Origin of the sequence: Cupriavidus oxalaticus (genome assembly GCF_038900635.1) — a bacterium.
Taxonomy (GTDB): Bacteria; Pseudomonadota; Gammaproteobacteria; order Burkholderiales; family Burkholderiaceae; genus Cupriavidus; species Cupriavidus oxalaticus_B.
On record NZ_JAYMRX010000013.1, the window covers coordinates 55079 to 167875 of the forward strand.

103 protein-coding genes (2 of these 103 only partly in view) are annotated in these 112797 nt (G+C 67.8%); 47 read left to right on the forward strand and 56 right to left on the reverse strand.

The genetic code is table 11. The annotated features are described in order from the left end of the window. Window positions 1-93 carry the 3' end of a 4-hydroxybenzoate 3-monooxygenase gene (gene pobA / locus VSR71_RS20350; protein ID WP_342915653.1) on the forward strand. It extends 1077 nt beyond the left edge of the window, so only the last 93 of its 1170 coding nucleotides appear in the window; the start codon falls outside the window, past its left edge; it ends in the stop codon at window positions 91-93. Window positions 94-237: 144 nt separating this feature from the next. On the opposite strand, the gene VSR71_RS20355 is transcribed toward pobA, so the two are convergent. After that, window positions 238-1152, reverse strand: coding sequence for a sterol desaturase family protein (locus VSR71_RS20355; RefSeq protein WP_342915654.1), 915 nt, complete (start codon window positions 1150-1152; stop codon window positions 238-240). A gap of 249 nt (window positions 1153-1401) precedes the next feature. On the opposite strand from VSR71_RS20355, the gene VSR71_RS20360 reads away from it, so the two are divergent. From VSR71_RS20360 to VSR71_RS20380, 5 genes are all read left to right on the forward strand, one after another. Further along, window positions 1402-2415: a hypothetical protein gene (locus VSR71_RS20360; RefSeq protein WP_342915655.1), complete on the forward strand. Its 1014-nt coding sequence runs from the start codon at window positions 1402-1404 to the stop codon at window positions 2413-2415. Window positions 2416-2490: 75 nt separating this feature from the next. Further along, the gene (locus VSR71_RS20365; protein ID WP_342915656.1) at window positions 2491-2793 is read left to right on the forward strand and encodes an EF-hand domain-containing protein; all 303 of its coding nucleotides are present in this window, start codon (window positions 2491-2493) and stop codon (window positions 2791-2793) included. A gap of 72 nt (window positions 2794-2865) precedes the next feature. Beyond that, window positions 2866-3579: a response regulator gene (locus tag VSR71_RS20370; RefSeq protein WP_133095930.1), complete on the forward strand. Its 714-nt coding sequence runs from the start codon at window positions 2866-2868 to the stop codon at window positions 3577-3579. A 14-nt stretch (window positions 3580-3593) separates the two neighbouring features. Next, window positions 3594-4925 carry an ATP-binding protein gene (locus VSR71_RS20375; protein ID WP_342915764.1) on the forward strand — a complete coding sequence of 444 codons (1332 nt, stop codon included), beginning with the start codon at window positions 3594-3596 and terminating at the stop codon, window positions 4923-4925. A 243-nt stretch (window positions 4926-5168) separates the two neighbouring features. After that, a complete protein-coding gene (locus tag VSR71_RS20380; protein ID WP_342915657.1) occupies window positions 5169-5933 on the forward strand; it encodes a DUF4410 domain-containing protein in 765 nt (254 codons plus the stop codon). A 50-nt stretch (window positions 5934-5983) separates the two neighbouring features. On the opposite strand, the gene VSR71_RS20385 is transcribed toward VSR71_RS20380, so the two are convergent. Further along, a complete protein-coding gene (locus tag VSR71_RS20385) occupies window positions 5984-6445 on the reverse strand; it encodes a potassium channel family protein (RefSeq protein ID WP_342915658.1) in 462 nt (153 codons plus the stop codon). A 180-nt stretch (window positions 6446-6625) separates the two neighbouring features. Between VSR71_RS20385 and VSR71_RS20390 the strand changes: the two genes are divergently transcribed. The 3 genes from VSR71_RS20390 to VSR71_RS20400 are packed head-to-tail and all read left to right on the forward strand — an operon-like array spanning window position 6626 to window position 8974. After that, entirely contained in the window at window positions 6626-7612 is a 987-nt protein-coding gene (locus VSR71_RS20390; protein ID WP_428979441.1) for a Bug family tripartite tricarboxylate transporter substrate binding protein, read from the forward strand. Window positions 7613-7628: 16 nt separating this feature from the next. Further along, window positions 7629-8510, forward strand: coding sequence for a PhzF family phenazine biosynthesis protein (locus VSR71_RS20395; protein ID WP_428979443.1), 882 nt, complete (start codon window positions 7629-7631; stop codon window positions 8508-8510). Next, on the forward strand, window positions 8507-8974 hold the full coding sequence (locus tag VSR71_RS20400; RefSeq protein WP_342915660.1) for a RidA family protein: 468 nt from the start codon (window positions 8507-8509) through the stop codon (window positions 8972-8974). The genes VSR71_RS20395 and VSR71_RS20400 overlap by 4 nt, the downstream gene beginning before the upstream one ends. Window positions 8975-9006: 32 nt before the next feature. On the opposite strand, the gene VSR71_RS20405 is transcribed toward VSR71_RS20400, so the two are convergent. From VSR71_RS20405 to VSR71_RS20515, 23 genes are all read right to left on the reverse strand, one after another. Continuing rightward, window positions 9007-9780, reverse strand: a complete 774-nt coding sequence (locus VSR71_RS20405; RefSeq protein WP_342915661.1) for a helix-turn-helix transcriptional regulator — start codon at window positions 9778-9780, stop codon at window positions 9007-9009. Between the two features lie 88 nt (window positions 9781-9868). After that, window positions 9869-10630, reverse strand: coding sequence for a uroporphyrinogen-III C-methyltransferase (gene cobA, locus VSR71_RS20410; protein WP_342915662.1), 762 nt, complete (start codon window positions 10628-10630; stop codon window positions 9869-9871). A gap of 33 nt (window positions 10631-10663) precedes the next feature. Further along, a complete protein-coding gene (locus VSR71_RS20415) occupies window positions 10664-12163 on the reverse strand; it encodes a cytochrome D1 domain-containing protein (protein ID WP_342915663.1) in 1500 nt (499 codons plus the stop codon). Next, complete coding sequence (gene nirJ, locus VSR71_RS20420; RefSeq protein WP_342915664.1) at window positions 12160-13323, reverse strand: heme d1 biosynthesis radical SAM protein NirJ; 1164 nt, start codon at window positions 13321-13323, stop codon at window positions 12160-12162. Before nirJ ends, VSR71_RS20415 begins: the two co-directional genes overlap by 4 nt. After that, window positions 13323-13838, reverse strand: coding sequence for an Lrp/AsnC family transcriptional regulator (locus VSR71_RS20425; protein WP_342915766.1), 516 nt, complete (start codon window positions 13836-13838; stop codon window positions 13323-13325). The genes nirJ and VSR71_RS20425 overlap by 1 nt, the downstream gene beginning before the upstream one ends. Before the next feature lie 10 nt (window positions 13839-13848). Further along, a complete protein-coding gene (locus VSR71_RS20430) occupies window positions 13849-14349 on the reverse strand; it encodes an Lrp/AsnC family transcriptional regulator (RefSeq protein ID WP_342915767.1) in 501 nt (166 codons plus the stop codon). A gap of 2 nt (window positions 14350-14351) precedes the next feature. Continuing rightward, window positions 14352-15338, reverse strand: a complete 987-nt coding sequence (locus VSR71_RS20435) for an Lrp/AsnC family transcriptional regulator (protein ID WP_342915665.1) — start codon at window positions 15336-15338, stop codon at window positions 14352-14354. Between the two features lie 7 nt (window positions 15339-15345). Continuing rightward, entirely contained in the window at window positions 15346-16587 is a 1242-nt protein-coding gene (locus VSR71_RS20440) for a cytochrome D1 domain-containing protein (protein WP_342915666.1), read from the reverse strand. Then, on the reverse strand, window positions 16515-16907 hold the full coding sequence (locus tag VSR71_RS20445) for a cytochrome c (protein WP_342915667.1): 393 nt from the start codon (window positions 16905-16907) through the stop codon (window positions 16515-16517). The genes VSR71_RS20440 and VSR71_RS20445 overlap by 73 nt, the downstream gene beginning before the upstream one ends. After that, window positions 16889-17230, reverse strand: coding sequence for a c-type cytochrome (locus VSR71_RS20450; RefSeq protein WP_342915668.1), 342 nt, complete (start codon window positions 17228-17230; stop codon window positions 16889-16891). Before VSR71_RS20450 ends, VSR71_RS20445 begins: the two co-directional genes overlap by 19 nt. Before the next feature lie 68 nt (window positions 17231-17298). Further along, window positions 17299-18984, reverse strand: a complete 1686-nt coding sequence (locus tag VSR71_RS20455; RefSeq protein ID WP_342915669.1) for a nitrite reductase — start codon at window positions 18982-18984, stop codon at window positions 17299-17301. Window positions 18985-19273: 289 nt separating this feature from the next. Further along, complete coding sequence (locus VSR71_RS20460; RefSeq protein WP_133095920.1) at window positions 19274-19699, reverse strand: universal stress protein; 426 nt, start codon at window positions 19697-19699, stop codon at window positions 19274-19276. Between the two features lie 10 nt (window positions 19700-19709). Beyond that, entirely contained in the window at window positions 19710-20726 is a 1017-nt protein-coding gene (locus VSR71_RS20465; protein WP_342915670.1) for a TerC family protein, read from the reverse strand. Window positions 20727-20801: 75 nt separating this feature from the next. Continuing rightward, window positions 20802-23687, reverse strand: coding sequence for an AMP-binding protein (locus VSR71_RS20470; RefSeq protein WP_342915671.1), 2886 nt, complete (start codon window positions 23685-23687; stop codon window positions 20802-20804). 203 nt (window positions 23688-23890) lie between these two features. Further along, complete coding sequence (gene mobB / locus VSR71_RS20475) at window positions 23891-24448, reverse strand: molybdopterin-guanine dinucleotide biosynthesis protein B (RefSeq protein WP_342915672.1); 558 nt, start codon at window positions 24446-24448, stop codon at window positions 23891-23893. Next, on the reverse strand, window positions 24445-25161 hold the full coding sequence (locus tag VSR71_RS20480; RefSeq protein ID WP_342915673.1) for a carbonic anhydrase: 717 nt from the start codon (window positions 25159-25161) through the stop codon (window positions 24445-24447). Before VSR71_RS20480 ends, mobB begins: the two co-directional genes overlap by 4 nt. 29 nt (window positions 25162-25190) lie before the next feature. Beyond that, a complete protein-coding gene (locus VSR71_RS20485; protein ID WP_342915674.1) occupies window positions 25191-25952 on the reverse strand; it encodes a peptidylprolyl isomerase in 762 nt (253 codons plus the stop codon). A 17-nt stretch (window positions 25953-25969) separates the two neighbouring features. Further along, a complete protein-coding gene (gene narI / locus VSR71_RS20490; protein ID WP_342915675.1) occupies window positions 25970-26653 on the reverse strand; it encodes a respiratory nitrate reductase subunit gamma in 684 nt (227 codons plus the stop codon). A 200-nt stretch (window positions 26654-26853) separates the two neighbouring features. Beyond that, window positions 26854-27519, reverse strand: coding sequence for a nitrate reductase molybdenum cofactor assembly chaperone (gene narJ, locus VSR71_RS20495; protein WP_342915676.1), 666 nt, complete (start codon window positions 27517-27519; stop codon window positions 26854-26856). 27 nt (window positions 27520-27546) lie between these two features. Then, window positions 27547-29097: a nitrate reductase subunit beta gene (narH, locus tag VSR71_RS20500; RefSeq protein WP_342915677.1), complete on the reverse strand. Its 1551-nt coding sequence runs from the start codon at window positions 29095-29097 to the stop codon at window positions 27547-27549. Next, complete coding sequence (locus tag VSR71_RS20505; protein ID WP_342915678.1) at window positions 29094-32840, reverse strand: nitrate reductase subunit alpha; 3747 nt, start codon at window positions 32838-32840, stop codon at window positions 29094-29096. The genes narH and VSR71_RS20505 overlap by 4 nt, the downstream gene beginning before the upstream one ends. A gap of 188 nt (window positions 32841-33028) precedes the next feature. After that, window positions 33029-34414 (reverse strand): NarK family nitrate/nitrite MFS transporter, encoded by a 1386-nt coding sequence (locus VSR71_RS20510; protein WP_342915679.1) that lies wholly within the window; start codon window positions 34412-34414, stop codon window positions 33029-33031. Window positions 34415-34466: 52 nt separating this feature from the next. Beyond that, on the reverse strand, window positions 34467-35747 hold the full coding sequence (locus tag VSR71_RS20515; RefSeq protein WP_342915680.1) for a nitrate/nitrite transporter: 1281 nt from the start codon (window positions 35745-35747) through the stop codon (window positions 34467-34469). Window positions 35748-36026: 279 nt separating this feature from the next. On the opposite strand from VSR71_RS20515, the gene VSR71_RS20520 reads away from it, so the two are divergent. Then, entirely contained in the window at window positions 36027-37250 is a 1224-nt protein-coding gene (locus tag VSR71_RS20520; RefSeq protein WP_342915681.1) for an NnrS family protein, read from the forward strand. Between the two features lie 9 nt (window positions 37251-37259). Here VSR71_RS20520 and VSR71_RS20525 read toward each other — a convergent pair whose 3' ends face one another. Next, a complete protein-coding gene (locus tag VSR71_RS20525; RefSeq protein WP_342915682.1) occupies window positions 37260-38435 on the reverse strand; it encodes an MFS transporter in 1176 nt (391 codons plus the stop codon). 121 nt (window positions 38436-38556) lie between these two features. Between VSR71_RS20525 and VSR71_RS20530 the strand changes: the two genes are divergently transcribed. Further along, window positions 38557-39477 (forward strand): LysR family transcriptional regulator, encoded by a 921-nt coding sequence (locus tag VSR71_RS20530; protein ID WP_342915683.1) that lies wholly within the window; start codon window positions 38557-38559, stop codon window positions 39475-39477. A 36-nt stretch (window positions 39478-39513) separates the two neighbouring features. Here VSR71_RS20530 and VSR71_RS20535 read toward each other — a convergent pair whose 3' ends face one another. Continuing rightward, window positions 39514-40524 carry an AraC family transcriptional regulator gene (locus VSR71_RS20535; RefSeq protein ID WP_342915684.1) on the reverse strand — a complete coding sequence of 337 codons (1011 nt, stop codon included), beginning with the start codon at window positions 40522-40524 and terminating at the stop codon, window positions 39514-39516. Window positions 40525-41158: 634 nt separating this feature from the next. On the opposite strand from VSR71_RS20535, the gene VSR71_RS20540 reads away from it, so the two are divergent. After that, window positions 41159-41644 (forward strand): hypothetical protein, encoded by a 486-nt coding sequence (locus tag VSR71_RS20540; RefSeq protein ID WP_342915685.1) that lies wholly within the window; start codon window positions 41159-41161, stop codon window positions 41642-41644. 65 nt (window positions 41645-41709) lie between these two features. On the opposite strand, the gene VSR71_RS20545 is transcribed toward VSR71_RS20540, so the two are convergent. Next, entirely contained in the window at window positions 41710-42024 is a 315-nt protein-coding gene (locus tag VSR71_RS20545; RefSeq protein ID WP_342915686.1) for an H-NS histone family protein, read from the reverse strand. 279 nt (window positions 42025-42303) lie between these two features. On the opposite strand from VSR71_RS20545, the gene VSR71_RS20550 reads away from it, so the two are divergent. Then, window positions 42304-42714 carry a VOC family protein gene (locus VSR71_RS20550; protein ID WP_342915687.1) on the forward strand — a complete coding sequence of 137 codons (411 nt, stop codon included), beginning with the start codon at window positions 42304-42306 and terminating at the stop codon, window positions 42712-42714. A gap of 123 nt (window positions 42715-42837) precedes the next feature. Here VSR71_RS20550 and VSR71_RS20555 read toward each other — a convergent pair whose 3' ends face one another. Further along, window positions 42838-44232 (reverse strand): NCS2 family permease, encoded by a 1395-nt coding sequence (locus tag VSR71_RS20555; RefSeq protein ID WP_342915688.1) that lies wholly within the window; start codon window positions 44230-44232, stop codon window positions 42838-42840. A 481-nt stretch (window positions 44233-44713) separates the two neighbouring features. On the opposite strand from VSR71_RS20555, the gene VSR71_RS20560 reads away from it, so the two are divergent. After that, window positions 44714-44935, forward strand: coding sequence for a hypothetical protein (locus tag VSR71_RS20560; protein ID WP_342915689.1), 222 nt, complete (start codon window positions 44714-44716; stop codon window positions 44933-44935). A gap of 26 nt (window positions 44936-44961) precedes the next feature. Here the strand turns inward: VSR71_RS20560 and VSR71_RS20565 are convergent, their stop codons facing one another. Beyond that, window positions 44962-45594: an N-acetyltransferase gene (locus tag VSR71_RS20565; protein ID WP_342915690.1), complete on the reverse strand. Its 633-nt coding sequence runs from the start codon at window positions 45592-45594 to the stop codon at window positions 44962-44964. A gap of 145 nt (window positions 45595-45739) precedes the next feature. Further along, complete coding sequence (locus VSR71_RS20570) at window positions 45740-45916, reverse strand: glycosyl hydrolase (protein ID WP_342915691.1); 177 nt, start codon at window positions 45914-45916, stop codon at window positions 45740-45742. A gap of 222 nt (window positions 45917-46138) precedes the next feature. Between VSR71_RS20570 and VSR71_RS20575 the strand changes: the two genes are divergently transcribed. From VSR71_RS20575 to VSR71_RS20585, 3 genes are all read left to right on the forward strand, one after another. Then, window positions 46139-47287 (forward strand): glycosyl hydrolase, encoded by a 1149-nt coding sequence (locus VSR71_RS20575; RefSeq protein ID WP_342915692.1) that lies wholly within the window; start codon window positions 46139-46141, stop codon window positions 47285-47287. Window positions 47288-47301: 14 nt separating this feature from the next. After that, window positions 47302-47562 (forward strand): MoaD/ThiS family protein, encoded by a 261-nt coding sequence (locus tag VSR71_RS20580; RefSeq protein ID WP_342915693.1) that lies wholly within the window; start codon window positions 47302-47304, stop codon window positions 47560-47562. A gap of 155 nt (window positions 47563-47717) precedes the next feature. After that, window positions 47718-48674: a chemotaxis protein gene (locus VSR71_RS20585; protein WP_342915694.1), complete on the forward strand. Its 957-nt coding sequence runs from the start codon at window positions 47718-47720 to the stop codon at window positions 48672-48674. 343 nt (window positions 48675-49017) lie between these two features. On the opposite strand, the gene VSR71_RS20590 is transcribed toward VSR71_RS20585, so the two are convergent. Both VSR71_RS20590 and VSR71_RS20595 read right to left on the reverse strand, forming a co-directional pair. After that, entirely contained in the window at window positions 49018-49674 is a 657-nt protein-coding gene (locus tag VSR71_RS20590) for a peroxiredoxin (protein ID WP_342915695.1), read from the reverse strand. An 83-nt stretch (window positions 49675-49757) separates the two neighbouring features. After that, window positions 49758-50195 carry a universal stress protein gene (locus VSR71_RS20595; RefSeq protein WP_342915696.1) on the reverse strand — a complete coding sequence of 146 codons (438 nt, stop codon included), beginning with the start codon at window positions 50193-50195 and terminating at the stop codon, window positions 49758-49760. 301 nt (window positions 50196-50496) lie between these two features. Here VSR71_RS20595 and VSR71_RS20600 point away from each other — a divergent pair, with 301 nt between their 5' ends. Further along, on the forward strand, window positions 50497-52206 hold the full coding sequence (locus VSR71_RS20600) for a SulP family inorganic anion transporter (RefSeq protein ID WP_342915697.1): 1710 nt from the start codon (window positions 50497-50499) through the stop codon (window positions 52204-52206). Between the two features lies 1 nt (window position 52207). Here the strand turns inward: VSR71_RS20600 and VSR71_RS20605 are convergent, their stop codons facing one another. From VSR71_RS20605 to pdhA, 4 genes are all read right to left on the reverse strand, one after another. Then, window positions 52208-52402: a CopG family transcriptional regulator gene (locus VSR71_RS20605; protein ID WP_209755866.1), complete on the reverse strand. Its 195-nt coding sequence runs from the start codon at window positions 52400-52402 to the stop codon at window positions 52208-52210. 250 nt (window positions 52403-52652) lie between these two features. Then, complete coding sequence (locus tag VSR71_RS20610; RefSeq protein ID WP_342915698.1) at window positions 52653-53771, reverse strand: dihydrolipoamide acetyltransferase family protein; 1119 nt, start codon at window positions 53769-53771, stop codon at window positions 52653-52655. Between the two features lie 63 nt (window positions 53772-53834). Next, window positions 53835-54821 (reverse strand): alpha-ketoacid dehydrogenase subunit beta, encoded by a 987-nt coding sequence (locus tag VSR71_RS20615; RefSeq protein WP_342915699.1) that lies wholly within the window; start codon window positions 54819-54821, stop codon window positions 53835-53837. A gap of 46 nt (window positions 54822-54867) precedes the next feature. Continuing rightward, entirely contained in the window at window positions 54868-55953 is a 1086-nt protein-coding gene (pdhA, locus tag VSR71_RS20620) for a pyruvate dehydrogenase (acetyl-transferring) E1 component subunit alpha (RefSeq protein WP_342915700.1), read from the reverse strand. Window positions 55954-56278: 325 nt separating this feature from the next. Between pdhA and VSR71_RS20625 the strand changes: the two genes are divergently transcribed. The 8 genes from VSR71_RS20625 to VSR71_RS20660 all read left to right on the forward strand — a co-directional run bounded on the left by VSR71_RS20625 (window position 56279) and on the right by VSR71_RS20660 (window position 63737). After that, window positions 56279-56620 (forward strand): hypothetical protein, encoded by a 342-nt coding sequence (locus tag VSR71_RS20625; RefSeq protein ID WP_342915701.1) that lies wholly within the window; start codon window positions 56279-56281, stop codon window positions 56618-56620. A 63-nt stretch (window positions 56621-56683) separates the two neighbouring features. Then, a complete protein-coding gene (gene clsB, locus VSR71_RS20630) occupies window positions 56684-57901 on the forward strand; it encodes a cardiolipin synthase ClsB (RefSeq protein ID WP_342915702.1) in 1218 nt (405 codons plus the stop codon). Then, window positions 57901-58887 carry a lysylphosphatidylglycerol synthase domain-containing protein gene (locus VSR71_RS20635; protein ID WP_342915768.1) on the forward strand — a complete coding sequence of 329 codons (987 nt, stop codon included), beginning with the start codon at window positions 57901-57903 and terminating at the stop codon, window positions 58885-58887. The genes clsB and VSR71_RS20635 overlap by 1 nt, the downstream gene beginning before the upstream one ends. Window positions 58888-59080: 193 nt before the next feature. Further along, complete coding sequence (locus tag VSR71_RS20640; protein WP_342915703.1) at window positions 59081-60010, forward strand: TauD/TfdA family dioxygenase; 930 nt, start codon at window positions 59081-59083, stop codon at window positions 60008-60010. 80 nt (window positions 60011-60090) lie between these two features. Continuing rightward, on the forward strand, window positions 60091-61101 hold the full coding sequence (locus VSR71_RS20645) for an ABC transporter substrate-binding protein (protein WP_342915704.1): 1011 nt from the start codon (window positions 60091-60093) through the stop codon (window positions 61099-61101). Between the two features lie 2 nt (window positions 61102-61103). After that, window positions 61104-61943, forward strand: a complete 840-nt coding sequence (locus VSR71_RS20650) for an ABC transporter ATP-binding protein (RefSeq protein WP_342915705.1) — start codon at window positions 61104-61106, stop codon at window positions 61941-61943. Between the two features lie 27 nt (window positions 61944-61970). Continuing rightward, entirely contained in the window at window positions 61971-62906 is a 936-nt protein-coding gene (locus VSR71_RS20655; RefSeq protein WP_342915706.1) for an ABC transporter permease, read from the forward strand. 60 nt (window positions 62907-62966) lie between these two features. Beyond that, window positions 62967-63737 (forward strand): class I SAM-dependent methyltransferase, encoded by a 771-nt coding sequence (locus VSR71_RS20660; protein WP_342915707.1) that lies wholly within the window; start codon window positions 62967-62969, stop codon window positions 63735-63737. A gap of 11 nt (window positions 63738-63748) precedes the next feature. Here VSR71_RS20660 and VSR71_RS20665 read toward each other — a convergent pair whose 3' ends face one another. Then, window positions 63749-64111, reverse strand: coding sequence for a LysR family transcriptional regulator (locus tag VSR71_RS20665; protein WP_342915708.1), 363 nt, complete (start codon window positions 64109-64111; stop codon window positions 63749-63751). 201 nt (window positions 64112-64312) lie between these two features. Further along, on the reverse strand, window positions 64313-64546 hold the full coding sequence (locus VSR71_RS20670) for an IclR family transcriptional regulator (RefSeq protein WP_195430021.1): 234 nt from the start codon (window positions 64544-64546) through the stop codon (window positions 64313-64315). Window positions 64547-65044: 498 nt separating this feature from the next. Here VSR71_RS20670 and VSR71_RS20675 point away from each other — a divergent pair, with 498 nt between their 5' ends. Together VSR71_RS20675 and VSR71_RS20680 are read left to right on the forward strand one after the other, a co-directional pair. Then, window positions 65045-66283: a GGDEF domain-containing protein gene (locus tag VSR71_RS20675; RefSeq protein ID WP_342915769.1), complete on the forward strand. Its 1239-nt coding sequence runs from the start codon at window positions 65045-65047 to the stop codon at window positions 66281-66283. Between the two features lie 115 nt (window positions 66284-66398). Then, complete coding sequence (locus tag VSR71_RS20680; RefSeq protein WP_342915709.1) at window positions 66399-67655, forward strand: Hsp70 family protein; 1257 nt, start codon at window positions 66399-66401, stop codon at window positions 67653-67655. A gap of 35 nt (window positions 67656-67690) precedes the next feature. Here VSR71_RS20680 and VSR71_RS20685 read toward each other — a convergent pair whose 3' ends face one another. The 4 genes from VSR71_RS20685 to VSR71_RS20700 form a co-directional block, all read right to left on the reverse strand. Beyond that, entirely contained in the window at window positions 67691-68407 is a 717-nt protein-coding gene (locus VSR71_RS20685; protein WP_342915710.1) for a phosphorylase, read from the reverse strand. Continuing rightward, on the reverse strand, window positions 68404-70440 hold the full coding sequence (gene shc, locus VSR71_RS20690) for a squalene--hopene cyclase (RefSeq protein ID WP_342915711.1): 2037 nt from the start codon (window positions 70438-70440) through the stop codon (window positions 68404-68406). The genes VSR71_RS20685 and shc overlap by 4 nt, the downstream gene beginning before the upstream one ends. Before the next feature lie 99 nt (window positions 70441-70539). After that, the gene (gene hpnD / locus VSR71_RS20695; RefSeq protein ID WP_342915712.1) at window positions 70540-71412 is read right to left on the reverse strand and encodes a presqualene diphosphate synthase HpnD; all 873 of its coding nucleotides are present in this window, start codon (window positions 71410-71412) and stop codon (window positions 70540-70542) included. A 248-nt stretch (window positions 71413-71660) separates the two neighbouring features. Next, on the reverse strand, window positions 71661-71864 hold the full coding sequence (locus tag VSR71_RS20700; RefSeq protein WP_029045406.1) for a cold-shock protein: 204 nt from the start codon (window positions 71862-71864) through the stop codon (window positions 71661-71663). Between the two features lie 845 nt (window positions 71865-72709). Here VSR71_RS20700 and VSR71_RS20705 point away from each other — a divergent pair. From VSR71_RS20705 to VSR71_RS20725, 5 genes are all read left to right on the forward strand, one after another. After that, window positions 72710-74044: a glycosyltransferase gene (locus tag VSR71_RS20705; protein ID WP_342915713.1), complete on the forward strand. Its 1335-nt coding sequence runs from the start codon at window positions 72710-72712 to the stop codon at window positions 74042-74044. A gap of 29 nt (window positions 74045-74073) precedes the next feature. After that, window positions 74074-74982 (forward strand): hypothetical protein, encoded by a 909-nt coding sequence (locus VSR71_RS20710; protein ID WP_342915714.1) that lies wholly within the window; start codon window positions 74074-74076, stop codon window positions 74980-74982. A gap of 307 nt (window positions 74983-75289) precedes the next feature. Further along, on the forward strand, window positions 75290-76018 hold the full coding sequence (locus VSR71_RS20715) for a response regulator transcription factor (RefSeq protein ID WP_342915770.1): 729 nt from the start codon (window positions 75290-75292) through the stop codon (window positions 76016-76018). Beyond that, window positions 76011-77702, forward strand: coding sequence for a FecR domain-containing protein (locus tag VSR71_RS20720; protein WP_342915715.1), 1692 nt, complete (start codon window positions 76011-76013; stop codon window positions 77700-77702). The genes VSR71_RS20715 and VSR71_RS20720 overlap by 8 nt, the downstream gene beginning before the upstream one ends. Continuing rightward, window positions 77629-80154: a CHASE2 domain-containing protein gene (locus VSR71_RS20725; RefSeq protein WP_342915716.1), complete on the forward strand. Its 2526-nt coding sequence runs from the start codon at window positions 77629-77631 to the stop codon at window positions 80152-80154. Before VSR71_RS20720 ends, VSR71_RS20725 begins: the two co-directional genes overlap by 74 nt. Before the next feature lie 243 nt (window positions 80155-80397). Here the strand turns inward: VSR71_RS20725 and VSR71_RS20730 are convergent, their stop codons facing one another. Beyond that, window positions 80398-81810 (reverse strand): heavy metal sensor histidine kinase, encoded by a 1413-nt coding sequence (locus VSR71_RS20730; RefSeq protein WP_342915717.1) that lies wholly within the window; start codon window positions 81808-81810, stop codon window positions 80398-80400. Further along, window positions 81807-82499, reverse strand: a complete 693-nt coding sequence (locus VSR71_RS20735) for a heavy metal response regulator transcription factor (protein ID WP_342915718.1) — start codon at window positions 82497-82499, stop codon at window positions 81807-81809. The genes VSR71_RS20730 and VSR71_RS20735 overlap by 4 nt, the downstream gene beginning before the upstream one ends. Window positions 82500-82656: 157 nt before the next feature. On the opposite strand from VSR71_RS20735, the gene VSR71_RS20740 reads away from it, so the two are divergent. From VSR71_RS20740 to copD, 4 genes are read left to right on the forward strand one after another with little or no spacing between them, the layout of a single operon-like run. After that, the gene (locus tag VSR71_RS20740) at window positions 82657-84534 is read left to right on the forward strand and encodes a copper resistance system multicopper oxidase (protein WP_342915719.1); all 1878 of its coding nucleotides are present in this window, start codon (window positions 82657-82659) and stop codon (window positions 84532-84534) included. An 8-nt stretch (window positions 84535-84542) separates the two neighbouring features. Further along, window positions 84543-85559 carry a copper resistance protein B gene (locus VSR71_RS20745; protein WP_342915720.1) on the forward strand — a complete coding sequence of 339 codons (1017 nt, stop codon included), beginning with the start codon at window positions 84543-84545 and terminating at the stop codon, window positions 85557-85559. 44 nt (window positions 85560-85603) lie between these two features. Then, window positions 85604-85990: a copper homeostasis periplasmic binding protein CopC gene (gene copC / locus VSR71_RS20750; protein ID WP_342915721.1), complete on the forward strand. Its 387-nt coding sequence runs from the start codon at window positions 85604-85606 to the stop codon at window positions 85988-85990. 9 nt (window positions 85991-85999) lie between these two features. Then, window positions 86000-86926 (forward strand): copper homeostasis membrane protein CopD, encoded by a 927-nt coding sequence (copD, locus tag VSR71_RS20755; protein WP_342915722.1) that lies wholly within the window; start codon window positions 86000-86002, stop codon window positions 86924-86926. A gap of 113 nt (window positions 86927-87039) precedes the next feature. Here the strand turns inward: copD and VSR71_RS20760 are convergent, their stop codons facing one another. From VSR71_RS20760 to VSR71_RS20770, 3 genes are all read right to left on the reverse strand, one after another. Then, window positions 87040-87552, reverse strand: coding sequence for a DUF6644 family protein (locus VSR71_RS20760; RefSeq protein WP_342915723.1), 513 nt, complete (start codon window positions 87550-87552; stop codon window positions 87040-87042). Window positions 87553-87567: 15 nt separating this feature from the next. Further along, window positions 87568-87930 (reverse strand): DUF6152 family protein, encoded by a 363-nt coding sequence (locus tag VSR71_RS20765; protein ID WP_342915724.1) that lies wholly within the window; start codon window positions 87928-87930, stop codon window positions 87568-87570. A 104-nt stretch (window positions 87931-88034) separates the two neighbouring features. Then, window positions 88035-89360, reverse strand: coding sequence for a tetratricopeptide repeat protein (locus VSR71_RS20770; RefSeq protein WP_342915725.1), 1326 nt, complete (start codon window positions 89358-89360; stop codon window positions 88035-88037). A gap of 217 nt (window positions 89361-89577) precedes the next feature. Between VSR71_RS20770 and VSR71_RS20775 the strand changes: the two genes are divergently transcribed. Continuing rightward, window positions 89578-90027, forward strand: coding sequence for an FKBP-type peptidyl-prolyl cis-trans isomerase (locus VSR71_RS20775; protein ID WP_342915726.1), 450 nt, complete (start codon window positions 89578-89580; stop codon window positions 90025-90027). A 19-nt stretch (window positions 90028-90046) separates the two neighbouring features. Here VSR71_RS20775 and VSR71_RS20780 read toward each other — a convergent pair whose 3' ends face one another. Beyond that, window positions 90047-90889 carry a VacJ family lipoprotein gene (locus tag VSR71_RS20780; RefSeq protein WP_342915727.1) on the reverse strand — a complete coding sequence of 281 codons (843 nt, stop codon included), beginning with the start codon at window positions 90887-90889 and terminating at the stop codon, window positions 90047-90049. Between the two features lie 32 nt (window positions 90890-90921). Then, on the reverse strand, window positions 90922-93564 hold the full coding sequence (locus VSR71_RS20785; protein WP_342915728.1) for an MMPL family transporter: 2643 nt from the start codon (window positions 93562-93564) through the stop codon (window positions 90922-90924). 191 nt (window positions 93565-93755) lie between these two features. Here VSR71_RS20785 and VSR71_RS20790 point away from each other — a divergent pair, with 191 nt between their 5' ends. After that, entirely contained in the window at window positions 93756-94388 is a 633-nt protein-coding gene (locus VSR71_RS20790; RefSeq protein ID WP_342915729.1) for an ABC transporter substrate-binding protein, read from the forward strand. Window positions 94389-94492: 104 nt separating this feature from the next. Here VSR71_RS20790 and hpnH read toward each other — a convergent pair whose 3' ends face one another. Together hpnH and ispH are read right to left on the reverse strand one after the other, a co-directional pair. After that, window positions 94493-95665: an adenosyl-hopene transferase HpnH gene (hpnH, locus tag VSR71_RS20795; protein ID WP_342915730.1), complete on the reverse strand. Its 1173-nt coding sequence runs from the start codon at window positions 95663-95665 to the stop codon at window positions 94493-94495. A 21-nt stretch (window positions 95666-95686) separates the two neighbouring features. Next, window positions 95687-96712, reverse strand: a complete 1026-nt coding sequence (gene ispH, locus VSR71_RS20800) for a 4-hydroxy-3-methylbut-2-enyl diphosphate reductase (protein ID WP_342915731.1) — start codon at window positions 96710-96712, stop codon at window positions 95687-95689. Window positions 96713-96943: 231 nt separating this feature from the next. Here ispH and hpnA point away from each other — a divergent pair, with 231 nt between their 5' ends. After that, a complete protein-coding gene (hpnA, locus tag VSR71_RS20805; RefSeq protein WP_342915732.1) occupies window positions 96944-97948 on the forward strand; it encodes a hopanoid-associated sugar epimerase in 1005 nt (334 codons plus the stop codon). Window positions 97949-97991: 43 nt separating this feature from the next. Here hpnA and VSR71_RS20810 read toward each other — a convergent pair whose 3' ends face one another. Further along, window positions 97992-99140, reverse strand: coding sequence for a glycosyltransferase (locus VSR71_RS20810; protein WP_342915733.1), 1149 nt, complete (start codon window positions 99138-99140; stop codon window positions 97992-97994). A gap of 538 nt (window positions 99141-99678) precedes the next feature. Between VSR71_RS20810 and VSR71_RS20815 the strand changes: the two genes are divergently transcribed. From VSR71_RS20815 to VSR71_RS20825, 3 genes are read left to right on the forward strand one after another with little or no spacing between them, the layout of a single operon-like run. Beyond that, the gene (locus VSR71_RS20815) at window positions 99679-100380 is read left to right on the forward strand and encodes a hypothetical protein (RefSeq protein WP_342915734.1); all 702 of its coding nucleotides are present in this window, start codon (window positions 99679-99681) and stop codon (window positions 100378-100380) included. Beyond that, window positions 100377-100835, forward strand: a complete 459-nt coding sequence (locus VSR71_RS20820) for a (2Fe-2S)-binding protein (RefSeq protein ID WP_342915735.1) — start codon at window positions 100377-100379, stop codon at window positions 100833-100835. Before VSR71_RS20815 ends, VSR71_RS20820 begins: the two co-directional genes overlap by 4 nt. 18 nt (window positions 100836-100853) lie before the next feature. Continuing rightward, window positions 100854-103028, forward strand: a complete 2175-nt coding sequence (locus tag VSR71_RS20825; RefSeq protein WP_428979444.1) for a molybdopterin cofactor-binding domain-containing protein — start codon at window positions 100854-100856, stop codon at window positions 103026-103028. Window positions 103029-103183: 155 nt separating this feature from the next. On the opposite strand, the gene VSR71_RS20830 is transcribed toward VSR71_RS20825, so the two are convergent. Together VSR71_RS20830 and VSR71_RS20835 are read right to left on the reverse strand one after the other, a co-directional pair. Next, complete coding sequence (locus VSR71_RS20830) at window positions 103184-103975, reverse strand: type IV pili methyl-accepting chemotaxis transducer N-terminal domain-containing protein (RefSeq protein WP_342915737.1); 792 nt, start codon at window positions 103973-103975, stop codon at window positions 103184-103186. A gap of 13 nt (window positions 103976-103988) precedes the next feature. Further along, window positions 103989-104669, reverse strand: coding sequence for a type IV pili methyl-accepting chemotaxis transducer N-terminal domain-containing protein (locus VSR71_RS20835; RefSeq protein WP_342915738.1), 681 nt, complete (start codon window positions 104667-104669; stop codon window positions 103989-103991). Window positions 104670-105631: 962 nt separating this feature from the next. Here VSR71_RS20835 and VSR71_RS20840 point away from each other — a divergent pair. The 4 genes from VSR71_RS20840 to VSR71_RS35330 all read left to right on the forward strand — a co-directional run bounded on the left by VSR71_RS20840 (window position 105632) and on the right by VSR71_RS35330 (window position 111921). Further along, on the forward strand, window positions 105632-106003 hold the full coding sequence (locus tag VSR71_RS20840; RefSeq protein ID WP_342915739.1) for a hypothetical protein: 372 nt from the start codon (window positions 105632-105634) through the stop codon (window positions 106001-106003). A gap of 512 nt (window positions 106004-106515) precedes the next feature. Further along, window positions 106516-108162 carry a hypothetical protein gene (locus VSR71_RS20845; protein WP_342915740.1) on the forward strand — a complete coding sequence of 549 codons (1647 nt, stop codon included), beginning with the start codon at window positions 106516-106518 and terminating at the stop codon, window positions 108160-108162. After that, complete coding sequence (locus tag VSR71_RS20850; protein ID WP_342915741.1) at window positions 108155-110707, forward strand: hypothetical protein; 2553 nt, start codon at window positions 108155-108157, stop codon at window positions 110705-110707. The genes VSR71_RS20845 and VSR71_RS20850 overlap by 8 nt, the downstream gene beginning before the upstream one ends. Before the next feature lie 896 nt (window positions 110708-111603). Then, on the forward strand, window positions 111604-111921 hold the full coding sequence (locus VSR71_RS35330) for a protein NO VEIN domain-containing protein (RefSeq protein ID WP_428979445.1): 318 nt from the start codon (window positions 111604-111606) through the stop codon (window positions 111919-111921). 387 nt (window positions 111922-112308) lie between these two features. Here VSR71_RS35330 and VSR71_RS20860 read toward each other — a convergent pair whose 3' ends face one another. Continuing rightward, on the reverse strand, window positions 112309-112797 hold the 3' end of the coding sequence (locus VSR71_RS20860; protein WP_342915743.1) for an L-serine ammonia-lyase. The gene runs 885 nt beyond the window's last position; the window shows 489 of its 1374 coding nt (coding positions 886-1374); the start codon falls outside the window, past its right edge; the stop codon is at window positions 112309-112311.

Sequence of the window (112797 nt, forward strand, 5' to 3'; positions counted from 1 at the left end):
CTGCGCATGCAGCGCGCCGAGCTCGATTACCTGGTGGGTTCGGAAGCGGCGTGCCGGGTGCTGGCGGAGAATTATGTGGGGTTGCCTTACTGACAGTGCTGGGCGGAAACCACCGCCGCCAGCGAAGGCCCCACTCTCCGCAGTGGGTGAGGGGAGCAAGCCGGCGCTCAAGCGTTCTCGAAAGCAAAGAAAAAGAGCGGCCTTTGCCGCGCTTTCCAATCCTGCATCCTGCAGGTATTACCTGAGCTCCACCGCCACCGCACGCTCTGCTTGCGCCTGCAGCCGCAGGCTTTCGGTGGTCTGCCCCGACCCGTCCGGCGTCCAACCCGGGGGCATCACCAGATAGCCAATCGCATTCAGCAGGCTGCCGGCATTGGCCATGTCCTTGCCCAGGCCAATCCAGTGTTCGAACTGGTTGACGAACGGGTTGTGCGTGGTGGTCGGGTGGACCAGGCCGTAGCGGCAGGGCTCCTCTTCACGCTCTTCCACATAGGTGCCAAACAGTCGGTCGAAGATGATCAGCACGCCGCCGAAGTTGGCGTCCAGGTAGTCGATGTTCGAAGCATGGTGCACGCGGTGCGCCGACGGGGTGTTGAACACGTATTCGAGCCAGCCCAGCTTGGGGATCCACGTGGTATGCAGCCAGAACTGGTACAGCAGGTTCAGGCTCAGCACAGCCAGCACCACTTCCGGACGCACGCCAAGCCAGACCAGCGGCGCGAAGAAGATGGCGGTGCCGGTGATCTTGCCGGTCCAGCCCAGGCGATAGGCGGTGCCCAGCGTCAGTTCGTTCGGCGAGTGGTGCACCGCGTGCGTCGCCCAGAAGAAGCGGATGCGGTGCGAGGCGCGGTGGTACCAGTAGTAGCAGAACTCTTGTCCGAGGAAGAGCAGCAGCACGGCCAGCGCGCTGTTGATCTCGACCGTGAAGATGCGGTGCTGCCAGGCAAACGCGAACACCGGCGTGGCCAGTGACAGCGGCAACAGCGCCAGCAGCTTGCGGCCGACCAGGTCGGCCAGCGACAGGGCGACTTCGTGCCAGGGATAGGCCTTGCCTTGGCGGTTCGCCTTGCGTGCCAGCACGAAGGCTTCGACCAGGGAGACCGCCACGATAAACGCCGTGACGTAGAGGGTGAATTTGCCGAGGTTGTGCATGTCGGGTCCGGTGCGGTGAGGTGGGACGCTTGGCTTGCGGGATTGGCTTGCTGCGTCGGTTAGGCAAATGTAGTGGCTGGACCCGTGCGGCGCCATCCGCAATTATTTCGCCGTATGTCATGTCCGGCGGCCCGCCGGGCGGTGTAACACCGCGACATTTTTCTACCGCGAAAAGCCGCCATGCCTTTCCTATAGTTCGACCGTCGCCGCGACACGTTGCGCGGCATCACCGAACCAGAAGGATCTGCCATGACGAAACGCCCTGCCAATACCGAAACCGAAACCTCCCTGCGCCCGACGCGCGGATTGCGCCTGCCCCGCCTGCTTGGCATCGCCGGCGGCGCGTTGGTGATCCTGGCGAGCACGCCCGCCTTCGCCGCATTCGGCGGACACAGCACGGCCTATACCCCGCGCGGCACGTTCAACAGCGGTCATATCGGCGCCTGCGGTGGCGGCAGCTGCTCGCACGCCGGCGGCATCGAGGGCCCGCATGGCGGCCTGGCCACCAATACCGGCACCGTCACACGCACCGCGCCGGGCCAGTTCAGCAACAGCGGCACCGCCATCGGTCCCAACGGGCGCTCGGTACAGCACGACGGCAGCACCAGTTGCGCCGGCGGCACCTGCTCGCACAGCGGCGACCTGACCGGCCCGAATGGCCAGACCGCCACGACGTCGGGAAGCGTGACCCGCGATGGCGTGGGCCAGTACTCGTCGTCGGGCACCGTCACTGGCGCAAACGGCAACTCCTACGGGCACGCCGCTTCGACCAGTTGCGCCGGCTCGACCTGCTACCGCTCGGGCACCGTGACCGGTGCGCAGGGCGGCACCGTTGCACACTCGGGCAGCGCCACCAGCGTGGCGCCCGGCGTGGTGACCACCGGCGGCGGCTCCACCGTGGTCCACGGCGCGGCGGTCACGACGGGCGGCACTACCGTCACCACGGTCGGAACGGTCGGTACGGTGGCTGCCGTCGGCACGGTGGGTACGACGGTGGCGGTCAGCACGCCGCCGGTGGTGGTGACGCCGCCGCCCCCGCCGCCGGCGCCGGTCTACGTGCCGGCCCCGGCGCCCGCCACGGTGTACGTCCCGCCGCCCGCGAAGGTCGTGGTTGCGCCGCCGCCGCCGGTTCGCGTCGTGATCGCCACACCGGTGCCGCGCACGGTCTATGTCGCGCCGCGCGCGGTCTACGTCGCCCGTCCGGCCGTCATGGTCCCCGGCCACTGGGCCGGCGGCGTGTGGGTACCCGCCCACGTGGTCTGAGCGCACCGACGCGTTTCCCCATCGATTTTTCCTTACCAATCGCCGGCAAGGGCCGGCTGTCCCACGGAGTCCATCATGAAGAAGATGATTGCAGTGCTTATGTTGTGTATTGTTTCTGCAGGCGCCTATGCGCAAAGTGCCGAGATGCCGGCAGCAGCCGGTGCCGGTGGAGTACGGGCCGAGCGTGCGCTGCAGCAGTTGCAGGAGCGTTTCGCCAGCGCGAACACCACGCGGGACGGCAAGCTGACCCGCGAGCAGGCGCAGGCCGGCATGCCGATGGTCGCGAGCCACTTCGACCAGATCGACACGCAGCGGCTGGGCTACGTGACGCTGCCGCAGATCGAGGCCTTCATGAAGCAGAAGATGCTATCGCGCTGATGCGCCGAAGCCTGGCGCCGAAGTTGGGACAGCAAGCCGGCGGCGGCACGCCGGCATCGCCGGAGACCCGTGATGGAACAGGTGAACAGGATTGTCGTGCTCGACGATGAAGCCGAGCTGCGCAACATGCTGCAACGCTTCCTGACCGGGCACGGCTTCCGCGTGCGCGCGGTGGCCGACGGCAAGCAGCTCGACAAGTACCTGCAGCGCGAGCCGCACGACCTGCTGGTGCTCGACCTGATGATGGAGCCCGAGGACGGCCTCACCATCTGCAAGCGCCTGCGGGCCGAGGGCCACACCCTGCCGATCCTGATGCTGACGGCCAAGGGCGACCCGATGGACCGCGTCGCCGGCCTGGAAACGGGCGCCGACGATTACCTCGCCAAGCCCTTCGTGCCGGATGAGCTGGTGGCGCGCATCCGCGCGCTGCTGCGCCGGCAGAAGATGTCGGCCGGCGACCCCACCGTGACCACGCAGAGGCTGCGCTTTGGCGACTTCACCTTCGATGTCGGCAAGCAGACGCTGCTGCGCGGCGGCGAGCCGGTCGAAGTGCATTCGGCGCAGATGCTGCTGCTGCACGCGCTGGGATCGTCGCCGAACCGCGCGGTCAGCCGCGAGAACCTGCTGGCGAGGGCGCGCGGGCGCGACCATGATGCGCTCGACCGCAGCATCGACGTGCAGATCCTGCGGCTGCGCCAGATCGTCGAAGACGATCCGTCCAAGCCGCGCTTTATCAAGACCGTGTGGGGCGTCGGCTACATGCTGGTCGCCGGCGTGGATTCGTGACCCGTTCGTCGCCCATGCTCAGGCGCCTGCTGCCGCGCTCGCTGCTGGCGCGCAATATCGCGCTGCTGGTGGCGCTGGTGGCCATCACCCAAGTGTGTTCGCTGACGGTGCTGATGCACTACGTGCAGCGCCCGCGCATCGAGCGCGCCGCCATCGTCTTCGCCGATTACGTGCGCACCCTCGACCGCGTGGTGGCGGCGCTGCCGCTTGATCCCGGTGGCGCCGCGGCCACGCGCATAGGCGCGCAGGCGCAGGAACCCGCGCACGCCGCCGAGAAGCCGGCGCCAGACCTGCATCACCTGCTGCGCAGCTGGCAGCGCGATGTGTTCATGGAAGCCCTGCGCCGCCACCTTCCCGCCGACATGCCGGTGCGATGGCAGACCGGCGAGGCCGAGCAGCTCTGGATCCGCATGCATGTGGGCGGCGCGCCGCGCTGGATCGGCCTGCCGATCAACGAGGACGTGCGCGCCGGCGGCATCACCACGGCGCTGGCGCTGTCGACCGCGCTGGCGCTGCTGGCGGCGCTGACCGGCTACCTGATCCAGCGCCATCTGAACCGGCCGCTGCAGGACCTGGCGCGTGCCGCGCAGGACATCTGCGCGGGCTCGACACCGCCGCCGCTGCCGACCGACGGCCCGACCGAGATCGCCCAAGTCAGCAGCGCCTTCAACCAGATGACGCAGGCATTGCAGCAGGCCGAGCAGACGCGCGCGCTGATGCTGGCGGGTGTCTCGCACGACATCCGCACGCCGCTGACCAAATTGCGCCTGGCCATGGCCATGTCGATTCCGCGCGGCGCCGACGACGCGTTCGTGGCTTCGGCCGAGGGCTACCTGGACCACATCGAGACCATCCTGCAGCAGTTCATGGACTACGCCGGCAGCGGCGAGAAAGAGCAGCCGCAGCCCGGCGACGTCAACGCGCTGGTGTCGCAACTCGCCGCCGACTTCGCCGGCCTGGGCCATGAGTTCGAGCTGTCGCTGGCGGAATTGCCCCCGGTTCCCTATCGCCCGGTCAGCCTGATGCGGCTGCTGATGAACCTGATGCAGAACGCTGTCGTCTACGGCAAGTCTGGCTTCAGCGTGCGCACGTGGCGCGATGCCGCGTGCGCTTACGTGGCCGTGGGCGACCGCGGCACCGGCATCGCCGCGCACGAGCTGGAGCAGCTCAAGGCGCCCTTCAGCCGCGGCGCCAACGCGCGCGGCCACGCGGGCGGCACAGGGCTCGGTCTGGCCATCGTCGAGCGCATTGCGCGGCTGCACGGCGGTTCGCTGCAGTTCCGCCCGCGCGATGGTGGCGGGCTTGAAGCGGTGGTGGCGCTGCCGCTGCAGGCGCCGGCGGCGTAGCGCCCCCCGTCCCGCCACCCCGCCCACACACGCCGCGCCGTGACATGGCGCGAAATAATTGCCGCATGGCGCTGCGCGCGGGTTTTTCCCATACTTCCGTCACCGCGATGCCACGCACGGAAACACCGAAGCAGGCAGCGCGGCAAGAAGCTCCCGATGGTTTGCGATCCCCTGATGCAACGATGTCGGTGACAGCTCTTCCAGACCACTGACGGCACCACTCGCCAACCCAAAGGAACCGATATGCGCAACGCTCTCCAGACCATCGCCAAGCAAACCAAGCGCCTGACCATCGCCGCACTCGCCGCCACCGCCATGCTGGGTGCCGGCTACGCCAATGCCGGTGTCACCGGCATCAACCAGATGGGCCTGACGCAGGCGGTGCACGCCGACGTGATCTACGTCCACGCGTTCGACGCCGATGCCGGGCAGGTGAAGCTTGACGGCGGCCTCGCGCAGAAGGTCAAGATGATGGCCGCCGGCGGCTCGTCGGCCAGCGCGCAGGGCCAGGCCGCGGTCGAAGCGCGCGAGCAGGTTGCCAACGAGATCGTGCGCGAACTGCGCGGCATGGGCCTGAACGCGGTGCGTTCCGACGCGCCGGCGCCGGCTGGTGCCAATGCGCTGATCGTCGAGGGCGATTTCCGCAAGATCGATGAAGGCAGCGGCCGCCGCCGCCTGCTGATCGGCCTGGGTGCCGGCAAGAGCGAAGTCGGCGCCGACGTGCGCATCTCGTACAAGCCTGCCAACGGCGCCCCGATCCCGCTGCAGAGCTTTGTTGCCAGCGCGGATTCGGGCCATGTCCCGGGCGTGGCGGAAACCGCCGGCATCGGTGCCGCGGCCGGGCATGTGGCGATGGCGGCAGCCGGTGGCGCCGGTGTGCACGGTGTCACGGAAATGACGCATGACTCGATCTCCGCCGATGCCACGCGCCTGGGCAATTCGATCGCCAGCCAGGTCGCGGCTGCGAGCACCGAAGAAGGCTGGCTGACCGCCTCGGCGGCCCGATAAGCAGCCGACGCGCGGGGCGGGACGGCCCGCCCCCGCGCCGCCTTCGACCATCAAGCCCCGGCCCCGCCTTGCGCGGGGCCTTCGCTTTCCCGGTGGCGCAGCGCGTTGGTCACCACCCTGGAAAAGAACGCGAAGTACAAGCCGGTCGACAGGCCGCACATCAGGATGCCGGTCAGCGCTTCCACGCTGCCCACCAGGCGCCATGGTTGCGGCAGCACCACGTCGCCATATCCGGTGGTGGTGTAGGTCACGGCGCTGAAGTAGAGCGCCGTCAGCACATCCGGCATCCCGGCGCGCCAGTAGTAGAACAGGCCCCAGGCCATGATCTGCAACAGGTGCAGCAGGATCGTGCACGCCGCCAGGCTGATCAGCGCGTGCGTGGCGCGCCAGAAGTAGCGCGGACCCGGGGGGATCCGCCACTTGAGCCAGTGAAACGCGGCCATGATGCCGATCGCGTGGATCGAAACGCAAAGCGCCATCAAAAGGAATGCGAAGAGAGCCTTGGTCAGCATGGTTGTGCCTGTTGGTGTCGCGCGGACCCCATGCTACTCCGTGACGCGGCCGCATGGTGGGGCGGCATGGCGGGCGCAATTGACGTTGTCCGATTTCGGATCAAGGCATGTCGCGTGCCGGTTTGGCCGCAGCGTGCGCCTTCCCTAGACTCAAGCCGTTCAAGTCAAGGAGAACGCCCCATGGCAACCCTGCCACCCTTCCTTTCCAAGCTACCCGCCTGCATGCTCGGCGTGCTTTGCCTGGCCCAGGCCGGCGCTGCTGTCGCGCAGGGCTGGCCCACCAGGCCGGTGACGCTGGTGGTGCCGTTTCCGGCCGGCGGCGGCACCGACCTGCTCGTTCACACCATCCAGCCCAAGCTGCAGGCGGCGCTCGGCCAGCCCGTGGTGATCGACAACCGCAGCGGCGCGGGCGGTACCATCGGCTCGACCTTCGTGGCGCGTGCCGCGCCGGACGGCTACGTGGTCGGCGTGGCGACCACCAGTACGCATGCGGTCAGCGCCAGCGTTTATCCCAGGCTGCCGTACAGGCCGGCCACCGACTTTGCCTACGCCGGCTTTATCGGCACGTCGCCTTATGTGCTCGCGGTCAATCGCGCGCTGCAGGCACCTGACGTGAAAACGCTGCTCGACCGGCTGCGCCACGACAAGCTTGCGCAGCACAGCTTTGCCTCGGTCGGCGTGGGCACGGTATCGCACCTGATCGGCGTGCAATTCCAGGCGTTGTCCAGGGTGCCGCTGACGCATGTGCCGTATCGCGGCGCGGCGCCCGCCTATACCGACCTCATCGGTGGCCAGGTACAGCTGATGTTCGACAACCCCGCGGGACTTGTGCCGTACCTCCGCGCCGGCAAGCTGCTCGCCGTCGCGACCACGGCGCCGACGCCGCTGCTGCCCGACGTGCCGACCTTCGCCAGCCAGGGCGTGCCGGGCTTCGCGCAGCAGCTCTGGTATGGACTGGCGTTTCCACGCGGGACGCCGGCGCCGGTGGTCGCGCGCATGAACCAGGCGCTCAACCAGGTGCTGGCGGACAAGGACACTGTCCGCGAACTCGCCGACAAGGGCGTGACGGCGCGCCCGGGCACACCTGCCGAGATGCTCGGCGCCGTGCAGCACGACTTGTCTTACTGGGGCGGGATTGCCCGGTCCGTGGGAGCGACGATTGAATAAGCCACAGCAACACACCATGCCCGCGCGCGGCCGCGTAGCGCTGATCGACGTATTCGCACGTGGCCCCGGCGGCGGCAACCCGGTACCGCTGGTGGCCGATGCGCAAGGCATGTCCGAGGCGGACATGCAGCAAGTCGCGGCGCGCCACGGCCATGAATCCGCCTTTGTGCTGCCGCCGTCGGCCGAAGGGGCGGACCTGCGCCTGCGTTTCTTTGTGCCGCGCCACGAGATGGAGATGTGCGGCCATGCCACGGTGGGCGCATTGTGGGCGCTGCGCCAATGGGGGCGCTGGACCACGCCGGCCGCGCGCGTCGAGACGCTGAGCGGCATCGTGACGGCGCGCTGGGACGACGCGGCGCAGCGGGTGTGGATTTCGCAGCCGCCGGTGCAGGAAACCGCGCTGGATGCGGCCCAGCGCCGGGCGGTCGCCGCGGTGCTGGGCTTGCCCGGCGATGGCGCCGGCCACGCCATGACCAACGCCTGCACCAGCCGCGTCAAGACACTGGTGGCGATGCCGGATGCAGCGGCGCTGGCCGCGTTGCAGCCGGACTTCTCTCGGATGGCGGAGCTGTGCGATGCGATCGGGTCCACCGGGCTGTACCCGTACGCGGATGCGGCAACGGACGACCCGCCAGCGCCGCCGGCCACGCGGGTGGTGCATGCCCGGCAGTTTCCGCGCTCCTCCGGCTACCCGGAGGACGCCGCCACCGGCATTGCCGCCGCTGCGCTGTGGGGACACCTTGCCGGCAACTCCCGGGGTGTCGCGCCGGTGCTCGCGGTACGGCAGGGCGAAACCATGGGCCGTCCCTCCGAAATCGTGGTGGCACCGCGCATGGCGGCCGACGGTACGGCAAACGGCTGCTGGCTCGGCGGCGCGGTCCAATGGAGCCAGTCATGAGCGCCACAACGCCGGAAGCCCGGCTCGCGGCCGCGGGCCTAGTGCTGCCGAACGCGCCTGTCCCGCGCGGCAGCTACGCGCCGGCCTGCTTGATCGACGGCCGCATCAGCATCAGTGGCCAGACGCCGCGGCGTGACGGCATTGCCATGGCTGGCTGCTGCGCCACCGAAGCCGATATCCCGGCCGCCTGCCTTGCAGCCGAGGTGGCGATGCTGAATGCGCTGGCCGCGCTACGCGCGGCCGCCGGTGGCGAACTGGCGGCAGTGCGGCAGGTCACGCGGCTGCGCGGCTTCGTGCGTGCGCATGGCGATTTCACCCGGCACTCGCTGGTGGTGGACAGCGCCTCCGCGTTGCTGGCACTGGCTTTCCCCAATCAGGCGCTGCCGGCCCGCACCGCGGTGGGTGTGGCAAGCCTGCCGGACCGCGCGTGGATCGAGATCGAACTGGAGGCCTGCCTGGCGTGAATGGCAGGTAATGGTTGACCCGGGCAGTGCGCTCAGCCCGCAGGCGGCACCTCGCGCAGCAGGCGCGCGAGATGGCCGCTGCTGGCGAAGCCAACACGCTCGCTGACGCGGGACAGCGGCAACCCCGCGGCCAGCAGGCTGCGCGCATGCGCCGCGAGCACGCGCCGCCGGACAGCGACCGGACTGGCGCCGAATTCGACCTGGCAGGCGCGCTGCAACTGCCGCGCCGAGACGCCCAGGGCGCAGGCCGCGGCATCGATCGACGGAAGCGGCTGGTCGCGCTCCAGCGCCGCGCTGAAGCATCGCACCAGCCTGAGCGCGAGCGAGGCAGGCTCCTGCGGCAGCGCCAGCAGCGGACTGGCCATGACCTGCCCGACGATGGCGCGCACCAGCAGCTCCGCGCTGGCCGGCGCAAGCCCGGGCGCCAGCAGCGCTTCAAGCATGGCCAGCGCAGCCCCGTCGAGCCGCAGCGCGCCGTAGGGCGCGGCTCCGCGCAGCCTGTCAGGGGGCAGGTAGAGTTCGCCGTGATGCTGGCGGCCGGCTTCCGCCGCGGTGAAATGGCGCGTCGACGCCGGCAGCAGGACCGCGCCGCCGCGTACCAGCGTGGCCGCGACCGGTCCGGGCTGCTGCGCCTCGTCCTGGTTTTCCCACACGCTGCGCAGCCGGCCGGCGCGCGTCCACAGCAGCATGCTGCAGTCGTGCGTATGCCATTCGCGCCGGAAGCCCGTGTGGCGGCTTTCATGCAAGGCAAAGCCACGCCCGGCGGTCAGGTGCAGCTTGGGGGAATGATGTGTCAGGGCAGCCACTTTCGGGGATTGCGGGCGCTTGCGTGATCTGGGTGTGCCGACGATGGTGCCATATCCCGGGCGGGACGGGGAGTCCCGCCAGCAGGAGCTACGGCGCGGCGGACGACAAGGCCATCGCCTGTGGCATGGCGTCTGCTACCACGCCGCCCACCAGCACCACCGCCGGGCTGGCCATCCCGGCGGACAACGCTTCGGCGAGCGTTTGTACCGTGCCGGCCCAGCAGCGTTCTGCCGCGCCGCCGGCATGCATCACCACCGCCGCCGGCATGTCGGCGCGCATGCCGGCCGCCAGCAGTTCGTCCCGGATTGCCGCGAGCCGGCTCATGCCCATGTAGATGACCAGCGTGGTGCCGGCGCGCACCAGTGCGTCCCAGTCGGGCGAGCCGTGTTCGCTGGTGTGCCCGGTGACGAAGGTCACGCCGTGGCAGTGCGCGCGGTGGGTCAGCGCGACGCCCAGGGCCTGCGCCGCCGCCATGCCGCTGCTGATGCCGTTGACTACTTCCACCGGCACGCCGTGCGCGCGCAGGAAGGCGGCTTCTTCGCCGCCGCGACCGAACAGCAGCGGGTCGCCGCCCTTGACGCGCGCCACGGTACGGCCGGCCAGCGCATGCTGCAGCGTCAGCTGCTGGATGCGCGCCTGGGTGACCGAGCAGCGGCCGCCGCGCTTGCCGACCCACTCGACGTGGGTGCCGGGCCGGGCATAGCAGGACATCTCCGGCGAGACCAGGTCATCGACCAGCCATACGTCGGCGCACGCGAGCGCGCGCATCGCGCGCACCGTGACCAGGTCGGGGCTGCCGGGGCCGACGCCGACCAGCCAGACCTTGCCGGGCTTGAGGGGAGAGTTCATGCGTAGGACTCCTGCGCGCGCGGCGGCATGGCGTCAATGACTGGTGCCGGCCGAACGCGTGGTCTTGTTGAACACGTTGTACTTGCCGATGGGCTTGTCCATCGGGATGCGCTTCACTTCCTGCAGCGTGGCGGCGTCATAGACTACGAGCGCGCCGTCGCGCTCCATCAGGCTGACCAGCGCATAGCGCCCGTCGCGTGTGAATTCCACATGCGCGGCGGTGTGGCCCGGGCTGGGCGTGACGCTGCCGGCGACCTGCAGGGTCTGTTTGTCGATCACCTGCAGGGTGTCGCGCCGCGGGCTCATCATGGCGTCGGCCCAGGCGTACCGGCTGTTCTCGTGGCTGCGCAGGAAGAAGCCGGGGCCGTTGGTCGGGATGGTGGCGACGGTATGCCAGTCCTGCATGTCGATCACCGAGATGCGGCCCTGCCCGAGGTCGGGCGACGCCATCACTTCATGGCCGTCCCGCTCCCACGTGATGCCGCTGCCGAGGTGCGGCATGCCGCCGAGCGCCAGCGAGGCCACCTTGCGACCCTGACCGAGGTCGATCACCTGGCCGCCGCCGCTGCGCGATGCACCGAGGATATGGCGGTAAGGCTGGTCGAAGAAGAAGTCGTCGAGCACATCGTCCAGCACGATTGCACGCGGCGACAGCGACGCCAGGGACTTGCCGGCGGCATCCGCATACGGGATTTCCCAGACCTCGGCGATGTCCTTCAGCGCCGCGATAAAGCTGTGGCGCGGTGCGGCGTCGTAGACCGCCGATACCCGCGAGGCGTCGCCACTGCGGCCCCTGACGTCGATCACCCGCGCCAGCGACAGGTCGTCGGCGCGCAGCAGCACCAGCGTGCGCGGCAGCGTATTCCCGGCCAGCACCCAGCGCCCGTCGTCGCTGACGGCAACGTTGCGCGTGTTGATGCCGACGCGGATCTCGGCGACATAGGCCAGGTTCCACAGGTCGTATTTGCTGACCCAGCCATCTCGGCTTGCCATGTAGACATAGCGGCCATCGCGGCTGAACTTGGGACCGCCGTGCAAGGCGAAGCGCGTGGCAAAGCGATGGATCGGTGCCAGCCGGTCGCCATCGAGCACGGTCATGTGATGGCTGCCTGCCTCGACCACCACGAACAGGTTCTGCGGATCGGCGCTGAACACGGGACGTGCCGGCAGCGTGCCGGGTGCATGCGTGACCACGTGGCTGGCACGGATCGCGTCGGCGCTCCATTGCGGCGCGGCGGCGGGTGCCGTGCGCAGCCAGCGCGCCAGTGCCTGCAGTTCAGGCGCAGCCAGCATGGCGCCGAAGGCCGGCATCTGCGTCGCGGCACGGCCGTCGCGCAGCACGGTGTCGAGCTCGCTGGCGCGCAACCGCTCCAGGCTTTCCGGCAGCAGCGCGGGGCCCATGCCGCCGAGGCGGTCGGCGCCGTGGCAGGCGGCGCAGTGCAGGCCATAGAGCGCGGCAGGATCGAGCGCGAACGCGGACTGCAGCCAGCAAGCGAGCGCCACGGACAGGAGCCAGCGGGCAATGCGCATCATGCCGCCACCTCCGTGCCGGGCGCGGCGGCAATTTCCGCGTCGCTGAGGTAGCAGCCCGGATCTTCCGCCCACGCGTTGCCGCTCAGCGCGAATGCGCGCACGCGGGTGTTGCCGTTGCAGATGGCGCGGTGCGCGCAGTCCGCGCAGCGTCCCTGCAACGGGCGCGGCCGGCTGGCCAGTCCCGCCATCAGCGGATCGGCGCGGCTTGCCCAGATCTCGCCAAAGGGCTGCTCGCGCACGTTGCCCAGCGTGACGTGCCACCACATCGTGTCGGGATGCACGTTGCCGAGGTTGTCGATATTGGCGACACCCACGCCGGTGGCGTTGCCGCCCCACTGTTCCAGCCGCCGGCGCATGTCGGCAACGCGGTGCGGGAAGCGCTGCGCAATCCAGTACAGCAGGTAGACCCCGTCGGCGTCGTTGTTGCCGGTGACGAAATCGCCGGCATGGCCCGCGCGCGTGCGCTGCCAGACATGGTCGAACAGCCAGTCCAGCGCAGCGCGCGTGCGCGCATGCCGCGCGTCCTCGGCGCGATGGCTGCGCGCGCGGCCGGCGTAGTTGAAGTGGGACAGGTAAAACTTGTCGATGCCTTCGCGTTCGGCCAGGGCGACGAGATCGGGCAGCTGCGCGGCGTTGGCTTCGGTCAACGTCATGCGCACGCCGACGCGCAGGCCGGCGGCGCGCGCGACGCGCAGCCCCGCCAGCGCCTGCGCGAAGGCGCCATCGCTGCGGCGGAAGCGGTCGTGCGTGGCGGGCAGGCCGTCCAGGCTGACGCCGACATAGTCGAAACCCGCCGCGGCCAGCCGGGCGGCGTGACCGGCATCGAGCAGCGTGCCGTTGGACGACAGCGAAAGATGGAAGCCGAGCGCGCGCGCATGTGCGGCAATGTCATACAGGTCCGGCCGCAGCAGCGGCTCGCCACCGGACAGGATCAGCGCGGGCACGCGCGCGTCGCGCAATTGCCCGAGCACGCGCAGCGCCTGGCCGGTATCGAGCTCGCCCTTGAAATCGGTATCGGCCGAAGTGGCATAGCAATGCCGGCAGTTGAGGTTGCAGCGGCGGATCAGGTTCCAGATCACGACCGGCCCGGCGGCCTTGCGGGCAGGTGGCACCGGTCCGGCATCGCGCAGGGCTTCCATGAAACGGGACAGGCGGAACATCAGCGTGGCTCCTGTGAAGCAGCGCCGTCCGGGGGGAGGCGCAGGCCGGTTTTCTTCAGGATGCGGGTGGACCACAGCACATCATGCGCGCCGCAGGCGTCGCCCAGCAGCGCAGCGATGCGGGCGATCTGCGGCGCCGCGTCGGCGCGCGTACGCGCGTGGACCATTGCGAACAGGTTGTAGGGCCAGCGCGGCAAGCGGCGCGGGCGCAGGTAGCAGTGGCTGACGAAGGGCAGCGCACCCACGCGCTCGCCGAGCGCATCGACGCGGGCATCGTCCACGTCCCACACCGTCATGCCATTGGCGCGCCAGCCCAGCCGGTAGTGGTTGGGTACCGCGCCGATGCGGCGCAGCGTGCCGCGCGCCTGCATCGCGGCCAGCCGGGCGATGACTTCGGATTCATCGATTGCCAGCGTGGCGGCGACCGCGGCAAATGGCGCCGGCTCCAGCGGCAAGCCCGCCTGCGTGGCGCGGATCAGGGCGAGATCGATGGCATCGTGGGCGGTCGTGGGCATCATTTGGGCATCATGCGGGCAGGAAGAGGTTGACGAAGAACTCGCGCTCCTTGGGAAACGGCAGGATCTCGACGCCCGCCGCGGCGGCGATGCGCGCGAGCGCCGGGGCCACGTCTTCGGCCCGCGCGACCGCCAGCACGAACCACAGGTTCAGGTGGTGGGTGCGCTGGTAGTGGTGCGCGACCTCGGGGAAGGCGTTGATCGCGCCGGCGACCGCGTCGAGCCGTTGTTCCGGCGCGTGGCAGGCGCACAGCACGAAGCGGCCGCCCGCGCGCTCGATCTGGTAGAGCGGGCCGAAGCGTGTCAGCACGCCGTGGTCGAGCAGCCGGCGCAGCCGCGCCAGCAATTCGTCCTCACCGATGCCGAGGGAGGCGGCTGCCACGGCATAGGGCCGCGGCACCAGCGGCAGGCCGCGCTGCAGCGCGTTGATGATGCGGCGGTCAGTGGCGTCGATGGCGTCGATGGCGTCGATGGTGTCGGGAGGCTCGGCGCCGCAGGCATCGGCTGTCATGCTCATGCCGCCTCCTGCGTGGCGTAGCGCGTGCCGCGCTGCTTGTAGCAACGGGTGCCGACCAGCACCGCGCCGGGGGTCCGCTCCAGCCCCACGGTGGCGCGGATGTGGTCGAGTGCCGGCTGCAGGTCGTGCGCATCGCGCGCATGGATCATCGCGAACAGGTTGAAGGGCCAGGCCGGCCGGCGCCGTTCGCGCCGGTAGCACAGCGTCACGCGCGGCTGGCGTGCCAGGCGCAGGCCGATCGCGTCGACGCGGGCGTCCGGCACGTCCCATACGCACATGGCATTGTGGCCGTAGCCGAAGCGGCCGTGGCGCAACACCACGCCGAGCCGCCGGATCAGGCCCTGCGCCGACCATTGCGCAATCCGCTGCAGCATCCAGGGTATCGGCAGCCGCGTGCGCAGCGCCAGCTCATGGAATGGTCGTGGCGTCAGCGGCAGACCTGCCTCCAGCGCGGCCACCAGGCGCCAGTCCTCCGCATCCAGCGAGACCGGCTGCACGGGTGCGGCGATCCGGCGGCGAACGGTCGTGCCGCGGTCGCCGGTACCAAGCGCAAAGCCCAGGTCGATGTGGTACTCGCGCGCCATCGGCAGGTCCAGCGGGACTTGCCCCGCCATGCCGGCAATGGCGGCCAGCGTGCCGTCCAGCGTGCTGCGCTCGCGCGCGCCTGCGACAAACCACAGGTTGTAGGCGTGACCGCTGCGCGCGTAGTTGTGGCTGACCGACGCGCAGGTGCTGACTCGCGCGGCCACGCGATCGAGCTGCGCTGTCGGCAAGCTCAACGCGGCCAGCGTGCTGACGCCGATCACATTGGGCGCGAACACGGCGCCGACGCGACTGATCCGGCCCGTGCCGAGGTCGCGCGCCAGCAGCGACAGCAGCGTGTGCTCGCACAGGCCCAGCCCTTCCGCGAGCGCCTGGTAGGGGCGGGGCTGCAGCGGAAAGTCGTGCTGCAGCGTGTCGTACAGGGTGCGTTCGTCGAGCATGGCCCCCCTACATGCCGAAGCGCTGCGCTCGCGCGGTGAAGAAGATGCCGCTGGGATTGTCGGCCGGCAGCGTGGCGATACGCGCCAGGCTGGCGGTGTCATAGACTTCGACGCGGTTGTCGTCGCGGCAGGACAGCCACAGCGCCTCGCCCTTCGGGGTGAATTCCATATGCAGCACGCCGCGGCACGGGCGCAGCGTGCGTACCACCTCGCGCGCGGCGGTGTCGATGACCTGCACGGTGTCGTTTTGCGGGAAGGCGAAATTGACCCATACCTGCCGCCCGTCCGGACGTGCCATGACGAAGACGGGCTGACCCGCCAGCGCCACGCGCGCGGTCTGTTGCCAGCCGTGCGCCGGATCGGCGACCAGCACTTCGTGGCGGCCGATGGCGGGCAGCCACGCCTGGCCCTGCGCCATCGCCCAGCCGCGCAGGTGCGGCATCTTGTAGACCGGCAGCGGCTGGCTGCCGCGGCCGTAGCCGGAGAGGATGCGGCGTGCCTGCAGGGGCCTCTGCCACAGGTCGACCAGCGCCAGCCCGTCCTCGCCGAACAGGCCGGCCAGGTACCAGCGTCCGTCGGGCGTGACCAGGCCGTCATACGGCTCGCGCCCGGCCGGCACGCGCGTCACCTGCGGATGGCGCGGATCGGCGGCATCGACGATCCAGATCTCGCCGGACTCGAACAGGCTGGCGGCAAAGCGCCGGCCCGGCAGGTCCGCCAGGCCCACCACCTTGGCGCGGCGCCCGTCCTGCCCGATGGCCGGCAGGTCCGCCAGCGGCTCAAGGGTGCGGGCATCGAACAGCCTGATCCCGCCCGGCGCGTAGTTCTGCGCGGCCACCACGCTTCCATCCTGCGAGATCGCACCGCCGATGCTGTTGCCCGCCTGCTGGATGCGGTGCGTGATGCGCGCATCCAGCAGGTCCACGCGCGTGAGCCCGCCGTCGCGGCCGAATACGTAGGCGTAGCGCGCATCGCGCGAGAACACCACGCTGGCGTGCGACAGGTCGCCCAGCCCGTCGACCGTGGCCAGCCGCGTCATGCCGGTGGTTTCAACGATCTGCAGCCGGCCGGCGGCACGTTCCACCACCACGCCGAGATCGCCGGTGCCGCGCACCGCGCCGGCACAGCCGGCCAGCAGCGCGGCGGCACAGGCGAGCGCGGCGGCGAGGCCGCGCATCAGCGTGCCGGCGGCGCGGTGACTGGCATGACGGGCGGCGGCTCGCCGGCCCGGAGTCGTTCGATCAGCCATAGGGCTTCATCCTGCGTCATGAAGGGTTGCCAGGGCGGCATGGCGGTGCCGGGGCGCCCGTACAGCACGGTGGCGACAAGGCTCTCCGGCGGCTTGCCCGCCAGCGCCTCGCGCGTCAGCGCCGGACCCAGCCCGCCGCGCAGCGTCATGCCGTGGCAGGCGCCGCAATCGTCGCGCAGCCAGTGCGCCAGTTGCGCCTGCCGCGTGGGCGTGGGCGTGGACTGCGCCGGCACCGTTGCCGGCGCGGCCAGTAGCGCCGCGGCCAGCACCGTCGCCGTGGCGCCACGCCACGCCCGTGTCATCAGAGCGACAGGATCCATTTGGCCAGCGTATTGGCCTCGGCCTCGCTGACCGCGTTGGCCGGCATCGGCATTGCGCCCCACTGGCCATTGCTGCCCTTCAGGATCGACTGGACCATATGCGGCTGCCCGTCTTTCTTGCCTGCGTATTTGGCCTTGACGTCCTTGAAGGCCGGTCCGATCAGTTTCTTGTCGACGCCGTGGCAGGACAGGCAGGCCTTGCTGGACGCAAGCTGCTGGTTCGCATGAGCCACGCCGGGTATGGCGGCGCCGAACGAGAGGGCACAGCCGGCGGCTGCGAGCAGCGCGGGCAGGCGCGCAGGCAGGTGGATGGGAAGCTTCATCGTGATTTCTCCGTTTGGGGGAATGGAAGCCGGCACCGCACCGAGAGAGCGGTGCGGTGCCGCGGGTTTTAGTAGACGTCGTGTTGCGTGTTGTAGGCGTTGAACTTGCCGGTGGGCGTGATCAGGCGCTTGTCCTTGATCACCGTCTTGAGCGTGCGGGTCTTGTCATCGACCACCACCAGCGCGGACTCGCCGTCCTTGGTGCCCCAGACCGAGAACCAGACCTCGTCGCCGGCCTTGTTGTACTCGGCCTGCACCACGCGCCTGGCGCCTGCACCCTTCAGGCCGGCCCAGTCGGCGATCGGCAGCACCTTGAAGCCGTCTTCCAGGTTGCGCGTATCGAACACCGCCACCGACTGGTTCAGCTTGGCATCGGGATTCAGCGGTGTATCGACCCAGAGGTTCGAGGACCTGGGGTGCGTCTTGATGAACAGCGAGCCGCCGCCCTGTCCCTTGAGCGTCTGCACCACCTTCCAGGCCTGCGCCGGATGGCCGGCGGGATCGGTGCCGACCAGGCTGATGGTCTCGTCGCCCAGGTGGCTGGTGGCCCAGACCGGGCCGAATTTCGGATGCGTGAAGTTGGCGCCGCGACCCGGGTGCGGGGTCTTGCCCACCTCGATCAGCGCGGCAAGCTTGTCTTCCTTGGTGTCGACCACGGCGATCTTGTCCGACGCATTGGCCGCGACCAGGAAGTAGCGCCCTGTGGAATCGAAGCCGCCGTCATGCAGGAACTTGGCCGAATCGATGGTGGTGGTCTTCAGGTTGGACAGGTCCGAGTAGTTGACCATCAGGATCTTGCCGGTCTCCTTGGCGTTGATCACGAACTCGGGGTGGTAGTGGCTGGCGACGATCGAGGCGACGCGCGGCTCGGGGTGGTACTCGTTGTCGACGGTCATGCCGCGCGTGGACACCACCTTCAGCGGCTTGAGCGTATCGCCTTCCATGATCACGTACTGCGGCGGCCAGTACGAGCCCGCCACCGCGTACTTGTCCTCATAGCCCTTGTACTTGGAGGTTTCGACCGAGCGTGCCTCCATGCCGATCTTGACCTCGGCGACGATGTCGGGCTTGGGCAGCCACAGGTCGATCAGGTCCAGCCGCGCATCGCGCCCGATCACGTACAGGTAGCGGCCCGACGCCGACATGCGCGAGATATGCACCGCGTAGCCGGTCTTGACGATGTTGATGATCTGCTTGCTGTCGCCGTCGATCAGCGCGACCTCGCCGGCGTCGCGCAGCGTGACGGAGAAGAGGTTGTCCAGGTTGTACTGGTTCATCTTCTTCGTCGGCCGTTGCGCGACGGGCAGGATGTCCTTGCGGCTTTTCTCGATGTCGGCCAGTGAAAATTCCGGCGGCGTCGGCGGGTCGAGCTGGATGTAGCGGGCCATCAGGTCGACTTCCTGGTCGGAGAGATCGCCGGAAGTCCCCCAGTTCGGCATGCCGGCCGGGCTGCCGTACTTGATGAAGGTCTTCAGGTATTCGGAGCCGCGCGCGCGGGTGATGTCTGGCGTCAGCGGCTTGCCGGTCGCGCCCTTGCGCAGCACGCCGTGGCAGCCGGCACAGCGCTCGAAGTAGATCTGCCTGGCGTGGTCGAACTCGGCCGCGGTGAGCGTGGGGATTGCCGCCTTCTGTTCCGCTTTTGCTTCAGGCTTCGGTGCGGCCCTGGCGGTGTTGGTGGCTGCCTGGGGAAGACCCAGCCAGAGCGAGAGCGGCAGTGCCGCGAATGCGGGGTAAAGCCATTTTCTTGCTTTCATGGTGCCGTGGTTCAGCGGGTTGTGGAAAGCTGTTGTCGCGGTGCTGTGGGGCGCGAACTGGCACCAGGCGCTTGCAGTGATGATGCGGACACACTGCGAGAAGGGGATTGACTGGCATCAAACCGTACCGGATGTCACGCAACGGTTTTTTTCGCCGATGGAGAAGGCGCGGTTGCGGCGGTTGCAGCGGTTGCGTGCCGGGCGGGCGCGCGCGTTCCCAGGGCGGCGCCTTCTCGTGGAATCGCGCCGCCTTATGGCAAGGGGCTTGCGTAGCGGAAACGACGCGCCGCTAATCCTTGATCAGCAGCACAGGGCAGTGCGCATGGGCGAGGACCCGTCTTGCCACCGACCCGACGATGGCATCCAGGAAGCCGCCCCGGCCATGCGAGCCCATCACGATCAGGCTGGCGCCGATCTGGCTCGCATACTCGACGATGCGGGTCGGTGCGAAGCCTGTGAAGCCATGGCGCTCGAACGGGATTCCGGCTTCGCCGAGGATGGTGGCCACCGAGCCCATCGCCTTCTCGTTCTGTTCGCGATGCCAGTCGTCGAGCGTGCGGCGATCGATGAAAGACTTGATGTCGCCGGGCACATCCGGTTCGCAATGCACCACGTGCACGACGAAGTCGCGGGTCAGCAACGGGCTTTGCGCCAGGTAGCGCGCAGCCGCGTCGCTATAGGACGACCCGTCGGTCGCCAGAAGGATCTTGTTCATGGCTTGCTCCTCATGTGCGCCGGTTACCGGCCTCGCGTTCGCGCGCTGCGCCGCTACGGCCCGGCTGATCGCCCGCCGCGGCGGTCCGCCTGGTCCTGGCCTGGCTGAGCAGGACGGAGACGAACAGCGTCATCGCGACCGCGCCCAGGGACCAGTGCACCGGTACGTGGAACCACGGCTCGACCAGCATCTTGGCGCCGATAAAGGCGAGCACGATGGCGAGGCCGTACTTCAGGTACTGGAAATGCGCCGCCAGGTTGGCGAGCAGGAAATACAGGGCCCGCAGACCCATGATCGCGAAGATGTTCGAAGTGAAGACGATGAAGGGATCGGTGGTCACGGCGAAGATCGCCGGGATGCTGTCGACCGCGAACACCAGGTCGGTGGCCTCGACCATCAGCACCACCACGAACATCGGGGTGGCATAACGCAGGCCGTCGATGCGTACGAAGAATCGTTCGCCGTGATATTCCGAGGTGATCCGCATATGCGCGCACAGGAAGCGGACGATGGGATTGCGCGAGAGGTCGGGCGCGTGCCTGGACATGAACAGCATCTTGATGCCGGTGATGACGAGAAACACGCCGAACACGTAGAGGATCCAGGCAAACTGGCTGATCAGCCATACGCCCACCAGGATCATGGCGGCGCGCATCAGGATCGCGCCGAGCACCCCGAGCAGCAGCACCCGGCGCTGCAGTTCCGGCGGCACGGCGAAATAGCCGAAGATCATCGCGAACACGAACATGTTGTCTACCGACAGCGACAGCTCGATCAGGTAGCCGGTGTAGAACTCCAGCAGCTTGCGATAGGCGGCGTCGTGGCCGGCGTCCTCGGCCACCACCCACCAGAGCGCGAGGCCGAACAGCGCGGCCAGGGTCATCCAGGTGAGAGTCCATCCCAGCGCCTCGCGCGAGGAGACCCGGTGCGCGTGCCGCCCGCCAAGGACAAAGATGTCCACGAGCAGCGTGCCCAGCACCAGGACGAAAAATCCGGCCCACATCGGGGCGGTGGCAAAGGTCTCCATTGCCTTATGGTGAGACGGCGGGTGAGACGGCGGGTGTGACGGCCGGCGGCTGACGCCAGGTCCGGCCAGCGGGGATCATGGCAGCTGCCGCGCGAGGTGGGGCCGCGCAGGCTGCGCCTTCACGCGCAGTGCATCGGGCTCGCCGCAGTAGTGCAGGATCTCGGCGCGGGCGGCATTGCGCAGCCGCATTGCCGCCGGCCAGTCGTGCCCGTCAGGCGGCAGGGGCTGGCCGATGACGACGCTGATCGGCCCCCGGCGCGGCAGCCACTGGCCGTCGCGCAGCACCGAGCGGGTGCCCCGCAGCGCAATGGGAACCACCGGGGCGCCGGCACGGGCGGCGGCGACGAAGGCGCCCGAGCGGAATCGTTGCAGCCCGGGCTCGCGGCCGAAGGTGCCTTCGGGGAACAGCAGGGCCGATCGCCCGCCGTGCACTGCCTCGACCAGCCGCTCGATGGCCTCGGATTCGCGCACGTTGTCGAAGCGGTCGATAAAGTCGGCCCCGATGCTGGACAGGTAGGCGCCAGGGATGCGTTGCGCTTGCAGTTCGCGCTTGGCCACCACGCATACCGGCATCGGCAGCGCGGCGATCAGCACGAGGCCGTCCAGGTAGCTGGCATGGTTCGATACCAGCACGCAGGCGCGATTGCGCGGCAGGTGCTCCAGCCCCTGCACGAACCATGGCACCGCGGCCAGCCGCAGCAGCAGCCGGGCGGCGTGGTGGCTGAGCGCCCATGCCATGGCAGGCCGGTGCATTGCCACCGATGCCAGGCATGTCACTGGCGCCATCGCGGCGAACAACAGCCACGCGTACAGCGAATAGGACAGCCCGGCGGCGGCATGCCGGCCGCGCCGCAGCTGCGGCAGCAGCGCCTGCCAGCCGAAGCGCGCAATCTGCAGCCATGGCGCGGCTTCGCCCAGGCCGGTGCCGCCATGCTCGAATCGCTCGCGGCAAGCGGCGCGCCGGATCTTGCCGCTCGACGTCTTCAGGATGGTGTGCGGCGGCACCAGCACGACATGGTCCGGCGGCATGCCCAGTACATCGAGCGCGGTCTTCAGCGCCTGCCGTTGCAGCGCGTGCCGCGCCGCTTCGTCCGTTGCCGCGGTTTCCGCCATCACCACGATATGCTCGGTGCCGCTGTCAGGATCGGGGCTGCCGAACACCGCGACGCAGCCCTTGCGGATGCCGGGAATGGCGCCGATGGCCTGCTCCACTTCGTAGGGATAGAGATTGCGGCCGCCGCGAACGATGGTTTCCTTGGCGCGCCCGGTGATGAAGAGCTCGCCGTCGGCGAGATAGGCGTAGTCGCCGGTGTTGAGCCAGCCGCGGTCGAACAGCTGGCGCGTCTGTGCCGGGTTGCGGAAATAGCCGCTGGTGGCCGATGGCCCGCGGAACTGCAGCAGGCCCTCCCGCCGCTCGGGCAGTTCGCAGCCGCTGGCGTCGACGATGCGGATATCGTGGCCGGGCAGCGGCCGGCCGCACGAAGGGATCTCCATGGCATCGCGTTCGCCTGCCACGGCTTGCCCGTCCGCGTCGGCGGGAACGGCGCGCGATGTGCGTACGAATGCGGCGCGGTCGATGCGGTCGGCAGTCAAATCGCGTCCCGGCGGCGGGAACGTCAGCCCCACCGATGCCTCCGCCAGCCCGTAGACCGGCGCTGCCGCCTGTGCGCGCAGTCCATGCCGGGCAAAGCGCGCCGTGAAATTGCGCATGGTCTGCAGGCTCACCGGCTCGGCACCGTTGAAGGCGAAGCGCCAGCTCGACAGGTCCAGCCCCGACAGGTCCGCCTGCGCCAGCCTGTGCAGGCACAGTTCATAAGCGAAATTGGGCCCGCCCGACAGCGTGCCCCGGTACTTGTGGATCGCCCAAAGCCAGCGCTCGGGTCGCGCCAGGAACGTGAGCGGCGACATCACCACCAGCGGGAAGGCGTAGTACAGGCTGCCCAGCCAGGCGCCGATCAGGCCCATATCGTGATACAGGGGCAGCCAGCTGACAAAGACGTCGCGCGAGTCGACCGACAGCGCCATGCCCATGGCGCGCAGGTTGGCCAGCAGGTTGGCATGCGTCAGCACCACGCCCTTGGGCGAGCCGGTGCTGCCGGAGGTGTATTGCAGCAGCGCGATGTCGTGCGCGCGCAGCATCGCATGGACCGGCGCGGCAGCGGTGTCCTCCACCTCTTGTGGCGTCAGCACGCTTTGCAGCGTGCCGGTGCTGGCCTTGAGCAGGGTGGCGAGCGGGCGGGCTTCGGCCACCGTGATCAGGATCGGCGCCTGCGCGTTGGCCAGGATGCCGGTGTGGCGCTGCAAGTGATCGCCGATCTGCGCCAGCCGCGCCGGCGGGTAGAGCGGCACGGGGATCCCGCCTGCCATCAGGATGCCGGTAAAGCAGTAGAAATACTCCGCGCTGGTTGGCAGCATCAGCGCCACGGTCGTGCCGGCGCGAACGCCGCGCGCGGCCAGGCCGGCGGCCACGCTACAGGCGCGCCGGTGCAGTTGCGCAAAGGTGATCGGCGTATCCTCGCCTTCGCCGCTGTGCAGGATGATGTGAGTACGGTCAGGGTGGCGGTGCAGGTGCCAGCGCAGCACGTCCGTCATCGTGGCGGCGCCTTCCGGCGCCTGCGCCGCACCATCTGCCGATGCCGGGCTGGCCAGCCGTGCGGGCCCATCCTCGGCGCCGGGCGGCAGGTCCCTGGCGGCGAGCACGGCGCGCAGCAGCGCGCGTGGCGTGTCCGCCTGCGCCAGTACCTGCTCCGGCAGGCTGACGCTGAAGCGCTGCTCGATGCGGGTCAGGAGTTCGGCGCGCGTCAGGCTGTCGAAGCCCAGTTCGGCTTCGAGCGCGCTGTCCATCGAGGGGGCGGCCGCTGCACCGGATTCGGCCTGCGGCCGCATAGCGGTAGACATCTCCCCCACGATGCCGAGCAAGGCATCCTCGTAGTTCTGCCGCGGGGGCGAGTCCTCGTTCATTCGCTTATTGCCTGTGTCCGCGCAAATTGGCGGCTGCCGCCTGCCGCGTACGGGCAGGCGGCAGCACCGGCGGCGACGGTACTGACACCCCTAAAGATAGGCGGCGTGCGGAAATTGTCGAGGCGGGTGGCGGGACGGGCACTGGCGCGGGTGTTCCGGCGAGGTGCAGACGCAGCATCCCGCACATGCCGCCGGGGTCGCTTTCAGGCGGCGACCATGTCCATCGCTTTGGGGAAAGCGCCAGGGTCGAGCGGCTCCAGATGGTTCCGGCCGCGCATGGAGAGGATGAACCGCCCCACCTGCGCAATATTGTCCAGGGGCAGGCATGGCAGCAAGGTGTCGAGCCGCGCATCGGTAGCCACCGCCAGGATCGAAGGATCGCAGGGATAGTAGGGCGCACGCCCATGCGCCGGGCGATACACCTCGATGCGCGGAATATCCTCCCGGCGGAAGCCTTCGACCAGCGTGATATCCGCCGGCCGCAGCCGCGCCACCTGTTCGGCAAGCGTCGGCTCGGCTTCGTCGGCCAGCTCGCGCACGATGGCGTAGCGATAGGGCGAGGCCACCATCACTTCCGTGGCGCCGGCCGCGCGAAAGCGCGCGCTGTCCTTGCCGGGGGGCTCGAGTTCCAGTGGATGGTGGCTGTGCTTGATCACGTTGACGCTCAGGCCGTGCGTGCGAAACCAGGGCAGCAGTGCGGTGATCAGCGTGGTCTTGCCGCTGCCGGAGGTGCCGGTGATGCCGAAGATAAAGGGATTCATGTCGTGACGGATTCGGTTTGTGCGGCGGTAATGGGCAAAGGGCATACCAGCGGCAGGAAGGCATCGGCGCGTTGCGAGTAGGCCAGCAGCGCGCCGGCCTGAAGGTCGAAGTACCAGCCATGCAGCGTCAGCTTTCCTGCTTCCAGCGCGCGCCGCACGAACGGGAAGGTCTGCAGGTTGCGCAGCGAGACCAGGATGGCCGCCTGTTCGCAGGCGCGCTGGCGCTGCGCCGGGCTGGCGTCGGCAAGCGATTGCTCCACCTGCCGGCGCGCCGGTGCGGCGATGCGCACCCAGGCGCCGAGGTAGTCGCCTTCGTCACCCTTGTCGCCTTCGTCGGGCGGATGGTCGCCGGCGTCGGCCGGCTGCGCCAGCAACGCGCGGATGCCGCCGCAGCCGCCATGGCCCATCACGATGATGCGGTCGACGTGTAGTTGCTCGACGGCAAACTGGATCGCGGCGGACACGCCGTGCAGGCTGCCTTCATGACGCCCGGTGCAGGGCGGCACCAGGTTGCCGATATTGCGCACGGTAAAGAGATCGCCCGGGTCGCATCCCAGCAGCAGGGCCGGGTCCACGCGCGAGTCGCAGCAGCCGATCAGCAGGGTGGGCGGTTGCTGCCCGGTGCGCAGCGCGTCGAACAGGCTCGGCGCATCGTCGAAATAGCGTTGCTGGAACCGCTCGAAGCCCTTCAGTAGATGTTCGATCTGATGCATGGCGGTTTCCGTTGGTCAGGATGGCGGCGCTACTGCACCAGAGGGCTGTCGGCGCCTTCCAGTTCGATGCCTTCGATGCGGGCGCGGCCGATCAGCAGGCTGGCGTATTGCTTCCACGCGCGGTCCCGCGCCGCCGTGGCCAGCGCACAGGCGATGTCGCCGCGCACGGCGTCGAAGGGCAGGCGGGTGCCGGGGCAGCGCTCCAGGATGCGCACGATATGCAGTCCGAAGCGGCTCTCGACCAGTTGCGGCAATACGCCGTCATGCTGCGCGGCAAAGAGCGCGCGCTCGAACTCGGGCGCGGTTTCGCCGCGGAACACGCGGCCCAGGCGGCCGCCGTTGTTGCCGCTCGGGCAGTTCGACAGCGCGCGGGCATGCTGAGCGAAGCTCGACGGATCGCCGCGCACCAGCGCCAGCGTCTGCGCCGCGATTTCGCGCAGCGCGTCCAGCGGCACGCGTGGCGTCACCTGGAACAGGATGTGGTCGGCCTCGACCCATTCGCCGTCGCGGAAGCGCTCCGGACGGCTGTCGTAGTGGCGGCGGCAGCTGGCTTCGTCGGGCTCGGGAATGCCGGCCTCGCGTTCCAGCAGCGCCATGGCGAGCGCATCGTCGTTGCTGTCGTCCTGGCCGGGCACGCTCAGGCCGATGCGGCCGGCCTCTTCGCGCACCAGCAGGCGCAGGATGGCCGAGATCGTCGCCATCTTCGCGGGATTGGCCGCGTCATGATGATGGTCCAGCTCGCGTTCGATATCGGCGTCGCGCAGTTCCACGCCGTTGACAGTAACAGGCATGTCGGTTCTCCCTTGGTTCAGCGGCCACGTACCAGCTGCCAGGCGCGGCCAACGTAGCCGACCGAGGCAAAGCCGCTCCACACATGCACCAGCCGCGTGAACGGGAAGATCGCGAACAGCGTGATGCCCATGAACAGGTGCGCCTTGAACAGCAGCGGCGCGTCGGCGATATGGCTGGCGGCATCGCCGCGCAGCGTGACGAGATGCTGGGCCCAGGTCATCAGCTGCACCATCATGTGGCCGTCCATGTGGCTGGCCGACTCAAAGATGGTGGACAGGCCCAGCAGCAGCGTGACCAGCAGCCACAGCAGCAGCACCTTGTCGCCGGTGCGGGTCACCGCGGACACGCGCGCGTTGGTCAGGCGGCGATGCAGCAGGATCAGCAGGCCGGCCAGGCACATGGTGCCCATCACGCCGCCGGCGGCCATTGCCACGCCTTGCTTGAAGCCGTGCGAGACGCCCAGCGCGTCCCATACCGCCACCGGCGTCAGCAGGCCCACCAGGTGGCCGAAGAACAGGCCCAGGACGCCGACGTGGAACAGGATGTTGCCCATGCGCAGGTTGCCGCGGTAGAGCATCTGCGAGCTGTCGGTCTTCCAGGTGTACTGCTCGCGCTCGAAGCGGGCCAGGCTGCCGAACAGGAAGATGGCGGCAGCGATGTAGGGGTAGATGCCGTAGAGGAATTGGTGGAGGGTTGCCATGGTGTTAGCTCGTTGAGAGGATTGGGCTGCAGGTTGCCCCGGTGTCCGTCTGTGCCAGCTGTGTTCCCTCTCCCCTCAGGGGAGAGGGCAGGGTGAGGGGTGGTTTAAGCACCGGCGCTTCGTCGAAGCTCCCGCCCTCACCCCCCGCCCCTCTCCCGCGTGCGGGAGAGGGGAGAAAACAGTCGGTCGGCGAAGGCATATCAGCAAGGCACCGGCACCGGCGCCGTGCCGCGCGGATAGAACTTCACCGTCTGCGGCCCGGTCTGCGGCGCCAGCAGCGGCTCCACGCCATCGGCGCCCGGACCGAAGGTCTCCAGCGCCTCGTCCATGTCCCGCACCGGCGGCTCCTGCTGCGGTTGCGGCTGCACGTCGGTCAGCGTGCGCAGCACGGCGAACACGCCGGCGTACGGACTCAGGTTGCGCGCGAGCCGGTCGCCGATCGCGGCCAGCACGTGGATCGCCTCGCCCAGCAGCTGCTCCGCGCGCTCGTCCTTGCCATCGGCGCTCAGCGCACCGAGGAACTCCAGGAACAGCGGCACGTAGTCCGGCAACTCCGACGCGGCCGGCTCGAAGCCGTCGCGCCGGTATTCGTCGATCAGGTCGACCATCGCCTGGCCGCGGTCGCGGCTTTCGCCGTGCACATGCTCGAACAGGTGCAGCGAGTGCGAGGGGTTGCGGTCGAAGGTGGCGACATAGTTTTCCTGCAGCGCGATCAGCGATTCGCCGCGCAGCATGCCGGTCACCGGCGCCAGCATGTCGCGCGCCTGCGGCCATTCGGCCAGGGCGGCGTCGATCTCGGGCAGCGCGTCGATCAGGTCCTGCTCGGGATAGCCGAGCAGCGCGCTGAGGATGGGATAGAGGGGCATGTTCTTCTCCGGTTGGTTCGCGAGCGCTCAGCTCATCACGGCCTTCTTGCGCGACCTGGGCATGTCGACAAAGTGGACGCTGCCCTGTGGCTTCTTGCCGAACAGCGCGCCATCCGAGGTGCCACCCGAGCAGCCGTTGCCGAAGGTAAAGCCGCAGCTGGCCTTGTCGTTGAAGCTGTCCTCGACCATTTCCTTGTGCGAGGACGGGATCACGAAGCGGTCCTCGTAGTTGGCGATGGCCATGGTCTTGTACATGTCCTCGACCTGGGCGGGCGTCAGCCCCACTTGCCTGAGCACGTCCAGGTCCTGCACGCCGTCCACCACCTGCGAGCGCTTGTAGGCGCGCATTGCCAGCATGCGGTCCAGCGCCGACAGCACCGGCATCACATCGCCCGCGGTCAGCAGGTTGGCCAGGTACTTGACCGGGATGCGCAGGCTCTTGACGTCGGGGATGATGCCGTTCATCCCCATGTGGCCCGCTTCGGCCGCCGACTGGATCGGCGACAGCGGGGGGATGTACCAGACCATCGGCAGCGTGCGGTACTCCGGGTGCAGCGGGAAGGCGACCTTCCACTCGCACGCCATCTTGTAGACCGGCGACTTGCGCGCGGCGTCGAGCCAGCTTTGCGGGATGCCCTGGCGCAGCGCCTCGGCCTGCACTGCCGGGTCGTGCGGATCGAGGAAGACGTCGAGCTGCGACTGGTACAGGTCGCGCTCGTCGGCTACCGACGCGGCCTGCTCGATCCGGTCGGCGTCGTACAGCATGACGCCGAGGTAGCGGATGCGGCCGACGCAGGTCTCGGAGCAGACCGTAGGCTGGCCGGCCTCGATGCGCGGATAGCAGAACAGGCATTTCTCGGCCTTGCCGCTCTGCCAGTTGAAATAGATCTTCTTGTACGGGCAGCCCGAGATGCACATGCGCCAGCCGCGGCACTTGTCCTGGTCGACCAGCACGATGCCGTCATCCTCGCGCTTGTAGATCGAGCCCGAGGGGCACGAGGCCACGCAGGCCGGGTTCAGGCAGTGCTCGCACAGGCGCGGCAGGTACATCATGAAGGTGTTCTCGAAGGTCGAGTACATCTCCTTCTGCACGTCGTCGAAGAGCTTGTCGCGGCCGCGCGAGCTGAACTCGCCGCCGAGGTCGTCTTCCCAGTTCGGGCCCCATTCGATCTTTTCCATCTTGCGGCCGGTCAGCACCGAGACCGGGCGCGCGGTGGGCGGGGTCTGCGACAGCGGCGCCTTCTGCAGGTGCTCGTAGTCGTAGGTGAAGGGCTCGTAGTACTCGTCGATCTGCGGCAGGTTGGGATTGGCGAACAGGTTCGCCAGGATCTTCAGCTTGCCGCCCTGGCGCGGCTCCAGCGTGCCGTCGGCATTGCGCTTCCAGCCGCCCTGCCACTTGTCCTGGTTCTCCCATTCCTTGGGATAGCCGATGCCGGGCTTGGTCTCGACATTGTTGAACCACGCGTACTCGACGCCGTCGCGGCTGGTCCAGACGTTCTTGCAGGTCACGGAGCAGGTATGGCAGCCGATGCACTTGTCGAGGTTCAGCACCATGGCTACCTGGGCGCGGATCTTCATTGCGTTGCTCCTTCCTTGTTGGATTCCACCAGCGGCCCTTCCAGCCAGTCGACCTTCTTCATCTTGCGCAGGATCACGAACTCGTCGCGGTTGCTACCCACGGTGCCGTAGTAGTTGAAGCCGTAGGCCAGCTGCGCATAGCCGCCAATCATGTGCGTGGGCTTGGTCACGGCGCGCGTGACGGAGTTATGGATGCCGCCGCGCATGCCGCTGGTCTCGGCGCCAGGCACGTTCACGATCTTTTCCTGGGCGTGGTACATCAGGCACATGCCCTTGGGCACGCGCTGCGACACCACCACACGCGCCGTCAGCGTGCCGTTGACGTTAAACACTTCGACCCAGTCGTTGTCGCGGATGCCGTTGGCCTTGGCCTCAGCTTCGGAGATCCATACGTGCGGGCCGCCGCGCGACAGCGTCAGCATGCGCAGGTTGTCGGAGTAGGTCGAGTGGATGCCCCACTTCTGGTGCGGCGTGATCCAGTTCAGCACCAGCTCCGGATTGCCGTTGGGCTTCTTGCCCAGCATCGGCGCGACGGTCTTGGTATCGATGGCCGGCTTGTACACGCACGCGCCTTCGCCGAAGTCCAGCATCCAGCGGTGGTCCTGGTAGAACTGCTGGCGGCCGGTCAGCGTGCGCCAGGGAATCAGTTCATGCACGTTGGTGTAGCCGGCGTTGTAGCTGACCTCTTCCGATTCCAGCCCCGACCACGTCGGCGCGGAAATGATCTTGCGCGGCTGCGCCTGCACGTCGCGGAAGCGGATCTTGTCGTGCTCGCGCCCCTCCGCCAGGTGGGTGTGGTCGCGGCCGGTGATCTTCGACAGCGCTTCCCACGCCTTGACGGCGACGTGGCCGTTGGTTTCGGGCGCGAAGGTCAGGATCATCTCGGCGGCGTCGATTGCCGTTTCGAGCTTCGGGCGGCCCTGGCTCACGCCAGGTTCCGCCACCGTGTGGCTCAGGTCGCCGATTTCCTTCACCTCATGCTGGGTGTTCCAGTTGATGCCCTTGCCGCCATTGCCGAGCTTGTCGAGCAGCGGGCCGATCGAGGTGAATTTCTTGTAGATGTCCGCGTAATTGCGCTCCACCACCGTCATCGAAGGCGCGGTCTTGCCCGGGATCAGGTCGCACTCGCCGGCCTTCCAGTCCTTCGGCTCGAACGGCTGGCCCAGTTCGCCCGGGGTGTCGTGCAGCAGCGGCGTGCAGACGAGGTCCTTGCGCGTGCCCAGGTACGGACCGGCGATCTCGCTGAACTTCTTCGCGATGGCCTTGTAGATTTCCCAGTCGGTCTTGCTTTCCCACAGTGGCTGCACGGCTTCGGACAGCGGGTGGATAAAGGGGTGCATGTCGGACGTGTTGAGGTCGTCCTTCTCGTACCAGGTTGCCGTCGGCAGCACGATGTCGCCATACAGGCAGGTGGTGCTCATGCGGAAGTCCAGCACGGTCAGCAGGTCGAGCTTGCCTTCGGCGGCCGGGCGCACATTGACTTCGCTCGGCGTGATGGCGTCGGCCTCGTCGCCGAACACGGCGTTCTGAGTGCCGAGCAGGTACTTCAGGAAATACTCATGTCCCTTGCCCGAACTGCCCAGGATATTGGAGCGCCACACGAACATGTTGCGCGGGAAGTTGGCCGGATTGTCCGGATCGTCGCAGGCAAACTGCATTGCGCCCGACTTCAGCTGCTCGACGGTGTAGGCCACCGGATCCTTGCCGGCCTGTTCGGCCGCGTCGACCACGTCGAGCGGGTTGGTGTCGAGCTGCGGCGCCGACGGCAGCCAGCCCATGCGCTCGGACCTGGCGTTCAGGTCGAGCAGCGACAGGCCGTCATAGCGCTTGCGATCGGCGGTCGGTGACAGGATTTCGTCGACGGCCAGCTTTTCGTGGCGCCACTGGCTGGTGTGATTGTAGAAGAACGAGGTGCCGTTCATCTGGCGCGGCGGACGCGACCAGTCCAGGCCGAAGGCCAGCGGGGCCCAGCCGAACTGCGGGCGCAGCTTCTCCTGACCGACATAGTGGGCCCAGCCGCCGCCGCTCTTGCCGATGCAGCCGCACATCATCAGCAGGTTGACGATGCCGCGATAGATCATGTCGTTGTGGTACCAGTGGTTCAGCGCGGCACCGACGATCACCATGCTCTTGCCTTGCGTGCGGTCGGCGTTGTCGGCAAACTCGCGCGCCACCTGGGTCACCAGGCGGGCCGGGACGGAGGTGTGCTTTTCCTGCCAGGCAGGGGTGTAGGGCACGTCGTCCTCATACGACGACGCCACGTTGGGGCCGCCCAGGCCCTGGTCGACACCGTAGTTGGCCATCTGCAGGTCGTACACGGTCGCCACCAGCGCGGTGCTGCCATCGGCCAGCGTGATGCGGCGCGCCGGCACGCGGCGGCGCAGCAGTTCGTCGTGTTCGCCGCCAAAGTAGGGGAAGCCGACTTCCACTACCTCATCGTGGTGGCTGAGCAGCGACAGGCGCGGCTCGACCGGGCGGCCGCTGCCGCCGTCCTTCATTTCCAGGTTCCAGCGGCCCACCTTTTCGCCGCCGTTGTGCGCGGCCTCGCCCCAGCGGAAGCCGATCGAGCCATTGGGTGCCACGATCTCGCCGGTGGCGTCGTCGATTTGCAGCGTCTTCCATTCCGGATGGTTGGCTTCGCCGAGGTTGTCGGCGAGATGCGAGGCGCGCAGGAAGTGGTCGGGCACCAGCGTATCGCCGTTGTCCTGATTCTGGCGCAGCAGCACCAGCATCGGCATGTCGGTGTATTGCCTGACGTAGTCGCGGAAGTAGGCTGACTTGCCGCTGGCGTGGAATTCCTTCAGCACCACATGGCCCATGGCCATCGCCAGCGCGGCATCGGTGCCTTGCTTCGGCGCCAGCCAGATATCGCCGAACTTGACCATCTCGCCGAAGTCGGACGAGACCGCGACGGTCTTGGTGCCCTTGTAGCGGACTTCGGTGTAGAAGTGAGCGTCAGGCGTGCGCGTCTGCGGCACGTTGGAGCCCCACACCATCAGGTAGGTCGAGTTGTACCAGTCGGCCGATTCGGGCACGTCGGTCTGTTCGCCCCAGATCTGCGGGCTGGCCGGCGGCAGGTCGCAGTACCAGTCGTAGAACGACAGGCAGGCGCCACCGAGCAGGCTCAGGTAGCGCGCGCCGGCGGCGTACGAGACCATCGACATTGCCGGGATCGGCGAGAAGCCGATCACGCGGTCCGGGCCGAACTTCTTCACGGTGAAGGCGTTGGCCGCGGCGATCATCTCGGTGGCGGTGTTCCAGTCGGCGCGCACAAAGCCGCCCTGGCCGCGCACGCTCTTGTAGCGCGCCGCCTTCTTCGGGTCCTGGCTGATCGATTCCCAGGCGGCGATCGGGTCCATGGTCTTGCGGGCCTCGCGCCACATTTCCATCAGGCGGCCGCGGATCATCGGGTACTTGACGCGCTGCGCGGAGTAGACGTACCAGCTGTACGACGCGCCGCGCGGACAGCCGCGGGGCTCGTGGTTGGGCAGGTCCGGGCGTGTGCGCGGGTAGTCGGTCTGCTGCGTTTCCCAGGTGATCAGGCCGTTCTTCACGTAGACCTTCCAGGAGCAGGAGCCGGTGCAGTTCACGCCGTGGGTGGAGCGCACGATCTTGTCGTGCTGCCAGCGGCTGCGGTAGCCGTCTTCCCACTTGCGGTCTTCGTTCACCACCGCGCCGTGGCCGTCCGCATAGGTGGACTTGACGCGCGACATGAACTTCAGTCGATCCAGGAAATGACTCATTTGCTTGTTCTCCGCGAGGCTTTTCTGCGGCGCTCCGGGGATTGCGGGAGCGTTTGCAGGGACACCTTGAGCTTATGGGGGAGCGGGGCGGCAGCCAATTCGCTGGTGGAACAGCCGCCGCGTGGCGATCGGGGGAGGGTGCCTTGCGTGGGACTAGTTCCGAAGAACTAGTCCGGCCGGCAAGGCGGTCAGCAGGGCATGGGCGCGTTGCGGCGCGCGTAGCACCACCAGGTCACCAGCACGCAGCTGACGTAGAAGGCGATGAAGCAGTACAGCGCGGTATCCGGTGCGCCGGTCAGCTCCAGCGAGGTGCCGAAGCTCTTGGGGATGAAGAAGCCGCCGTACGCACCGATCGCGCCGGAGAAGCCCAGCACCGCGGCGGATTCCTTGCCGGCTTCCTGCAGCGCCTGGCGTTGCGCGACGTCGCCCTTGCCCCTGGCGGCGCGCTGGCGCTCGGTCAGGAAGATCACCGGGATCATGCGGAAGGTCGAACCGTTGCCGATGCCGGTCAGTGCGAACAATGCGATGAAGGCCGCGAGGAACCAGGTGAAGTTGCCGCCGGCGCCGTCATGCGGCAGCGCCGCCAGCACCGCGAACACCGCCGCGATCATGCCGACGAAGGTCCACAGCGTGACGCGCGCACCGCCGAGCTTGTCGGAGATCCAGCCGCCCAAGGGACGCGTCAGCGCGCCGACCAGGGGCCCCAGGAAGGCATAGGCGGTGGGGTTGACGCCCGGGAACTGCGACTTGGTCAGCAGCGCCAGGCCGGCCGAGAAGCCGATGAACGAGCCGAAGGTGCCCACGTACAGCCAGCACATCAGCCAGTTGTGCTTGCGCTTGAAGATCACCGCCTGCTCGGCAAACGATGCCTTGGCATCGGCGATGTCATGCATGCCGAACCATGCGGCCAGCGCCGACACCACGATGAATGGCACCCAGATAAAGCCGGCGTTCTGCAGCCACAGGTCCTGCGTGGCGCCGTTGGCCTGGTACTGCTGCGGCTCGCCGCCGAGCGCGCCGAACACCGCCAGCGACACCACCAGCGGCGTGACGAACTGCACCACCGACACGCCCAGGTTGCCGATGCCGGCATTCAGCCCGGTGGCCAGCCCCTTCTTCGCCTTGGGGAAAAAGAAGCTGATATTGGCCATCGACGAGCTGAAGTTGGCGCCGCCAAGCCCGCACAGCAGCGCCAGCACCAGCAGCGTGGGATAGCCCGTGGACGGATCGCGCAGCGCGAAGCCCATGCCCAGCGCGGGGATCAGCAGCAGCGCGGTGGAGATGGCGGTGAAACGGCGCCCGCCGAACACCGGCACCAGGAAGGAATAGAAGATGCGCAGCGTGGCGCCCGACAGCGCCGGCAGCGCGGTCAGCCAGAACAGCTGGTTCTTGGTGAACTGGAAGCCGGCGCGGTCGAGGTTGACCGCGACCACGCTCCACAGCATCCAGACCACGAACGCCAGCATCAGCGCCGGGATCGAGATCCACAGGTTGCGATAGGCGATGCGCTCGCCCTCGCTTTGCCAGAATGCCGCGTTCTCGGGCTCCCAGCGGGTGAGTACGGATGAGGTCATGATTGGTGTGCCTTGGTTGAGAGAGCGCGGAGGCGCGCCGTGGAGATGGGAATCAGGCTGCCTGTGTCAGGCCGACGGCCTGTGCCTTGCGCTGGCGGTCAGCGCGGTGGCTGTAGTGCATCCACACCAGGCTCACGCACGCCGTGCCGTACATCAGCATGAAGCAGCTGCTGCGAATGCCGGTCAGGTCGGCCAGCATGCCGAACAGGATCGGCAGGATGAAGCCGCCCAGGCCGCCGGCCAGGCCTACCACGCCGGAAACCGCGCCGATGTTGTGCGAGAAATCATTGGAGATGAACTTGAATACCGAGGCCTTGCCGATGGCGAAGGCGATGCCGACCACGAACAGCAGGATGGTGAATACCGTCGGCGTCAGCGCGATGCGGAAGCCTTGCGGGCCGCCGGTGGTCTGGATGATGAAGTCGGTCTGCGGATAGCTCAGCAGGAAGAAGCCGACCCAGCTCACCCACATCACCCACCAGGTGGTGCGGTGTGCGCCGTAGCGGTCGGAGATCCAGCCGCCGATGGCGCGCAGCACGCCGCCGGGCAACGAGAAGCAGGCGGCCAGGAAGGCGGCGGTCTTGATGTCGAAGCCGTATTCGCCGATGTAGTACTTGGTCATCCACAGCGACAGGCCGACATAGCCGCCGAACACCACCGAGTAGTACTGCGAATAGCGCCACACGCGCGGGTCGCGCATCACCGCCAGCTGCTCGCGCCAGCCCACGCTGGACTTGACCATGTGCGCCGGGTTGCTGCGCGAGAACACCCAGAACAGCAGCGCGGTGACGAGCATCGCCACCGAATACACGCGTGGCACCACGGTCCAGGTGCCGGCCGCCAGGATCATCGCCGGTGCGACGAACTTGGTCAGTGCCGCGCCCGAGTTGCCGGCACCGAAGATGCCCATTGCCAGGCCCTGGCGCGAGCGCGGGAACCAGCGCGCGACGTACGGCGTGCCGACCGAGAACGACCCGCCCGCGAGGCCGACGAACAGGCCCAGCACCAGCAGTTGCCACAGGCTGTGCGCGTAGGAGATCAGCCAGATCGGGATCACCGTGGCCAGCATCAGCACGAAGAAGACGATGCGGCCGCCGAAGCGGTCGGTCCAGATGCCCAGCGGCACGCGGATCAGCGAGCCGCTCAGCACCGGCGTGGCGGCCAAAAGGCCGAATTCGGTGTCGTTGAGGCCGAGTTCCTGCTTGAGCGGGATGCCCAGGACGGCGAACAGCATCCAGACGGCAAAGCAGATGGTGAATGCGAAAGTACTGGACGCCAGCGTGATTGCCGCGCCGGCTGGAACGGGTTCCGGCGCGCGTGTTTGGGTGGCCATGGCCATGCTCCTGTGTCAACTTTGGCGGGGGTGATGCCAGAGTAGGGGCGGCCACTGGTGCTGCCTATTCGCCGGCAGCACAGCGCGCCACATGGAGCGATCTGTCGTTGGAGTTAGTTCTACCGGCGGAGGTTGGCGGCGCGGCGCTGGTGCTATCGTGATCGCAGCACGCATGGCACCCGTTTGCGTGCTTGCGGCAATCCTGCGCCAGATCAAGAATCCGCCGTACGCCGCCCCGGCACTACCCGATTCACCAGATACCGACCCATTCCGCCCGCCATGGAAACCATCCCGATCCTTCCTTCCCGGCCATCGCCCTCCGGCAAGACACCGGCCGGGCCGCCGCCGCGCGGCTTCGCCCTGTTCGCGCTGGGGTTCCGGCCCTTCTACCTGGGCGGCGCGATCTTTGCCGCGCTGGCGATCGCGGCATGGTCTGCAATGCTGGCGGGCATGCAGTCGGTCGGGCCGGCGCCGGTGCTGCCCGGGATGTTCTGGCACGCGCACGAAATGGTGTTCGGCTTTGCCGCGGCGATCGTGGTGGGTTTCCTGTTCACCGCAGGCCGCGCCTGGACCGGCCAGCCCACGCCGACCGGCGCCGCGCTGGCCGTGCTGTTCCTCCTGTGGCTGGCGGGCCGCGTGGGCATGTGGTTGGCGCCGGGCACCGTTGCCTTCGCCATCGAAGGCGCATTCCTGCCGCTGGCGGCGCTGGCCTTCACGCGCACGCTGGTCAGGGCCGGCAACCGGCGCAACTACCCGCTGGCGCTGGCGCTGTGGCTGCTCGCCGTGGCCGATATCGCCGCATTGTGGCTGCAGGCCGGCGGGCATGATGTCTCGGCGCTGCTTGCCTGCCGCGCCGGCGTCGCGCTGGTGACCCTGTTCGTGGTGGTGATCGGCGGCCGCGTGATCCCGATGTTCACCACCAACGCGATTCCCGGTTTTCGCATGCGCCAGTACAAGCGGGTTGACCAGATAGTGATCCCGGCGACGGTGCTGGGGCTGGCCTCGGGACTGCTGCCTTTGCCGGGATGGCTGGCCGCGGCGCTGTCCCTGCTCGCCGCCGGCGTGCTGGCGGTGCGCGTGGCGGGATGGCGCGGCTACGCGGTCGGCAGCCGGCCACTGCTGTGGGTGCTGCACCTCGCCTATGCGTGGCTGCCGCTGGCGTTGCTGCTGCAGGCACTGGACGCGCTGGGCCTGGTGATAGCCGGGCTGGCGACCCATGCGTTCACGGTGGGCGTGCTCGGCGTGGCCATCATCGCCATGATCACGCGCACCGCGCTGGGCCATACCGGGCGCATGCTGGTGGCCGGCAAAACGGAAACTGTGGCGTACTGGCTGATTGCGATGGCCGCGGTATTGCGCGTGTTCGGTCCGATGGCGTGGCCAGCCGGCTACCTGCACTGGATCTGGGGCGCGGGGGCGTGCTGGGTAGCAGGGTTTGGCCTTTATGCACTGACCTATGCGCCGCGGCTTGCGCGCCCACGGGTGGACGGCAAGCCGGGTTGAACGAGTGGGTCAGCGGCAGGCTTGCGCCACCGGTGCGGCGGCGCCGCGGCCCTGCTCGAGCCTGACGCTGAGCCAGGCCACTGCCAGCGCCGCCAGCGGCGCCAGCGCCGCGATCCACGGCAGCGCGGTCAGCCCCGGCCCGTGATCGACGACGATGCCGCCCTTCCAGGCACCGATGCCGTTGCCAAGGTTAAACGCCGCGATATTGAAGCTCGATGCGAGGTTCTCGCCCGCGCCGCTGGCATGCCGCAGCACGCGCAGCTGCAGCGGCGACACGGTGGCGAATGCGGCGACGCCCAGGATGCCGACGAACGCCACTACCGTCGCCTGGCTGTGGATGGCCAGCGTCATCGCCGCCAGCACCAGCACCAGCGCAGCGAGCGAGCCGAGCAAGGCGCGCGTCGGCGCACGGTCGGCGAGGCGGCCGCCAAGGATATTGCCGACGATCATGCCACCGCCGAACAGCAGGAGGATGGGTGACACCGCGGCCTCGCCAAAGCCCGAGACGCGCGTCAGCAGCGGTTGCACATAGGTAATCACGGCAAAGGTGCCCATCGACTGCAGCACCGTCATCAGCAGGCCCAGCAGCACCTGCGGGCGGACTACGGTGGCCAGCTCGTCGCGCAGCGCCACCAGCCCGATCAGTGCCATGGCCCAGAACGTTGCGCGCCAGCCCAGGTGCAGGCCGAGCCAGGCACCGGCGGGCATGCCCAGCAGCGTGGCCAGTGTCAGGCCGGAGAACATCACCGAAATTGCCGAGGCGCGACGGTGGGGCGGCACCAGCCCGGTGGCCACCACCGCGCCCACGCCGAAGAACGTGCCGTGGGTCAGCGAGGTGAGCACGCGCGCGAGCATCAGCGTGGTGTAGTCGGGCGCCAGCGCGCAAGCGGCGTTGCCGACGGTGTAGATCACCATCAGCGCCAGCAGCACGGCCTTGCGCGGCATGCGCCGGGTCAGCAGCGTCAGCACCGGTGCGCCGGCGAACACGCCGAGCGCGTAGCCGGATACCAGCATGCCTGCCGCGGCAATGGTCACCTGCAGGTCGGCGGCGACCTGCAGCAGCAGGCCCATGATGACGAATTCGGCACAGCCGATGCCGAACGAGCCGGCGGTCAGCGCATAGAGGGCCAGGGGCAGCCGGCCGCCGCGCGCGGTGGCGGCGTCGGCGGGGACAGCAGGGGACATTGGGGCGGCCATGGTTGGATAGGAATAAGGGGTGAAGAAAAGTGGAAAGCAGTCTGCGCCTTCCCGGCTTTCGCAAAAACCGGCATGATCCAAAATCAGTTTCAATGAAATCTTGATAATCATGGATCGCATCGGGGATATCGGCCTGTTCCTGCGCGTACTCGACCTGGGCTCGATCAGCGCCGCGGCGCGCAGCCTGGACCTGTCGGTGGCCGTCGCCAGCCAGCGCCTTCAGCGGCTGGAGCGCGACCTCGGCGTGCGCCTGCTGCACCGGACCACGCGGCGGCTGCATGCCACCCCTGAAGGCGCGGTACTGGCCGGGCAGGGGCGTGCGCTGGTCGATGACCTGGAAGCGCTGGGGGCATCGCTGCGACAGGCCGGCACCGGGATCTCCGGCACGCTGCGGGTCACCACGTCGTCATCGTTCGGCCGGCTCTATGTGTCGCCGCTGCTGCCGCGGTTCCTGGAGCAGCATCCCGGGCTATCGGTCAGCGTGAACCTGACCGACAACGTGCTCGACCTCGTCAGCGCCGGCTTCGACCTGGCCATCCGCATCGGAGCGCTCGACGATTCCACGCTGGTGGCACGCCGCCTCGCCATCAACCGGCGCGTGCTGTGCGCCGCGCCGGATTACCTGCGCCGGCGCGGCACGCCGCGCACGCCGCATGACCTGGCCCGGCACGATTGCCTGGTGCTGGTGGGCAGCCAGGGTCGGCAGGACGTGTGGAAACTGGGCGACGGCCAGGGCGGGGAAATCGCGGTGCGGGTGCGTGGACGCATCGAAGCCAATACCGGCGAGCTGCTGTCGGACGCGGCACTGGCCGGCTTTGGCATCGCGCTGCATTCGACCTGGCATGTCGGCGGCGAACTGCGCGCCGGCAGGCTGGTACAGGTGTTGCCAGATTTCCCGATGGCTGACACCGGCATTTACGCCGTGATGCCGCAACGGCGGCTGGTGCCGCCGCGGGTGCGTGCCTTTGTCGATTACCTCGCGCAGGCGTACGGCGAGAATCCGCCGTGGGAAGCGCCGGCCGGCGCATGAAGCCGGCCGGGGAGGGGGAATCGGTGGCCGTATGTCCTAGCCCGGCGGGTGCGCGGCCGAGCGCCGGTAGTCGCCCGGTGTCATGCCGGTCCAGCGGCGGAAGGCGCGGAAGAACGAATTGGCATCGTCGAAGCCGAGCCGGAAAGCGATTTCTCCCAGCGACATATTGCCCTCGGTCAGGTATCGGCCGGCCAGTTCGCGACGCACATCTTCGCACAACGCGCGAAAGCCCGTGCCTGCCGCCATCAGCCGGCGCTGCAGCGTGCGTTCGCTGATGTCGAGGTGGCGCGCCACCGCGGCCAGGCTCAACGCGCGCTCGCCGGCCAGCTGGTGCAGGGCGGCTCGCACGTCGTCGAGCGATGCCGCCGCATGCCGCGCGTCGCGCATGGCGGCGGGTGCCGCCGGACGGCTGTGGGCGCGCGCGACCAGGCGCAGCGACAGGTCGCGCCGGCCGAACACGATCGCGTCCTCCGGTTCGCCGAAGCGCACCGGGCAATCGAAGGCTTCGGTATAGCGCAGGTGCCAGTCGGGCTGGCCGATGCGCAGCGAGACCCGCAGCGGATGCAGCGGCTTGCGCGTGAACTGGCGCCCGAAGGCCAGCAGCGAGCACAATTCCATGTCGATGCGCGGGCGGGTGTCGGGCGCCTCCGGCTCGCTGGGGCGGATACAGACCCAGGCCTCTTCGCCCTGCCGGCGCAGCTCAATGCGGTCGCCCATCATCAGCTTCTGGTAGCGCGCGATACGCCGCAGCGCCGTGCCCAGCGACGGCCCCGCCATGGCCGGCATGCCTGCCAGGCCGAGCAGGTCAGGCTGCATCCGGCTGCCCAGCCACAGGCCGATGGCGGGATCGCCGGTGGCCTGGTAGACCGCGCACAGCAGGTGGCTCGCCTGCTGGGGCCCGGCCTCGGGCGTGTCAGGGGTGGAAAAAGTTTCGGGATCGGATTCAGGAGCAGGCACGAGCGCCGACACATCGTAACCACCTTCACGCAGCGCGTGCAGCAGGTCACGAGGGAACGGCCTGGCCTGGATTGGCTCTTGTAGTGGCATTGTTATTGGCTGGCAAATTGGCGCAAGGCGCCTGTGCTAGCCCCCGGTAAGACTGAGATTACGCGGTGGTCGCGGCGCCTTCAAGGGCACGCAAGGGGAGGATGTGTGGTCAAGGCAGCGCAACCGCTGGGCTGCATACGGGCGTGTCACCGCACGGCTTGGGTCCATCGGCGGGCTGACGAGGGTCGATCCCCGGTCGATGCAACGCGTTGCCTAAAATTTGTGCGGTCCGGTGTGTTGCCGCACAGACCAAGGCTTCCGGGGAGGGTAAAGGCAGGATATCCACAGATTCTGTGGATATCACGCCAGGGTTTTCAACATGGGTTTGCGCGGCTGCCGCAATGTGCCGGAAACCGGTATGCTGCATCGGTTTGGGAGCTGGCCAACAAAGCGCAGGCCGCGTCGCTGTCGCCGCCGGATGCCGTGCAAGCCGATATCGCGCACGATTCGTGGCCTATCTCCACCGATGTTGCCGCCTTCCCGCTGCCAGCTATCGCCGGGCTGGCGTAACCGCAATGCCAAACCGCCTGCCGCCATGCGTCATGACCGGTCGTCCGCAGTCCTCTCCCGCCTGACATGCCTCGCCCCACTGGCCGCCACCGCGGCGCTATGCGGGTGCGTGGCGCAATACCGGGTGCCATCGGGCGCCCCCACGGCCAGCGTGCGGCTGCTGACCAATACCGAAGAAATTACCTCTTTCGCGGTGGTCGATCCGGCCAAATGCCCGGTGCCGGCACGGCCGATGATCCTGGCCGGCACGGGCAAGCAGTTGTCGGCAATGGGACGGGATCGCGAACTGGGCCTGCCGGGGCGCTCACCCGAGCCGCCGGCACGCACGCGCGAACGGCTGGTCGAGGCAGGCCGGCGCATCTACGTGGCCGTGACATCCGCCGCCGAGCCGCCGTTGCCGGAGCAGCGTTGCGCGGCCGGGGTGTCGTTCGTGCCCGCGCCGGGGGGCCTCTATGAAATCCGGTATCAGCGTGACGAGGCCGCGAGCCAGTGCACCGCGCAGGTATTGCGGATGCAGCCGCTGGAAGCCGGCGGCGCACGCCTGACGGCGGAACCGACGCAGAAGGGCTTCCGCGCGCTGCGCAAGGAGTATGTGTGCCAGGCGCTGTGACGGCGCCCCGGGCGGGGTCGGAACGATAGCGTATCGGACAGGCCCCGGCCTGCCCGATGGCGGGGTTACTGCTCGATCAGGAAGCGTTCGGGGCGCTTGCCCAGCCATGCCGGGGCGCGGCCGCGGCCGGACCAGGTCTTGCCGGTCTTGGGATCCATGTACTTGGGGGGCAGCGCCGAACCCGAAGCGGCCTTGTTTCCGGCGGAACCCGCGGGACGGCCGCGCTTGCGCCGGGGCATGATGTCTTCCGCGGTCAGACCATACTCGGCCATCAGTTCGCGGATTTTGTCGATCACGCCGGCGACTTCCGTCGCGCGCATTTCATTCAGCTTGGCTTCCAGCGCTTCCTTCTCAGCCAGGAGTTGCTTGTATGTCGCCATTTATTTCCCCTTTCTGCAATTAGGCCGCTGCATGTTACTAGAACTTCAGCTGTCGGTTGACATAAAAATTTTACAAAAAATAACGGGGATTGCACGGATTGATTGTGTTTGCGCACAGCCTCACTGTTTTACAGCGCACCGTTTCGCGCCATTGCGGTGCCCGTAGTGCGGCAAATGGCAGTGCCGCCGCTCCAATTTCCGGCAAGGGAAAAAGCTGGCGCTGCCGATTTTTGCGCCTAGACTGGTTCTCTGCGTTGCACAACGCTTTCCGGAGACGTCATGAACCAGCAGATCTTCGTCAATTTGCCAGTGCGCGACCTGCAAGAGTCGATCGCATTCTTTACCAGTCTTGGCTTTACCTTCAATCCGCAATTTACCGATGACACCGCCACCTGCATGATCGTTGGCGAGAACATTTTCGTGATGCTGCTGACCGAAGCCAAATTCCGCAGCTTTTCGCCGAATGACATCTGCGATGCGCGCAAATTCACCGAAGTGCTGGTTTGCCTGTCGATGGAAAGCCGTGCGCGCGTAGATGAAATGGTGAATGCCGCGGTGATCGCGGGCGGCAATACCTACAAGCCGCCGATGGACCTGGGGTTTATGTACGGGCATGGCTTCCAGGACCTTGATGGCCATGTCTGGGAGCTGGTGTACATGGATACGGCGGCAATGCAGGAGGCGCAGTAAGGCGCGCAAAAAAACAGCCCGGGAAAGCAGGAAGCCCGGGCTTGAAATCCACCTGGATCGCGGTGGAGGAGACAACTTGTCGTGGACGTCCCGGGCCGGTAGCCCGGGATGCGTCAGGCAGGATCAGATCGCCCAGCCGCCGGCATAGAAGGCAGCCAGCACTACCGCGATGGCAACGGTGCCGACATTGAGCTTGCGCCATTCGCCGCCGATCACGCGGCCGACCACCAGGGTGCAGAAACCCAGCATGATGCCGGTCACGATATTGCAGGTCAGCACGATGAACACCGCGCAGACCAGGCCGGCCAGCGCATCGACCAGGTCATCCATATGCAGGCGGCTGACGCTGGACAGCATCAGCAGGCCCACGTACATCAGCGCCGGCGCGGTGGCGTACGAGGGCACCAGTGCCGCCAGCGGCGAGAAGAACATCACCGCCACGAACAGCAGGCCCACCACCACGGCGGTCAGGCCGGTCTTGGCGCCCGCGGCCACGCCGACGGTCGATTCGATATAGGCCGCGGCCGGTGCGCCGCCGAAGAAGCCGGAGAAGATCGAGCTGACCGAGTCTGCCGTCAGCGCGCGGCCGCCGTTGTGGATATGGCCGGCGGCGTTGAGCTGCCCGGCCTGTCCGGCCACGGCGCGGATGGTGCCGGTGGCGTCGAACACGGCGGTCATCACCAGCGCCAGTACGCTTGGCAGCACCGCCGCGGTGAGCGCGCCGCGCAGGTCCATGGCGCCGATCAGCGAAGCATGGCCCGGTGCGCTCAGCGACGGCAGTGCGAACACGCCGGTGAACTTCACCGCCGGATCGAAGATAAGGCCCAGCGCCGAGATCGCGATGATCACCAGCAGGATGCCGCCCGGCACCTTGCGCCGTTCCAGGCCGAAGATCGCGGCCAGGCCGAGCACCGACATCACCACCGGGAACGAGGTAATCTTGCCCAGCGCCACCGGCAGGCCGGCGTGGCTGTTCTTGACCACCAGGCCGACTTCATTGGAGGCGATCAGGAGCAGGAACAGGCCGATGCCGATGCCGGTGCCATGCGCGACGCCTGCCGGCAGGTTGCGCAGGATCCAGGAACGCACCCCGGTCACCGAGATCGCGGTGAAGACCAGGCCCATCAGGAACACCGCGCCAAGCGCGACCGCCGGCGACAGGCCCTGGCCCAGCACCAGGCCGAAGGCCATGAACGCGGTCAGCGAAATGGCGCAGCCGATCGCGATTGGCAGCTTGGCCCACAGGCCCATCAGCAGCGAGCCGAAGGCGGTGGTCAGGCACACGGCGACAAAGACCGCGCTGGTGTCGAAGCCGGCCTTGCCCAGCATGCCGGGCACGACGAAGACCGCGTAGACCATTGCCATGAAGGTGGTGATGCCCGCCACCACTTCCTTGCGCTGGGTGCTGCCGCGCGCGGTGATCTCGAAATAGGCGTCGAGCCGGTTCCGGACCTCGGGGACGTTGGGGCGTGCCGCATCGGCTTCCGTCGCTGACGACGGATAGGGCTGCTCGATCATGATGAACTGTCTCCTTGCAGGGCGCTGCAACGTCCGTCGTACGGTGCGTCGTCAGGCTTGTCTCACGTGGTTCTGGCTGTTTTGGGCTGCAGGCCTTGGGGGCCTCGCCAACCCGCTGTTATCGGTGTGCCGGCTTGTCGTTGCCTTCTAGTGCGGGCGTGATCTGGGCAAGGCTGAAGGCTAGGTGAGTGCGAGGCACGCGTCATAACCGCAGCGGAATGCGCGGCATGCGCGTTGGGGAATACCGAATGTGGAGGATGATTATCTTCGAGGCTGAGGGCGTCGGCAGGTGGCGCTTTGGGCGCAGGGCATTATCACGCGCCCCATATACGGCCTATAGGTACTGACCCGGATGTCGAAGAGGGTACTTCGCTATACTAGGGATAACCCTGAACTGCCTCGCATGGCTGGCCAGAATCCAGTCAGATGTGCATTGCGAGGCATCTGACATTCCTCCAATCCGGAAAAAGGAAAAATTGCCATGCAAGTGCTCGCTGATACGCTTTATCGTCAACCCCGCCAGGCAAAGCCCCAGGCCAACTCCAACGTCCGTGCTGCCGCCGAACCGGCGCGCGAGGTCGACTATTACGCCCGCATGGGCAGCGCCGGCTCGTTGTCGGCTCGCGTTCGCGACTACTTCGCCCGTGGCTGGACGCTCTACCTCGACAACGCCCGCGCCGTCGCGCCGCTGGTCCACCTGTAAAGACGCGTCCGTGGCGCGGCCGGCGCTCAGTACATGCCGGTACGCGACTTGAATTCCTGCACGGCCCAGCCGCGGCCCAGCAGCAGCCGGCGCGTGTGAAGGCCATCGCGCTCCCGCGGGCTGACCGTCTCGCCCAGCCAGGTCAGCGTCTTCTGGCGCAGGTCGACATAGCCGCCGGCGTAATCCGCGCCCAGCACCTGCCACAGCGCGTGCGCGCCTGCCGACTGGCGGGCGCCGCTCAGCAGGCACAGCCCGCCGTCCAGTGCCCAGCGGTACAGCGCCCTGGCCAGGCCTCGGCGCTGGTAAGCAGGCGCAAACTTCGTATGCGGCGCGCGCACCCATGGGTCGGCGCGCCGGCCCACCTCGATCAGCCGGTTGAACACGGTATAACCGGCCAGTCGCCGCTGCACCACGTCTTCCACATACACGTAGTACTCGCCGTCGGCTTCGCGGTAGCGCAGCCGCAGCGTCGGCGTGCCCGCGGACAGTGCGGGCATGTCGTGCAGGCGGTCGCCGGGCCGGTGGATACGCTCCTGGAGCGCGTCCAGTTCGCGCTCAATCTCACCCGGGGCGAGTTCCACGTCGATGCGCAGGGCCAGCGGACGCGGCATGGCCCAGGTCGGGGCCAACATCGGGCCCAGTGAAGGAAACGAGACCATGGCTGCGCCTCAGGCTTCGAGGAGCAGGTAAAGGGCGTGGCAAGAAGGGTCTGGCGGTAGAGCTGAGGCATGGCTGGCTTTCTCCTGGCTGCATGATCAAGCGGATGCCGGATGGCGATCCGCGCCATGTGCCGTGCGGGAAAGCTCAGGTCTGCCGGAGGGTAGTGTCCCGAGCTGCCCGCACGGCCAGGAAAAGCACGGCGCTGCGGACCACGCCGTGGGCGTGGTCAATGGCGTAGCCCGGTTGCTGCAAAGTCACGGCGATCGCCGCCGCCGGCAGGGCCGGGCGGTTCAATGCGGCTAAGCGGACGATGCGGGACATTGGGCGTGGTGCGCGGGATTTTGCGGGGAACCATGCTTATGCCATATTTGTGTGGCGATGTCCAGCTAACATGCGGATATCCGCCTTTATCTGCTGGCTATCTGCTTGCCGGAACAGGTGCGGTGCCGCTCCACGGATCGCACCAGTGCCAATCTCAATTGTGAACACTGTCTACATGTACTAGACTCGGAGGCATCGTTCAACGGCCTTCCTACAGGAGCCATGATGACGACGTCCCCCGAAACCGGCCCGATCACGCTGCTGGTCGCCACCACCAAGGGTGCGTGGACCCTGACCAGCGACGCCGCCCGCGGCCACTGGCAGCTGGCAGGTCCCACCTTCCTTGGCCACACCATCCACCACATCGTGCAGGATCCCCGCGAACCGTCGCGGATGCTGATGGCCGCGCGCACCGGCCACCTTGGCCCGACGGTGTTCCGCTCAGCCGACGGCGGGCGCAACTGGACCGAGGCCACGCGCCCGCCCGCTTTCGACAAGGCGCCCGAAGGCGAGACCGGCCGCGTGGTCGATCATGTGTTCTGGCTGACTCCAGGCCACGCCAGCGAACCCGGCGCCTGGTACGCCGGCACCTCGCCGCAGGGCTTGTTCCGGAGCACCGACCACGGCGCCGCGTGGGAGCCGGTATCGGGCTTCAACGACCACCCGATGTGGCGCACCTGGACCGGCGGCGAGCAGGACGGCACGCCCGACGGCCCGAAGATGCACTCCGTGCTGGTCGATCCGCGCGACAAGCGTCACCTCTATATCGGCATGTCCAGCGGTGGCGTGTTCGAGAGCACGGACGCAGGGGCCGACTGGAAACCGCTGAACCGCGGCAGCCTGGCGACCTTCCTGCCCGACCCCAACCCGGAATACGGCCAGGATCCGCACTGCGTGCTGCAGCATCCGGCCAACCCCGACATCCTCTACCAGCAGAACCATTGCGGCATCTATCGCATGGACCGGCGCGAAGGCGTATGGAAGCGCATCGGCGAGGCGATGCCGGCCGAGGTGGGCGACATCGGCTTCCCGGTCGTCGCCCATCCGCGCGATGCGCACACGGTGTGGGTGTTCCCGATGGACGGCAGCGATGTCTGGCCGCGCGTCAGCCCCGGCGGCCACCCCGCGGCCTATGTCACCCGCGATGCCGGCGAGACCTGGCAGCGCCAGGACCGCGGACTGCCGCCCGAGCAGGGCTGGTTCACGGTCAAGCGGCAGGCCATGGCCACCGACCGCCACGGGCCGGTGGGCGTGTACTTCGGCACCACCGGTGGCGAGATCTGGGCCAGTGTCGACGAAGGCGAGCACTGGCGCTGCATCGCCAGCCACCTGCCGCAGGTCTACGCCGTCAGCGTGGCGCGGCCGGCCTGAGTCGGAGGGCAGCCATGCAAGTACGCATTGCCACCCCGCTGTTCTCTTACACCGGGCAGCGCGAGTATGTGGAGGCCCACGGTGCGAGCATCGGCGCGCTGCTGGACGATCTGGACCGGCGGTTTCCTGGGATGCGGTTTCGCATCGTCGATGAGCAGGGGAGGTTGCGGCCATATATCCGGGTGTTCGTGAACCGGACGCAGTTGATGCAGCTGGATGCGCCCCTCCAGGAAACGGATGAGGTGCATATATTACAGGCGCTGGCGGGGGGGTAACGAACTCAGCCCCTCCACCTGGCCGCGTCTCTCAACTCTCCAGTCCCCGCGCCGATATTCAGGCATGACCCCTGCCGTCCGCCAGCCGCCGCGGCGGCAGGGCAATGCACACACGGCGGCCACAGATCATCCAACGCACGGCACGGGAGCGACGCATGAGCAGTTCCATGAGGGACATCGACGAACGGACTAACCTCACCAACAACAACCAGTTCGAACTGCTGCTGTTCCGGCTGGGCGATGCCGAGCACAGCGGGCAGTCCGAGTTGTTCGGCATCAACGTCTTCAAGGTGCGCGAGATCCTGGTGATGCCGCAGGTGACGACCGTGGTCGGGGCCGATCCGTCGATCCTGGGCATGGCCGATATCCGCGGCCAGGTGATCCCCGTGATCGACCTGCCCAGGCTGGTGGGATGCAAGCCGCGCAACGGGCTCGGCATCCTGCTGGTGACCGAATACGCACGCTCGACGCAGGGCTTCGCGGTGGAGGCGGTGGAAGAAATCGTACGCCTGGAGTGGAACCAGGTGCACTCGGCCGAGGCCAGCGTGCGCACCGGCCACGTCACCAGCATCGCCAAGCTGGATGCCGGCATGGACCAGGCGCGCCTGGTGCAGGTGCTGGACGTGGAGCAGATCCTGCGCGACGTGCTGCCGACCCGGCAGCCGGACGTGGAGCCAGGCACGGTTGGCCCGCAGCTGAACCTGCGCCCCGGCCTCAAGGTGATTGCCGCCGACGATTCCGCGCTGGCGCGCGGCCTGATCGAGCAGGGCCTGAAGGCGCTGGGCGCGCCGGTGCTGATGACCAAGTCGGGCAAGGAGGCGTGGGAGTTGCTCGACCGCATCGCCGGCGAGGCGGCCAGCCATGGCAAGTCGGTACAGGACGAAGTCGCGCTGGTGCTGACCGACCTGGAAATGCCCGAGATGGACGGCTTCACGCTGACGCGCAAGATCAAGGCCGACAGCCGGATGAAGCAGCTGCCGGTGGTGATTCACTCGTCACTGTCAGGCGAGGCCAGCGAGGAGCACGTACGCAAGGTGGGCGCGGATGCCTACGTGGCGAAGTTCGTCGCCAAGGAACTGGCCGATACCATCCGCCAGGTGCTGACGCGCTGAGGGGATGCTGCCTGAGTTCGGTGGCCGAGAGCACAACCGGCGTGGCCTTAGGCAGCACTAGGCACAAAATCGTTCAGGCTGCAAGCATTCCCATACGTTTACGGTTTGCCTATAAAACGGGCACTCCAGTACGAGCCAAGGCCGGCGCGCCCTTGGCGGTTGTCAAGAGGGGGGATATCCACTGAAGCTGTGGATAGATCCTGTGGACAAGTCAGGCGTCCCGGCCGAACTGACCGGGACGCCTGCCGGCGGTCCTGCGTGACCTCCACGCCCTGCCGCGCTCCCTTGCTCGCTCTCTCCCTGTCTGGCCTGGCCCGGTCGCTCCCGGGTCCCTTCCATTCCGCTACTTGGGCTGCTCCACCGTGCGCAGGTAGGGCTTCAGCGTCTTGAACCCTTGCGGGTATTTCTTCTTCGCATCTTCGTCCGAGACCGATGTCGGGATGATGACGTCCTCGCCCGGCTTCCAGTTCACCGGCGTGGCCACGGTGTGCTTGGCGTTGAGCTGCAGCGAGTCCAGCAGGCGCAGCACTTCATCGAAATTGCGTCCCGCGCTCATCGGATACACCAGCATCGCCTTGACCTTCTTGTCCGGGCCGATGATGAACACCGAACGGATGGTGGCGTTGTCCACCGCCGTGCGCGGTCCGGCGCTGCTGGCTTCGGGATGGATCATGTCGTAGAGCTTGGCCACCGTCAGGTCGGCATCGCCGATCATCGGATAGTTGATGGCGGCGCCCTGGGTTTCTTCGATGTCCTTGGCCCAGCGCTGGTGGTCGCTGACGGGATCGATGCTCAGGCCGATGATCTTGGTGTTGCGCTTGTCGAATTCTGGCTTGAGCCGCGCCATGTAACCCAGTTCGGTGGTGCATACCGGCGTGAAGTCCTTGGGGTGCGAGAACAGGATCGCCCAGCTGTCGCCGATCCATTCATGGAAGCTGAGCTTGCCTTCCGTGGTGTCTGCGGTGAAATCCGGGGCTTGTTCGCCCAGTCGAATCGCCATGGTTGCGCTCCTTGCAGTTGGCATGGGGTGGAGAAAGCGCGTTGCCGGCGTGCCGGCCGGCAACGCGCGTGATTGCCTGGCGCCTAGCGCAGGACCAGCACCGGGATCGTGCTGTGCGTCAGGACTTTTTGCGTTTCACTGCCGATCAGCAATGCCTGCAACCCACGCCGCCCGTGCGACGACATCACGATCAGGTCGCAGCCCCGCTGCTCTGCGCACTGGATGATGGCCTGCCACGGGTGGTCGTCGGTGGCGGTGACGGTGTCGCACGGCACGCCGGCCTGACTGGCGGCAAGCGTGACCGCGGCCAGGAAGGTATCGGCATGGAGTGCGGCCTCGGCCGCGAACGAGTCCCTGGTGTCCTGCTGGCTGGTCAGCCGGTACGTCAACAGGTGGTACTCGGGAATCACATGCAGGCCGGTCGCCCGAGCGCCGATGCGGCTGGCGAAGGTCATGGCGCGGGCTACCGTCGCTTCGGCGCGCGCGGAGCCGTCCGTGGGGACAAGGAGGTGCTTGAACATGATGGCCTCCGATTGCAGTGAATAGCCGCGTCCGCCGGGCCGTTCCGCCCGGACCGTCCGGACGAGCCACTCAAAGTATAGGAATTGGCCGGTGATAGCGACAGGTCGCGTGCAGGCTCCGTGGCGTCCTGGCGCGGCCCTCTTGCGCGGCCCTCTTGCGCGGCCCTTGATGGCGCGATGACGCGCGGTCGGCGCAAGCCGCAAGTGCCGGGGCGGCATGTCACTTTCATTAACATGTTGTTATCATTCGATGCACCTGCGCCCCTCCCGCCGGCGTTGACCCACTGCAAGGATCCTCCGCATGATCGCGCTGCGCGAAGCATGGCAGGCCGGGCTGTTCCGCCGCGCCAACTGGCTGCCTAACCTGGTGTCGGGCGTGATCGTCGGGGTGGTGGCGTTGCCGCTGGCGATGGCCTTTGCGATCGCATCCGGCGCCAAGCCGGAGCAAGGGCTGTACACGGCCATCGTGGCGGGGCTGGCGGTGTCGATGTTCGGCGGCAGCCGTCTGCAGATCGCGGGGCCCACAGGTGCGTTCATCGTGGTGCTGTCCGCCATCACCGCGCGCCATGGGATCGGGGGGCTGCAACTTGCCACGCTGATGGCCGGGCTGATCCTGCTGGCGCTGGGCCTGGCGCGGCTGGGCGGCGTGATCCGCTACATTCCCGCGCCGGTGATCGTGGGCTTTACCGCCGGCATCGGCGTGATCATTTTCGTCGGGCAATGGCGCGACTTCTTCGGGCTGCCGCCGGTAGCCGGCACCCACTTCCATGAAAAGCTGTGGCACCTGCTGCAGGCGCTGCCGCAGTGGCATGCGGCCACCACCGCGCTGGCGCTGGGGAGCCTGCTGCTGGTGCTGGGCGCGCCGCGGGTGCGCTGGCTGCACCGCGTTCCCGGCCCGCTGGTGGCACTGGTGGCGGCCACCGTGGTGCAGGCGCTGTTCCGCTTCGACGGCGTGGCCACCATCGGCAGCGCTTTCGGCGGCCTGCCGCGCGGGCTTCCGGCTCCGTCGCTGCCGGAGATCTCGCTGGCGCGCGTGATCGAGCTGGCCGGCCCCGCCTTCACCATCGCCATGCTGGGCGCGATCGAATCGCTGCTGTCCGCGGTGGTGGCCGATGGCATGGCCGGCACCCGGCACGATTCCAACCAGGAACTGGTGGGGCAGGGCATCGCCAATATCCTGGCGCCGCTGTTCGGCGGGTTTGCCGCCACCGGCGCCATCGCCCGCACCGCCACCAATATCCGCAACGGCGGCAACAGCCCGCTGGCTGGCATCGCCCATGCACTGACGCTGGTGCTGGTGCTGCTGTTCCTGGCACCGCTGGCGGCGAGCGTGCCGCTGGCGACGCTGGCAGCGATCCTGTTCGTGGTGGCGTGGAACATGAGCGAGGCGCGCCAGTTTGCGCGCATGGTGCGACGCGCGCCGCGCGCCGACATGGCGATCCTGCTGATCACCTTTACGCTGACCGTGCTGACCGACCTGGTGGTCGCGGTCAACATCGGCGTGATCCTGGCCATGCTGCAGTTCCTGCGGCGCATGTCGGCGTCGGTGGAGGTGACGCGCCAGGACGCGACGGGCATCGAGCGCGAACTAAGCGCCGAAGCGGGTGCTGCCGATTCCCTGGCGGCGCGGATGCCGCCGGGCGTGCTGGTCTATGCCATCGACGGCCCGTTCTTCTTTGGCGCGGTCGAAGCGTGCGAGCAGGCGCTGGTGCACACCCATACCGAGCCGCGCGTGCTGCTGATCCGCCTGGGCCGGGTGCCGTTCATCGACATGACAGGCTTGCAGACGCTCGAAGCCGTGATCCGCACGCTGCGCCGGCGCGGCGTGGCGGTGGTGCTGGCCGAGGCCAATGCGCGCGTGCGGCAGAAGCTGGAGCGGGCCGGGGTGCTTGCGGTGCTCGGGCAGGAAAATTACGCGGACGCGCTGGCGCAGGCGGTGCGGCGCTGCGGCGTGTTGGCGGGAGAGGGCGGTACCGGACGGGATCGCGAGGACACGGGCGCCTCGCACTGACCTACTTCTTTTGACGACCGCTGCCGGCGGGCCGCGCCTTGGTGGCGTATTCCACGCCGTGCTGGGCCAGGTATTCGCGGATCAGCTGGCGCACCACCTGCGACGGCGTCAGGTCCTGCGCGGCGCACAGGGTTTCGAAGGCCTTCTTCTTGACCGGGTCGATCAGGACGGTGAGGCGGGCGGTCTTGGATTCCATGAGGGGTGTGTCGGACGGTCCGGCTGGATCGATCGCATTATATACAGCGCGAACTTCGCCGAACCCCAATGGTTTGCTCCCCTCTCCCGCTTGCGGGAGAGGGGCCGGGGGAGAGGGCAGGCGCCGGCATACCGACGCGCTTTACTTCGTGGAGACTCCGGCCCTCTCCCCCACCCCTCTCCCACTTCGCGGGAGAGGGGAGCGTTCACAACGGACGGCAGGGTTTGCAGGCGCTCGCGCCGGCGTTCCGCTAAGCCGGCATCTCCAGATCCGCAATCACCGCCGCCAGAAACCGCGCCGCCTCGCCCCCTGTCACCACTCTGTGATCAAACGTCAGGCTGAGCGGCATCACCCTGTGCACCGCCGGCGCGCCACCAGCCGCGACCACTTCGTCGCGTACCCGTCCGGCCCCAAGGATCGCCACTGTCGGCGGCACCACGATCGGCGCCGCGTAGCGCCCGGCGATCATGCCGAAGTTGGACAGCGTGATGGTATTGCCGCGCATCTCCTCCGGCGCGATGGTGCGCGCCCGGATGTCTGCGCGCATGCGGTCGAGCCCGTGGCGCAGGTCGGCAGCGTCGCGGTTGCCCACGTCGCGCAGCACCGGCACGAACAGCCCTTCGGGCAGGTCGGCGGCAATGCCCACGTCGATCTTCTTCAGCACGTGGCGGCGCCCGGTCTGGCCTTCGTACCAGGCGTTCAGGCCCGGCTCGGCGCGGCAGCCGGCCACCAGCGCGCGCACCAGGCGGATGGTGACGTCGGCGCCCGCCTGCCAGGCGTGGATATCGGCATCGTCCATCACCGTGGCCGCGGCGACCTCGTTCTGCGCGCGCGCCATGTTCTGCGCCATCGCACGGCGTACGCCGCGCAGTTCCTCGGGCGCGCCGAGTTCGGCCAGTGTGGCGGCCACGCGTTCAACGTCTGCGGCGGTGACGGTGCCCTCCGGCCCCGACGCGGTGGCCATCGCCAGGTCGATGCCGAGGCGCCGCGCCAGCGCGCGCACCGCGGGCGTGGCCTTGACGCGCGCGGCCATGCCGGCGCCAGGCGCGCCCGCGACCGGCGGCGCCGCTTCGCTGGCTACGTGCGTGCCGACCTGCACGGACCCGACCACCGTGCCGGCATCGGAGTCCTCGCCCGCGCCCTCGAAGCCGACCAGCGGCGCGCCCAGGTGGACGATATCGCCAGGCTGCGCATGCAGCCTGGCGATGGTGCCCGCATAGGGCGATGGGATCTCGACGATGGCCTTGGCGGTCTCCACCGACAGCAGCGGCTGGTCCGCGACGACCGCATCGCCCACCTTGACGTGCCAGGTCACGATCTCGGCCTCTTGCAGGCCTTCGCCCAGGTCGGGCAGCTTGAAGACTCTCATCGGCGCTTCCTCGGCTGGTGTCGCTTGGTGTCGCTCGGTGTCGCTGGTGTCCCCTTACCCCGGTTACGCGGCCATGGCCTTGCGCGCCGCGTCGGCGATGCGCGCCGCGCTGGGGAGGTAGGTGTATTCCAGCCGCGCCAGCGGCACCACGGTATCGAAGCCGGCCACGCGCTGCACCGGCGCCGCCAGCGAATACAGTCCGGCATCGGCCAGCTCCGCCGCGATCTCGGCGCCGAAGCCGGCGGTGCGCGGCGCCTCGTGCACGATCACGCAGCGCCCGGTGCGCGCCACTGCTTCGAGGATGGTCGGCATGTCGAGCGGCTTGAGCGTGGCGACGTCGATCACGGTCGCGCTCACGCCTTCTGCGGCCAGCTCGTCGGCGGCGGTCAGCGTCTCCTGCACCATCGCGCCCCAGGTCACCAGCGTGATGTCGTTGCCTTCGCGCAGCGTGAAGCAGGTGTCGAGCGGCAGCGCCGCGCCGTCATCGGCGACTTCCTGGCGGAACAGCCGGTACAGCCGGTACAGCCGCGTGGGCTCGAGGAAGATCACCGGGTCGGGGTCGGCGATGGCGGCCAGCAGCAGCCCGTAGGCACGCGCCGGCGACGACGGCACCACCACGCGCAGCCCCGGCATATGGGCGAACATCGCTTCCGGGCTTTCCGAGTGATGCTCGGGCGCATGGATGCCCGCGCCGCACGGCGAGCGCACCACCAGCGGGCAGCTCAGCCGTCCGCGCGTGCGGTGGCGCATGCGCGCGGCGTGGTTGATGATGTGGTCGATGGCCGGGTAGATAAAGCCGGTGAACTGGATCTCGGCCACGGGCCTGAGCCCCATCGCCGCCATGCCGATCGCCGCGCCGACGATGCCGCCCTCGGCCAGCGGCGTGTCCATGACCCGCGCCGCGCCGAAGCGCGCCTGCAGTCCCGCGGTGGCGCGGAACACGCCGCCGTTGACGCCGATGTCCTCGCCCAGCAGCAGCACGTCGGGATCGCTTTCCAGCGCATGGCCCAGTGCCAGGTTGACTGCTTCGACCAGGTTGATTTCCGCCATGGTTTGCTCGCTTTGGTCGTTGAAGGCCGAGGGGACGATGAAAGCGTCAGCCGTGCTGCGCGGGATAGCGTCGCGCGGTCTCCAGTTGCGCCTGCAGCGCTGGCGGCATGGTGGCGTAGAGGCAGTCGAACATCGCCGCGGGGTCCGGCGGCGGCAGCGCCAGGTAGGCTTCCACGGCTTGCGCCACCTGCTGCGAGCAAGCCTTGACCAGTGCCTCCTCGCGCGCCGCGTCCCATGCGTTCAGCGACAGCAGATGCGTGCGCAGGCGCAGCAGCGGCTCTTCCTGCCAGTGCGCCTTGACGCTGGCCTCGTCGCGGTAGCGCGAGGCATCGTCGGCGGTGGTGTGGTCGCCCAGCCGGTAGGTGATGGCCTCGATCAGTGCAGGGCCCGCGCCCGAGCGGGCGCGCTCGATGGCCTCGCCCACGCGGTGCCGCACCGCGACCACGTCGTTGCCGTCGATCTGCTCGCCAGGTATGCCCGCCGCGATCGCCTTCTGCGCCAGTGTCTGCGCCGCGGTCTGGCCGCTGCGCGGCATCGAGATCGCCCACTGGTTGTTGTTCACCACGATCACCATCGGCGCGCGCCACGCGCCGGCCATGTTCATGCCTTCGTAGAAGTCGCCCTTGGAGGTGCCGCCGTCGCCGAGCAGGCACACCGCCACCCTTGGCTCGTTGCGCAGCTGGAAGGCATAGGCCGCGCCTGCGGCATGGCACACCTGGGTACCGATCGGCACGCAGTTGGCAAAGTCATGCGGCGCCGCCGCAAAACCGCTGCCGCGCTCGTCGCCGCCCCAGTACAGCAGGCTCTCGGTCATCGTGACGCCCCGCACAAACTGCGCCGCGTGGTCGCGATACGAGGGCACCAGCACGTCCTCGGGCCGCATCGCAAAGGCCACGCCGACGCCGATGGCTTCCTGGCCGAGCGCCGAGGCAAAGGTGCCGATCTTGCCGGTGCGCTGCAGCGCGATCGCCTTCAGGTCGAACTGGCGCGTCAGCACCATGGCCTGGTACAGCGGCAGCAGTGCATCAGGGTCGTTGGCAAAGGGCGGGGGCGGGGAGGTGGGGGAAGGGGGTTCGCCCGGCGGGGCGAGATAACGCGTATAGCCGATCTCGAAGCTCGCAACCATGGACATGGCAGGTCTCTCGATGCGCGTGTCGTGTTGTGATCCCGGGCGTGCTTTGTGGGCGCGCGCGGCATGTGTAGTCGAGTGTAGGGTATTTGCGGCGCATTGGCGGCGGCGATTGTCTTGCTGTGTACAAGGAGGGAGAAGCCGTCGTCCGGGCGGCCAACGGAAAAAGGGCTCCCGTGCGGGAGCCACTTCGCAGAGGATTCGAGCCGGATCAGCGCTGGTACGGCGGCGGTCCGAAGCCCGTGAAGCGCTGCCGCATTACCGCCTTGAACTCGGCGCGGTGCGCTACGCTGAAGGACTGCAAGCCTATCCTTGCACGGAGGCCGCCATGCCCGAACAACTGACCCGGCATCCCGATGTCACGCTGCAGGTCCTGCGCAGCGGCGGCGCCCGCTGCGGCGAAGGCCTGCCGCAGGAGATCCTCAAGTCTTGCCCGCGTGAGCGCTTTTGCAAGCTGCCCGGCGGCGAACTCTGCGTGTACGGCCTGGATAACGCCATCACCATGACGCAGATTACAGCCGCCGACTGGCGCGCGCTGGCACAGCAGGCGGGTCCGCCACCCAATACCGGCATGCCGCCGCTTACCATGGCCGGCGTGGGCACGGCGGGGCTGCTGGCGGGGGTGCTGTTGACGGCCCTGGTGGTCCGTCGACGACGGGGCCCGCGCTGAGCGGCTCGGGCGCGCCTGTCGACACCCCGTCGCTGGCATGTTGTTTGCGGCGCCTCTCGGGCCATGACACCGTTGCCGTCCGCCCCCGACAGCATCCGCCTGCTGGAGAACGGAGAAGAGTACTTCCCGCGCGTATTCGAGGCGATCGCGCGAGCGCGCGAAAGCGTGCTGGTGGAAACTTTTATCCTGTTCGACGACGAGGCAGGAAAGAAATTGCACGCCGCATTGCTGGACGCCGCGCGGCGTCGCGTCCGCGTGGCCGTCACGGTGGACGGCTTCGGCTCGCACGACCTGCCCCCTGCATTCATTACAGAGCTGGTCAAGGCGGGCGTGCACTTCTGCACATTCTCGCCGCGCCGCCGCCTGCTTGGCGTGCGCACGCATATTTTCCGACGCATGCATCGCAAGCTGGTCGCGATCGACGGCGAGGTGGCCTTTGTCGGCGGCATCAATTTCTCGGCGCAGCACCTGTACGGCTACGGGCCACGGGCCAAGCAGGACTACGCGGTCGAGATCGCCGGCCCCGCGGCACGGCAGGTGCATGACTTCCTGGCGCGGGCCATCCCCGGGGCATGCCTGCAGGGCAGGCTGGCACCGCCGCCGCTGGGCCGCACCACCGCGCCGCCGGGGCCGGTGCAGCTGGTCACGCGCGACAACCATCGCCATCGCAACGACATCGAGTTTGCCTACCTCGATGCGATCCGCGCGGCGCGGCGCGAGGTGGTCATCGCCAACGCCTATTTCCTGCCGGGCTACCGGCTGCTGCATGCGTTGTGCGAAGCCGCCGCGCGCGGCATACAAGTGCGCTTGCTGCTGCAGGGCAAGCCCGACATGCCCTGGGTCGCGCGTGCCGGTGGCCTGCTGTATTGCCACCTGCAGGACGCGGGGGTGCAGATCCTCGAGTATGTCGAGCGCCCGTTCCACGGCAAGGTCGCCGTCGTCGACGAGCAATGGGCCACGGTGGGTTCGAGCAACCTCGACCCGCTCAGCCTGTCGCTGAACCTCGAAGCCAACCTGGTGATCCGCGACACCGCCTTCGCGCAGCTGCTGCGCGGCAGGCTGCAGGCACTGATCGCCGAACGCTGCCGCGAGGTGCCGCCGCGCCGGCATGAGCGCTCGCTGCTGGACGCGGCCGGCGCCACGCTGATGTTCCACTTCCTGCGCCGCTTTCCGGCGTGGGCTGGCTGGCTGCCCGCGCATACGCCGCGGCTGGTGACCCCGCAAGCGGGCGACCCGCGCGGGCGCCGCCGCGTATTCGTGCTGGAACGGGAGGCCGAGTGATGGTCGCGCAGGCGCTTTCGGCCATCCGGCACCACGCGCGCTGGCCGATGTGGCGGCGCGCGATCGGCATCCTGTTCATCGCGGCTGTGCTTGCGCTGATCGCGCGCAAGCTCGGCACCATCGACTGGGACGCGGTGCTCACTGCGCTGCGCGGCTTTGATCGCCGCACGCTGTTGCCCGCCGCGGGGTTCGTGGTGCTGACGGGCTTGCTGTACACCCAGTTCGACGTGCTGGGGTGCCGCTACGCCGGCCACCCGCTGCCGGTGCATCGGGTGATGGCGATCGCCTATGTCAGCTACACCATGAGCCTGAACCTGGGCGCGACGCTCGGCGGCGCGGGCGTACGCTACCGGCTGTATTCGCGCGCCGGGCTGAGCCCGCCGCAGATCTGGAGTGTGTTCGCGGTGGCAGTCAGCAGCAACTGGCTTGGCTACGCGCTGCTGGCGGGCATCATTCTGGCCGGGCGCCTGGTGGTGCTGCCGCCCGAATGGGGCATCCCGCCGGCGGCGACGCGCCTGATCGGCATCATGATGCTGGCCGCGCCGGCTGGCTACCTGGCGGGATGCGCGGCATGGCAGGGACGGCACCGAACTGTGCGCGATCATGACATCTACGTGCCCTCGCCGCGCTTCGCGCTGTCGCAGATCCTGGTGTCGGCGGGCAACTGGGCAGCGGTGGCGGCCATCCTGCATGCCTTCCTGCATGCGCATGCGGACTACTACACGGTGCTGGGCGTGTATCTCGCCTCCGGGCTGGCGGGCGTGGTGATCCGCGTGCCGGGCGCGCTGGGGGTTGTCGAGACGGTGTTCCTGACGATGCTCGGCGGACAGGTGCCGCACGGGCTGTTGCTGGCGGCCTTGATCGCGTACCGGGCGTTGTATTACCTGATACCGCTGGCGGTGGGTACGGTGGGGTACTTCCTGCTGGAAGCGCGGGGGAAGAAGCTGGCGCAGGGAACGGTGAGGGAAGAAGACCGACGACGGTAGTGAGCGCATCGCGCTTCCTCAGGCGTAAGGGGTAAGCGTGCTTGCGCTGCGATATGCGATACGCGATATGCGATAAGCGGATAAGCGCCAGCGATTTGATTCGTTGACCGCGCTTGCGACGGCTCTCTACAGTGCAAGCTTGTACGCGGCATCCGCTGCCGCGCAGGCTTACCCCGAATTGCCAGAGGCTGCCATGACGACCGCAACCGCCCACGCCACAGTTTCGCGCCAGCAGAGCGCACCGCACGCTCCCGCCTTGATCGATGCCGGGCAGGATTTCGAGATCCGCGCGCTGAACGCGCCGCTGGGCGCCGAGGTGCTTGGCCTCGACCTGTCCCGCCCGCTGTCCGACAGCGACTTTGCGCGTATCCATCGCGCCCATCTCGACTATCACGTGGTGGTGTTCCGCGACCAGCGGATCAGCCCGTCGCAACAGATCGAGTTCAGCCGCCACTTCGGCCCGCTGCAGATCCACGTGCTGCACCAGTTCCAGTTGCGCGGCCATCCCGAAGTGCTGGTGGTGTCCAACGTGGTCGAGAACGGCAAGCCGATCGGACTCGGCGATGCCGGCCATTTCTGGCATTCGGACCTGTCGTACAAGGAAAAGCCGAGCCTGGGGTCGCTGCTGCATGCACGCGAGCTGCCCGCCGAAGGCGGCGATACGCTGTTCGCCAACATGCACCTGGCATGGGACACCTTGCCCGCGGAACTGCAGCGCGCCGTCGACGGCCTGTACGCGGAGCACACCTACCTGGCACGCTATGCGGAACTGCAGCAGCGCAGTCCGTGGCGTCCCAACCTGACGCCGGAGCAGATCGCGCAGGTGCAGCCGGTATTGCAGCCGGTGGTGCGCACCCATCCCGAAACGGGCCGCAAGGCGCTCTTCGTCAGCGAGCACTTCACCACGCGCATCGCCGGCCTGCCCGAGGACGAGAGCCGCGACCTGCTCGACCGGCTCTTCGCGCACAGCGTCAGGCCGGAACATGTCTATCGCCACCAGTGGCAGCCGCATGACCTGGTGTTCTGGGACAACCGCTCGCTGCTGCATCTGGCCGCGGGCTGTCCGGGCCACCTGCGCCGCGTGATGCACCGCACCACCATCGAAGGCGACGTGCCGCGCTGACGCGGCAGTCGCTTCGCCATGCATCCCGGGCGCACACGCATGTCGCGTGCGTCCCTGTCACGATCTTCCGGAGTTCATTCATGTTCCAACGTCTTTCCCGCAAGCTGGGCCTGCTCGCGCTGAGCGCCGGCCTGGCGAATACCGGTGCCGCGCACGCCGAAGGCAGGCTGCGCATCGCCGAGCAGTTCGGCGTGGTCTACCTGCTGCTCAACGTGGCGCGCGACCAGCAACTGATCGAGAAGCACGGCAAGCAGCAGGGCGTCGACGTCAAGGTCGAATGGACCCAGCTTTCCGGTGGCGCCGCGGTCAACGATGCGCTGCTGTCCGGCGCGATCGACATCGCCGGTGCCGGCGTCGGCCCGCTGCTGACCCTGTGGGACCGCACCCACGGCAAGCAGAACGTGCGCGGCGTGGCCTCGCTGGGCAACTTTCCGTACTACCTGGTGAGCAACAATCCCAGGGTAAAGACCATTGCCGACTTCACCGACAAGGACCGCATCGCGTTGCCGGCAGTCGGCGTGTCGGTGCAGTCGCGCGTGCTGCAGCTGGCAGCCGCCAGGCAATGGGGCGACAAGGAATACAACCGGCTCGACAAGTGGACCGTGGCGGTGCCGCATCCCGATGCCGCTGCCGCGATCATCTCGGGCGGCACGGAAATCACCGGGCATTTCGGCAACCCGCCGTTCCAGGAGCAGGAACTGGCCGGCAACCCGAACGCGCGCATCGTGCTGAATTCGTATGACGTGCTGGGCGGACCGAGCTCGTCAACGGTGCTGTACGCGACCGAGAAGTTCCGCAACGAGAACCCCAGGACCTACCGCGCCTTCGTCGATGCGCTGGCCGAAGCCGCGGCGTTCGCCACCGCCAATCCCGAGGCCGCCGCCGACATCTACCTGCGCCAGGCCAAGGCCAAAACCGACCGCGCGCTGCTGGTGCGCGTGCTGAAGAATCCGCAGGTGCAGTTCAAGGTGGCGCCGCAGAACACGTTCGTTCTCGCCTCGTTCATGCACCGCGTGGGCGCGATCCGCAACCAGCCCAAGTCCTGGCAGGATTACTTCTTCCAGGACCCGGTCACGGCGCAGGGGAGCTGACCATGGCCACGCACAGCCTGCGCATGGTGTCCGACCGCGCCGCGCCGCTGCTCCAGGTCGACAGCGTGTCGCTCGAGTACCGCACGCCTGAGCGCATCGTGCGCGCCACGCACCAGGTCAGCTTCGACGTGCATGCGGGCGGCCGCTTCGTGCTGCTGGGGCCGTCCGGTTGCGGCAAATCGACGCTGCTCAAGGCGGTGGCCGGCTTTGTCGCGCCCGCGGAGGGAGAGATCCGCCTCGAAGGCCAGCGCGTGCAGCAGCCCGGGCCGGACCGCATCGTGGTGTTCCAGGAGTTTGACCAGCTGCCGCCGTGGAAGACCGTGGTGCAGAACGTGATGTTCCCGCTGCGACAGGCACGCGGCCTGCCGCATGCCGAAGCACGCGAGCGCGCGCTGGACAGCCTGGACAAGGTGGGCCTGGCCGATTTCGCCGATGCCTACCCGCATACGCTGTCGGGCGGCATGAAGCAGCGCGTGGCGATCGCGCGGGCGCTGGCGATGCGGCCCAAGGTGCTGCTGATGGACGAGCCCTTCGCCGCGCTCGACGCGCTGACGCGCCGGCGCATGCAGGAAGAACTGCTGGCGCTGTGGGACGACGCGGGTTTCACGCTGCTGTTCGTCACCCATTCGATCGAAGAAGCGCTGGTGGTGGGCAGCCGCATTCTGCTGCTGTCGCCGCATCCGGGCCGCGTGCGCGCCGAACTGAACAGCCACCAGTTCAGCCTGGCCAGCCAGGGTGGCACGGAATTCCAGGCCGCCGCGCAACGCATCCACACCATGCTGTTCGGCGAGCCCGCCGCCGAGGCGCAGCCGCCGCGCGCGCGCAGCGCCGCCGGCCGCTAGCAAGCCGACCGCCGCAATACACAGATCATGACGCAATCCACCCTGGCGCTCCCCGAGCCGCCCGAACTCCGCCCCGACTTCCGGCCCGACTTCCGGCCCGACTTGCGGCCGCCGCTGCGCCCGGAATACGAGCGCGACATCGAACCCTTTACCGAAGCGCCGCTGGCGCGCGCGCTGCCGTGGCAGCAACGGCTGTGGCAGCACGGCTGGCTGCGCAAGGCAGTGATCCTGCTGGCGCTGGCACTGGTGTGGGAAATCGTGGCACGCGTGCAGGACAACGACCTGCTGCTGCCGACGTTCCTGGCGACGCTGCGCGCGTTCGCGCAGGACGTGGCCAGCGGCGAACTGCCGGGCAAGGCGGCGGTGTCGCTGTCAGTGCTGTTGCGCGGCTATGCCGCGGGCATCGTGCTGGCATTCGTGCTCACTTCGCTGGCGGTATCGACGCGCTTCGGCCGCGATGTGCTGGACACGCTGACCGCCATGTTCAACCCGCTGCCGGCGATCGCGCTGCTGCCGCTGGCGCTGCTGTGGTTCGGGCTGGGAACGAAGAGCCTGGTATTCGTGCTGGTCCATTCGGTGCTGTGGCCGCTGGCGCTGAACATGTACGCCGGCTTCCAGGCAGTGCCGCAGACGCTGCGCATGGCCGGACGCAACTACGGCCTGCGCGGGCCGCGCTATGTCGCGCTGGTGCTGGTGCCCGCCGCGCTGCCGGCGATCCTGTCAGGGCTGAAGATCGGCTGGGCCTTTGCCTGGCGCACGCTGATCGCGGCCGAGCTGGTGTTCGGCGCGTCGTCGGGGAAGGGCGGGCTTGGCTGGTTCATTTTCCAGAACCGCAACGAGCTCTATACGGACCGTGTGTTCGCGGGCCTCGCGGCAGTAATCCTGATCGGGCTGCTGGTGGAAGGGCTGGTCTTCACCACGCTGGAGCGGCTGACCGTACGCCGCTGGGGCATGCAGCACTAGCCTTGCCGCGCGCGGACTTCGGGCGTAGCCTACGGCTCCGGTAAGCCAGCCGGAGCCGCCATGACCGCCATTCACCAGGCCGCCGCGCAGGGATTCGCCAGCCAGGCCGATACCTACGCTCGCGGACGCCCTGAATATCCCACCGCCATCGATGACTGGCTGCGCGCCACCCTGGGCCTCGGCCCGGGCCGAACGGTGCTGGACCTGGGCGCCGGTACCGGCAAGTTCACGCGCCGGCTGGCCGAAACCGGCGCGGCTGTGATCGCGGTTGAGCCGGTGGCCCAGATGCGCGCGCAACTCGAGAATGCGCTGCCGGCCGTGCAGGCGCTCGCGGGTAGCGCCGAAGCGATACCCTGGCCCGATGCCAGCGCAGACGCCGTCATCTGCGCGCAGGCGTTTCACTGGTTTGCCAATGACCGCGCCATTGCCGAGATCCGCCGCGTGCTGCGGCCAGGCGGCCGGCTGGGGCTGGTCTGGGACGTACGCGATGAAAGCGTGGACTGGGTCGCGCAGCTGACGGCCATCATGACGCCCTACGAGGGTGACGCGCCGCGCTTCTACAAGGGCGACTGGCAGCGGGTCTTTCCCGCGGAGGGCTTTGGCCCCATGGCGCTGCACAGCCTGCCGTACGCGCATGTGGGCCCACCGCGGCAAGTGATCGTCGACCGCGTGATGTCGGTGAGCTTCATCGCCTCGCTGCCCGGCACGGAGCAGGAGCGCGTGCGCGCCGCGCTGCAGGCCGTCATCGACGGCCATCCGGCGCTCGCCGGACGTCAGGAAGTCGCCTTCCCCTATCGCACCGAAGCCTACAGCTGCGCACGCCTTGCCTGAGTCGCGCCGCGCTACATCGTCGCGTGCCGGACCCAGAACGCCGGGCCGCGACGCGCGGCGTCACTGAACTCCGGCGGCGGCAGGCCGTTGCGGCTGGCGCACGGGCGCGGCGCAATCTGGTCCCAGATGCGCAGCATCGCCATGACCTTGGGCAAGGCCCTGACGCCGGTGGGCGTGGGCAGCCAGCTGGGGCTGCCTGCGCTGAACAGCGGCGTGCCGAGCACGGCCTCGAGGCCGCGGATCTGGTAATGGAGTCTCTGGGTCTGGATGCCAAGCGCTTGCGCGGCGCGGACGGTGTCGCGGTGCTGCATCAGTGCGACGAAGGCGCGCAACGACAGGAAGCTGACGCGCCTGTTGTTGACAAGGTATGCCATGGCTGTGCCCTTGCCGGGGCGGGCACTGGCGGCGCGCTGGGCACCGTTGCGCGGCGGGGAGGCGATGCACCCCGGGTGCGCGGCCTGTTGCCGGCGGATCGAAGTGAATCGATCGTAGCGGCGCGCGCACGGGGACAGGGCGGCGAAGCTTCCTAGATAAGGTAGGGAATGGTCTCGGTCAGATGGCGATGCCGGTGCGCTTCAGTGCATCGGCAGGTGGCCGATCGCCGTCAGCGCCTGCATCACCTCGGGCGACAGGCGGCGTTCGCGGCAAGGCACGCCGGCGGTCTCCAGCGTGGTCCACAAGTCGGCATCGCCGGTGACGATGCGTTGCCGCAGGTGCGCCAGATATGCGTACTCCGCGGATGTCAGCGGGCGCGGTGCGCTGCGCAGGTCATCCAGGATGGCGCCAAGCGATAGGGCGGGAACGGTCATACCAGGGTCGGGGATAGCAGGGCGGGTCATTGATGCAGTATTGACGCGAGATTCTTGCGCGGTCGGCGCGGTAGGCAACGCATGATTCTATCCAGCCGGTGCAGTGCCTGCTTAACCAAATGCGACCAACTTTGGCCGCAATTCCGCTTGCATGCCGGCGAGTGGCGATTGCGAGGTGGCAATGTGGCGCATGCTGAGGCTGGTGGGGCGCGCAAGCCGCTTGCGGGCCGCAGCTTGCCGTTAGAGGCATCCTTCAGCGCGCCCCCGGGTGTTGCATAAAAACGCCAGTGCGACAGGGCCGGGCAGCGGCGTCGGGACCACAACAGGCCCGTCATGCACGCCCCCGGCTAGACGGGGGTGCCACCTGCCGGCGCGCGCGGGCTATCATGCGCGTTTGCCGAGCGCCGGCGGCCTGCCCCGGCGTGTCGAGACCGTTGCCTGGCCCCAGTCCCGCTCATCGGATTGACGGCAAGGCGGACCGCCTCCTTGAGGATTCCCGTGCACCTGGACCAGCAGACCATTGCGGTCGTGATGATGGTGTTTTTCTGCAGCACGCTGGTGATCGCGGCGGGGCTGGTGTTCGCGCTGCGCGCGAGCGAGGCGGGGCGCCTGTGGGCTTCGGGGCATGTGCTGGCATCCGGCGCGGGCCTGGCGCTGGCGTTGAGCGCGGCCACCGGTGCCCTCCACCTCGGCACGACCGGGGCGGGAGCCTTCGTCATCGGCTGGCTGATGATCTACCGTGGCGTGCGTGTCTACCATGGCGTGCCGGCGCACCCCGGCGCGCTGGCCTGCGCCGCCGCCATCGTGCTGGGTATCATGGTGACCGCCGGCGGGCTTCCCGACGGGCCGCAGCTGGTGCTGCGCGTGGTCTACGGCGTGCTGGCGCTGTTGTCGCTGGCCACCTTTGCCACGCTGGCGCGCGCCGGGCGCGGGCGGCGCAGCATCGGTGCGCCGCTGGTGCTGGTCGCCAGCCTGGTGCAGCTGGCCACGCAGCTGGCCGGCTTCAGCCATGCCATGCAGCCGGCCGGTGCCTATGCTCCGCCGATGATCCTGTTCTTCGCCGGCCCCGCCGGCTCGGCCTGGATGCTGGCGCCGCTGATCGCGACGCTGCTGGGCTTGTTCGGCTTCACCGTGATGGCGATGGAGCAGATCGTCGCGCACAACGAGAGCGGCGCGCGCGTCGATGCGCTGACCGGCCTGCTCAACCGCGGCGCGCTGGAGATGTCGGCGCTGCAGATGGTGGCGCGCTGGCAGCGCGACGGGCTGCCGCTGTCCTGCCTGGTGATCGACATCGACTACTTCAAGCAGGTCAACGATACCTTCGGGCACCATGCCGGCGATGCGGTGCTGCGCGAAGTGGCGCACGCGCTGGACAACTCGCGCCGCGCCTCGGACGTCGCCGGGCGCTATGGCGGGGAGGAGTTCTGCATCTTGTGCCCGCACACCGACGAGCAGCAGGCATCGGCGCTGGCCAACCGCATCCTGCGCAAGGTGCGCGGGATCGCGCTGCCCGGCGCGCAGGGCTTTGCCAGCGTCAGCATCGGCGTGGCGCAGCTGCGCGGCGGCCCGGGCAGCAAGGAGGGCCTGTGGCGCGCGTTGTTCGCCGATGCCGACCGCGCGCTGTACTGCGCCAAGGAACACGGGCGCGACCGCTATGTGCTGGCGTCGTCGATGGCCGCCCCGGTGCCGGGCCACGCCACGCCGATGCTGGAACCCGCCGCCGACCCCGTCGCCTGAAATCGGTGAGCTGCCGCGCCTGCCCTACAATGGCGCCCCCGCCCGGACTCGCGCCCCATCGGCGCTACCCGCCGCCGGCAACTGATGTGGTGTCTTGCAGGAAAACTTGGAATCAATGATGTCAAACGCATGCGGCCTGGACTTCGGCACGTCCAACTCAACTGTAGGCTGGAGCCGCCCGGACCGCCCCGAGGCGCTGCTGCCGCTGGAGGACGGCAAGCCGACGCTGCCGTCGGTGATCTTCTTCCACGCCGAGGATCCGCTGGTCAGCTATGGCCGCGCCGCGCTCGGCGACTACCTGGCCGGCTATGAAGGGCGGCTGATGCGCTCGCTCAAGAGCCTGCTCGGCACTTCGATGATGGACGACAGCACCGAGGTGATGGGACAGGCCATGCCGTTCCGCAAGCTGCTGGCGCATTTCATCCGCGAACTGAAGTCCCGCGCCGAGCAGGCCGGCGGCACTACCTTTGCCCACGCGGTGCTGGGCCGCCCGGTGTTCTTCATCGATGAAGACCCGGCCGCCGACCGGCTCGCCGAAGAGACGCTGGCCGAGATCGCGCGCGACGCCGGCTTTGCCGAGATTGCGTTCCAGTACGAGCCGATCGCCGCGGCGTTCGACTACGAAGCCGGCATCTCGCGCGAGGAGCTGGTGCTGGTGGCCGATATCGGCGGCGGCACCTCGGACTTCTCGCTGGTGCGCCTGTCGCCCGAACGCGCCCGCAAGACAGACCGCAGGGAGGACATCCTCGCCAACGGTGGTGTGCATATCGGCGGTACCGACTTCGACCGCGCGCTCAGCCTGGCGCGCGCCATGCCGCTGCTCGGGCTGGGCAGCCAGCTGCGCAACGGCAAGGCGATGCCGTCGAGCCAGTATTTCGACCTGGCCAGCTGGCACACCATCAACTACGTCTACACGCGCAAGGCCTGGTCGGTGGTGATGGACAACTACCGCGATGCCGCCGACACCGCCAGCCTCGACCGCCTGGTGCGGCTGATCCGCGAGCGTGCCGGCCACTGGCTGGCAATCCAGGTGGAAGACGCCAAGATCGCGCTGTCGGATGCGGCCAGCACCGAGGTCGACCTGCACCGGCTGGAGCAAGGGCTGAGGCTGACGATCTCGCGCGACGAGTTCGATGCGTCGATCGACAAACTGGTCGCCAGGACCGAGAAGACGGTCCGGCAACTGCTGGTTGACGCGGGCGTGGACGGCAACGGTGTCGATACCATCTTCTTCACCGGTGGTTCCAGCAGCGTGCCGTTGCTGCGCGAGCGGCTGGCGGCGCTGCTGCCGCAGGCGCGCTGCGTCGAAGGCGACCGTTTCGGCAGCATCGGCAGCGGGCTGGCGCTGGATGCGGTGAGGAAGTTCGGCTAGGGCAGTCTGGAAAAAGCCCGGCTCAACCGGCGCGCTTACTGCTGCAGGACGCCGCGCAACGCGAAGGCGTCGCCCACAGCCAGCCTGGCCGCCCGCAGCGCGCCACGCGCCGCTGCGGCATCACCGGCCAGCCGCAGCAGCGCCGGCAATTGCCACGGCGCGCGCAGCAGCCCGCCCAGCACCGCCGCCACATCGGTCTTGCCGCCTTCCCCCATCCCCGCCGCCGCGGCGGCCGGCACGGCGCGGCTCGCCGGGTCGATGACCACGCGGCAAGCCGCGAAGGGCAGGCGGCAGGCCGCGGCCATGCGCGCGGCGAGGTGCGATTCCATGTCGACGCACAACGCGCCGCTGGCCTGCCGCAGCGCCTGTTTTGCGGCGACGTCGAGCACCGGTTCGTCCGCGCCGGCGATGGGGCCGATCCTGGCATGCGGCAGCGCCGCGTGCAGCGCATGGGTCCAGTCCGCAGCGGTGTCGTAGCGTTCGCCGGGCGCGCGGACCTCATCGGCGATGATCAGGTCGCCCGGCGCCAGCGCCGGATCCAGCCCGCCGGCGACGCCGAAGCTGACGATGCCCCGGCACGCGCGGCTGGCCATGGCCGACACTTCCTGCTCCAGTTCGATGCCGCGCAGCCCGTGCACCACGCGGCAATGCGGGCCGGCGGCGATGCCGGCCTCGAAATCCATGCCGGTGACGACCATGACGAAGGGCGCGAAGGGAGCGACGGGTGCGACGGGTGCGAAGGGCGCGTTCATAGGGCCCACGCCACGCGGCCGTCACCGCCGCGCTGCAGGTTGCGGTAGCGCGCCAGCGCCCATAACGGGAAATAGCGCGCGTAGCCGTGATAGCGCAGGTAGAACACGCGCGGGAAACCCACGGCGGTGAAGCGCGGCTCGTGCCAGAGCCCGCCTTCCTGCGCCGGGTGCTGCGTGCTCAGCAGGTAGCCGATGCCGCGCGCGACCGCCGGGTGCTGGACGGCGCCGGCTGCCATCAGCGCCAGCAAAGCCCATGCAGTCTGCGATGCCACGCTGGGCGCGGCCTCATAGCCGCGGTAGTCGAGCCGGTAGCTGGCACCGTCTTCGCCCCAGCCGCCGTCGTCGTTCTGGATGCCGGTCAGCCAGTCGACGGCGCGCCGAACCGGGGGCGCATCGGGGCCCAGGCCGGCCGCGTTCAGCGCGCACAGCGCGCTCCAGGTGCCGTAGATGTGGTTGGTACCCCAGCGGCCGAACCAGCTGCCGTCCGGCATCTGCTCGGCCAGCAAATAGCGCAGCGCGCGCGCGGCGGGCTCGCTGCTGGCGGGCGTGGCGCCGGTCTGGCACAGCATCGACAGGCAGCGCGCCGAGACATCCGCGGTGGGCGGGTCGAGCAGCGCGCCGTGGTCGGCGAAGGGGATGTTGTTCAGGTACAGGTGCGTGTTCTCGGGTTCGAACGCACCCCAGCCGCCGTTGCCGCTCTGCATGCCGACGATCCATTCGGCGGCGCGTGCCACCGCTTCGTCGTAGCGGCCCGGCGCGGCGTGCTCGCGCATGTAGCGGTCCATCGCCGCGGCCACCACGGCGGTGTCGTCGACATCCGGGTAATGCGCGTTGGCGTACTGGAACGCCCATCCACCCGGGCGCACCCGCGGGCGGCGCACGCTCCAGTCGCCGCGCACGTCCAGCACCTGCAGCGGCTTGAGCCAGTCCAGCGCGTGCCCCACGGCCGCGGCCGCGCGCGCCTCGCCGGTCTCGAGCAGCGCCTGCGCGGCCAGCGCGGTGTCCCACACCGGCGACAGGCAGGGCTGGCAGTAGGCCTCGTCGCCATGCTCGACCAGCAGCCGCTCGACCGAGCGCCGCGCCACCGCGCGCGCGGGATCGTCGGCCGGCACGCCCAGCACGTCGAACATCATCACGCTGTTGGCCATCGCCGGAAAGATCGCGCCGAGCCCGTCCTCGCCATTCAGCCGCTCGCGCACGAACCTTTGCGCCGCGGCGATGGCGCGCCGGCGCAGCATGCGCGGGAACACCGGCTCGGCCACGCGCAGCAGCGCGTCGAACCCGCGGAACAGGTTGTACCAGCCGGCATTCTGGTGCGGCGCGCGCGGCGCCAGGCCGACGCCGCGGCGCGGACTGGAGAAGAGTTCCTCGATGCCGACCCCGCGCGGGTTGCGCGCGCGCGGGCGCAGGCTGTTCAGCACCAGCAGCGGCACGATCACCGTGCGCGCCCAGTAAGAGACCTTGGACAGGTGGAACGGGAACCAGCGCGGCAGCAGCATGATTTCCACCGGCATCATCGGCACCGCCGACCACGGCATTACGCCGTACAGCGCCAGCAGCGTGCGCGTGAACACATTGCTGGCGCTGGCGCCGCCCATGGCATGGATGGCCTGGCGCGCGCGCGCCATGTGCGGCGCCTGCGGATCGTCGCCCGCCATCTTCAGCGCGAAATACGCCTTTACGCTCGCGCTGATGTCCGCCTTGCCGTCATGGAACAGCGGCCAGCCGCCATCGGCGTTCTGGATGCGGCGCAGGTAGCGCGCGATGCGCGCTTCGAGGGCCAGGTCGGGCGTTTCGCCCAGGTAATGCACCAGCAGCACGTATTCGGCCGGGATCGTGGCGTCGGCTTCCAGTTCGTAGACCCAGTGGCCATCGGGGCGCTGCTGGTGCAGCAGCGCATCGACCGCGCGGCCGATGCCATGGTCGAGTTCCTGTGCGGCCGATCGCTGGGCCAGTGCAGGGGTGAAGGCCGGATCGGCGGCGATTCGGACAGGCGGGGCTGTCGTGCCGAAGGCGGTCTCGTTGATCGACATGCGGACTCCTTGTGCCGGCGCGGGCGGGGATGATCCGCGCCCGGCCTCGGCTTGCATCGGCTTGCATCGGCTTACATCGCCGGCAACGGCATGCGGCGCTCAGCCAATGGCGTGGCGCAGCATGATCCAGAGCAACTGCGCGCGCGGCAGGCGCACGCGCTGGCGCGGCGCCCGCCAGCCTTGCATGCGCAGGCGGGCGAGGATGCGGTGGTAGACGTCGGACATGATGCGCGGCGAGCGCACCAGCCGTGCCGGGCAGCGCGCCATGATGGCATCGGCCTGGTCGTAGTGCGCCTGCGCTTCCTGGGCCAGCGCCGCGCAGGCCTGGCCGATTGCCGCGTGCGCGACCACTGCCTGCGGCGTGGCGCCCGCGGCATCGATGCCGGCGGCGGCCAGCGCCTCGGCCGGCAGGTAGAGGCGGCCGATGGCGGCATCCTCGTCGATGTCGCGCAGGATGTTGGTCAGCTGCAGCGCGCGCCCCAGGTGGTGCGCCAGCGCAATGCCGCACGACGTTTCCAGGCCAAACACGCGCACCGCCAGCCGCCCGACCGCGCTCGCCACGCGGTCGCAATACAGATCGAGGGTGGCGGCGTCGGGGGCGCGGATGTCCTGCACCACGTCCATGGTCATGCCGTCGATGACGGCGAGGAAATCCTGCTGCTGCAGGTCAAAGGCGCGGATTTGCGCGGCCAGTGCCTGCAGCGCCGCGGGCGGGCTGCCGGCGTAGCAGGCGGCGATGTCGCTGCGCCAGGCATCGAGGCCGGCGAGGCGCTCGGCATGCGGGGCGCTGCCGTCGGCGATGTCGTCGACCGCGCGGCAGAACGCGTAGATCTCGAACATGGCCTGGCGCTGGTGCGCCGGCAGGATGCGCAGCGCGGCATGAAAGGAACTGCCGGCAGACGCGGCAGCGCCTGTGCCGGAGCCGGCCACGGCGGCGGGGGTGTCTTGCGTTGCGATCTGAGTACCGGCCACGTAACTCCTCGACACGCTGCACCCGCGCAGCGCACGCAACGGTGTGCGCGCCTATGCGCGGGCGGTGATTGTGGATCGGGCGATTATAGCAACATCAACCCGTGCACCGCCGCGCCCTGGCAGGCGGCAGGCAGCCGGCGCCATATTGTCGGCGCACAAAAGAAAAGCCCCGCGCCGGAGCTGCGGGGCTTGCTGGCCGGCGCTGCGTCGCGAGACGCGGCGGGACCGGCCGGGTCTTCAAACCGGTATCAGACGGCCTGAATCTTGGTGGCTTGCTCGCCCTTCTGGCCCATGGCCTTGACGTAGCGCACCTTCTGGCCTTCCTTCAACGACTTGAAGCCCGAGCCTTCGATTGCGGAGAAGTGCGCGAACAGATCGTTGCCGCCTGCGTCCGGCGTGATGAAGCCGAAGCCCTTGGCGTCGTTGAACCACTTAACGGTACCGGTTTCCATATCTATCTCAACCTTGGATTTCAAAATGAGCGAAAAAACGCTCGTTATACACCGTGTGCAACGCAGGCAACGGCTTCTTGGTTCCGCTGCTGCATCCGTATGACATCGATATGTCGCTGTCGTGACAACCGAATACGTCACGGAACAACACACCAAATGACACACCCAAAAGGGCGCTGCACAAGTGGGAATCATTCTGCCGAATTTTCCCGATGTGTCAATCAGGCGAAGCGCCTAATCATGATGAGAGGTTCCGATAGGAGATATTAACGTCTTCTACTTCGCATTCGATTCAGTGAATTCCCTGAGTGCGCCTGCCCACGCGGTTTCGACTGAATTTCAGAAGGAGGCACCTTGATTGCGCGCGGAATGGCGGTTCCTAGTGCGGAACGCGCGTATTTCGGTGCATTGTTTCTTTTTGTTTCAAATGTCATTACCGCATTCGGGGGATGTTTTTATCCCTTCGGGTGCGGCGGGCATCGATCCGGTGCAAATCCGACGGGTAGAAATGCCGCATCGCTCCAATTCAGGGAGCGAATCGCGCGCAACGTATATAGGGTGAACCCCTGTAAAAATGCTTTGCCGCGGCGCTGTTGTTGCCGCAGGGTAAGTCCCGATTGCCGGGCGCGCCACCAGTCGCCTGGATGGACATTTAGAGCTCGCCACCTTCCGCACGGTAAAATTTTCCTGCCTGCTGTCGTCCGGAACACCCGTTGGTGCGTTAGCTGTCCGTCCCTTGCGCTTTGATGACGTGGATCGCCGCGTGAACGGGGAACGCCGTGGGGGCGGCGTGAGGCACTTCGGATTGTCGACGAGTTCGGTATCCACAACAAGAAGTGATAAAAATGACAGGGGTTAAGAGGAAAAGCGCGCCGCGCATCTATGTGCCGGTGCGCGTCAAGTTCGCGGTCGCACTGGCCGTGGCAGTGGGCTGGACCGCCTTTTCGATATGGATGGCGCAGCAGTGGATGTCCGACCTGACCAGCAATGTCGGCGTGGTGGCCGCCGTGCTGCTGGTGGGCGGCATCGCCATCGTCCCGGGGTTCATGAACGCCTTCCTGATCGCCAGCCTGGCCATGGACCGCCGGCCGCCGCGCCGGCCGCTGGACGACTATCCGCCGCTGACCATCCTGATCGCGGCCTACAACGAAGAAGCGTCGATCCTGGACACGCTGGCCAGCATCGGGCGGCAGAACTATCCCGCGCCATTGCAGGTGATCGTCATCAACGACGGCTCCCGCGACGCCACCGCGTCGCTGGTGCGCGGCGCCGAGGTCAAGTACCCGTGGCTGCGCCTGCTCGACATGCCCAGGAACGGCGGCAAGGCAAAGGCGCTGAACGCCGGGCTGAAGCTCGCGCTGAATGACCTGGTCGTTACCGTCGACGCCGACTCCTACCTGCAGAAGCTGGCGCTGGTCAGCATCGTCGAGCGCTATCGCCAGGACCCGCCCAATACCCGCGCCGTGGCTGGCAAGATCCTGGTGCGCAATTCGCGCCAGAACTGGCTGACGCAGTGCCAGGAATGGGACTATTTCCAGGGCATCGCCGCGATCAAGCGCATGCAGTCGCTGTACCAGGGCACGCTGGTCGCGCAGGGTGCGTTCTCGATCTACGACCGCCAGGCGCTGCTTGAAGTGGGTGGCTGGGACGACTGCGTCGGCGAGGACATCGTGCTGACGTGGGCGCTGCTGAAGGCTGGCTACCGCGTCGGGCACTGCGAGGACGCCTGTATCTTTACCAACGTGCCCGAAAACGTGCGCCAGTTCGTGCGCCAGCGCCAGCGCTGGGCGCGCGGCATGATGGAGGCCTTCCGCCAGCACCCGGGCATCCTGCTGGCGCCGCGCATGTCGACTTTCTTCGTCTACTGGAACCTGCTGTACCCGTGGCTGGACCTGGCATTTACGCTGGGCTTTATTCCCGGCATCGTGCTGGCGCTGTTCGGCTACTACTGGATCGCGGGGCCGATGACGCTGGCGCTGTTGCCCCTGGCGGTGCTGATGAGCGTGCTGATGTTCACCATCGAACGGCGCATGTTCGACCGGCTCGGGCTCAAGGTCAGGCGCAACCGCCTCGGCCTGTGCATCTACGTGATTTTCTACAGCCTGCTGCTCCAGCCCGCGAGCGTGCTCGGCTATATCGACGAACTCTTCAAGACGCGCAAGACCTGGGGTACCAAGTGAAACGATCTGGCTTTGCGTTGGTGTGCGCGGTGCTTGGTTCCCTGAATGCGACGACGGCGGTAGCGGAAGAAGAAAAGGCGCTCGACCAGGGCTTCGGCCCGGAATTCCTGGCCACCAACGACAGCGAAGGCTTCCGCTCGCGCCGCCTGTCGGTCGAATACCTGCCCAGCATTCAGCACGCCGACCACCTGTTCGGCCTGCGCGCCAGCGACTATCGCTACAGCCAGGCTGGCTGGGCCCGCCACGGGCAAAAGGTGAGCGTGTTCGGGCGGCAACTGGATCCGGCCACGCTCAACGGCTGGACCTTCGACGCGGGCGTGTTCACCCAGGGCGGGCATACGCTGCTGACGCTGGATGGCGGTTACCGGCTGCCGCTGGCAAAGCGCACCTCGCTGGAAGTCTTCATCAACCGGGACTGGGTGGAGACCCAGGCCGCGCTCGATCGCGGCGTGTCCTATACCTTTGCCGGCGTGGCGCTGGACCAGGGCATCGGCCCGCACGTGACGCTGGTGGGTGTGGCCGGGCAGCAGTATTTCTCCGACGGCAACCGCCGCGACCACGGCCGCGTGCGGCTGATCTACCAGCCGTCGCTCGACCTCGGCCTGACGCTGCAGGCGCGCTTTCGCGCCTACCGCAGCACGCAGGACGACGTGGGCCGCGCTTACTTCAACCCCGAGCACTACTCGGAGACCATGCTGGCGATCGGCTGGCGCCAGCGCTACCAGGGCTGGATGGGCGCGCTGGTGGCCGGCCTGGGGCGCGAAAAGATCGACGACTCCCCGCTCCAGCCCACCCGGCTGTTCGAGGTCAGCCTGCAGAGCCCGGTGCGCGCTGCGCAGTCGCTGCGCCTGCGTGCCGGCTACAACCGCAGCGCCTCCTATAGCGGCCCCAAATATCACTATCGCTATGTGATGGGCGAATGGATCATCCGCTTCTGAGCCGCGCCTGAGCGGCATATCGGCTCCCCGGCCGCCGGTATGCCAGCTCCCCGCCGATTCCCGCCTCCCCGTGATCGTTGCCATTGCCCGGTTTTTCGAGGCCGATCCCGGCATGTTGCGTCATGCCCCTCGTCGGGAGCCTCGACGGCGGGTGTCGCTGTTAGGTAACATTGCAACTTCCGGCTTGCTTCGGCCACGCTTGCCGCGCGATTGACCATAGGCCGCGCCCGCCAGGGTGGATATCAGAGCCGTCAGTATTGCCCGGCGCGCAGTCGCAATGGCAGTCGCAGTAGGCAGGGGGGAGTGGATGAGAATTGCCTCGGTGGAGGACGATCCGGATCAGGCCGAGCTGATCCGGCAGATTTTGGGCGAGGCCGGTTTCGAGTGCGAGTCGTTCGCCAATGGCACCGATTTCCTGCGCGCGCTGCGCGAACGGGCATTTGACCTGCTGATGGTCGACTGGCAGCTGCCCGGCACCAGCGGCTATGAACTGGTCAGCTGGGTGCGCCAGAAGTCCGGCAACATGCCGCCGATCCTGTTTGTCACCAGCCGTACCGGCGAGGCCGACATCGTTGCGGGCCTGAGTGTCGGTGCCGACGACTATATGCTCAAGCCCATCCGCGCCGGCGAACTGGTCGCGCGCGTGCGCTCGCTGCTGCGCCGCGCCTATCCCGAGGCCGCGCAGGAGGTCGAGCTGATCCGGCGCGGCAACTACACGGTCGATCCCCATACCCGCGCCATCACCATCGGCGGCCAGCCCGTGCAGCTGTCGCCGCGCGAGTATGAGCTGGCCCTGTTCCTGTTCCGCAATACCGGGCGCCTGCTGGCGCGCGAGGTGGTGGAGCAGGCGGTCTGGGGCCGCGCCATGGGCGCCGGCTCGCGCACGCTCGATACCCATATCTCGCGGTTGCGGCTTAAGCTGGCGTTGCGCCCAGAAAACGGCGTGCGGCTGACGTCGGTGTATTCGCACGGCTATCGCTTTGAGGAAATTTCCGCTGCCGAAGCGGAAGCTGACGAGGCCGGGGCGGATGCGTAAGTGGATTGGCACGGCCGCGCTGGCGTGGATGGCCGGCGTGGCAGGTCCGGCGCAGGCCGGGCCGGCAGGCGCGGAGGGCGCCGATTTCCTGTACCTGGTCGAGCCGGGCGATACCCTGATCGGCCTGGCCGAGCGCTACATGGCGTCGGCCGATGGCTGGCGCACGCTGCAGCGGCTCAATGGCGTGGCGGACCCCTACCGGCTCGTGCCCGGCTCGCGCCTGCGCATCCCGCTGAGCCAGATCCCCGAGCAGGCCGCGTCGGCGCGCGTGGTCTATGTCAGCGGCGAAGTGCGCGCTAACAGCCGTCCGCTGCAGGTGGGCATGTCGCTGGACGAATCGGCACGGATCGAGACCCCGGCGGCCGGCTCGGTCACGCTGGAACTGCCCGATCGCAGCCGCATCACATTGCCGTCAAATACCACGGTGGCCGTGCGCCGGCTGCGTACGTTTGCGCGCAGCGGACTGACCGATACCGTGATCCGCATCGAGCAGGGCGGCGCCGATACCCGCGTGGCGCCCGAGGGCGGCGGCGTGGGCCGCTTCGAGCTGCATACTCCGATGATAGTCACGGGCGTGCGCGGCACCAGCTACCGGGTCGCGGCCGATGCTGCCGGCAGCCGCAGCGAGGTGCTGGAAGGCCGCGTCGGCGTCAGCGCGGCGCGCCAGGCCAGACCAGTACCCGACGGCCGCGCCATGTCGGCGGCGGCGCAAGTGAGCGCCGGCTATGGCGTCGGCGTCTCGGACCGTGGCCGGCTGTCGCAGCCGGTGGCGCTGCTGCCGGCGCCGGTGCTGCTGCCCCCGGCCGATACCGTGCTGGGCCCGGCCTTCGACGCGGCCTGGCAGCCGGTGCCCGGCGCCAGCGCATACCGCGTCACGGTGGCGCGCGACGCTGCGCTGACAGAACTGGCCTGGAGCGGCACCACCACCGACACCCGCGCGCGTCCGGAGGGCCTGCCGGAAGGCACGCTCTATCTTGCCGTCAGCGCCATCGACGCCAACCGGCTGACCGGCCTTGCCGCGCAGGCGCCGGTGGCCGTGCGCCTGAACCCGCCGGCGCCTTTCACGCTGCAGCCCGCCGCCGATGCGGTGCGCTATGGCGAGACGGTGGCGTTCGCGTGGGCGACCGTGCCCAGCGCCGCCAGCTATGAGCTGGCCGTGGCCGCAGATGCCGGCTTCGCCGGCGAGGTGGCACTGCACCCCGCTGCCGAGCCGGCCAGTGCGCACCCGCAGGCTCCGGGCCAGTACTGGTGGCGCGTGCGCAGCGTCGACGCCGCGGGCCGGCCGGGCCCCTGGTCGGCGCCGGTCGCATATCGCGTGGAGCCGCCGGGCCCGGTGCCGGCGATGCAGGACGACGGCAGGACGCTGCAGATCGGCTGGCCCGCGGACCGTGGCGCGGGCACCGGCTACCGGGTCCAGCTGTCCGCCGACGCCGGCTTTGCCACGCTGCTGGCGGACCAGCACAGCGAAACCAACGCCATCGAGCTGCCGCGTCCGGCGCCCGGCGTCTACTACGTGCGGGTCGCCCGCGCTGCGCCGGGCACGGTGCCTGACCCGGCGGCGTTCTCCGCGCCGCAGCGCATCGAGATATTCACCTTCCTGATGGACGGCAATGGCGGTGCCATCGGCGCCGGTGGCGCGACGGGCGGCGGGACGGGTGGCGGTGGCCGCATCCGCCTCCACTGAGCCCGCCGCGGCGCCTGAACCAGACGCGCCGGCCGCGCCGGGGCGCGCCTTCGGCCGGCGCACGCTGGCCGAATGGTGCGTGCTGGTCGCGGCGGTGCTGGCGCTGGTGCTGCTGGCCGCGCGCCAGGGCTGGACCGAGCGCGCCGACCTGGCCGCCTACGACACCGCCATCGCCGCCCAGCACCATCCCGCCCGCGACGACATCGTCATCGTCGCCATCGACGACGCCAGCATCACCGCCATCGGCCGCTGGCCCTGGCGCCGCGCGGTGCTGGGGCAACTGGTCGAGCGCATCGCCGCCGGCGGCCCGCGCGCGATCGGCGTCGACGTGATCCTGTCCGAGCGCGACACCCGTTATCCGCAGGACGACGCGCTGCTGGCGCGCAGCCTGGCGCAGGCGGGCAATGTAGTGCTGCCGGTGGTGGCCGAGCCCGGCGCCGGCGGCATGCTGGTGCGCTACCCGCTGGCCGGGCTGGGCGCCGCGGTTGGCCATATCAACATGGTGGTCGATACCGATGGCGTGGCGCGCCAGGTCTGGCTGCGCGAAGGCCCGCGGCCGGTAGAGGCCGCCGGCGTGCCGCACCTTGCGGCGGTGATGGCCGGCATGCTGGCAGGACCTGGGCGCGCACCGCGGACGCTGGACAGCTATCGCCAGGAAGCCGCACGCGTCACTGAAAGCAACGGCTGGGAGCGCAGCGGCCGCTTGCGCATTCCCTACGCCGGCCCGCCCGGCACCTTTGCGCGCGTGTCGGCGCGCGACGTGCTGGAAGGCCGCATCGATCCCGCGCGCTTTGCCGGCAAGGCGGTGCTGGTCGGCGCCATGGCCACCGGCATGGGCGACGTGCTGCCCACGCCGGTGTCGCGCGACGGCCGCGGCATGAGCGGCGTCGAGATCCTGGCCAATACGCTGCAGGCGCTGACCGACGGCGACGCCATCCTGGCGGTGCCGCGCGGCTGGCAGCTCGCGGGAACGCTGCTGGCGGTGCTGCTGGCGGCGCTGGCCGCGCTGCGCCTGCCGCCGCGCGGCGCGCTGGTCGCCACCGGGCTGCTGCTGGCGGCACTGCTGGGCGGCTCGCTGGCGCTGCTGGCGCTGGCACGGCTCTGGTTCGCCCCGGCCGCGGCTGCGCTGGGCTGCCTGCTGTTCTACCCGCTGTGGGCGTGGCGCCGCCAGGAAGCGGCGCTGCGCTTCCTGACCGACGAACTGGCGCGGCTGGAGCGCGAGCCGGGACTGATGCCGGCGCCGCACTACACAGGCGCCACGCTGGACAGCCGCATGCGCGCCGTCTATGGCATGAGCGCCAGGCTGCGCGGCATGCGCCGCTTCCTCTCCGACGGGCTGGAAAGCCTGCCCGATGCCACCGCCATCTGCGACCTGGCCGGCGGCGTGATGCTGGCCAACCGGCGCTGCGTGGCGCTGGCGCCGGCGGTGCTCGGGGGCATGGCCGCGGCAGGCGGCGATACCGGCCAGCCGCGTGCGCCGATCCGCGACGTAATCGAGGCGCTGTTCCCGGCGCCCGCGCCGGCGCTGGCGTACTGGCACGCGCTGCATGACCGCCATGCCGGGGTCCGGCCGGCGCAGGAGCCCGTGCCCGAGGGCGGCATCGAAGTGGCCGGTCGCGGCGACCGCCGCTACCTGATGCACGGCGCGCCGCTGCACGCAGAGTCCGGCGCGGTGGCGGGGCTGATCGTCAGCGTCACCGACATCACGGCGATCCGCGTAGCCGAGCGCCAGCGCGAGCAGATGCTGCGCTTCCTGTCGCATGACATGCGCTCGCCGCAGGCGTCGATCCTGGCGCTGATCGAGCTGCACGAGCGCCGCGCCCGGCGCAACACCGGCAACACCGGCGACGGCCACCATGGCGCCGTCCAGGCCGAACACGGCGACGATAGCAACAGCGCCGTGCTGCACCGCATCGCCGCCCACGCGCGCCGCACCATGACGCTGGCCGACGATTTCATCAGCGTGGCGCGCGCCGAGTCGCAGTCGCTGGCCTTTACCGAGGTCGAGCTTGGTGGCCTGGTGCTGGATGCCACCGACCAGCTGTGGGCGCTGGCCAATGCCCGCAGCATATCGCTGCAGATCGACCTGCCCGATGAGCCTGCCGTGCTGCGTGGCGAGCCCGCGCTGCTGGTGCGGGCCATCGCCAACGTGGTCAGCAACGCCATCAAGTTCAGCCCGAACGGTGCCGAGGTGGCGGTGATGCTGACGCGCGCGCACGAGCATTTCGTGATCGCGGTGCAGGACCATGGCCCCGGCCTCGACGAGGCCGACCAGGCGCGGCTGTTCGAGCCCTTCGTGCGGCTGCACGAGGGCCGGCAGGGCGCGCCGGACGGCACGGGGCTGGGCCTGGTGCTGGTGCGCGCGGTGGCCGAGCGGCATGGCGGCAAAGTCACGGTGCAAAGCGCGGCGGGTGCGGGCGCAACATTCCGGATCGAATTGCCGGCCGGTTAAGCAGCGGCGCAAGACAGCGCGGGGCAAAAAGCAGCGCGGGGCAAAAACAGCGCTGGCCACGATAGCGCTGTTATGGCAGCAAGGCGCCCGTGGACACAATTGTTGCCATTCAACCTGTGCGGAATTGCGTAGCATCGGACCGCCGCTGGAGCCGCATCCGGCGGTCTTTGCGCCCTTGCCAGCTCCCCCAACGGCCTTACTGGCTCGGGCGATTTTTTTGCGCGCCGGGCAGCCCGCAGGCCGTCACGTCCGCACGGTGTCCTGTTCGCGCCGCGCGGGGAACGTCAGCACGAAGCGCGTCCTGCCCGCGGCCGACTCGGCGGCGATGGCGCCGCCGTGCGCGGCCATGATCGCCTGAGTGATCGCCAGGCCCAGCCCGGAGCCCTCCGAATCCGGCCGCGCGCGCGATTTGTCGGCGCGCGAAAAGCGGTCGAACAGCGACGGCAGGAATTCGGGCGGAATGGCTTCGCCTTCGTTTTCGATCACGATATCCACCGCCTCCGCGCCTTCCAGCGCGCCGGCGCGCGGCAAGATCGTCACCATGATGGGCTTGCCCGCGGCCGCGTGCCGCAGCGCGTTGGACAGCAGGTTGCTGAGCGCGCGCCGCACCATCAGCCGGTCGCCGGTGATGCGCCCGCTGCCGTGTTGCCGCAGCTGCACGCCCTTGTCCTCGGCCAGTGCATCGTAGAAGTCGAACAGCGCGGCGACTTCCTGCTCGACCGCGATGGGCTCGGCGCTGGGCAGTGTGATGCCGTGTTCCATCTTGGCCAGGAACAGCATGTCGGACACCATGCGCGAGAGCCGCTGCAGCTCCTCGGCGTTGGAGGCCAGCACCTCGCGGTACTTGGCCGCATCGCGCGGCTGCGACAGCACCACGTCGGTCTGCGTCATCAGGTTGGTGATCGGCGTGCGCAACTCATGCGCCAGGTCCGACGAGAATTCCGACAGGCGCCTGAAGTCGTCCTGCAGCCGTGCGAGCATGGCGTTGAGCGTGGCGGCCAGGTCGGCCATTTCCACCGGCACGGCATCCACCGGCATGCGTTCGTCGAGCTTGTGCGCGGTGACCGCGCGCGCCCGCGATGCCATGGTGCGCAGCGGCGCCAGCCCGCGGCGCGCCGCCCACCAGCCCAGCAACCCGCTGGCCAGCGCCGCGAGCGCGGTGTAGAAGGCCAGCGACTGTCGGAACGCCCGCATGAAGTGCGCATGCAGTGCGGTGTCCATGCCGACCACGATGCGCAGCGCGCCGGCACCCGGCACCTGCGCCACGGCGCGCAAGCCGCGGTAGGCCTGTCCGCGCTGCTCCCAGGCGAAGGTATCGCGATTCGCCGGCAGTGCTGCTGCGGTGGCCTGCGCGGGGCCGAAATCGAAAGCGTGCGTCGCGTACACGCGATGGCCGTCCGCGTTGCGCACCTCGGCGACGAAGCCGGGATGGTGCTCCAGCGCCTGTCCCAGCCGCTGCGGCAGCGACGCCATCGGGCCTTCGGCCGCGATCTTGCGTACCAGGCGCACGTTGTCGTCCAGCACGGCGTAGTCTTCGTCGGCGAAATGGCTGTCCATCGCCAGCCAGATCAGCACGCCCAGCCCCAGCAGCACCGCCGCCGACGACAGCGAAAACAGGATCGTGAGCCGCGCCGTCAGCGACAGCCGGGCCCTCATGCCGCATCCTCCGGGTCCGGCGCCTCCAGCACATAGCCCATGCCGCGCACGGTCTGGATCAGCCTGGGCTCGAAGCCGTCGTCGATCTTGGCGCGCAGGCGGCGGATGGCCACGTCGATCACGTTGCTGTCGCTGTCGAAATTCATGTCCCACACCTGCGAGGCGATCAGCGAGCGCGGCAGCACTTCGCCGCGGCGCCGTGCCAGCAGCTCGAGCAGCGCGAACTCCTTGCTGGTCAGCGTGATGCGGCGCCCTGCGCGGGTAGCGCGCCGGCGGCCCAGGTCGAGCACGAGATCGGCCACCTGGATCCGGTCAAGCGCCATCTGCGCGGCGCCGCGCCGCAGCAGGGTGCGTACGCGCGCCAGCAGTTCGGAGAAGGCGAAGGGCTTGACCAGGTAGTCGTCAGCGCCCAGCTCCAGGCCCTTGACGCGATCGGCGACGCTGTCGCGCGCGGTCAGGAACAGCACCGGCACGGCGTTTTCGGCGGCACGCAGCGCCTGCACGATGCGCCAGCCGTCCATGTCCGGCAGCATCACGTCGAGGATGACGAGGTCGTAGGACTCGGTCATGGCCAGGTGCTGGCCGTCCAGCCCGTTGTGCACCAGGTCGACGACAAAGCCTGCTTCCGTCAGGCCCTGGCGCAGGTATTCCCCGGTCTTGGTCTCGTCTTCCACTACCAGCAGTTTCATCGGCCCTGGATCCCTGTCTTCGATCGTTTCGGCAACTCTACGCGCGCGCGGCGCGCGGGAACATGACCGGAAGATTACCGGATTGTCATGTTCCGGTCAGGCGAGGGTAGGGTGGCGCTGGCTACGCTTGCCTTGCCTTGATCCATAAATTGAAGCCATGCGACGCCACCGACCTACGGGCCTCTTGCTGCCCACGCCTCCCGACCTGCCACGCCGCCGCTTTGTCCAGGGACTGGTGGCCGGCGGCGTGGTCGCCGGGCTGGCCGGGCTTGGCGGCACCAGCGCGCTGGCCAGCACGCCCGACCGCGCCGCCGCCGCTGCCGCGGCGGGAACCGCGCCGGTGCTGCGCGGCACCGAGTTCGACCTCGTGATCGGCGAGTCGCTGGTCAACTTCACCGGCAAGCCGATGGTGGCCACTACCATCAACGGCATGCTGCCTGGCCCGACGCTGCGCTGGCGCGAAGGCGACACCGTCACCATCCGCGTCACCAACCGGCTGCGCGAGGCGACCTCGATCCACTGGCACGGCATCATCCTGCCGTTCGAAATGGACGGCGTGCCGGGCATCAGCTTTGCCGGCATCGCCCCGGGCGAGACCTTCACCTATCGCTTCAAGGTGGCGCAGCAGGGCAGCTACTGGTACCACTCGCACTCCGGTTTCCAGGAAATGACCGGGGTCTACGGCGGCATCGTCATCGACCCGGCCGCGGGCCGCGAGCACGGACACGCCGACCGCGACTACACCGTGCTGCTGTCCGACTGGACCGACGAAGACCCGATGCGGGTGCTGACCAAGCTCAAGGTGCAGAGCGACTACTACAACTACAACCAGCCGACCGCCGTCGACTTCTTCCGCGACGCGGCGCGCGACGGGATGAAGCAGGCGCTGGACAAGCGCCGCATGTGGAACCAGATGCGGATGAGCCCGACCGACCTCGCGGACCTGTCCGGCGCCACGCTGACCTACCTGACCAACGGCGTCACGCCGGCCGGCAACTGGACCGGGCAGTTCCGCCGCGGCGAGACCGTGCGGCTGCGCTTTATCAATGGCTCGGGCAATACCTTCTATGACGTGCGCATCCCGGGACTGAAATTGCGCGTGGTGCAGGCCGACGGGCAGGACCTGGAGCCGGTCACCGTCGACGAATTCCGCTTCGGCCCCGGCGAGACCTGCGACGTCGTGGTCGCGCCGCGGGACGACGCCTACACCGTCTTCGCCCAGGCGATGGACCGCACCGGCTATGCGCGCGGCACGCTGGCCGTGCGCGAAGGCCTGTCGGCGCCCGTGCCCGCGCCGGACAAGCCGGAGTGGCTGAGCATGACGGACATGATGGGCGACATGGGTGGCATGGGCCATGGCGGTGCGCATGGCATGGACCACAGCACGCATGGCATGGACCACGGCAGCATGCATGGCATGGCAGCGATGAACCATGGCGCGATGCCGGGCATGGACCACAGCCAGCACGGCATGGCGGCGATGTCGGCCGAGCCGTCGCTCAAGGTGCCGAGCAAGGTCGCGCGTCACGCCCGCACCGAGTATGGCGCCGGCACCGACATGCGCGTCGACATGGCGCGCACCAACCTCGACGATCCCGGCATCGGGCTGCGCAACAACGGAAGGCGCGTGCTGACGCTGTCCGACCAGCACACCGTCGGCGGCCCGATGGACCCGCGCGGCCCGGGCCGCGAAGTGGAGCTGCACCTGACCGGGAACATGGAACGCTACACGTGGTCGTTCGACGGCGTGGAGTTCGGCAAGTCGACGCCGATCTATTTCAAGTACGGAGAACGGCTGCGCGTGATCCTGCACAACGACACCATGATGACCCACCCCATGCACCTGCACGGCATGTGGAGCGAACTGGAAGCGCCGGACGGCAGCTTCCAGGCGCGGCGCCACACCATCCCGGTGCAGCCGGCGCAGCGCATCAGCTTCCTCGTCACCGCCGATGCGCTGGGACGCTGGGCCTGGCATTGCCACCTGATGATGCATATGGATGCGGGCATGTTCCGCGAAGTGGTGGTGGCGTGATGACGGCAATGAAGAAGACTCCGCGTTCGCTGGCCAGGCCCGCCACCCGCGTCGCGGCCGCCGTGCTGGCACTGGCTGCGATGGGCGCAGCGTCGGCGCAGGATCCGCACGCGGGCCACCAGGGCCACCAGGGTCATGGTGTGCCGGCGCAGGACACCTCCCCGATGCAAGGCATGGAGCCGATGGACCCGATGCAGCCCATGGAACCCATGCAGCCGATGCAGCCGATGCAGCCGATGCAGCAATCCGGCACGATGGATCACGGCGACATGAAGATGCAGGGCGGCAGCGCCCCGCCCGACGCGCGCGATCCGCACGCGTATTCCGGCGGCTACCAGCTCGGCGTCGGCAAGTACGCGCTGGGCGACAAGCGCCAGCTGGTGATGGCCGACGAGCACCTGTTCGCCTCCGTGCTGGTCGATCGCCTGGAGTGGGCCCATGCCAGCGGTGAAAACGCCGCTGCCTACGAGGCGCAGGCTTGGTTCGGCAACAGCTACGACAAGCTCGTGCTGAAGGCCGAGGGCGAGGCCGCGAAGGGAAAGCTGCATGAGGCCCGCACGGAACTGCTGTGGGGCCATGCCGTGGCCAGCTACTGGGATACCCAGCTGGGCCTGCGCAACGATGCCGGCAGCGGCCGCCCCGCGCGCAACTGGCTGGCATTCGGCATCCAGGGGCTGGCGCCGTACTGGTTCGAAGTCGACGCCACCGCCTACATCGGCACCAGCGGCCGCACCGCGTTGCGGCTTGCCGCCGAGTACGAGCTGCTGCTGACGCAGCGCCTGATCCTGCAGCCGCGCATCGAAGCGAACCTGTATGGCAAGAACGACCCCGAGACCGGCATCGGCAGCGGCCTGTCCAGCGGCACCGTGGGCGTGCGCCTGCGCTATGAGATCAGCCGCCAGTTCGCGCCGTATATCGGCGTCGAGCGCTACCAGGCTTTCGGCAACACGGCGGACATGATCCGTACGTCCGGCGGCCGCGCCGGCGAGACGCGCTTCGTGGCCGGCGTGCGCATGTGGTTCTGAGCGGCCGCCATTCTTCTTTCCCATTATCAATACGGAGCAGAGCCATGCGAATCAAGCGCCCCCTGATCGCCACCATTGCCGCCGCGGCCGCCGCGCTGGCCAGCAGCGCGGCCTTCGCGCATCCCAGGCTGGTCACGTCCTCGCCCGCCGACAAGGCCGAGGTGGCAGCGCCGCAGAAGATCGAGCTGACCTTCTCGGAAGACCTCGTCACGCAGTTTTCCGGCGCCAACCTGGTGATGACCGGCATGCCCGGCATGGCCAGCCATGCACCGATGAAGATGGCAGCCAGGGTATCGGCCAGCAGCGACCCCAAGGCCATGGTGATCACGCCGGCGCAGCCGCTGCCCGCGGGCAGCTACCGCGTCGAATGGCGCGCCGTATCGGCCGACACGCATCCCGTTACCGGCAATTTCTCCTTCACCGTCAAGTGATGGCGGACCATGGACTGGCTCGCCGTCGCGCTGCGCCTGGCGCTCTATGTCGTCCTGGGCCTGGCGTTCGGCCTGCCGCTGTTCTGCCTGGCTGCGCTGCGGCGCGATGAACACGGTGCGCGGTTCGCCGCGCAGTGCCGTGACATTGCGCTCGGTTGCGCGCTGGGCGGTACCGTGCTGTCGCTGGCCGGACAGGTGGTAATGGCCAGGACGATGAGTGGCGCGGCGTCGTACGTCGCATTGGACCGCGATGTCTTCGGCATGATCCTGACCGGCACGGCGTACGGCATGGCCTGGTCGGTGCGCGTGGCGGCGCTGGTGCTGTGCTTGCCAGCGGTGCTGATGCTGCGCGCCCGGCCTGTCGCGCAGGCCGTCTTGCTGGCGATGCTGTCGGCGCTGGCGCTGGCATCGCTGCCCTGGGGCGGCCACGGCGCAATGAGCAAGGGCGTCGGCCACTACGTGCACCTTGCCGCCGACGCGGCCCACTTGCTTGCCGCGGGTGCGTGGGCTGGTGCGCTGGCCGCGTTCGTGCTGCTGTCGCGGGCGCGGCAGGGATCCGATCCCGCCGCGCTGTCGCTGCTCAGCCGCACGGCCAACGGATTTGCCCGTATCGGCACCGGCATTGTCGTCACGCTGGTGCTGACCGGCGCGCTGAACTATGGCTTCGTCGTCGGTCCAGCCCTGCCGGACCTGTCGGCAACGGCGTACGGCGGCTTGCTTGCCGCCAAGCTGGCGCTTTTCCTGGGGATGCTGGCGCTGGCTGCCGCCAATCGCTTCCGCCACGCGCCGCGGCTGGAGCAGGCCTTGCGCACGGGACGGCAGCCAGCCATGGCGGCGCGCGCGCTGCGGCGCAGCGTGGCGCTGGAAGCGGCGGCGGGCACGGCGGTGCTGGCCCTGGTCGCGGCGCTGGGCACGCTGTCGCCCGCAACGGGCTGAGGGCACTTCCCGCTCGAGCAGCCGGGCCTGGAGCAGTTGCGGCGCGCGGCCGGTGCGCAACCCGAGCCGATGGTGGTGCCGTTCCCGTGCCAGCCGGCGCGCGGTGCGTCCCCTCAGACGTAGGCGATCAGGCGCCCGGCACAGATCACCAGCACCCACACCACCACCGACACGATGGCACTGAGGCGCGCACCGGCCGGCGGCGCGCGCTCCACGTCCCAGCCGAGCCGGCTGTCATGCAGCCGCCGGTATGGCACGGTATGGAACCACGCGACGTTGAGCAGCGCCAGCGCGACCAGGCACAGCTTGGCGAGGAAGGCGGGATTGGTGGCCAGTTCGTCCGCATGCGCCATGAACAGCAGCACGCCGCTGGCGGCGACGGCAATAAAGGCCGCTACCGTGAACGGCAGTGCATGGCGCAGCAGCAGGCTGACCGGCAGCCGGCGCCCGAGCCCGGCCAGGCGCATGTCGACCACGACGATGGAGCCGAACAGCAGTGCCATGCCGGCGAGATGGACGATTTCCACCGCCGGGTAGGCCCACGGGGAGGAGCGCAGCGCGGCAGCGAACGGCAGCCGTGCCAGGCCGGCAGCCCATTCGCTCCATTGCGCCAGCAGTGCCGCCATGGCGCGCGTGGCGGCTCAGCGCAGCTCGACGGTCTTGCCGTCCACGGTGATGCGCTCGGCGCGCATCTCGTCGGCCTTTTCCTTGCTGGCGTAGCCGACCAGCGTGACCTCGCGGCCCACGGCAACCTTGTCGGCGGTGGCGCCGCGCGCTTCCATGCGCGACACCGGCGCGAGGATGGCCAGCCAGCGCTTGCCGCCCGCATCGATGCGGATATGCGCGTGCGGGTTTTCGTAATGGCTCTCGACGATCTTGCCGGTCAGCGTCAGGGGCTTGGTCTCGTCGTAGGTCGACCAGCCGTGGTGGGCCAGGGCAGGTACAGCGGCCAGCGCCAGTGTGGCGCTGGCGGCGAGCATCAGCGAGCGGAAGCGGTTCGGCATGGGGGCGGTCTCCGGTCAGGTGCTGGGTCGGGGCGGGCTCGGGTGCAGTCCTCTGGTGCGGTCAGGTGGAGTATAGGCGGCGCTGGACCGACACGCGGGGACCGTCATGGCCGGCAGCTGTCCGCGCGCTGCACCAGCCGGTGCAGGCTCGGGCTCATGGGCTTGAGCGCGGCACGCTCGGCCGTCAGCGCAATGGCCAGGTTGCGGCGGCCGGCACGCAGCGCCGACTCGAGCAGCGTCAGGCCGATCACGTCGCGCTGCGCATGGCTGCCGCCAAAGCGATGGGCGATGAGCCGCACCGGCAGCAGCAGGTCGATCGCGCCCGCGTAATCGCCCTGCTCGAATGCGATCAGCGCATCGGCCACCGGCAGGCCCACGTCTCGCGCCATCAAGGCGTTGGTGCCGTTGCCCAGCGCGGCGCGCTCGAGCGCGGCACGCAGCTGGTCGACGGCCGCCGGCCGGTGCGCGCCCAGGCTTGCCATCACGGCGTGGACGTCGTTGAAGGCGTAGTACCCGGCCGCGCCGCGGCCCAGCCAGTCGTCCGCCACGGGCTGCCAGCGCGTGCCCACGTCGACGCCGCGCAGGTGCAGCCGCCACAGCAACGCGGAGGCATCCACCAGGTCCAGCGCGATCGCCGGCGCCGGGCGGCTGATCTCGCGGTCGTACAGCGCCAGCACGTCGTCGGTGCTGCCTGCTTCGAGCTGGAACAATGCCAGGTGCCACCAGTTGTGCACGGCCAGCATGTTGTCCTCTGACCAGTCGTCGCGGCGTGCATTCAGCCAGGCGATGCCGTCGTCCAGCCGGCCCTGCATCTCCATCACGTGCGCCACCGCGTGCACGGCCCACGGGTCGCGCGGGTTCAGTTCCAGCGCGCGCCGGCCGCTTTCCTCGGCGCGGCCGTAGAGCTGGGTTTCTTCCAGCCCGAACGCATGCATGCCGAGCAGGTAGCTGTAGCCCGGCATGCCCTCGTCCCAGTGCGGCAGCACCTGCGCGACGCGGTCGCGCAGCATCGACGACTGCCCCAGCAGGAAGTCGCCCAGGTGCGCCACCTGGATCGCCAGCAGGTCGCGTGGATAGTCGACCACGATATCGCCGTACAGCCCCAGCGCGCGTTCAAACTCGCCGTCCAGCCACGCGCGCGCCGCGCCCAGGTGGCGCTGCTCGCGCTCGTTCAGCCCGCCCAGCGCCTCGCCGGCTTCCACGCTGTCGCGCAGCATGGGCTCGGCAGTGCCGTCGCCGGCGGTCAGCATCAGGCCGGCGCGCAAGGCATGGCCCATGGCGAAGCCGGGATCGGCGTGGAGCGCGGCATCGATGACGCCGAGCGGGTCGCCGTAGTAGCCGTTCAGCAGTCGCAGTGCCGTCTCGTACAGCTCGACCGAGCGCGCGTTTTGGGTGGTGACCGCGAGATCCCTTGAGTCCGTCAATGCCATGGCATCCTCCGTGCGGCCCGGCCGCGCCGGGACTGTCAGAATCATCGTAGACCGCAAAACGGGGCATGCAACGGGACCCGTGCCGCAATCCGGCGCATACGCCGCATACGCCGCATGGCGCAACCCGCCTGTGCGCCATGGGGCGCTGGCGGCCGAGCGGGATGCCGGCCTAAGTTACACTGCCGCATCCAGTCACGACAATACGATGGCCTTTCCCATGAAAACTCTCGCGCTTTTTGTCGGTTCCCTGACCGTGGCCTGTGCCGCCGCCTCTGCCATGGCGGCGGGCCCGGCGGGTCCGGGGGCATCCGCGCCCGCCGCTGCGGCGGCGCCGCAGACGCTACCTTCGGGCATGACCATCCAGCATCTGGTCAAGGGCACCGGCGCTTCGCCCAAGGCCACCGATACGGTGCAGGTCCACTACCGCGGCACGCTCGCCGACGGCACCGAGTTCGACAGCTCGTACAAGCGTGGCCAACCGATCTCGTTCCCGCTCAACCGCGTGATCCCGTGCTGGACCGAAGGCGTGCAGGCAATGCAGGTGGGCGGCAAGGCCAAGCTGACCTGCCCGGCCTCGACCGCCTACGGCGCGCGCGGCGTGCCGGGCACGATCCCGCCGAACGCGACGCTGACGTTCGAGGTGGTGCTGCTGGGTATCGGCGGCTGATGCGGGCGCAGGCGCCGCGTCAGCGCGGCGCCACCGGCCGGGTCGGCGCCGGCGCAGGGGCCGGCGCGGCAGGCTTGCTGTCCCGGTCGTTGCCCTTGACGTCCTTGCCGCCCTCAATTCCCTCATTGCCCTCGTTGTCCTCGTCGCCATAGTCCGGCAGCGCCGTGCTTTCCCCCAGCAGGTAGCGCCTGCGCTGCAGGTACGCGTCGCGCACGAATGAGTACTTGTCCAGCGCCGCCAGCGCCAGCAGGTCGGTCGCGCCCAGCAGGTTGGTGCGCACGTCGACCACGTTGGCGGCAAACAGCGAATTCCGTACCGCCGGTTCGGCATAGGTGATGGGATCGAACTGGAAGTTCACATACAGGCCCACGCCGTCGCGGAACGAACTCGGGCCGAACAGCGGCAGCACCAGGTACGGCCCCGACGGCACGCCCCACGTGCCCAGCGTCAGCCCGAAATCCTGCGAACGCTTTTCCAGTCCGGCCGGCGTGGCGATATCGATCAGCCCGCCGATCCCAAGCACGGAATTGACCGCGACCCGCATAAAGCTTTCGGCCGCCGCCACGCCCTTGCCCTGCAGCAGGTTGTTGGCGAAGTTGCCGACGTCGGCGAGATTCGAGAAGAAGTTGGTGACGGCGGTGCGCACGGGCTCCGGCGTGACCGCCTTGTAGCCCTGCGCGACCGGCTTGGCCACGTACTGGTCGAGCTTCTCGTTGACCTTGAACACGGCGCGGTTCATCGGTTCGAGCGGATCGTCGGGGTTGGCCTGCGGGCCGCTGGCGCAGCCGGCGATCAGGGCCGCGGCGGCGGCAGTGGCGGCGACGGAAAGGGCAGGCGAACGCGGGCGGGGGCGGAAAGGCATCGTACAAAAATGGCGCGGCAAGTCGTGACGGCTCATGGTGAAGGCGTGGCGGGTTTGTCGTGGCCAGGATGCGCCTGTTCGCGCGGGCGGCCCATCAGGATCGGCTGGAAGAACACCGCGCCCACCAGCGTGCACGTCAGCGCCAGCGCCAGCAGCTTGCCCATGCTGGCGGTGCCGGGATGGTGCGACAGCCACAGGCTGCCGAACGCGGTGGCAGTGGTGGCGGCGCTGTACAGCACCGCATGGGTCAGGCTCGATTGCAGCAGCTTAGTCTTGCCGTGCCGCCAGGCGATCACGTAGTAGATCTTGAAGGCCACGCCGATGCCCAGCAGCAGCGGCAGCGCGATCACGTTGGCAAAGTTCAGTGCAATGCCGAACAGCACGCACAGCTCCAGCGTGACGATGGTCGACACCAGCAGCGGCACCAGCGTGCGCAGCACGTCGCCGAAATGGCGCAGCGTGATCCACAGCAGCAGCGTGATCGACAGCACCGCCCAGACGCCGGCCTGCCCGAACGCCGTCATGATGGTGTCGGCCGAACCGCGCACGGCGATGGGCCCGCCGGTGGCGGCAGGGTCCACGCGTTGCACCGCGGCGAGAAAGCGGTCCAGCGCGGCCTCGCGCTGCGCGCTGCCGGCCGGCGGCAGCCTCGGGCTGACGCTGACCAGCGCGCGGCCATCGGGCGTGATCCAGTCGCGCACCAGTCCAGGCGGCAGCGTTTCGCGGCTGACCGGCAGCGGGCTGAGCGCGAGCCTGAGCCGTGCCAGCCCCAGCTGCAGCGGCAGCGCGATCGCGCGCTCGGCGCGGTCGCGCGTGGCGGCGTTGGCGCCGGCGAGTTTCTTCAGCGTGGCCGACAGGTGCGCGGCTTCGGCCGCGCCGGGGCCGGGATGCTCGTCGGCGGCGATGGCGAGCTGGCGCGCCGCGTTGCGCAGCGAATTGACGCGGGCGGTATCGTTCGCGGGCGTGGCGGTGGGCTGTGTGAGCCCCGGCATCAGCGCGGCCGATGCCTGAGCGATCGCCTCCAGCTTGGGCGGCTGGTCGTCGGGGATAAAGCTCTGCAGCGTGACCGCGCGCGCCACCTCCGGCAAGGCCGCGAGCCGTGCGGCGCTGTCGCGCGCCGCCTGCAGCGACGGCGCCAGCACGCTGACGTTCTCGGTGCCGGCCTGCGGCGCGTCCTTCAGCGCCAGCAGCGTCGCCATCGATTCCGATTGCGGGTCTTTCAGGTGCAGCGGGTCGAAATCGAAACGCAGATTCCGCAGCAGCGGTGCGCCGGCCAGGATGGCCAGCAGCGTCACCAGCAGCACCGGCTTGCGGTAGCGCTCGAAGAACAGGTCCGCCGGCGCCAGCCAGGCAAAGCCGGGCGCCTCGGCTTCTCCGCCGGGCCGCAGCACGCAGATCAGCGCCGGCAGCAGCGTGAAGGTGGTGGCGAACGCGACCAGCATGCCCACGCCGGCGATCAGGCCGAGCTCGGCCACGCCGCGGTAATCGGTCGGCAGGAAGCAGAAGAACGCCGCCGCGGTCGCGGCCGCGGCCAGCGCCAGCGGGGTGCCGACCGCGTGCGCGGCCATCCCCAGCGCCTCGACCACGTGGTCGCGGTCATGGCGCTCGGCGCGGTAGCGCACGCCGAACTGGATGCCGAAGTCCACGCCGAGGCCGACGAACAGCACCGCGAACGCCACCGAGATCATGTTCAGCGCGCCCACCATGGCCAGTCCCAGCGCCGCGGTCATCAGCAGCCCGGCGAACAGGCTGGCCAGCACAGCCACGATCAGCCGCGCCGAACGCAGCGCCAGCCACAGGATCAGCACCACCACCAGCACGGTCAGCATGCCGTTGAGCACGGCGCCGTCGCTGACCGAGGCAAATTCATCGTCGGCGAGCGCCTGCGGGCCGGTCAGCCGCACCGTCGCCTGGTAGCGCTGCGCCAGCTGCAGGTCGGCAGCCGCCTGCCGGATCGCGCGCGAGGCCGCGGCGCCGGCCTGCAGATCGCCGTAGTCGAGCACCGGACTCACGGCGACGTAGCTGTAGGCATGGCCGTCCGGGCCGGGCTTGAGGCTGTCGTTGACCAGTCCGGCCCACGACAGCGCCGCGGGCTTGCCGGCCAGCACCTGGTCCAGTGCCCGCGCGCTGCTGCCGAGCAGCTTCGCCATGTCGCCAAGCTTGACCTGGCCCATCTGCAACGGCAGCGTCAGCGTGGTGGTGAGGGTATCGGAGAGACCACGCAGCGTGGGGTCGTGCGCCAGCGCGCCGATCAGCGGGCGCGCCTGCAGCAGTTGCTGCGACAACTGGCGGACTTCGTCGGGACTGGCGAACAGCAGCCCGTTGCGCGCGAAGAAGGCACCCCCGCCAGGCTGGCTGACGGCGGTGAAGCTTGCCGGCTGGCGGCGCAGCGCCTCGGCCAGCGCGTCGGCGGCGGCATCGGCCAGCTCCGCCGCGGGGGCCTGGACCACCGCCAGGATCAGCTGGTTGCGCTGCGGGAAGGCCGCGCCGATGGCGGCATTGCGTTGTGCCCACGGCGCGTCCGATTCGAGCAGGCGGCCGATGTCGGTGTTGATCGCAAAGTTGCGTGCCACGTAGACGCCGCTTGCCGCGCTCAGCACTGCCGCCAGCATGATGACCCGCCAGGGCCAGGCCGTGGCGAGCCGGACGATGCGTGTCAGCAGCGAAGTCAGCATGGGCGGATCCGGAAGGAGCACGAACCGCGAGTATATCGGCTGGTGGCGTGGCGCATGCGGCATGCGGGCCCGATGCGGGGCCGGAGTGTTCCGCTATACTGGCCGCGCACCTGCAAATTGCACCTGCAAATCGCGCCTGGCAGCCATGCGCCATACACGCGCGGCCACACTGTCCTTCCTGCACGAGATCCATGAAGAGTTACGCTCTGCTTCCCCTGGTGCCGCTCGCGGCGGTGGTCATGGTTGCAACGGCGCACGCCCAGGCGGTCCAGCCCGGCGCCAGCCCCGAGAAGCTGGTGCAGGCGGTGGTCGAAGGCGTGATAGGCACGATCCAGTCCAACCCCGACACGCGCGCCGGTGACCTCGCCAAGATCACCGCGGTCGTGCGCAAGCAATTCCTGCCTTATGCCGATTTCCGGCGCACCACGCGGCTGGCGGTGGGCAGCGCCTGGCGCAGCGCGACGCCCGAGCAGCAGAAGCAGCTCTACGAGCAGTTCGAGACGCTGCTGGTGCGCAGCTACTCGGTATCGCTGGCGCAGCTGCGCGAGCAGAACGTCAGGTTCCGCTACCAGCCGTCCAAAGCCGGCAGCGACGCCTCCGACGTGGTGGTGCAGACGCGCGTGATCACCAATACCGACGAGATGCAGATCGATTACCGGCTGCAGCGCACCGCCGCCGGCTGGCGCATCTATGACATCAACATGTTGGGTGCGTGGCTGATCGAGGTGTATCGCAAGCAGTTCGCCGATATCGTCGCGCGCGGCGGCGTGGACGGACTGGTGAACTACCTGACCACGCACAACGCCCGGCAGAACGCCAACTAGGCGTTCTCCGCCTCGCGCGCGCTAGCCGGCACCGAGCGCCAGCGAGACCTGCGCATCCGTTCCCCCAGCGCCTGCCCCGGCAGCTTCACCGCACGGTTCCGGGATCAGTGCGTGGCGGCGCTGTTTGCCTTTGCTGCCTGCCGGCCCTGATTGGCGGGGGGCTTCGCGCGCTGGATTTCTTCCAGCTTGATCTCGACGTGGCGCGAGAACACGTATTCCGCCGGCCGCTGCCGGTCCAGCGCAATGTCCGGTGCCATCGGCCCGCTGGTGCGCACGCCGCGCAGGCTGACGCCCAGCGCCTTGAGCGGATGGGCGAAGGTATCCGCCACCGCGGTGGCCTCGTAGCCGCTGTGCACCATGCAGTCGGCGCACTTCTCGTAGTTGCCGGTGCCGTAGGCGTCCCAGTCGGTCTCGTCCATCAGCTCGCGGAAGGTCTTGGCGTATCCCTCGCCGACGAGGTAGCACGGCCGCTGCCAGCCGAACACCGTGCGCGCCGGGTTGCCCCACGGCGTGCAGTGGTAGGTCTGGTTGCCGGCCAGGAAGTCCAGGAACAGCGTCGACTGGCTGAAGGCCCAGTTCTTGCCGGCGCGGCCGCGGCCGAGGATGTCGCGGAACAGCTGCCGGGTCTTGCCGCGGTTCAGGAAATGCTGCTGGTCGGGCGCGCGCTCATAGGCATAGCCCGGCGACACGGTGATGCCGTCCACCCCCAGCGCCTTGACCGAGTCGAAGAACCTGGCCACGCGCTCGGGCTCGGCATCGTTGAACAGCGTGCAGTTGATATTGACGCGGAAGCCGCGTTCCTTGGCCTGCCGGATCGCTGCCACGGCCCGGTCATAGACGCCTTCCTGGCATACCGAGCGGTCGTGCATCTCGCGGTCGCCGTCCAGGTGGACCGACCAGATGAAGTACGGGCTGGGCTGGTACTGGTCCAGCTTCTTCTCCATCAGCAGGGCATTGGTGCACAGGTAGACAAAGCGCCGGCGGGCGATGATGCCCTGCACGATCTCGGGCATGTCCTTGTGCAGCAGCGGTTCGCCACCGGCGATCGAGACCACCGGCGCGCCGCACTCGTCGACCGCGTCGAGGCATTCCTGCACCGACAGGCGCTGGTTCAGGATGGGATCGGGATAGTCGATCTTGCCGCAGCCGGAGCAGGCAAGGTTGCAGCGGAAAAGCGGCTCCAGCATTAGCGCGAGCGGGTAGCGTTTCTGCCGCGACAAATGCTTGCCGACGATGTAGGCGCCCACGCGGGCGACCTGCAGGAGCGGGATGGCCAAGGCAGCTTCCTCTGTTTGGGTTTAGCCGGCGATATTCTCGTTGGTGCCGGCAGCGGCAGGCGCGGTGTCGGCCTCGGAGCGGGCGGCAGCCTTGCCAGCCTTGCGCGGCGCGGCGGACGGCCTGACGTCGACCAGTTCGGCGGGCAGGCGGAATTCGGCATGCTCCTCGCGCCCGGCCATGGTGGTGACCTCGACCGGGCCCAGCTTGCGCAACGCGGCGATCACGTCCTCGACCATTTCTTCGGGCGCCGACGCGCCGGCGGTGATGCCGACCACATTGGCGTCGCGCACCCAGGCCGGGTCCAGTTCGCTGCCGTCGGCGATCAGGTAGCTGGGCACGCCGCTTTCGGTGCCGATCTCGCGCAGGCGGTTGGAGTTCGAGCTGTTGGTCGCACCGATCACCAGGATGACGTCGGCCAGCTTGCACAGGTCGCGCACGGCGCTCTGGCGGTTTTGCGTGGCGTAGCAGATGTCGCGCGTATCGGGGCCGACCAGGTTGCTGAAGCGGCGGGCCAGCGCGGCGATGATGTTGCGGGTGTCGTCAACGCTCAGCGTGGTCTGCGTGACGTAGGCCACCGGCGTTTCGGGCGGCAGGTCGAGCTGCTCGACCTCGGCTTCGTTCTGGACCAGGATCACCTTGCCCGGGATCTGGCCCATGGTGCCTTCCACCTCGGGATGGCCGGCATGGCCGATCAGGATCACGGTGCGCCCGCTGGCAGCGTACTGGCGGCCCTGGGTATGGACCTTGATCACCAGCGGGCAGGTCGCGTCGATGGCATGCAGCTGGCGCTGGCTGGCATCGGCGACCACCGCGCGGGAAACGCCGTGCGCGCTGAAGATGGTCACGGCGTTGGCCGGGACTTCGTCGAGTTCTTCGACAAAACGCGCACCTTTCTCCTTCAACCCCTCTACTACGTGCTTGTTATGCACAATCTCATGCCGCACGAACACCGGCGCGCCGTGCTTGACGAGGGCGCGGTCGACGATCTCGATCGCACGCACCACGCCGGCACAGAAGCCGCGGGGTTGAGCCAGAATCACCTGCATAAAGTAGACCCCCTGACCCTTTGCAACGGGTTTCAGCAATTGGGATGGCAGGATTTGCGATCACGTCCGGCGCCGCACCGGAGATCCATCAGGATCACATTTCCGTCGCACGATGGTTACTATATACCCGACACGCGCGCTTTGTCTGGCAGCGCCGCCGCACGGCGGGCCAGACGACGCGCGCTCCGGGCCGCCTTTGCGGCGCTTGTGCCTCTCTGGGAAATCGGCTTTATGACGAGAAACGATGACGTGCTGGTGACAGGGGCTTCGGGTTTCCTCGGATCAGCGGTAGCGCGGCAGGCGCTGGCGCGGGGTTTCAGCGTGCGCGTGCTGGTACGCCCGCAGAGTCCGCGCACCAATCTGGCCGGCCTGCCGGTGACGGTGGCCGAAGGCGACATGCGCGACGGCGCCGCCGTGGCCGCCGCGCTACAGGGCGTGCGCTACCTGTTCCATGTCGCCGCCGATTACCGGCTGTGGGCGCCCGATCCGGAGGAGATCGTGCGCACCAATGTCGATGGCACGCTGGCGGTGATGGAGGCCGCGCAGCGCGCCGGCGTCGAGCGCGTGGTCTATACCAGCAGCGTCGCCACGCTGCGCGTCGCCGGCGCGCAGGCGCCGGTGGACGAGACCGCGGCGCTGCACCCGCACGAGGCCATCGGCGCCTACAAGCGCAGCAAGGTGCTGGCCGAACGCGTGGTCGAAAGGCTGGTGGCCGAGCGCGGCTTGCCCGCGGTGATCGTCAACCCGTCGACGCCGATCGGACCGCGCGACGTCCGGCCCACGCCGACCGGCCGCATCATCGTCGAGGCGGCGACCGGCAAGATCCCGGCCTTTGTCGATACCGGGCTGAACCTGGCGCATGTGGACGATGTTGCCGAGGGCCATTTCCTGGCGCTGGAGCGCGGTCGAATCGGCGAACGCTACATCCTGGGTGGCGACGACGTGATGCTGCAGCAGATGCTGGGCGATATCGCCGTGCTGTGCGGCCGGCGACCGCCTGTCATGCAGCTGCCGCGCTGGCCGCTGTATCCGCTGGCGCGCGCGGCGGAAGCGGCGGCGCGGGTGACTGGCAAGGAGCCGTTCGTTACGGTCGACGCGCTCAACATGTCGCGGTACCGGATGTTTTTTACGTCGGACAAGGCGCGCCGGCTGCTGGGCTATGCGCCGCGCCCGTATCGCGAAGGGTTGAGCGATGCGCTGGCGTGGTTTCGCACGCAGGGATATCTGGGGAAGTGAGCGGCAAGTGAGCGGCAAATGAGGGGCAAGTGAGCGCTACGGCTCAGGAGCGCACCGGCGCCTGCGCGCGCCCCTTCCACTGCCCGCCGCGGCGCAGCCAGTAGCGCCGCGCCGAGTCGATGGTGGCGCCCAGGTAGAACAGCGCCGTCACCGGCAGCAGCGGCGCCAGCCACGCCGGCTGGCGGTACTCGCGCAGCATCGGCTGGTAGGCGAACGCCATCGCGCCCCATGCCAGCCACGCCGGCCACAGCCGCCAGCCGCCGGCCAGCGCCAGCAGCGGCGGCGCCAGGTAGGTCAGGGCCATGCCGGCCACCGCGCCCGCCAGCAGCAGCGGCGAATAGCGCAGCTGCGTATAGGCGCTGCGCGCGATCATGTCCCACAGGCTGCGCCAGTCGTCATAGGGGCGCAGCGACAGGCTGTCGTCGGCCAGGTCCAGCCGGATCGCGCCGCCGGGCTTGATGCGCGCCGCCAGGCTGCAGTCGTCGATCAGCTCGCCGCGGATCGCGGCAAAGCCGCCGATGCGCGCCAGCGCCGCGCGCCGGGCCAGCATGCAGCCGCCCGCCGCCGCCGCCACGCGCGAGCGTGGGTCTCGCACGCGCGCAAAGGGGTAGAGCTTGGCGAAGAAAAAGACGAACGCGGGCACGACCAGCCTTTCCCACGCCGATTCGCAGCGCAGCCGCACCATCAGCGAGACCAGGTCGCGCCGCTCGTGCTCCGCGCGCGCCACCAGCGATGCCAGCACGCCGGGGCCGTGCCAGATGTCGGCATCGGTCAGCCAGACATAGCGGGCATGCGCAGCGATGCCGTCCGCTTCGGCCAGCCCCTCGGACTGGGCCCAGACCTTGCCGCTCCAGCCGGGCGGCAGCTCGCGCGCGCCGACCACCGCAAGCGCCTGCGGACGCGCGGTGGTCGCGGCAGCGGCGCGGGCGAGATCGGCGGTGCCGTCCTGGCTGTGGTCATCGACCACCACCAGCGTGAGCCGCGCCGGATAGCGCTGGCCGAGCACGCCGGCCACCGCGCGTGCGATCACCGCGGACTCGTTGCGGGCCGGGATGATGGCGACCACGTCGGGCCATTGCGCCGGCGCCGGCGCGGCGGCCGGCTTGTGCACGCGCCAGAAGCCGGCGCGCAGCCAGACCAGTCCGCACCAGGCCACCAGCGTCAGCCACGACAGCGCCAGCGCGATCTCCATGGCCGGCTTCAGCAAACGGCGCGCCGGCCGGCAGTGGCGGCGATGCGGCGCGGCGCGGCGCAGGTGTCAGGCGTCTCGGACATTCGGCCCCCTGGCAATGGATTGCCCGGGGGCCATTGTAGCGAGGCGCGCCATCACGCGCACCCGCTGGCGTTCAGGCGCGGTAGCTGACCGGCCCGCGCGAGCGCAGTAGCAATGGCTGGCGTCGCCGGCTCGCCGACCCCGCCTCGGCATAGGCCATGGGGGTGCTGCTTGCTGTGAGCCGGGCAAGAAAGTGTCGATGGTGCGCGCCGGCACGGCGTGAATCCCAACCGGCTTTTCCACTGGGCGCAAGCTGTTACCAGGACGGCAGCCTGTCGGCCGTCAGCGCCGACGAGGGCCTGCGATTGTTGAAAGTAAGGCCGCGTCTTGCCAAGGATCGCATCAGGCACTACAACAAATCGAGTCGGACGCCGAAGGAGGACATATGGAGACAAACTCCCGCGTGGACTTTCGTCCAGTCTCCCTTTGCCGCGTTACGGCCGCTTATGCCATGGCAATGTCCACCGTCGTCTGCGCGGCAGGCCCCGGCGGCACATTCCAGCCCACGCAGGTGTCGGCGGCGCCCGATCGCAATGCTGGCTTGCAAGCCTTTGCCAACATCGAACGCGTCCTACTGCATCCCCGCTGCCTGAATTGCCATGTGCCCGACGGCCCACTGCAGGGCGACGCGAAGGCGACGCACTATCCCGTGGTGCAGCGCGGCGCCGACGGCAAAGGAGTTGCACCGCTGCAATGCGCCACCTGCCATGGCACGCAGAACAGCCCGCTCGCGCATGCGCCACCCGGGCTGGATACCGATGGCCAACCAGGATGGCACATGCCACCGGCGAAGATGAAGATGTCCTGGCTTGGACTCAACGGCCCTGCGCTGTGCAAGGTGTTTCGCGATCCAAAAGCCAACGGCGGACGTTCGCTCGCGATGCTCGAAGAACATATGGTCACAGACCACCTTGTTGCCTGGGGCTGGCAGCCGGGGCCGGGCCGCACTTTGCCGCCGCTGGACAAGGCAGCTTTTGACGAGCAGGTGCGCACGTGGATCCGCAATGGCGCACCTTGCGATACGCGCGAACCACTGCGTACCTCGGTGGGGCCAACCCGCGCCGCTGCTGACGAGACATTGGTGAAGGATTTGCGCGAGATCGCGCGCTCGGGCGTCATGACAAACACGGCGCGCGCAGGCAACGGGAGCCAGCCATGATCTCATTTCGACTAAATGGCAAGACACAGGAAGTTGATGTGCCTGGCGACATGCCGGTGCTTTGGGTGCTGCGCGACACGCTGGCTCTGACCGGGACCAAATTCGGCTGCGGCATCGCGGTATGCGGGGCGTGCACCGTCCATGTCGACGGACAGCAGCGTCGGGCGTGCGTGACACCGATATCCTCTGTCGCCGGTCGGCAGCTCACCACGATCGAGGCTATCGGCGACGACAAGGTAGGCCGCGCGGTGCAGGAAGCCTGGGTCCGTCACGATGTTGCGCAGTGCGGATATTGCCAGAGCGGCCAGATCATGTCCGCAGTGGCGCTCCTCAAGGCTAATCCGCGTCCGACGGACGCCGACATCGACCGCGCCATGAGCGCCAATTTGTGCCGCTGCGGCACCTACGCGCGCATCCACGCTGCGGTCAAGGACGCGGCAAAGTCCATCGGCTGAGGAGAAGCCATGATACGCATGCAGCAGGCAAGTGGCGGCGTCGACCGACGGACATTCCTGAAACTGAGCTTTGGTTCCGGCTTCGCGCTCTGCGCTTTTCCGGTGGGCGCGCAGACGGCTGGTGGTGCCTCGTCCGAATCGCCCACGCCCTTGGTCCCGCCATCGGCCTTTGTCGGTATCGACGCCGATGGCACCGTGACCGTCACCATCGGCAAGCTCGAATTCGGGCAAGGCGTGCAGACGGCTTTGCCGATGATCGTGGCAGAGGAGCTCGACGCGGACTGGAGCAAGGTGCGCTGCCAGCTCGCCCCCGCCGGCGAGGCCTACAAGGATCCGGTCTTTCACATGCAGATGGTCGGCGGCTCGACCAGCATGAAGAACTGCTGGACGCAGTATCGCGAGGTCGGCGCGCGCATGCGTGCAATGCTGCTTGCCGCGGCCGCCAAGCGCTTCGGTGTCCTGCCCGCGCAGCTGAAGGCCGACTCGGGCGTGGTGAGTGCGCCCGACGGCCGCCGCGCCACGTACGGCGAGCTGGCCGCGGCCGCGCTGGCTGAGCCAGTGCCAGCGAACGTGCAGCTCAAGTCGCCGCAGCAGTTCCGGCTCATAGGCAAGCCTGTCGCCCGGCTGGACGCACGCGACAAGTCCAACGGCAGGCAACAGTTTGGCATCGACATGATGTTGCCCGGCATGCGCACCGTGGTTATGGTGCATCCGCCGGTGTTCGGCGCCCGAGTGGCTCGCGTCGACACAGCGCCCGCAAAAGCGATCGCGGGGGTGGAAGACATCTATCAAGTGCCACTAGTCGGGGGCGCCACCGGGCTGGCTATCGTCGCTAGCGGATTCTGGTCTGCACGCGTGGCGCGCGAGGCGTTGCAGGTGGAATGGGATACCACGGGCGTCGAGAAGGCAGACAGCGCCGCGCTGCTGGCACGCTACCGCGAGTTGGCGGCGCAGCCCGGCGCGCAAGTGAGCACGGCCGACACCTCCGCGCTGGCCACTGCGCCGCACAGGATCACGGCCGAATTCACCTTCCCGTACCTCGCGCATACGCCGATGGAGCCGCTTAACTGCACCATCGACTTCCGTGGCAACCAGTGCACGGTGTGGGCCGGCTCGCAGTTCCAGACCGTTGACCAGGCCAATGTTGCAGCCGTACTTGGCCTGAAGCCGGAACAGGTGACCTTCAACACCATGATGGCCGGGGGCGGCTTCGGTCGACGCGCAGTGCCAACCTCGGATTATCTGTTCGAGGCCGCGCAGGTGGCCAGGGCGCGATACATCGCAGGTCGCCGCGAGCCGATCAAGATGATCTGGATTCGCGAAGACGACGTACGCGGTGGCTACTACCGCCCGATGCACCTGCACCGAGTGGAAATTGGCCACGACGGCAAGGGCAAAGTTCTCGCCTGGAAGCACGTCATCGTTGGCCAGTCCATCACAATGGGCACGCCGTTCGAGCCCTTCACCGTCAAGAACGGAGTTGACTCCACCATGGTCGAGGGTGTGGCCGGTAGCCCCTATCCGTTCCCGATCGCGCTCCAGGTCCATCACCCTAAAGTCAATGTGCCGGTACTGTGGTGGCGCTCGGTGGGCCACACGCATACCGCCTTTGTCATGGAGACGCTGGTCGACGAACTGGCCCGCTCGGGCGGAATTGATCCGGTGGCGTATCGCCGCACGCTGTTGCGCGAGCACAAACGGCACATGTCGGCGCTGGACCTGGCGGTCGAGCGCTCAGGCTACGGCAGGCGTCGCCTGGCGGCCGGGCGGGCCTGGGGTGTGGCGGTACACGAATCATTCGACACCGTGGTGGCGTACATCGTCGAGGCTTCGATGCGTGGCGATCAGCCCGTTGTGCATCGCGTGACCGCCGCTGTGCACTGCAATATGCCAATCAACCCGCGCACGATCGAAGCGCAGGTCCAGGGCGGCCTGTTGATGGGACTGGGCACCACGCTACCAGGCGCGCAAATCACGCTAAAGGACGGCGTGGTGCAGCAAAGCAACTGGAACAATTACCGGCTGGCCACGCATGCAGACATGCCTGCGCAGGTTTCAGTGCACGTCGTGCCCTCGGCCGATCCGCCGACGGGTATCGGTGAGACCGCGGTGCCGCCGATCGCCCCCGCATTGGCTAACGCGGTGGCGGCGCTTACTGGCAAGCGGTATCGCAGCCTGCCGTTTATCGCATGACGGGATGCAGCAATTGCCGCGCTGGTACTTCGTGCCGGCTTCGAGCTGGCCCCCGCCGCCAGCACACAGGGGCATCGCGGCAATGAAGTGTGGTCATGCCTGATTGAAGCTGTGCATCTGCTCCGGACTGCGTTCCGCGAGGCCGACAGATTCCGTTATCTGGCCATTCCTTCGTACATGCCCGTGACGTCATCCATTACCTGAAGAATCCGCTCGCTGGTCGTGGCGATGTTTCTCAACTGCTCCGCGCGACTGCCTCCGGTCTGTTTGAGCGCCTCTTCAAAGAAGAGCCACTGAGAGCCAGCAAGCTGCAGTTTACTGCGGATTGCCGGCGTGTTCTGCGGCGCTTCGGTGAGAAGCTCCTGCGCGGCCGCGAACTCCCTGGCGGCGCTGTCCAGTTCCTGGGCCATCTGCGGGGAGGTGATACCCCAGGCGCGGAACATGCTGGCCTTGGCAATTCTCTGCGAAAGCATGCGCTGTCGGCCGGCAACGTTGATCAGTTTGCCTGCGGCGGTGCCGGAATGCCTTTCGAGTTGTACGGTTCCTTGCTGCGCAAGTTTCAGTACGTCCTCGCTGGAGATTGCGATTTTCTTCGCGTTTTCTGGATTCGGCTCGCTTCCGGTTAGCAACTGCTTATAGACGATCCACGTCTGCCCGAGCCTGTCATAGGTGTCCTTGATTTCAGGCGTGGGAGCAAACGCCTTCAGATCCGCGAGTTGCCTGTCGAAGAGCGCCACGGACTCGTCGAGGATCCTCCTCGAACGTTCCGCTTCGACGCCAAGGCCGGCCTGGCAATATGCCTTGGCCATACGCTGGGAAAGCATGCGCTGGCGGCCCGCCTTGTTGACCGCCGAGTGGATGGTCAGCGCTTCGGCGAAGGCGGTCCCGGCTGAAACAAGGCCCACGAGGCAGAGAATCAACCAGTAGGAACAGTGGAAACGTTTCAAGGTCGTCTCCATGTCAATGTCGAGGTGAGCCCTTAGACGCGTTGCTTGAGCCGACGAGATGGCGGACCAGTTGATCCATCTCCTTAATGATGTCCGCCAGCACCTGCGTGATTACGGAGAACTCCCTGCCGTACTCTCCCGCCCGTGCCGCGGAGACGCGCGCGTTCATTGCGACGATGTTTGCCTGCATCGAAATGCTGCTGAGGCGCTCGACGAGGTCGGCCTGGCGTTTGCGCACGGCAAGCTCGCAAGCATGCATTTCCTCCTGATAGGCCTGCGTGACGGCTTGCAGCAGGTCCAGTATTGGCGTGGCCTGCATCACGAGTGCGTTGAGGGAGGATGTTCCCCCGGCGGTGTCAGCCGAAGGCGCGTCGATTGCTGTCCGGGCCTGTGCGATGAATTCACGGATCCGTGCATCGGCACGCGCATTGCCGAAGTACAGTTGTTGGAGGGCCACTGAGAATGCGCCCGGCAAACGCTCATTGCCAGTCACGAGATCCGAATGCGCGGATTCGAACATCGACAGGCACTTGCGAGCGCTCTCGCGGGCAGTTCGATCTCCTCCTGAGGCGAGCAGCATCTGGAGCACGATCCGTTGCGACAACATGCGCTGCCGTCCGGAAAGATTGATCAACGCACCGATGGTCTCAGCGGACACTTCGGCCTGGGGTGACTGAGTGGAGGCGGTATTCATTCATTGCCTTGCAGGTGGTGTCGAAACAGACGCGCATCTGCGTTGACCGGCAATCAAAAAAGCGCCCCGATGCAAGTGGCCGCAAACCTCGTTTCCGGTTCGCTGTTACCTTGCTTCGGAGCGCCATTGCCCCAGCCGCTCCTTTCGGAGCGCGTCATCGCGACTTGCCTTTGTTGAAAGGCCGCCATTGGCCCGTGTTCCCTGTCGCAATATGTGTGCCATACCTCACGCGAGTCGCGGCGAGCCGCGGAGCAGGGTATTGACAGGGCCGGACGAATCGACCGCACTCATTTCGTGCCAAATGCTTCACGGCGATGCGCCGTCGGTCAATGGCCCCGTGCACCCAACCCTCGGCTAGGCTCGTTGGCCCACCTGCGGGGAACCGGAATTCGCCGGACTGCGATTCCTAATAAATCAATGACTTAACACCTAATTCCGACGCGGCTCAGCCGTCTTAGAACCGGAGTTAGCCGGACTGCCGTGAAAAGAGGCGCGAATTAGCCGGACTGCTCCGCTGGCATCCCTGGCGCACATTTCGCTGGCCTTTCATCCCCAACCTCGAAGTGCGACCTGGTTATCGGGTGCTCCGGCCCGGCACTGGCTCTTGCCGACCCGTTGCCGTCATTCGGGCCACGGGCAGCTTCAACGTCCAGTTCCGGAAGACCAACGGCCAAAGGCACCCCATCAATGCTGCGCCGCACAAAGGCACGCTCGTGCGGACATTTGAAATGGCTGGCCCAACATTTCAACGTGAGGGCGATGCGGTGTAGGGCCTTCAGGTCTCACTTTGGGTTACTGATGAATCACATAGCGGGCGATTTCTTCAAATGCGATGTGAGCTGCACTCAGGCCCCGTTGGCATGAAATGTCAATCCGGCGGTCGGCTATGCAAAGCCTCGCTCTGAGGTCTTTCCTACAGTGGTTAGGAAGCGGCGAAAAGACGCCGCCCAAAGTGGGAAATCATGAAAAAGCTTTTCGTTGCCGCTGCTCTTGGCCTTCTGGCTTCGGTCAGTGCTCATGCCGAATGGGTGCCTCTTAAAGACGACCCGGCTGTCGAGATTAATACGAGTGGTCTCAACCTGAAGGGGAACTATCGAAATGCGTTCGTCCAGATCAAAGGTGACGATACCCTAAAGGACGGTAGGCGCTACGACCGTATGGCCATGCAGCAGGAATTCGACTGCCGCATGTCCTCGTTCCGGATTACTCACCTTGTCTTTTACGACGGGAACCGGATTGTGGAAAGCGTTCAAGTCCCGGTAGGTACACCGTTCACGCCAGCCATGCCTGATACCCATGGCTTCAGTACCGTTATGGCCGTGTGCAATTCCTGATTTGTGTCCCGGGAGATCGGTAGTTGGCACCTTGGCCGCCCGGGGGATTCTTTCTAGCTATAGCTTTTTGAAGACAGGGCAATTCTGCTCCATTGACGGCCTGATACCGTAGCGCTTCTTGTAGGTGTTCACGCTTAATGACACCTTCCGACGAGCATCCCCTTTGCCTGCTGCTGGCCGGAAGGGGGCCCCGGAGGGTAGGTGCACGGTGGCCCGCTAAGCGCGATCCCGGCCAGCGGCTGCTAGGGGACGCTAGCGGCGATCCCGATCCACCGACGACCTTCAAATCTCCCGTGCTAACGTGACTCTTATTAACGACGAAGCATTCAATGAACGAGTCGCCGATCGACCTTGACTGTATCCTTCTCCCACCGGTCCTTTAGAATTAAAAAATTCTGCCGACAGCGTAGAAGAAACCGTCGATTCGGCTATTGTGCAGACAGAACGGACCCGCTGCGCATGCCACGCCATTCCGTTCTTCAAATAGAAGACGGCCATCAAGCGAGAGAGAAATGAAAGTCGATACCGCGTGGGTTGAACCTCCGCACTCCATCGGCGGCTTGGATCACCTCGGCGCACAGGCGCCGTGCGTCCTTATTTACGGCCAGCTATTGCCGGGTATCACGAACGTCACTGACCGGGCACGCTATTACTCCTTCTATCCGTGGCTCATATGGTCGCTCGCTCAACGCTTTCCGGATGACGAGGGCGAGACATCGTTCGTCGAACGATTTCGGCGGGCCGATTGCCTGTTCACGCTGATCGCCGAACACCACGCGCAATGCACCGACAAGATCAGCGAGCGCCACGGCGCAGCGATGGTCGGTCGACAGAAGCTGGTCAGCGCGGTGCAACGAGTGCTCGACGGCGGGACACTGCAGCTCGTCAGGTTCACCGCCAACGACTCCGCAGACCGATACTTCATGAATCGCATGGGTGGACTTTCCCAGTACTATGCGGGCACGCTCGCTGACTTGCGCGTGCTGGACGGCGGCAGAAAACCATGGTTTCGATTCACCAAGGAAGTCGGCAAGCCAATTGCAGAAGCCTTTGATGCGTCGGTGCCGGCATACCTCTTCTGGAACATTATCGAGCGTGGTGAGGTCGCTGACGCCGACCTTCGGAAACTGCATGCGTTTTGCCCGTGTCATCTTCGAAATGCGGGCTCGAGCGAGCGCGAGCAGCTCACCGACATTTACTTCGACCGGCAGCGTGAGTACGGCGAAGAAGGCACTCAGCGCAAACGTTCGCTGGCGCTGATCCAGCGCCTCATCGACAATCTGCCGCCCGGTATCGAGTTTGCCGAATACGTATTCCGCGCCGCCGTGTATGGCAACGCGCTACCTGGCGCGAAGGGCTGGAACATTCCGGCCGATCTGGCGTCCACGCGTGAGAACTGGGCCGTCTACGTCCGCAACGATCTGCTATCGGTTGCGGTTCAGACGATCTTCGCGCTTGCCTTGAACAAGTTGTCCCCGCAGACTGCGGGCGAGCGCTACGTGTGCGACACGGTCGAGGCCTTCGCGAAGGCATTCGAGGAATCGGACCACGTGACTGGCTTCGTTGCCGACACGGGCTGTGCGACGTTTGGAGCGTGGCTCTCGAACATCGAATCGGCAATGCCAGCGCTCGGTGAGTGGTCCGCGGACGGTCACGAGATGCCGCTAGCTCAAAACATGGTGTCGTCTTGGGGGCGCGCTAGCGACTCTGCGCTGCTTGCGTCGGCTATGCGGGTGCTTGCGATACTCGCTATTCGCGACGATTTGAATCGCGCGCCCTATGAGGGGCTCGCGATCACGCCACAAGCGCTGCATGATTACCCCATAAATCTCTATACGTTCCGGCTCAGAACTGCAGCGTGGCGCGAGATGCCGCTAGGCGACGTGGTCTACGACGTCGTCGCGTGGTGCATGAATACGCATTTGCGCGTTTCATTGCGCAAACTTCATCGCACGAGTTCGGCGACGTTTCGCTTCCGTCCTTCCGAGCGCGGTTTGCAACTGACAGATGGAAACATACCGGCGCCGTCCAATACCACGCCGCGCTTTCGTCAGGCGTTCCAGATTTTGATGGACATAGGCGCGGTCGTGCGCGATGGCGACAAACAGACGTCGTTGAGCGTGGAAGGCAAGCAGTTGATGGAGGCCGTCAGTGGCTGATTCGATTTCCCTTTTGAATGTCATCAAGGAAGGTGGCTTCGACGCATCGCTGATCACCTCGTTCAACGCGAGTCTGCCCTTTTACGAGGAGGTCGTGCTGCGTCGCCTGGTGGCGGCAGGATGTCAGCAGAACATCGTCTTGATGGATCACGCGCAATGCAGTTTGAGCTGGCAATCCGAAGCGACCCGTCCAAGGCTTGCAGGCACGGCGTATTCGCTCGTGCCGGTAAGCGTGCCCGGGGCGTTCCATCCGAAGGTCTGCATTTTGGCCGGCAAAAAGAAGGCGGCGATTCTCGTCGGCAGCCACAATCTGACGCTGTCGGGCTTTGGCTACAACCGGGAGATCACGAACTGGGTGCACGTGACCGATCGTAAGGATCGGGAAGGCACCGCCTTGCTGGACTCAGTGTGGCAAATGGTGCGCGAATGGATCGAACTCGCACGGCCACATGTGCCGCCCTCCTTGATCGAAGCGGTGCTTTCCTTCTCCAGAAGCGTGGCGCCATTGTCGGCGCCGGGCGCGGCCACGACGACCGTCGCGTTGCACCAATGCCCGGGAGGAGCGTCGCTCATCGAGCAGATCGGCGCGCGTGTGAAAGGCGAAGTTCGGAGGATTGGGGTGACCGGCGCGTTCTTCGATAGCGACTTGGCTTTCGTCGCCTATCTGCACGAACGCTGGCCGCAGGCCGACGTGGTCGTCGCGATTGATCCGGAAACCGTGCATTTGCCAAGCATGCGTGAGGTGCTGGCGCGTTTCGTGGACGCGAGGCTTCTCTGGACGAACGCCGGCAATCGCGGCGACAAGTACCTGCATGCGAAGGCGCTTTACATCGAGCAGACGCATGGCGATGGGAACGCACTCATCTCCGGAAGCGCCAACCCCAGCCGCCCCGCTTGGATGGGCAATCGAAACAGCACGAATGTCGAAGCGGTGGTTATGCGCATGGGCCCGGACGCACAGGCAACGGCAGAGGCGCTGGGTTTGCTCGGCATGTTCGCGCTGCCAGCGCTTTCGGCCTGCGAACTCGAGGCCACGGCTGCGCGAAGTGTCGCCGAAGTACGCACGACCGATGAATCTGCCGAGCCCTTCTTGATAGGTGTGGCGGCAAGCCCCAACGAACTGCGAATCGCGACGCCAGGCCTGGCAATTGAGCTTGGCAGTGCGAGTCTGTTGAGTGACAGTCTGGACGTGATTCAAGCGAATATCGCCGCCACTCGGACGGGAGACGTTTTGAGCGTTCCCGTCTCGGTCGACATGAAGCTGGTCCGTGCGTGCGACTTGTTCATGGGTAGCGAGCGCGTGGCAAGGGCGATGATCGCGCACCCGCATTTGCTGATGGCAGAGACGCAATCGTCGCATCGTCAGGTTCGCGATGCGCTCGGTGCATTGGACCCGTCCGGTGAGACCATTTCGGAGATGCTCAAGGCGGTCGAGAATGCGATCTTCGAACCGGCCGCCGAAGAAGAGGTGCAGAACGAAGTGCGATCGCGGCGTGGATCGGCGCACGCCGGCACAGCGAGTGGCGGCCGGCCCGACACATTCGAAATCAGCGTAAGCGAGCTTCGTCAGGCCAGGAAACGTCGCCGTCTGGTCGAATCCGCCGATATCGTCACGCTGATCGACCTGTTGACCCACAAGATCGGTCAGGAGCTACAGGCGCAGCCGACCGTGCCTGTGGACAGGTCAGGCCGCACCGAGGAAGAACAGGTCAATCAGGACGACGGCCCAGAGCAATCGGACGACACGCCATGCGTTGACGCGCAGGCCCAGGCACTCCAAGATGCCGAAATCGCGCGGCGGGTCGCCAAGAAAGTGACGAACCTTATCAACCGGATGCTCCTCAAGCTGAAGAAGGCCGACCAACCCGACACCAAGGCGCGAGCGGTCGTTCAACTCATCGCCGTACTTTCGCTCGTGAAAGAGCTGGTGCGTATCGAGCGCCTGCCCCGTTGGCGAATGGCGCGTGAGTTCCTCGTTCCTGAGGCCGATCGCCGTCGCTTCCTGGACGAATCCATACGCTATTTGTTCAGTTCCAGAACGCGGCTCATCGACACACTGACGGACGACACCCGCGCAGAAACCGAGGAAGCAATTCAGCTCCGTGTGCTGCTGTTGTGGCTGGCATGGAGTGTCGGCGACAAGGTTCCTGAATCTCCAGTTGACGCGTTCGACCCGAACGGTCAGAACGAACAGTTGCGCGCCAAGGCGATGTTCCTCGCCCTTGCGCCCCCCGTTGCCGGCGACGAGACTGCGAGCGACGAACTCAGGCGCTACACCGCGGCGACGCTTCGGCCCAATCCTCTGGACGCCGCGCGCGCGGACAGATGGATTCGGCTCACCAACGAGTTTGGCCGGATCTGGAGCAGGGACTTGTCCGATGCGCCGCGAATTGAGGTAGGCGGATGTTGCATCGTGGGAGACGGCAGCTATCCTCGCGTCGTCGCTGATGTCCGCGGTGAACTGGTCGGTTTCTGGGACTTCGGGTCCACCCAATCCTTCAGACAAGACTTTGTGATGGCGGTCCAGCCGGAAGCGGGGTCCTGACGGGCCGCCGCAGTATCGGTCATCGCCCTCAACCGCCGCTAGCTTCCGATCGAGGAAATCGAGCAATAGCGGTCCGATTTCATTGCGTTTGTATTCCAGGGCGAAATGCCCGGTTTCGAGCACAGCAACTCCGCAATCTCGCTCCCCAATGACAAGTTGGTCGAGGAGCTCGGCATAATAGATATACGCGGCGAGCCCGCAGTTCATAACCAGTCTAGATAAAAAATGAAAAAAGTCCTGTGGGTGAAATTTGGGTGGTCCGAGTACTATAACGGTGGCCTAGTCAACGGCAATTTCGCGTGGCTGGTTGAGAACGGTGGGAAAAACGGGGGGGCGGCCATGAAGCTTTTAATTTCATGCCAATAAACGGAACTTACTATTGCTACGTACCGCCTCACGCTGGTGGATACGCGCCAACAAGTGAAGAACCCACCGGCTGGACAGTAATCTGCCTTGCTAAAAATCCCGAGCACCCTGGTATCCATATCGTTGGGTGGTATGAGAACGCCACACTTCTTGGAGAATGGCTAGCCGTCAACAGGACTTGTGACAAAACGTGGCGACACAGATCACGCCGCGTACGACTGGTCATATTGCATCACTAGCAGAACCGCCTACTTCGTACCGCCCCAGTTCCGCAACATACCGTTCTCGGATGATTCCGTTCGCCAAGCAAAATATATGTATCTCGCGGGTCCGGACATCAAAGTCGATGATACGAGGCGCAGAGTTCTCAATCTGCTTGAGGATCGCATCAAAACGCTGCGTCCTTTCGCCGTTGCCAATCCCAACGAAGAGGAGTCTGCTGATCCTGAACTTGACGCGATTGATCCATTGAAGGGATTCGGTACCCAGAACAACGAAAACGTGTCGAGAAAGCAGCGGAAAGCGCAGTCATTACCCACTACAAGGGCAAAGGGTTTGATTGCGAACGAGTCACGCATCTTCCATGTGGATACGACTTCATCTTCTCAAAGGGGAGGACAACGTTGCACGTTGAAGTCAAAGGAACGTCAGGCGACGTTCCACAATTTTTCTTGACCCGCAATGAGTATGGAAAGGGTATGCGATCGAATTCACGGTGGCGCTTGGCGATGGTCACGTCAGCCCTGAGCGAACCGAACGTTGTGATCTACGATGCGGTAAAACTTCAGAAGACTTTCGATCTCGATCCCTATGTGTATGTTGGGAAATTCGTTCCGGCTGTGATTTAAACAATGGGTCTTTTAGGCCACCGGCAACTATAGTCACTCTTGAACGTGCGTGGGAATGTCGCCGTCTCTTGTGCACTACGAACTCGAGGTTCGAATGACCGCACTCGCGCACCCACGTAGGTCCGTTCGTGGCCCGGGAAGGGACCTTGGAGCCTCCTCCCGGCCCGGTAGCTTGACCCTCAAACGCTATGTCCGCTTGGAAATGCCACGACCCTTCTGCGGCTGGCGCCGGCTTCCAGCGCTCCATACCCTCGCCCCGCCGTGTCCCAAACTAATATGAGTTGGGTTGCGCTTTTATCCATTGACTGGGAGGCAACGGCAGGCCGAAAGTTCTCGGTGCCGCACGGCTTTGCAATCGGCTTTCGCGATACGACCAGCTTCCCGGTATCAGCATTCGATAACGTTGACCGCCAAGCCGCCCCTCGCGGTTTCCTTGTACTTTGTCTTCATATCGGCCCCGGTTTCGCGCATGGTCTTGATGACCTCGTCCAGGCTGACATGGTGCCTGCCATCGCCATGAAGCGCCATGCGAGCGGCACCAATCGCCTTGATCGCGCCGATGGCATTTCTTTCGATACACGGTATCTGGACGAGCCCGCCCACAGGGTCGCAGGTCAGCCCCAGATGATGCTCCATTGCGATTTCCGCGGCATTCTCGATCTGCTCGACCGTTCCGCCCAGTACCGCACACAGCCCGGCCGCCGCCATCGAGCACGCTACGCCCACCTCGCCCTGGCACCCGACTTCCGCGCCTGAGATGGAAGCGTTCTTCTTGAAGAGGATGCCGATGGCCGCGGCGGTCAGCAGGAATTCGACAACGCCGTCCTCGCATGCGCCGGCCTCGAACTTCATGTAGTAGTGGAGGACGGCCGGAAT

Excerpts from the sequence above, each read along its gene's own strand:
- VSR71_RS20355 (WP_342915654.1), bottom strand. The coding sequence starts at position 1,152 with ATGCACAACCTCGGCAAATTCACCCTCTACGTCACGGCGTTTATCGTG.
- VSR71_RS20360 (WP_342915655.1), top strand. The coding sequence starts at position 1,402 with ATGACGAAACGCCCTGCCAATACCGAAACCGAAACCTCCCTGCGCCCG.
- VSR71_RS20365 (WP_342915656.1), top strand. The coding sequence starts at position 2,491 with ATGAAGAAGATGATTGCAGTGCTTATGTTGTGTATTGTTTCTGCAGGC.
- VSR71_RS20370 (WP_133095930.1), top strand. The coding sequence starts at position 2,866 with ATGGAACAGGTGAACAGGATTGTCGTGCTCGACGATGAAGCCGAGCTG.
- VSR71_RS20375 (WP_342915764.1), top strand. The coding sequence starts at position 3,594 with ATGCTCAGGCGCCTGCTGCCGCGCTCGCTGCTGGCGCGCAATATCGCG.
- VSR71_RS20380 (WP_342915657.1), top strand. The coding sequence starts at position 5,169 with ATGCGCAACGCTCTCCAGACCATCGCCAAGCAAACCAAGCGCCTGACC.
- VSR71_RS20385 (WP_342915658.1), bottom strand. The coding sequence starts at position 6,445 with ATGCTGACCAAGGCTCTCTTCGCATTCCTTTTGATGGCGCTTTGCGTT.
- VSR71_RS20390 (WP_428979441.1), top strand. The coding sequence starts at position 6,626 with ATGGCAACCCTGCCACCCTTCCTTTCCAAGCTACCCGCCTGCATGCTC.
- VSR71_RS20395 (WP_428979443.1), top strand. The coding sequence starts at position 7,629 with ATGCCCGCGCGCGGCCGCGTAGCGCTGATCGACGTATTCGCACGTGGC.
- VSR71_RS20400 (WP_342915660.1), top strand. The coding sequence starts at position 8,507 with ATGAGCGCCACAACGCCGGAAGCCCGGCTCGCGGCCGCGGGCCTAGTG.
- cobA (WP_342915662.1), bottom strand. The coding sequence starts at position 10,630 with ATGAACTCTCCCCTCAAGCCCGGCAAGGTCTGGCTGGTCGGCGTCGGC.
- VSR71_RS20415 (WP_342915663.1), bottom strand. The coding sequence starts at position 12,163 with ATGATGCGCATTGCCCGCTGGCTCCTGTCCGTGGCGCTCGCTTGCTGG.
- nirJ (WP_342915664.1), bottom strand. The coding sequence starts at position 13,323 with ATGTTCCGCCTGTCCCGTTTCATGGAAGCCCTGCGCGATGCCGGACCG.
- VSR71_RS20425 (WP_342915766.1), bottom strand. The coding sequence starts at position 13,838 with ATGCCCACGACCGCCCACGATGCCATCGATCTCGCCCTGATCCGCGCC.
- VSR71_RS20430 (WP_342915767.1), bottom strand. The coding sequence starts at position 14,349 with ATGACAGCCGATGCCTGCGGCGCCGAGCCTCCCGACACCATCGACGCC.
- VSR71_RS20435 (WP_342915665.1), bottom strand. The coding sequence starts at position 15,338 with ATGCTCGACGAACGCACCCTGTACGACACGCTGCAGCACGACTTTCCG.
- VSR71_RS20440 (WP_342915666.1), bottom strand. The coding sequence starts at position 16,587 with ATGGCTGATCGAACGACTCCGGGCCGGCGAGCCGCCGCCCGTCATGCC.
- VSR71_RS20445 (WP_342915667.1), bottom strand. The coding sequence starts at position 16,907 with ATGGATCCTGTCGCTCTGATGACACGGGCGTGGCGTGGCGCCACGGCG.
- VSR71_RS20450 (WP_342915668.1), bottom strand. The coding sequence starts at position 17,230 with ATGAAGCTTCCCATCCACCTGCCTGCGCGCCTGCCCGCGCTGCTCGCA.
- VSR71_RS20455 (WP_342915669.1), bottom strand. The coding sequence starts at position 18,984 with ATGAAAGCAAGAAAATGGCTTTACCCCGCATTCGCGGCACTGCCGCTC.
- VSR71_RS20460 (WP_133095920.1), bottom strand. The coding sequence starts at position 19,699 with ATGAACAAGATCCTTCTGGCGACCGACGGGTCGTCCTATAGCGACGCG.
- VSR71_RS20465 (WP_342915670.1), bottom strand. The coding sequence starts at position 20,726 with ATGGAGACCTTTGCCACCGCCCCGATGTGGGCCGGATTTTTCGTCCTG.
- VSR71_RS20470 (WP_342915671.1), bottom strand. The coding sequence starts at position 23,687 with ATGAACGAGGACTCGCCCCCGCGGCAGAACTACGAGGATGCCTTGCTC.
- mobB (WP_342915672.1), bottom strand. The coding sequence starts at position 24,448 with ATGAATCCCTTTATCTTCGGCATCACCGGCACCTCCGGCAGCGGCAAG.
- VSR71_RS20480 (WP_342915673.1), bottom strand. The coding sequence starts at position 25,161 with ATGCATCAGATCGAACATCTACTGAAGGGCTTCGAGCGGTTCCAGCAA.
- VSR71_RS20485 (WP_342915674.1), bottom strand. The coding sequence starts at position 25,952 with ATGCCTGTTACTGTCAACGGCGTGGAACTGCGCGACGCCGATATCGAA.
- narI (WP_342915675.1), bottom strand. The coding sequence starts at position 26,653 with ATGGCAACCCTCCACCAATTCCTCTACGGCATCTACCCCTACATCGCT.
- narJ (WP_342915676.1), bottom strand. The coding sequence starts at position 27,519 with ATGCCCCTCTATCCCATCCTCAGCGCGCTGCTCGGCTATCCCGAGCAG.
- narH (WP_342915677.1), bottom strand. The coding sequence starts at position 29,097 with ATGAAGATCCGCGCCCAGGTAGCCATGGTGCTGAACCTCGACAAGTGC.
- VSR71_RS20505 (WP_342915678.1), bottom strand. The coding sequence starts at position 32,840 with ATGAGTCATTTCCTGGATCGACTGAAGTTCATGTCGCGCGTCAAGTCC.
- VSR71_RS20510 (WP_342915679.1), bottom strand. The coding sequence starts at position 34,414 with ATGACCTCATCCGTACTCACCCGCTGGGAGCCCGAGAACGCGGCATTC.
- VSR71_RS20515 (WP_342915680.1), bottom strand. The coding sequence starts at position 35,747 with ATGGCCACCCAAACACGCGCGCCGGAACCCGTTCCAGCCGGCGCGGCA.
- VSR71_RS20520 (WP_342915681.1), top strand. The coding sequence starts at position 36,027 with ATGGAAACCATCCCGATCCTTCCTTCCCGGCCATCGCCCTCCGGCAAG.
- VSR71_RS20525 (WP_342915682.1), bottom strand. The coding sequence starts at position 38,435 with ATGTCCCCTGCTGTCCCCGCCGACGCCGCCACCGCGCGCGGCGGCCGG.
- VSR71_RS20530 (WP_342915683.1), top strand. The coding sequence starts at position 38,557 with ATGGATCGCATCGGGGATATCGGCCTGTTCCTGCGCGTACTCGACCTG.
- VSR71_RS20535 (WP_342915684.1), bottom strand. The coding sequence starts at position 40,524 with ATGCCACTACAAGAGCCAATCCAGGCCAGGCCGTTCCCTCGTGACCTG.
- VSR71_RS20545 (WP_342915686.1), bottom strand. The coding sequence starts at position 42,024 with ATGGCGACATACAAGCAACTCCTGGCTGAGAAGGAAGCGCTGGAAGCC.
- VSR71_RS20550 (WP_342915687.1), top strand. The coding sequence starts at position 42,304 with ATGAACCAGCAGATCTTCGTCAATTTGCCAGTGCGCGACCTGCAAGAG.
- VSR71_RS20555 (WP_342915688.1), bottom strand. The coding sequence starts at position 44,232 with ATGATCGAGCAGCCCTATCCGTCGTCAGCGACGGAAGCCGATGCGGCA.
- VSR71_RS20560 (WP_342915689.1), top strand. The coding sequence starts at position 44,714 with ATGCAAGTGCTCGCTGATACGCTTTATCGTCAACCCCGCCAGGCAAAG.
- VSR71_RS20565 (WP_342915690.1), bottom strand. The coding sequence starts at position 45,594 with ATGGTCTCGTTTCCTTCACTGGGCCCGATGTTGGCCCCGACCTGGGCC.
- VSR71_RS20570 (WP_342915691.1), bottom strand. The coding sequence starts at position 45,916 with ATGTCCCGCATCGTCCGCTTAGCCGCATTGAACCGCCCGGCCCTGCCG.
- VSR71_RS20575 (WP_342915692.1), top strand. The coding sequence starts at position 46,139 with ATGATGACGACGTCCCCCGAAACCGGCCCGATCACGCTGCTGGTCGCC.
- VSR71_RS20580 (WP_342915693.1), top strand. The coding sequence starts at position 47,302 with ATGCAAGTACGCATTGCCACCCCGCTGTTCTCTTACACCGGGCAGCGC.
- VSR71_RS20585 (WP_342915694.1), top strand. The coding sequence starts at position 47,718 with ATGAGCAGTTCCATGAGGGACATCGACGAACGGACTAACCTCACCAAC.
- VSR71_RS20590 (WP_342915695.1), bottom strand. The coding sequence starts at position 49,674 with ATGGCGATTCGACTGGGCGAACAAGCCCCGGATTTCACCGCAGACACC.
- VSR71_RS20595 (WP_342915696.1), bottom strand. The coding sequence starts at position 50,195 with ATGTTCAAGCACCTCCTTGTCCCCACGGACGGCTCCGCGCGCGCCGAA.
- VSR71_RS20600 (WP_342915697.1), top strand. The coding sequence starts at position 50,497 with ATGATCGCGCTGCGCGAAGCATGGCAGGCCGGGCTGTTCCGCCGCGCC.
- VSR71_RS20605 (WP_209755866.1), bottom strand. The coding sequence starts at position 52,402 with ATGGAATCCAAGACCGCCCGCCTCACCGTCCTGATCGACCCGGTCAAG.
- VSR71_RS20610 (WP_342915698.1), bottom strand. The coding sequence starts at position 53,771 with ATGAGAGTCTTCAAGCTGCCCGACCTGGGCGAAGGCCTGCAAGAGGCC.
- VSR71_RS20615 (WP_342915699.1), bottom strand. The coding sequence starts at position 54,821 with ATGGCGGAAATCAACCTGGTCGAAGCAGTCAACCTGGCACTGGGCCAT.
- pdhA (WP_342915700.1), bottom strand. The coding sequence starts at position 55,953 with ATGTCCATGGTTGCGAGCTTCGAGATCGGCTATACGCGTTATCTCGCC.
- VSR71_RS20625 (WP_342915701.1), top strand. The coding sequence starts at position 56,279 with ATGCCCGAACAACTGACCCGGCATCCCGATGTCACGCTGCAGGTCCTG.
- clsB (WP_342915702.1), top strand. The coding sequence starts at position 56,684 with ATGACACCGTTGCCGTCCGCCCCCGACAGCATCCGCCTGCTGGAGAAC.
- VSR71_RS20635 (WP_342915768.1), top strand. The coding sequence starts at position 57,901 with ATGGTCGCGCAGGCGCTTTCGGCCATCCGGCACCACGCGCGCTGGCCG.
- VSR71_RS20640 (WP_342915703.1), top strand. The coding sequence starts at position 59,081 with ATGACGACCGCAACCGCCCACGCCACAGTTTCGCGCCAGCAGAGCGCA.
- VSR71_RS20645 (WP_342915704.1), top strand. The coding sequence starts at position 60,091 with ATGTTCCAACGTCTTTCCCGCAAGCTGGGCCTGCTCGCGCTGAGCGCC.
- VSR71_RS20650 (WP_342915705.1), top strand. The coding sequence starts at position 61,104 with ATGGCCACGCACAGCCTGCGCATGGTGTCCGACCGCGCCGCGCCGCTG.
- VSR71_RS20655 (WP_342915706.1), top strand. The coding sequence starts at position 61,971 with ATGACGCAATCCACCCTGGCGCTCCCCGAGCCGCCCGAACTCCGCCCC.
- VSR71_RS20660 (WP_342915707.1), top strand. The coding sequence starts at position 62,967 with ATGACCGCCATTCACCAGGCCGCCGCGCAGGGATTCGCCAGCCAGGCC.
- VSR71_RS20665 (WP_342915708.1), bottom strand. The coding sequence starts at position 64,111 with ATGGCATACCTTGTCAACAACAGGCGCGTCAGCTTCCTGTCGTTGCGC.
- VSR71_RS20670 (WP_195430021.1), bottom strand. The coding sequence starts at position 64,546 with ATGACCGTTCCCGCCCTATCGCTTGGCGCCATCCTGGATGACCTGCGC.
- VSR71_RS20680 (WP_342915709.1), top strand. The coding sequence starts at position 66,399 with ATGATGTCAAACGCATGCGGCCTGGACTTCGGCACGTCCAACTCAACT.
- VSR71_RS20685 (WP_342915710.1), bottom strand. The coding sequence starts at position 68,407 with ATGAACGCGCCCTTCGCACCCGTCGCACCCGTCGCTCCCTTCGCGCCC.
- shc (WP_342915711.1), bottom strand. The coding sequence starts at position 70,440 with ATGTCGATCAACGAGACCGCCTTCGGCACGACAGCCCCGCCTGTCCGA.
- VSR71_RS20700 (WP_029045406.1), bottom strand. The coding sequence starts at position 71,864 with ATGGAAACCGGTACCGTTAAGTGGTTCAACGACGCCAAGGGCTTCGGC.
- VSR71_RS20705 (WP_342915713.1), top strand. The coding sequence starts at position 72,710 with ATGACAGGGGTTAAGAGGAAAAGCGCGCCGCGCATCTATGTGCCGGTG.
- VSR71_RS20715 (WP_342915770.1), top strand. The coding sequence starts at position 75,290 with ATGAGAATTGCCTCGGTGGAGGACGATCCGGATCAGGCCGAGCTGATC.
- VSR71_RS20720 (WP_342915715.1), top strand. The coding sequence starts at position 76,011 with ATGCGTAAGTGGATTGGCACGGCCGCGCTGGCGTGGATGGCCGGCGTG.
- VSR71_RS20725 (WP_342915716.1), top strand. The coding sequence starts at position 77,629 with ATGGCGGTGCCATCGGCGCCGGTGGCGCGACGGGCGGCGGGACGGGTG.
- VSR71_RS20730 (WP_342915717.1), bottom strand. The coding sequence starts at position 81,810 with ATGAGGGCCCGGCTGTCGCTGACGGCGCGGCTCACGATCCTGTTTTCG.
- VSR71_RS20735 (WP_342915718.1), bottom strand. The coding sequence starts at position 82,499 with ATGAAACTGCTGGTAGTGGAAGACGAGACCAAGACCGGGGAATACCTG.
- VSR71_RS20740 (WP_342915719.1), top strand. The coding sequence starts at position 82,657 with ATGCGACGCCACCGACCTACGGGCCTCTTGCTGCCCACGCCTCCCGAC.
- VSR71_RS20745 (WP_342915720.1), top strand. The coding sequence starts at position 84,543 with ATGAAGAAGACTCCGCGTTCGCTGGCCAGGCCCGCCACCCGCGTCGCG.
- copC (WP_342915721.1), top strand. The coding sequence starts at position 85,604 with ATGCGAATCAAGCGCCCCCTGATCGCCACCATTGCCGCCGCGGCCGCC.
- copD (WP_342915722.1), top strand. The coding sequence starts at position 86,000 with ATGGACTGGCTCGCCGTCGCGCTGCGCCTGGCGCTCTATGTCGTCCTG.
- VSR71_RS20760 (WP_342915723.1), bottom strand. The coding sequence starts at position 87,552 with ATGGCGGCACTGCTGGCGCAATGGAGCGAATGGGCTGCCGGCCTGGCA.
- VSR71_RS20765 (WP_342915724.1), bottom strand. The coding sequence starts at position 87,930 with ATGCCGAACCGCTTCCGCTCGCTGATGCTCGCCGCCAGCGCCACACTG.
- VSR71_RS20770 (WP_342915725.1), bottom strand. The coding sequence starts at position 89,360 with ATGGCATTGACGGACTCAAGGGATCTCGCGGTCACCACCCAAAACGCG.
- VSR71_RS20775 (WP_342915726.1), top strand. The coding sequence starts at position 89,578 with ATGAAAACTCTCGCGCTTTTTGTCGGTTCCCTGACCGTGGCCTGTGCC.
- VSR71_RS20780 (WP_342915727.1), bottom strand. The coding sequence starts at position 90,889 with ATGCCTTTCCGCCCCCGCCCGCGTTCGCCTGCCCTTTCCGTCGCCGCC.
- VSR71_RS20785 (WP_342915728.1), bottom strand. The coding sequence starts at position 93,564 with ATGCTGACTTCGCTGCTGACACGCATCGTCCGGCTCGCCACGGCCTGG.
- VSR71_RS20790 (WP_342915729.1), top strand. The coding sequence starts at position 93,756 with ATGAAGAGTTACGCTCTGCTTCCCCTGGTGCCGCTCGCGGCGGTGGTC.
- ispH (WP_342915731.1), bottom strand. The coding sequence starts at position 96,712 with ATGCAGGTGATTCTGGCTCAACCCCGCGGCTTCTGTGCCGGCGTGGTG.
- hpnA (WP_342915732.1), top strand. The coding sequence starts at position 96,944 with ATGACGAGAAACGATGACGTGCTGGTGACAGGGGCTTCGGGTTTCCTC.
- VSR71_RS20810 (WP_342915733.1), bottom strand. The coding sequence starts at position 99,140 with ATGGAGATCGCGCTGGCGCTGTCGTGGCTGACGCTGGTGGCCTGGTGC.
- VSR71_RS20815 (WP_342915734.1), top strand. The coding sequence starts at position 99,679 with ATGTCCACCGTCGTCTGCGCGGCAGGCCCCGGCGGCACATTCCAGCCC.
- VSR71_RS20820 (WP_342915735.1), top strand. The coding sequence starts at position 100,377 with ATGATCTCATTTCGACTAAATGGCAAGACACAGGAAGTTGATGTGCCT.
- VSR71_RS20825 (WP_428979444.1), top strand. The coding sequence starts at position 100,854 with ATGCAGCAGGCAAGTGGCGGCGTCGACCGACGGACATTCCTGAAACTG.
- VSR71_RS20835 (WP_342915738.1), bottom strand. The coding sequence starts at position 104,669 with ATGAATACCGCCTCCACTCAGTCACCCCAGGCCGAAGTGTCCGCTGAG.
- VSR71_RS20840 (WP_342915739.1), top strand. The coding sequence starts at position 105,632 with ATGAAAAAGCTTTTCGTTGCCGCTGCTCTTGGCCTTCTGGCTTCGGTC.
- VSR71_RS20845 (WP_342915740.1), top strand. The coding sequence starts at position 106,516 with ATGAAAGTCGATACCGCGTGGGTTGAACCTCCGCACTCCATCGGCGGC.